We start from the raw sequence: 90,967 nt of genomic DNA, 5'->3' as shown, positions 1-90,967 counted from the left end.
GGCGCCCAAAGGTTCCCTCAACCTGGACGGCAATCAGGTGTTGAGTGTAAGTGCACAAGGGAGCTTGACTGCGAGACATACATGTCGAGCAGGGACGAAAGTCGGGACTAGTGATCCGGCACCCCCGAGTGGAAGGGGTGTCGCTCAACGGATAAAAGGTACCCCGGGGATAACAGGCTGATCTTCCCCAAGAGTCCATATCGACGGGATGGTTTGGCACCTCGATGTCGGCTCGTCGCATCCTGGGGCTGGAGCAGGTCCCAAGGGTTGGGCTGTTCGCCCATTAAAGCGGCACGCGAGCTGGGTTTAGAACGTCGTGAGACAGTTCGGTCTCTATCCGCCGCGCGCGTCAGAAACTTGAGGAAACCTGTCCCTAGTACGAGAGGACCGGGACGGACGAACCTCTGGTCTACCAGTTGTCCCACCAGGGGCACCGCTGGATAGCTACGTTCGGACAGGATAACCGCTGAAAGCATCTAAGCGGGAAACCTCTTCCAAGACCAGGTTTCTCACCCTTTTAGAGGGATAAGGCCCCCCGCAGACCACGGGATCGATAGACCAGACCTGCACACTTAGCAATAAGTTTAGGGAACTGGCACTAACCGGCCGAAAACTTACACACACCCAAAAAAACCAACGTGTGTAAACAAGAACATTGCACACCAACGTGCCTCGCAACCACAATCCACACCGAAGAATCACACAGACCACACCCCACCACCAAACAACCCACAGGGTTAACGCTGGTGGAGGCGTAAAATGAATAGAGTTACGGCGGCAACAGCGGCAGGGAAACGCCCGGTCCCATCCCGAACCCGGAAGCTAAGCCTGCCAGCGCCGATGATACTGCCCTGCACGGGCGGAAAAGTAGGACACCGCCGAACACAAATTAGGAATCACCCCCCACATTTATGTGGGGGGTGATTCTATTTGAGGAATTTCCATTTCTCGGCTCGGAAATGGCCCGCTGCCGGTGTCCGATTGCTTCGGCGCCGGTGTCTGGAGGGCGGGTTTCGCGAGCAAAGTTCGGCCAGTGACAGGTCGGGCCGTATTCTGACCTGAGATTTCGTAGGAAAGGTTCCAGTGGTCGACAACAGGCAGGGCGGCGATCGCCGCCCCTCGCGCAGAGACGACGGCGACGCACGACGCGGGCAGCGGCCGCAGCGTGACCGCGCGCAGGCCCCCAGGCGCCCCGGTTCAGATCGGAACGGCCGGCCGCCGCAGTCCCGTGATGGCGTGACGCCGTCCGATCGCCCGGCCGGCCCCCGGCTGCCCGACGATGTCGAAGCCAAGCAGCTCTCGCCCGAGGTCCGTCGTGAACTGACGACGCTCGACAAGGCGACCGCGGACTATGTGGCCAAGCACCTCGTCATGGCCGGCGACCTGCTGGAAGAAGATCCGGAAGCCGCCCTCGAGCACGCGCGTGCCGCGCGGAACCGGGCGTCGCGGATCGCGGCGATCCGGGAGGCCGTCGGCATCGCGGCATACCACTGTGGTGACTGGGCGCAGGCCCTTTCCGAGCTGCGTGCCGCCCGACGGATGGGCAGCAAGTCTCCGCTGCTGGCCCTCATCGCCGACTGTGAGCGAGGTGTCGGCCGTCCGGAGCGCGCCATCGAGTTGGGTCGCAGCCCCGAAGCCGAACAGCTCACCGGTGACGACGCCGACGAACTGAAGATCGTCCTGGCTGGTGCACGCTGCGATCTCGGCCAGCCGGCGCAGGCGCTGGCACTGCTGTCCAACCCGCCGCTGGATTCCACCCGGACGGGCCAGACGGCAGCTCGCCTGTTCTATGTATATGCCGAGACGCTGTTGGCTCTGGACCGCAAGGACGACGCACTCCAGTGGTTCCTGCATGCAGCAGCCGCGGACCTGGAAGGCGTCACGGACGCCGAGGACCGCGTCGCCGAATTGGGCTGACGTGACGACGCTGGCTCAGCTGCACGACTGCTTGCTCCTGGACCTCGACGGCACTGTCTTCCGTGGTCATGAGGCCACCGAAGGTGCGGTCGACGCCCTTGCCGCGGTCACGTCGCGCAAGCTTTATGTGACCAACAATGCGTCGCGAAGCCCGGCAGAGGTGGCGGACCACCTCGACGCGCTCGGCTTCTGCGCGCATGCCGACGACGTGGTGACCAGCGCCCAGAGTGCGGCGCACCTGCTCGCGCTACAGCTACCCGCGGGCGCCAAGGTTCTGGTCATCGGTACGGATGCGCTGGCCGCTGAGGTCGCCAATGCCGGCCTGCAGCCGGTACGGCAGTTCACCGACGGGCCGGTCGCGGTGGTCCAGGGGCATTCGCCCCAGACCGGGTGGGCCGACCTCGCCGAAGCGGCGCTGACCATCCGGGCCGGTGGCCTGTGGGTGGCGGCCAACAGCGACAAGACGCTGCCGTCGGAGCGGGGGCTGCTCCCGGGGAACGGCTCGATGGTCGCCGCACTGCAGACCGCCACCGAACAGGTGCCGCAGGTCGCCGGTAAGCCGCAGCCCACGTTGATGAACGACGCCCTGGCCCGCGGTCAGTATGGAACCCCGTTGGTCGTCGGCGACCGGCTCGACACCGATATCGCAGGGGCGAATGCCGCCGGACTGCCCAGCCTGATGGTGCTGACCGGGGTGAACACCGCCGCCGACATGGTGCACGCCGTCCCCGGCGAGCGTCCCGACTACCTGGCGCCCGACCTGCGCTCGCTGGCGGCGCCTGCGGATGCCTTGCGAGTCGGGCCGCACCCCGCGTGGCGGGTCGAGATGTCCGGCAACGAGGTCACCGTCCACGCCACCGGCGAACCCGTTGACGACGAACTGTCGGTGGTCCGCGCGACGGCCGGTGCCGTATGGTCCGGCGCCGTCTCGGGTCGGGTGCGCATCGCGGCCGGGGACGACACGGCACGCGCGGCATTGGATCGGTGGTCGCTGCTCGACGGCACCGATCCGCTAGCGTGAACATCGCTATGAGTACCGATCCTGACCAGATCCGCGAGGACATCGCGGTCCTGCTGTCCCATCTCCCGGATTTGTCCGGCGAGGGCGACGAGACACCGGACCTCGAGGCTGTCGCGGCGGGTTTGGACCACGCCCACAATCTGCTGGTCCGGGCCCTGGAATCGGTCGAGAAGGGGTGACGGGCACGTGACGCGACGCGCACGTGTTGATGCCGAACTCGTCCGGCGGGGGCTCGCCCGGTCTCGTCAACAAGCCGCCGAACTGATCGAGGCCGGCCGCGTGACCATCGACGGTATGCGGGCATCGAAAGCCTCGACGGCGGTGACTCCCGCGGCCAATCTCCTGGTCGCCGAATCCACCGAGCGCAGCTGGGTGTCCCGTGGCGCGCACAAGCTGATCGGGGCGCTCGACGCGTTCGGCGTCTCACCCGAGGGACGACGCTGCCTGGACGCCGGTGCGTCCACCGGCGGATTCACCGAGGTACTGCTGGACCGCGGAGCCCGCGAGATAGTCGCGGCCGACGTCGGCTACGGCCAGTTGGCCTGGTCGTTGCGCTCTGATGATCGCGTCATCGTCATGGAGCGGACGAACGTGCGGGAGCTGACGGCCGAGGCCATCGGTGGCCCGGTCGACCTGGTCGTGGCCGATCTGTCGTTCATCTCGTTGGCCACGGTCCTACCGGCACTGACCGCATGTGCGTCGGCCCTAGCCGATATCGTTCCCATGGTGAAGCCGCAGTTCGAGGTGGGCAAGGATCGAGTTGGAGCCGGTGGTGTGGTTTCCGACCCGGAATTGCGCGCCGATGCGGTGCTGACGGTCGCGCGGCGCGCCGCGGAACTCGGCTGGCATGCGGTCGACGTCACCGCCAGCCCACTGCCCGGCCCGTCGGGCAACGTCGAGTACTTCCTGCGGCTGCGGGCCACGACCGATCAACCGCTGCAGGGCGACGCGCTCGTCGCAGCCGTCGGCCGCGCGGTCGCCGAGGGGCCGCAGTGACGCGCGAACGCACCGTCCTGCTGGTGATCCACACCGGCCGCGACGAAGCCACCGAAACCGCAACCCGTGTCGAAAAAGTACTGGGCGACAACGGAATCGGTTTGCGCGTGCTCGCCGCCGAAGCCGTCGACCGGGGGGCTCTGCACCTGGCCCCGGACCACATGCGCGCGATGGGCGTCGACATCACGGTCGTCGATCCCGACAGCCATGCGGCCGAGGGCTGTGAACTGGTCCTGGTGCTCGGCGGTGACGGCACCTTCCTGCGGGCAGCCGAGCTGGCCCGCAATGCCGAGATCCCCGTGGTCGGGGTCAACCTCGGACACATCGGGTTCCTGGCGGAGGCCGAGGCCGAGGCCATCGACCATGTGCTCGAGCGCATCATCAACAAGGACTACCGGGTCGAAGAGCGGATGACGCTCGACATCGGGGTCCGCGTCGACGGTGAGATCGTGCAGCGCGGCTGGGCGCTCAACGAAGCCAGCCTGGAGAAGAGCAGCCGGTTCGGTGTGCTGAACGTGGTGCTCGAGGTCGACGGCCGTCCGGTCTCGGCGTTCGGCTGCGACGGCGTGCTGGTGTCGGCCCCCACTGGATCCACCGCCTATGCCTTCTCCGCGGGCGGCCCGATTCTGTGGCCCGACCTCGAAGCAATCCTGGTGGTACCCAACAACGCTCACGCCCTGTTCGCCCGTCCCATGGTGACCAGCCCCGACGCATCGATCGCGATCGAGGTCGAAGCGGGCAACAATGACGCCATGGTGTTCTGCGACGGCCGCCGCCAGATGGTGGTCCCGGCCGGTGGCCGGCTGGAGGTCACCCGCTGCGAAGTCTCGCTGAAATGGGTTCGACTCGACAGCGCCCCGTTCTCCGACCGTTTGGTGCGCAAATTCCGGTTGCCGGTGAAAGGGTGGCGCGGCCAGTAATGCTGACCGAGATTCGCATCGAGGCGCTCGGCGCCATCAGTGCGGCCACTGCCGAATTCGGCCGTGGTCTGACTGTGCTGACCGGCGAGACCGGTACCGGTAAGACCATGGTGGTCACCAGCCTGCACCTGTTGGGGGGCGCGCGCGCCGACCCCAGCCGGGTGCGTTCGGGTTCGGCCCGCGCTGTCGTCGAAGGCCGTTTCACCACAACCGAACTCGGCGACGGGGTGTCCGAGCGGGTCGATGAGATTCTCGAGGCCTCCGGCGCCGACCGCGATGACGACGGCAGCGTCATCGCCGCGCGTTCGGTGAGCAAGGACGGGCCGTCGCGCGCATACCTGGGTGGCCGGAGTGTGCCGGCGAAATCGCTGGCCACGTTCACCACGGAATTGCTTGCCTTGCACGGGCAGAATGATCAGCTGCGACTCATGCGTCCCGACGAGCAGCGCGGCGCGCTGGACCGCTACGTCGACGTGACCGGGCTGCTGGCCAAATACCGCAAGCTGCGGGACGAATGGCTCACTGCCCGACGAGATTTGATCGACCGCCGCAACCGGGCGCGGGATCTCGCCATGGAGGCGGACCGGCTGCAGTTCGGGCTGGGGGAGATCGACGCGGTGGCGCCGGAAGCCGGCGAGGACGACGCGTTGGTCGCCGACATCCGCCGGCTGTCCGAGCTGGATGCGCTGCGGGACGCCGCGCAGACGGCCCGCGCGGCGCTGTCCGGCGAACTCGGCGATGGCCCGTCGGACGACGCCACGTCGGCACTCGATGCCGCGGCGCAGGCCAAGTCGGTGTTGTCGGCGACGGACGACGCCGTGCTGCGTGCCCTCGGCGATCGCCTGGCCGAGGCGCTTGCGGTGATCGGTGACGTGTCCGGTGAACTCGGTGACTATCTTTCCGAATTGCCCAGCGACGCAAGCACTCTGGAATCCAAGCTGGCGCGCCAGGCTGAGCTGCGCAACCTCACCCGCAAGTACGCCGCGGACATCGACGGGGTACTGCAGTGGGCGGCCGACGCCCGGCAGCGGCTGTCGCAGCTCGACGTCTCGGAAGAAGCCCTGGCCGAACTGCAGAAACAGGTCGACGAACGGCACGACAAGGTGGTGCTGGCCGCCGCCGAGGTCACCAAGGCCCGCACCAAGGCGTCGAAGTCCCTGGCGAAGGCGGTGACCGCGGAGCTCGCCGGTCTGGCGATGGGCGGCGCCGGATTCAGCATCACGGTGTCACCGCTGGAGGCGCGCGCCGACGACAGCGCGCCGCTGACCTTGCCCGACGGCACCCTCGTGCATGCCGGGCACGACGGCGTCGACGCCGTCGAGTTCGGTTTCACGCCGCACAGCGGTTCGGACGTGCTGCCGCTGGCCAAGAGTGCGTCCGGTGGCGAGTTGTCGCGCGTGATGCTCGCCCTGGAAGTGGTGCTGTCGGCGTCCGCCGAAGGCACCACCATGGTGTTCGACGAGGTCGACGCCGGTGTCGGTGGCCGCGCCGCCGTGCAGATCGGCAAGCGCCTGGCCCGGCTGGCCCGTACCCACCAGGTCATCGTCGTGACGCACCTGCCGCAGGTCGCGGCCTACGGCGACGTGCACCTGGTGGTGGAGAGCGGCCCGAAGTCGAGCCGCGTGGTGCGCCTCGAGGACGAGGACCGGGTCGCTGAGTTGGCCCGCATGCTGGCCGGACTCGGCGACACCGACAGTGGTCGTGCGCATGCTCGCGAGCTGCTCGAGGCGGCGCAGCAGGAGCATGCGGCGCCTTAGGGGTTGGCGGGCGACAGCTCGGCCTGTCCCCATCTGAGTGGACTGACGTCTGTCAGCTCGATCACCTCATCCACGGTGAATTCCACCGAACATTGCGGGCCGTCGTCCCAGATGATCTCGGCGGTGCCGGTCAGCTGCAGCGTGGTCCCGGTCTGCCAGTCGGGGATCAGCAGTCCGGCGCGCGGGTTGGCGCTGATGTTGCCCAGCGTCATGAACATCGAATTGCCTCGGTAGTCCGGCCAGCGCAGCCGGTTCGGCGAAAGCACCTGCAGGAAGCCGGGATTGCCGCCGCGGTGCGACGCATCGGCGTTCCCGTCCGGATCGGCCGACCCGATGAAGAAGGTGTCGGTGCGGGCGACTACGCGCTGCAGACGCTCATCGAGGACGTCGGCGTGACGGACTTCCGGACGATGCGTCTCCTCGGCGACACCGTCGATGTACCTGCGCGAGATGTACTTCGGGCAGTTCGAGTACACCTGGTCGGGGTGGATACGGAGCCCGTCATCGGTCGGTTGGGCGACGCCGTTGACCCGCATGCGGCGCCGGGTCTGCGGTTCGATCGCGATCATGCCGACCTGCTGGCCCGGCCGGCGTACGACATCGTGCAGCGGATCGCCAGGCACGGGCAGGGCGTCGACCACGATGGTGTGGTCGTCGTCGGCGTGCACGAACCCGGCGGGGCCGGTGACCAAACTGGCCCAGACGCGGCCCGCGTCGTCTGTCGCGGCGAGGACCACCATGGGCTGCTCGGCCAGGAAGGCCGCCGCGGCGGCCGGAATCTCCGTACGGATCATCCGGCCGACGCGGACAGCGATCTCCGCCTGGCCCATGCGCCGCTGCACTTCCAGCTCACCGGCGTGGTAGGCAGTCATGGCGCGGCTCAGAAGAATCCGCAGGTGGGGGCGGCGCCGCTCGGTGCCGGAGCGGTCTCGGCGCCGCTCGGAGCGTAGATCTCCAGCCGGATGCCGTCGGGGTCGGTGAAGAAGATGCCGCCCGAGGCCGCGCCCTCGCCGTGTGCCACCACGCCGTCGTGGGCGAACGTCACGCCCAGCTCTTTGAGTGCGGCCTCCACCGTCTGAACCTGCTCGATGGTGTCGACCTGGAACGACAGGTGGTGCAGACCCGGGCTGCGGGTGGAGAACGCGCCGTCGCTCTGCTGCCACAACGTCAGCCGCAGGGTGCCCTCGGAACCCAGGAAGGCGAAGCGGTGGTCGCCCTCGTCGCTGATGCCGAGCTGTTCGAAACCCAAAGCACGCCGGTAGAAGTCGACGGATCGCGACAGGTCGGTGACGTTGAGCCCGACGTGGCCGGGGGCGAGCTTGGGGGTGATGGCGGTGGTCATCGGTTCCTCCGTTGTAACTGTTGATCTGACATTTGAAGGTTAGAATCGGAGGCGCAACGTGTCAACCACCAAAATGAAAATAGATGGTTAGTGGACTGTCGGGAGGCTGTCGATGCAGGAGAGGCGGTTAATCTCAGCTATGCGTGATCCGCGCCCGCACGTCGGCGAACCTCTCGCGCTGGATCTGCTGAACACCCGGTGGATGTCGGCGGAGGGGCCCCGGGATCTCCTGACCGACGTGGCGGGACTCCGATGTTGGTTGGTGGCCAACGGTCTCGACGATCGTTGTGAATCCGATGAGAAGACCCGCGCGGCCCTGCTGCGGGCGCGCGAAGCCATCCTGCAGGTGGTCACCGACGGCGCGGCCGACGAGTTGAACGCTGTCCTGGACCATGGCCGTATCCGGCGGTCCCTCGCGGAGTCCGGGCCGCACGACGATGTGGACGTGCCCCGATCCGAATGGCTGCCCGGTTGGCTCGCGGCCGACAACCTGCTGCAGCTGCTGGCGGAATCGGCCGGCCGGATCAAGCAGTGCGCGCACCCGCACTGCGTGCTGTGGTTCTACGACACGTCGAAGAACGGCGCCCGGCGCTGGCACTCGATGACCACGTGCGGCAACCGTGCCAAGGCCGCCCGGCACTATGCGGCGAAGCGAGATTGAGACCATTCGGCTGTTACGGATGTGACAAAAGAAAACTTCTGAGGCTGTTGTTACGGCGCGCCTCCACCTCTACTTGAGGGTTCATCGACAGAATCGACGCATGAAGATGGCAGCGCTGCTCACCCGAAATGCCGGACCGAAGCCGGGCGTGACTGGAACCGCCCGCGTTGACCGTGACATCGACCGACTGCTGCGACGCGTCGGCCCGGGGGACATCGTCGTTCTCGATGCACTCGACCTCGACCGCATCACCGCCGACGCGCTGGTGGAGGCCGAGGTCGCCGCCGTGGTGAACGCCTCGTCGTCGATCTCCGGCCGCTACCCGAACCTGGGGCCGGAAGTGCTTGTCGCCAACGGGGTTACGTTGATCGACGAGACCGGCCCAGAGGTCTTCAAGAAGGTCAAGGACGGCGCCAAGGTGCGGCTGCACAACGGCGGCATCTACAACGGCGATCGCCGTCTGGTCCTCGGCAACGAGCGCAACGACGAGCAGATCCACGAGATGATGCACGAGGCCAAGAGTGGCCTCGTGGCGCACCTGGAGGCGTTCGCCGGCAACACGATCGAGTTCATCCGCAGTGAGAGCCCGCTGCTGATCGACGGCATGGGCATCCCGGACATCGACGTCGACGTGAACCGCCGGCACGTCGTGGTGGTCACCGACGACCCGAGCGCCGAGGCTGACCTGAAGGCCATCAAGCCGTTCATCAAGGAGTACCAGCCGGTGCTCGTCGGTGTCGGCGCCGGCGCCGACACGCTGCGCAAGGCCGGCTACCGTCCCGCGCTGATCGTCGGCGATCCCGAGGAGATGAGCGCCGATGTGCTGCGGTCCGGTGCCCAGGTGGTGCTGCCGGCCGACGCCGACGGCCACGCGAAAGGTCTTGAGCGCATTCAGGATCTGGGCGTCGGTGCCATGACGTTCCCGGCCGCCGGCTCGGCCGCGGACCTGGCGCTGCTGCTCGTCGACCACCACGGCGCCGCGCTGATCGTCACCGCCGGCCACCGCGCCAACATCGAAGAGTTCTTCGACCGCACACGGCAGTCCAGCACCCCGTCGACGTTCCTGACCCGCCTGAAGGTGGGGGAGAAGCTGGTCGACGCGAAAGCCGTTGCGACGCTGTACCGCAGCCGCGTCTCCGGCGGCGCCATCGCACTGCTGGTCCTGGCGATGCTGGTCGCCGTCATCGTGGCGCTGTACGTCGCGCGCGCCGACGCCACCGTCCTGCACCTGGTGACCGACTACTGGAACCGCTTCCTGCTGTGGGCCCAGGGATTGGTGAGCTAGCCGGACGATGATCTCCCTACGCTCGCATGCGATCTCACTGGCCGCGGTGTTCCTGGCGCTGGCCATCGGGGTGATGCTCGGTTCCGGTCTGCTGTCCAACACGCTGCTGTCCGGACTGCGTGACGACAAACACGAGTTGCAGAACCAGATCAACGCCCTCACCGACGAGAAGAACGCACTGAACCAGAAGCTCAGTGCGGCAGGCGAGTTCGATGCCCAGATGTCGCCGCGCATGGTGCGTGACGCGCTGGCGGGGAAATCTGTCGTGGTGTTCCGCACCCCGGACGCCGCCACCGACGACGTCGACGCGGCCGCGAAACTGATTGCGGCCGCCGGGGGTTCGGTGACGGGAACCATCGCGCTGACGCAGCAGTTCGTGGACGCCAACGCCTCGGAGAAGCTGCTGTCGGTGGTGAACTCGCCGATCGTGCCGGCCGGACGTCAGCTGAGCACCCGGACCGTCGACCAGGGCTCGCAGGCCGGTGACCTGCTGGGCATCACGCTACTGCGCGACCGCAACCCGGCGGTCCTGCCCGTCGACGACATGCAGCGCGACACCGTGCTCGCGACGCTGCGCGACACCGGGTTCGTCACCTACGGCTCGCAGCGCATCGGGGTCGCGGACAGCGCACTGATCGTCACCGGCGGCGCCCTGGGCGATGACGCCGGCAATCGCGGGGCGACGGTGGCCCGCCTGGCCTCGGGCCTGGCGCCGCACGGTGCGGGCACGCTCGTGGCCGGCCGGGACGGCTGCGCGTCGGGCACCGCGGCCGTCGCCGTCGTGCGTTCGGATGCCGGTCTGTCCGGCGCGGTCGGCACCGTCGACGACGTCAACAGCCAGGCCGGCCGGATCACCACGGTCCTGTCGCTGCAGCAACTCATCGCCGGCGGCCATCCGGCGCAGCTCGGTATCGGTCGTGGCGCCAGCTCGGTGACGGTCCTGCAGTAATTCGCGCCGCAGTGCGCCGTGGTGACCGTCACCGGCGCGTCAGTCCCAGCTCGGGCCGGTCGGTGATAGGGTGAAATTCCGTGGGTCGGCAGGCCCCAGGTAGCTCAACCGCTACGTTGCCCCATCACCACGGAGGTCGTTCTTGGCATCGCTACGCAGGCACCCACAGGCCGCGACGAAGCACATTTTTGTCAGCGGCGGGGTCGCTTCCTCGCTCGGTAAGGGTCTGACCGCCAGCAGTCTTGGCCAATTGCTCACCGCGCGTGGTCTGCACGTGACGATGCAGAAGCTGGACCCGTACCTCAACGTCGACCCCGGCACCATGAACCCGTTCCAGCACGGCGAGGTGTTCGTCACCGAGGACGGCGCCGAGACCGACCTGGACATCGGCCACTACGAGCGCTTCCTGGACCGCAACCTGTCGCGGTCGGCGAACGTCACCACCGGCCAGGTGTACTCCGAGGTCATCGCCAAGGAGCGTCGCGGCGACTACCTCGGCGACACCGTCCAGGTGATCCCGCACATCACCGACGAGATCAAGAGCCGCATCCTCGAGATGGCGCTGCCCGATGCCCAGGGCAAGCGCCCCGACGTGGTGATCACCGAAATCGGCGGCACCGTAGGCGATATCGAGTCGCAGCCGTTCCTGGAGGCGGCCCGCCAGGTCCGCCACGACGTCGGCCGGGAGAACGTCTTCTTCCTGCACGTATCGCTGGTGCCGTACCTGGCCCCGTCGGGCGAGCTGAAGACCAAGCCCACCCAGCACTCGGTGGCCGCGCTGCGCAGCATCGGTATCACGCCGGACGCGCTGATCCTGCGCTGCGACCGCGATGTGCCGGAGCCGCTGAAGAACAAGATCGCGCTGATGTGCGACGTCGACATCGACGGCGTCATCTCGACGCCGGACGCCCCGTCGATCTACGACATCCCCAAGGTGCTGCACCGCGAGGAACTCGACGCCTACGTGGTGCGCCGGCTCAACCTGCCGTTCCGCGACGTGGACTGGTCGGAGTGGGACGACCTGCTGCGCCGCGTGCACGAGCCCAAGGAGACGGTGCGAATCGCCTTGGTGGGCAAGTACATCGACCTGTCCGACGCGTACCTGTCGGTGGCCGAGGCGCTGCGCGCCGGTGGGTTCGCCCACCACTCGAAGGTCGAGATCCGCTGGGTCGCCTCCGACGACTGCGAGACCGAGCAGGGTGCGGCCGCCGCACTCGGCGACGTGCACGGCGTGCTGATCCCGGGTGGCTTCGGCATCCGCGGCATCGAGGGCAAGCTCGGCGCCATCAGCTACGCCCGCCGCCAGCGGCTGCCGCTGCTGGGCCTGTGCCTCGGGTTGCAGTGCATCGTCATCGAGGCCGCGCGGTCCGTCGGCATCAGCGGCGCCAACTCGGCGGAGTTCGACGAGCACACGCCGGACCCGGTGATCGCCACCATGGCCGACCAGCTCGACGCGGTGGCCGGTGAGGCCGACCTCGGCGGCACCATGCGCCTCGGTGCGTATCCGGCCGTGCTGCAGGCGGATTCGATCGTGGCCAAGGCCTACGACGCGACCGAGGTCTCCGAACGCCACCGGCACCGCTACGAGGTGAACAACGCCTACCGCGACCGTATCTCCGAGAGCGGGCTGAAGTTCTCCGGCACGTCGCCGGACGGCCAGCTGGTCGAGTTCGTGGAGTACGACGCCGACCTGCACCCGTTCCTGGTCGGCACGCAGGCGCACCCGGAGCTCAAGAGCCGCCCGACGCGTCCGCACCCGCTGTTCGCGTCGTTCATCGGGGCGTCGCTGGACTACAAGGCCGCCGAACGCCTGCCGCTCGAGGAGATCGACTCCGAGGTGCACGGCGCCGGATCGCATGCGGAGGGTTCGGACGAGGATGCCGAGCAGCTGCAAGAATCCCGTGGCTGACCACGATTTCGCCACGCTTTCGAGCGAAACCGTCTATGTAGGAAAGATTTTCGCGTTGCGGGCCGACGAGGTCGCGATGCCCGGTGGTGGCTCGGCGCGCCGTGAGGTGGTCGAGCACTACGGGGCGGTCGCGGTGGTCGCGCTCGACGACGACGGGAACCTGGTACTGGTGTACCAATATCGGCATCCGATCGGGCGGCGGCTGTGGGAGCTGCCCGCCGGGCTGCTCGATATGGGTGACGAGCCGCCGCACGTCACCGCGGCGCGCGAACTCGAAGAGGAAACCGGCCTGGCTGCCGCACACTGGCAGCTGCTGCTCGACGTCGACTCGGCGCCCGGATTCAGCGACGAGAGCGTGCGAATCTACCTGGCCACCGGCCTGACCGAGATCGGCCGGCCGCACGCGCACGACGAAGAAGCGGACCTGGTGGTCAAGCGGGTGCCGCTGGCCGATGCCGTGCGGATGGTGTTCGACGGTGAGATCGTCAATGCCCTTGCGGTGGCCGGGATTCTGGCTGCCGCCCACCGGCCGGCCGAGCAGCGGCCGCTCGACGCGCCGTGGATCGACCGCCCGTCCGCACTGCGCACCCGGCGGGAACAGGACTGATGACGGCCGCGGCGTCAGCGGGGGTCCGGTCGCGACTGGAGCAGCAGGTCCAGGGCTACCTGAACCACCTCAGCATCGAGCGGGGCGTCGCGGCCAACACGCTGAGTTCCTATCGGCGTGACATCCGGCGGTACACCGCCCATCTGGCCGGCCGCGGCATCGATGACCTGCGCGCCGTCACCGAGACCGACGTCAGCGAGTTCCTCGTCGCGCTGCGTCAGGGCGATCCCGACAACGGCGTCGTCGCGTTGTCCTCGGTCTCGGCCGCGCGGGCCGTCATCGCGGTGCGTGGGCTGCACAAGTTCGCCGCCGCCGAAGGCCTCGCCGACGCCGACGTCGCCCGCGGTGTGAAGCCGCCGACACCGGGCCGACGGCTGCCCAAGAGCCTCAGCTACGACGACGTCATCGCGCTGCTGGACGGCGCGGGCGGCGACAGTGACGCCGACAATCCGCTGACGTTGCGCAACCGCGCGTTGCTGGAACTGCTGTATTCGACCGGGGCGCGCATCTCCGAGGCGGTCGGCCTCGACCGTGACGACGTCGACACCGAGTCCCGGTCGGTGATGCTGCGCGGCAAGGGCGGCAAGCAGCGGCTGGTGCCCATCGGCCGGCCCGCCGTCACGGCACTGGATGCCTACCTGGTGCGGGGCCGTCCCGACCTGGCGCGCCGCGGCAAGGGCACGCCCGCGATCTTCCTCAACGCGCGCGGCGGCCGGTTGTCGCGGCAGAGCGCGTGGCAGGTGCTGCAGGACTCCGCCGAACGGGCTGGCATCACCGCCGCGGTCTCGCCACACACGCTGCGCCACTCGTTCGCCACGCACCTGCTCGAAGGCGGCGCCGACGTGCGCGTCGTGCAGGAACTGCTCGGCCACGCGTCCGTCACCACCACGCAGATCTACACGCTGGTGACCGTCAGCGCGCTGCGCGAAGTGTGGGCGGGGGCGCACCCGCGCGCCAGGTGAGAACGACGATCGGCCGGGGCTAGCATCCGGTCATGGCGTTCTACGACATCATCGAGACGACCGGCAAGGTGATCGACGCCGTCGGTGTCGCCGTGATCGTCGGCGGTGCCGTGATCGCCCTGGCCGCCACGTTCGGTCGGATGCGTGGTTCAGAGGGCGGCGCCTACGACGCGTTCCGGCGCCAGCTCGGCCGCTCGATCCTGCTGGGACTCGAATTCCTCGTCGCGGCCGACATCATCCGCACCGTGGCCGTCACGCCAACCGCGCAGAGCGTCGCGGTGCTGGCCGGCATCGTCGCCATCCGGACCTTCCTGAGCTTCTCGCTGCAGGTCGAGATGACCGGCTCGTGGCCGTGGCAGCGCCCGGTCAAGGCGGCGGACGACGCTCAGCCCAGGTAGTCGGACTCGAGCACCAGGTCAGGCAGCGTTTTCTGGTATTCGACATGGGTGGGGTGTTCCTGCGTGTGCCACAGCTTGCCCTCCTGTTCCCGCATGTACGCGCGGTAGGCCGGAGCGCCGGGCACCTTCACGTTGTCCGCCACGACGACCGCGCCGCGGTGCAGCCAACCCCGCGCCAGGATCGACTCCAGGTCCTTGAGGTAGGCCGCCTTGTCGTGGTCGATGAACACGAAATCGAGGTTGCCCGGCCCGAATCCATGACCGGCCAGCGCGTCGAGCGTCGCGCCGCCATCGCCGATGGTGCCGACCACGCACGTGATCCGGTCCGCGACGCCGGCGTGGGCCCAGATGCGGCGGGCGATCTCCGCGTTGTCCGCAGACAGTTCGACGGTGAAGACGTGCGCGTCCGGCACGGTTCGGGCCATGAGCAGCGCGCTGTAGCCGCAGTAGGTGCCCAGCTCGAGAATGCGCGACGGGTTGGCCCGGATGAGCGCGGACTCGAGGAGTTGGCCTTTTTCGTCACCGACATTGACGAGCATCGACTGTTCGCGGGCGAACGTGTCGATGGTCGCGAGGACATGATCGACGTCGCCGCGGCGGGCGTTCGCTTCCACATAGGCGGCCGCGGCGGCCTCGCGGCCGTCGCCCCACTGTCCGGTCTGGACGAACTTTCGCATCCCCAGCGCCATCCGGACGAAGGACCACCGTCGCTTCCAGCTCATGGCAGTCACATTAGGACAGCGGGTCTGCCGTCGTCAGCGGCGTGGCACCGTTAAACTTGCCCGGATGTTCGCTATGGGAGTCACGCCGCTGATCGGCGACGCATGACCGATGTCCCAACAGGCGTGGGGGGCCTGAGCCCGGTGGAGCCGGTTTCGTTGCCGCTTGATGTCGATGCCTCGTCCGCGACCGCAGATCCGGAACCCGCGATCGGCCTGACCGGACGTCCCGCCCGACACATCCCCGAGCCCAAACCCAAGAGCGTGCACGGCCCGGCCAAGGTCATCGCGATGTGCAACCAGAAGGGCGGCGTCGGCAAGACCACGTCAACCATCAATCTGGGCGCCAGCCTGGCCGAATACGGCCGCCGCGTGCTGCTGGTCGACCTCGATCCGCAGGGCGCGCTGTCCGCCGGCCTCGGCGTCCCGCACTACGAGCTCGAGCACACCGTGCACAACCTGCTCGTCGAGCCGCGGGTGTCGATCGACGACGTGCTCATCAACACCCGGGTCAAGGGCCTGGACCTGGTGCCCAGCAACATCGACCTGTCCGCCGCCGAGATTCAGCTGGTCAACGAGGTCGGCCGCGAGCAGACGCTGTCCCGCGCGCTGTATCCCGTGCTGGACCGCTACGACTATGTGCTGATCGACTGCCAGCCGTCGCTCGGGCTGCTCACGGTGAACGGGCTGGCCTGCGCCGACGGCGTCATCATCCCGACCGAATGCGAGTTCTTCTCGTTGCGCGGTCTCGCGTTGCTGACCGACACCGTCGACAAGGTGCGCGACCGGCTGAACCCCAAACTCGACATCAGCGGGATCCTGATCACCCGGTACGACAACCGCACCGTCAACGCGCGCGAGGTCATGGCCCGGGTGGTCGAGCGCTTCGGCGATCTCGTGTTCGACACCGTCATCAGTCGCACCGTGCGCTTCCCGGAGACCAGCGTCGCCGGTGAACCGATCACCACCTGGGCCCCGAAATCCGGTGGCGCCCAGGCGTACCGGGCGTTGGCGTGCGAGGTCATCGACCGGTTCGGCGCGTGATTTCGGAGGTCGACGCTCCCGACAGTGCTGGGGGCGCGGCGCCGGAGGATCCGGCGACCGACCAGCCGGACGAGAAGAAAGCCGGCTTCCAGGTCCGGCTCAACAATTTCGAGGGCCCTTTCGACCTGCTGCTGCAGCTGATCTTCGCGCACCGACTCGACGTCACCGAAGTGGCGTTGCACCAGGTCACCGACGAGTTCATCGCGTACACCAAGGAGATCGGCAGCCAGCTCGAGCTGGATGAGACGACGGCGTTCCTGGTCGTCGCGGCGACTCTCCTGGATCTGAAGGCCGCCCGGCTGCTGCCCGCCGCCGAGGTCCACGACGAGGACGACCTGGCCCTGCTCGAAGTGCGCGACCTGCTGTTCGCGCGGCTGCTGCAATACCGGGCCTTCAAGCACGTCGCGTTGATGTTCGCCGAGCTCGAGGCCGCGGCGATGCGCAGCTACCCGCGGGCCGTCACGCTGGAGGACCGGTTCACCGAGCTGCTGCCTGAGGTGATGCTCGGCGTCGACGCCGACCGGTTCGCCCAGATCGCGGCGGCCGCGTTCACACCGCGTCCGGTGCCGTCGCTGCGCGTCGACCACCTGCACGTGCAGGCGGTGTCGGTGCCCGAGCAGGCCATGAAACTGATGGGGCTGCTGGAGAGTCGCGGCATCGGGGAGTGGGCGTCGTTCACCGACCTGGTCGCCGACTGTGACGGCGGCATGGAGATCGTCGGGCGGTTCCTGGCGCTATTAGAGCTCTACCGGGCCAAGGCGGTAAACTTCGAGCAGATTGAACCGCTTGGAGTGCTGCAAGTTTCGTGGACCGGGGAGCGGCCGACGAACGAGCATCTGGCAGCGGCGGTGGAAGAAGACCAATGACGGACAACGACGCGGTGATTGCCGCGGATAGCAGCGTGGGCGAGGGCGTCGAGCCTGACGCTGGTGTGACCGACGACGCCGCTGCCGCCGAGGGTGACGAACTCGACACCGAGATCAGCGATGACGAGCTCGGGTGCGCGCTGGAGGCCCTGCTACTGGTGGTCGACACCCCGGCGCCGGTCGACTCTCTGGCGACCGCTCTGGACGAAACCATCGAGCGTGTCGAGGACAAGCTGCGCCGGATGGCCGCCGAACTGGCCGAGCGCGGCAGCGGCATCGACCTGCGCGAGGCCGGTGGCGGCTGGCGGATGTACACCCGGGCCCGGTACGCGCCCTATGTCGAGCGGCTGATTCTCGACGGCGCCCGGTCCAAGCTGACCCGGGCGGCGCTGGAGACCCTTGCGGTCGTCGCCTACCGGCAGCCGGTGACCCGCGCCCGGGTCAGTGCGGTGCGTGGCGTCAACGTCGACGCCGTGATGCGGACCCTCGCCGCCCGCGGCCTCATCATCGAAGCCGGCACCGATGCCGACAGTGGTGCAACGACTTTCGCCACGACGGAATTGTTCCTGGAGCGGCTCGGGTTGACCTCGCTGAGCGAGCTGCCGGAACTCGCCCCGCTGTTGCCGGATGTCGACGTCATCGACGACATCACTGAAACGCTCTCTGAGGAGCCGCGTTTCGCCAAACTCGGCGGAACCCCTGCGCCGGCTGCAGAGCCGGCCAAATTCGACGTAGATCGGGACTGACATGACCAACGAAGAAGGCGTGCGACTGCAGAAGGTGTTGTCGCAGGCGGGAATTGCTTCTCGTCGCGTCGCCGAGCGGATGATCCTGGACGGGCGGGTGGAGGTCGACGGCCAGATCGTCACCGAACTCGGTACCCGGGTGCACCCCGATCGCCAGGTGGTCCGGGTGGACGGCACCCGGGTTCTCGTCGACGAGGATTTGGTGTACCTCGCGCTGAACAAGCCAAAAGGTATGCACTCCACCATGTCTGACGACCAGGGCCGGCCCTGTATCGGTGACCTGGTCGAGCACCGCGTGCGCGGCAACAAGAAGCTCTTCCATGTCGGCCGGCTCGATGCCGACACCGAAGGGCTGATCCTGCTGACCAACGACGGCGAGCTGGCCCACCGGTTGATGCACCCGCGGTACGAGGTGTCCAAGACGTACCTGGCCACCGTGCAGGGGACCGTGCCGCGTGGGCTGGGCAAGAAGGTGCGCGAGGGCGTGGAACTGGACGACGGCCCGGTCTACGTCGACGAGTTCGCGGTGGTCGACATGGTCGCCGGCAAGTCGTTGGTGAAGATCGTGCTGCACGAGGGCCGCAATCGCATCGTGCGCCGGCTGATGGCCGAGGTGGGTTTCCCGGTGAAGGAACTGGTGCGCACGCACATCGGCACGGTGGCGCTGGGGGACCAGCGCGTCAACAGCCTGCGGGCGCTCACGCGCAAGGAAGTCGGCGAGCTGTACCAGGCGGTGGGCCTGTGAACGCGCTCGTCATCGCCATCGACGGCCCGGCGGGCACCGGGAAGTCCTCGGTGTCAACGGGTTTGGCGCATGCACTCGGCGCCAACCACATCAACACCGGCGCGATGTACCGCATCGTGACGCTGGCGGTACTGCGCGCCGGCATCGACCCGGCCGACGCCGATGCCGTCGTCGCGGTGTGTGAGAAGACGGAGTTCTCCGTCAGCTTCGACCCGGACCACGACACCTCGTACCTGGCGGGCGAGGACGTTTCGGATGAGATCCGCGGCGAGGCGGTGACTCTCGCCGTATCGGCCGTGTCGGCGATCCCGGCCGTGCGGACCATCCTGGTGCAGCGGCAGCGGGAGTTGATCGCGGAAGCCGGTTCGGTCGTCGTCGAGGGCCGCGACATCGGCACCGTCGTCAAGCCGGACGCCGATCTCAAGATTTTCCTGACCGCCTCGGCCGAGGAGCGCGCCCGTCGGCGCAATGCGCAGAACGTCGCAAACGGTCTGGGCGACAACTACGAAGCGGTGCTGGCCGATGTCCAGCGCCGGGACCATCTGGACTCGACGCGCGCGGTCTCGCCGCTGCAGGCCGCCGATGATGCGATCGTCGTCGATTCCAGTGATATGACCCAGGCTGGTGTGGTGGCACATCTGCTGGATCTCGTGCAGCAGAAGGTAGGTGTGCGTCAATGAGTGACGACGATGGTGTGTGGTTCGACGAAGGTGACTGGGAGATCGGCTCGGAAGGATTCGAGGCCGAGGTCGACGAGTACGCCGGACCCCCGCCCGTGGTGGCCGTGGTCGGCCGCCCGAATGTCGGCAAATCGACTCTGGTGAACCGCATCCTGGGCCGTCGCGAAGCGGTGGTGCAGGACATCCCGGGCGTGACGCGCGACCGCGTGTCCTACGACGCGCAGTGGGTCGGGCGCCGGTTCGTGGTGCAGGACACCGGCGGCTGGGAACCCGACGCCAAGGGCCTGCAGATGCTGGTCGCCGAGCAGGCCACCGTGGCCATGCGCACCGCCGACGCGATCATTCTCGTGGTCGACGCGGTGGTCGGGGCGACCGCGGCCGACGAGGCCGCCGCCAAGCGCCTGCAGCGCTCCGGCAAGCCGGTCTTCTTGGCGGCCAACAAGGTTGACAACGAGAAGATCGAATCCGAGGCCGCGGCGCTGTGGTCGCTGGGGCTGGGACAGCCGCACTCGATCAGCGCGATGCACGGCCGCGGCGTGGCCGACCTGCTCGACAGCGTGCTCGAGGTGCTGCCCGAGGTCTCCGAGACGTCCGGCGGGACCGGCGGTCCGCGCCGTGTCGCGCTGGTCGGCAAGCCCAACGTCGGCAAGAGCTCGCTGCTGAACAAGCTGTCGGGCGACGAGCGGTCCGTCGTGCACGACGTCGCCGGCACCACGGTGGACCCCGTCGACTCGCTGATCGAATTGGACGGCAAGACTTGGCGTTTCGTCGACACCGCCGGTCTGCGCCGTAAGGTCGGCCAGGCCAGCGGGCACGAGTTCTACGCCTCGGTGCGCACGCACGGCGCGATCGATGCCGCCGAGGTCGCGATCATGCTGATCGACGCCTCTCAGCCGCTGACCGAACAGGATCTGCGGGTGCTGTCAATGGTCATCGAGGCCGGGCGTGCGCTCGTCATCGCGTTCAACAAGTGGGACCTGGTCGACGAAGACCGGCGATACCTGCTGGACAAGGAGATCGAGCGCGAGCTGGTGCAGGTGCAGTGGGCGCCGCGCGTGAACATCTCGGCGAAAACCGGTCGGGCCGTGCAGAAGTTGGTGCCGGCGCTGGAGACCTCGCTGGCGTCGTGGGACGCCCGTATCCCGACCGGACGGCTCAACACCTTCCTCAAGGAGATCGTGGCGGCCACGCCGCCGCCGGTGCGCGGTGGCAAGCAGCCACGCATCCTGTTCGCCACCCAGGCGGCATCGCGGCCGCCGACCTTCGTGCTGTTCACCACGGGCTTCCTGGAGGCCGGCTACCGCCGCTTCATCGAGCGCCGGCTGCGTGAAGAGTTCGGCTTCGAGGGCAGCCCGATCAAGATCAACGTGCGGGTGCGGGAGAAGCGCGGGGCCAAGCGCTAGTCGCCGACGCGCCGCCGGACCCGTTTAGGGTCCGGCGGGAGGTCTGAGGTAGGCTTTCCAACCGTTGCCGGTTCGTCCGGCAGCGCCGCGGGCTGTGGCGCAGCTTGGTAGCGCACTTGACTGGGGGTCAAGTGGTCGCAGGTTCAAATCCTGTCAGCCCGACAAAGTTTTTGCAGGTCAAAGGCCTCGCGGTGGCCTGGATGGCCCCGTCTTCCTGCCACTCCCACCCGAGGACACCTTGATGGCGATCGCCGATGTCTCTGCCTACGTACACCTCAGCCGTGAAGACGTCGAAGAGATCGGCTACGAACTCGACGTGATCCGCCGGGACGTCGAGGAGTCGCTCGGGGCGAAGGACTCGGCGTACATCCGGCGGGTGATCCATTTTCAGCGGGCGCTCGATGTCGCGGCGCGGCTGATGATCGCCGGGAGCCGGTCCAAGGTCGGCTGGGTCGCCGGCACGTGCGCGCTGGCGTATGCGAAGTCGGTCGAGAACATGGAGCTCGGCCACAACATCTCCCACGGCCAGTGGGATTGGATGAACGACCCGGAAATCCACTCCAATACCTGGGAGTGGGACATGGTCGGACATTCGGCGCAGTGGCGGTACTCGCACAACTATCGGCATCACGTCTACACCAACGTGCTCGGCATGGACGAGGACATCGGTTACCGCCTGCTACGGGTGACGACCGACCAGCCGTGGCGGTGGGCGCATTTGTTTGCCCCGCTCGGAAACCTGGTGCTGGCAGCGACGTTCGAATGGGGTATCGCCCTGCACGGCCTGCACTCGGAGCGGCTCCGGGGTGAGACGCCAGACGCTGTCGCGGTGGAGGAGCGGAAATTCCTCGCCAAGAGCGCGCGCCAGCTGGCCAAGGACTATGTGTTCTTCCCGGCGCTCAGCCTGCGCCGGTGGCGTCGCACGCTGGCGGCCAATGCCACCGCGAATGTGCTCCGGAACCTGTGGGTGTACGTGAACATCATTTGCGGGCACATCCCCGACGGGGCCGAGACGTTCGACCCGGCGGTGGTCAAGGACGAGACTCGCGGCGAATGGTATCTGCGACAGATTCTCGGGACGGCGAACTTCAACGCAGGCCCGCTGCTGGCGTTCTCGGGTGGGCACCTGTGCTACCAGATCGAGCATCACCTGTTCCCTGATCTGCCGAGCAGCCGGTTGCCTGAAGTGAGCGTCCGGGTCCGGGAACTGTGCGAGAAGTACGACCTGCCCTACAACACGGCATCGCTTCCGCGCCAGTACTTTCGGACGCAACGGATCATCCACGGGTTGGCGCTGCCCGACTGGCTGCTGCGCGTGGGACGGCGGCGGCGCGGCTAGGTTCTCGGGGTCTTCGGGGCGCTGCCGGGTTGGTGGTCCCGTGCGCAGCTTCAACGCCGGGTGCGGCGCACTCAATGCGTCTAGCCTGACGCCATGACCGTGAACTCGAAGGTTTCGCGCTCCTGGCTGCTCGTCAATCCGTCCCGAGAGCCTGATCTCGGGGAGCTGCTGTCGACCACGAAATCCGACGAGGTGATCCTCGATCTCGAGGACGCCGTCGCTCCCGACGAGAAGGAAGCGGCCCGGGAGCGAGTCATCGACTTCCTGAGCTCCGGGGCCCAGGCGTGGGTCCGGGTCAACGATGCGTCGAGTGATTTCTGGTCTGCCGACTGCCGCGCGCTGGCGGAGTGCCGCGGGCTGAAGGGCGTCGTGCTGGCCAAGACGGAGGGCGGAAATCACATGTGGGATACCGCGAACCGGCTCGGGGGCGAATCGCGGGTGATCGCGTTGATCGAAACGGCGCGCGGGCTGGCGCGCGTACACGACATCGCCGCGGCGCGCCCGTGCTTCCGCATCGCGTTCGGCGTCAATGACTACACGCTGGACATCGGCGTCGAGCAGGACCCGTTGGCTCTGGCCTACAGCCGTTCCCAGCTGGTCGTCGCGTCGCGGGCGGCGCACATCCCAGGTCCGATCGACGGGCCCACCCGCGACCCGGATCAGCTGGCCGAGGGCGTGGCGCTCACCCGGCAGATGGGTATGACGGGCAAGCTCGCGCTGCGTTCGTCTGACGCCGAGACCATCAACGCCGGACTGAGCCCCTCCGAATCGGACATCGGCTGGGCGCGCGAGTTCGTCGAGCAGTTCAACGCCCGCGGCGGAAAACCGAAGGACGGCAGCGACTTACCCCGATTGAACCGCGCGCGGATCATCCTCGAGAAGGCGCGCCAACTCCGGCTGATACCGAACTGAGGCGTCAGGTCAGCGGGACCCATCCCCGCGGGTCGACGTCCGTGGGTACAGCACGGACGTAGAAGCAGTTGCTGAATCCCATTGCACCTTCGCAGTGGTTGAAGATGCCGTTGCCGTCGGCTTGCCCGTCGCAGTAGCCACCCCAAGGGGTGTTGAAACACTGTCCTGGCGTGGCGTGGGCGACGCCGATGGGGCTGAGTGCGAGCGCGGCGGCAGCGATTGCGAGTGCGATTTTCATCAGCCCATCCCTCCTTCTGTCATGAGGTTTGATCTGTCGCGGGGCACTGGTGAATTTGCCTTCACCTGGCCCATATAGCTTCCGATGGTAGGCCGACTTCCGGAGTGCCGGCACCGTTATGTGTGCAGGCGAACAGCGGTCTGCGGGGGCCTCACGAGACGGATGTGACACGTGAGGTGTATGGGGATTTTGTGGGTGTGACAGTGCGCAATTGTCGGCGGCACCAACAGGTTTCGATGTGGCGGCGTCTGTGGCCTCATCCGGTGGAAGCTTGGGCCCCGCGGCCCGCCACGACCTACGCGGCACCCGCTCCGGCGGGGTCGCGTACGTTCTTAGCGAAGAAGAATCCGTCAGCATTCAACGAAAGCCAACATGTCCCAGGATCAGAACACCGACGTCCCGCCGAATCACCTCTCCATCGATCCGCGTAGCCCGTTCTTCAATGAAGAGGCGCTCCTGCGCGACGTGGGTATCCGCTTCAATGGCGTCGAGCGAACCAACGTCGTCGAATACAACGTGGCCGAGGGCTGGGTGCGTGTGGAGGTCCCCACCGCCAAGGACCGCCGCGGAAACCCGATGGTCGTCAAGCAGAGCGGCACGGTCGAACCGTATTTCCGCACAGCCAAGTAGCGGACGCCCCGTGGACACCACCGATGCCCCCACGATCACCGCAGCGGTGCCGGGGTCCTTCGAGTGGGAGGTGTTCCATGAGCGTCACCCAAAGCTGATTCGCCAGGTACTGGACACCACGCCCTACACGTCCGCCGAAGAGGCGATGCTGCAGCAGCTGCTCGTCGAGAGCACCACCGGCGTCCTCGAGCCGTTGCCCAAGCATGCTCATGACCGGGATGAGTGGCTCGCCTGGGGAGACGACGTCTACGGACGCCCCTGGGGCGAGGTGCCGTTCCTGTGGAGCGAGAGCTATTTCTACCGCCGGCTGCTCGACGCCGTCGGTTACTTCGGGGCCGGGGCCTGGCGCGGAGTCGACCCGTTCGCGCCGGTCAAGACCGCCGAGCTGACGGGGCCGGAGGTCGACGACGAGCTGCGTGCCTTCGCCGACCTGGCCGACGCGGCGGAGAACCAGCAGCGCGAGACTCTGCTGGTGGCCGCGCTGTGGGGTAATCGCGCCGACCTCAGCTTCCAACTCCAAAAGGGCGCCGGTGCCGCAGACGCGCGCTCGGAGGGCATCCTCGTCGACGACAGCCCCGTGCTGTGGTCTGCGCTCCGCGCGCAGGACAACCCGACCGTCTGCGTCGTCGCCGACAACGCAGGCCGCGAACTGCTGGCGGATCTCGTCCTGATCGACAGCCTGCTCTGTCAGCGCCTGGCTGCCGAGATCGTGCTGTACGTCAAGCCGTATCCCTACTACGTGTCGGACGCGACGACGGCCGATGTCCTGGCTGTCATCCGACGCTTGCGGGCCGACGCACATCCGCCGATCGGGAAGGCCGGCGACCGGCTGTGGAACGCTGTGCGCAGCGGCCGGCTCACGGTGCGCACCCACAAGTTCTTCTGTGCACCGCTGTCGTTCCACGACATGCCCCACGACCTCACCGCCGAATTCGCCGGCGCCACAATGACTGTGATGAAAGGCGACCTCAACTATCGGCGCCTCGTCGGCGACCGATACTGGCCCGCCACAACACCGTTCGACCAGACCGTCGACTACTTTCCGTCTCCGGTGACGGCACTGCGGACACTCAAATCGGAAGTTGTCGTCGGCCTGACATCCGAGCAACTTGCCGAACTCGATACCGCCGGACAGGGGTGGCGGACCAGCGGCGGGTACGGGGTGATCCAAGCCTGGGTGGAGTAGGGATTCAGACGACCACCGGACTGGGCTGCGGAACTGACACCGATCCGCTGATGAGTCGTTCCCGCATCCACCGCGTGCCGGCCTCGAGCTCGAACGGCGCGTAGTGCGGGTTCGGGTTACTGGCCAGGAACACCGCGCCGCTGATCATTGCCTTGATCACCGCGAACACTTCGTCGAAGGGCGCATGGAGCGTGAAGGCGATCTGCCCGGCGAGGGAGAACGGGTTGCTGATCCCGTCGTTCATCACCGCCTGGTAGACAGCGGCTTTGACCGCGCTCGCCTGGTCGTCACGGTTCTCGGCGAAGATGTCGCCTTCACGGTAGACATCCATCCAGTGGTCCGGCTTGGCGGGGAAGCCGGGCAAGCCGAATCGCTGGAGCGGGTCCAGGCCGTGCGTGCCGGTCACTGTCACCCCTGGTCTGGCCCACGGCGCGATCGAATCGGTCTGTCGGCACGGGTTGGCGTACGCCAGAACGCCTTTGAGGTCCGCGGTGCGCCACGCCAGCGGCTGACCGGGGCGCAGGTAACGGAAGTAGAAGTACGATCCCACGATCGCGCCCTGGGAGTAGACGCCGAGCGACCAGGGTGTGCCCTGCGGGAACGGCACGCCGTTGTCCATCTGGGTGGCGCCGAGCAGCCGGGCGAGCTCGTTGATACCGCTCTCGTTGTCGAATGGCAGCGCTCCGTTGTTGTAGCCGATGGGCTGGTGATGGCAAAGGCCCTCGGTCTCAAGGGTTGTCGCGGTGTCGGCCACCGGTCCTCTGAACATGTCCGACAGGTGACCTTCGACCGTGAACATGATCGGTCGCAGATTCCGTGGCGGCGGCACGTAGTGGGCCGCCTGCGCTGTCGTCTCGTCGAAGACGCCGGTCTGGGGTAACCCCAGGCGCCGTTGCATCTCGGTGACCGCGGCGACTGCGCCGTCACCATAAACCCGGTCCTTCGCCGGCGCGTACGCGCGGTACTGGCGCTGGAACCAGGCCTGCCAGTATTCGATTTCGGTGCCATGGGCCCCGGGCCCGTACGGTAGCGGCATCGGAGTGCTCCCTTCTTGTCACGTCGCGCCGGTCCCGTGTCGGCCCGAATTGGTCCGGAATCCTGCGTCGATGACGGATTCGACGCTAATGACGGCGGCGGGTACCTGTATCGAGTAGTCGACTACTCGAATATGCGAATTCACCTTTCACGAATCAGAATTCGCTACCGGGACGGCGGCGTTACCCGTCCCCAGGAAAGGCGTGAGAATGGTCATCATCAGCGCTCCGCCGACGGCAAGCGTGCCGGACAGCATCGTGAACGCGCCGTCGGGCACACTGTATTGCAGTGGTGACCCGGGCACTGTCAATCCGTATACGGCCATCGACAACATGGCTGCCGCGATCGGCAGGTACGGCGGGCGCATGACGCATAGCGCGCTCACACCGTCCCCGTGCTGCAACGTGTAATTCCGCTTGGCGCAATAGGTCGCGAGGATGATGGCACCGCAGGCGATCACCGAGAAGCCGTAGAGCACCCACCGGCCGGTGTTGTACGTAGGGCCTGAGTCGACGAACAATGCCAACAACGTCGTGTAGGCGACGAGTGCCTCGGCGGGGATTTGGGCGGCCAGCAACTGCGCAAATCCGGCAGCTGTGTCGATCAGCGGTGCCGGCGGGGCCATTTGGGCGACATCGGTTGGCCGACGCAACGTCGCTGTCGGCCCCATCGCCGGCATTTCCGGCTGCGAGTCCGACACTTCACCCGACGGTGCCGGTGACGGCGAAACCCCCTGTCCGGCGCCAATTGTCACGCTGTTCAGCGGCTGACCGACCGGTGCGAGGTCGCGCGCAACCGCGACCGACGCCATGGCAACCAGGCTCATGATGACCTCCTCCGTGATGGCGAGGACGACGGGGTCGCCGCGTCAGTCGCGGTCCAGTTGTCCTGCGCACCAACGATGTTGCGCCTCCGGCAATTTGGACGCCTGCGTAGCCGGCTACTCGATCATCGCCGGGTCACGACGTGATTCCGTGCCCTGCTGAACAGCGAATCGAGTAGTGGGCTACTGGTGCGGCTCGGCATATTTCGTCGTGACACTGGGTTCCCATCACTTCATCAAAGGAGGGACTGATGACCGTCACTCGAGGCGACGTGGAGTTCGCCAAACGCATATTCTTCGACCGGCTCGGCGACGACTACGTCTACGGCGGCACGTGGGACCCGAACGATCGCGGCGTGGGTTGTGACTGTTCGGGCCTGGTGACCGATGTGCTCTCGGCGGTGTTCAACGGAGACCAGATGGTCTGGGGCAGACAAGGTCTGTCCACCGAGTCGTATCGATACCTGCCGTACGGCGAGCAACACGTCGGACCATTCGATCTGATGCACGTCGCATCGTTGAGCGACGTGCCCGGCGACGCGCCGGTGGTGATCAACCTGCACCATGAAGGCGACGGCGGTCCCCACTCGCACATGAACTGTGTGGTCGACGGCGTCGCGATGGAATCGTCGGGCTCCTGGGGGTGCTGCACCACGCCCAAGGCGCTCCCTTCCGACAGCAACTACTGGAACGACCACTGGTACGTGGCCGGCCCGATCGTCGAGGACGGCACACCCCCGACTCAGGCTCACGTGGACAGTTTCTTTGCCGACGTGTCCGAATTCCAGGTGCCGGTCAGTGATTCCTATCCGTACAAGATTCTGTCCATCCGCGTATGCGACGGCACGCACCGGGATTCCAACTTCGCGCAGAACTATGCGTGGATGCGCAATGCGCTGGACACCGGCCGGCTGGATTGCGGCATCGTCTACACCTACGTGCGCCCGAACTGGCAGGAAAATGCCGACACGGTACGGCAGATGATCGATGCCAACGGGGGACTGCACCCCAGGGTCGTCCTGATGCTGGACGTCGAAAGCGGTGGGAACCCTGGCGGCGACGGATCCGGCTGGATCAACGCCCTGTACGACAACCTCGCGGAGTACGCCGGCAATCCGGCGCGCATCATCGGTTATGCCAACCAGGGCGACTTCAACACGATGTGGGTGTCGCGGCCCAAGGGATTACGGGTGATCGCTGCGTCATACGGCTCGAACCCCCTGCTGCCCGGCCAGATCGCCCATCAATACACGGACGGCGCATATGGCGCCAATCAGGGCTTGCCGATGGGCTGCAACCCGTTCGGCAACTGCGACATGAACGTCGCAGACGGCTTGTCGCCCAACGATTTTGCCGCTGCCTGTGGAATCGGAACCGCCGGTGCCGGGCCGGTAGCCGCCCGCGTGACGACAGGGGTGATCACGATGGCTCAGCCGCAGGACATCATGAACATGCTCAACGGCACCAATACCGACGGCTCACCGCTGATCGGCCCCGACGGCGCGGACTACCGGATGGTCGACCTGCTGGCCCCGGACACCGAGCCGCTCGACGAAAAGCAGAACACGACTCGCTCGGTCTTCGATCAAATTACGACATTGGCGAAAATCCTTACCAGGACCCACAACAACAAGACGCTATTCGACATGGTGTCCGATCTGCATGACAAGATGTAACGCCCGTATTTCGGGCCGGACGTTAGCTGCCGGCCCGAAAAGCGGACCGATATTTCACGGTCATTACGCCTTCAACAGCGAAAACCGGCCGGTAGAATTGTGCGCCGTGGCCCAAAACTGGCCGGTCGTGCACCGCGACAGTGAATTCTCGGTGATTCGCGGCGCATTGCTCGGGGAATCCGGCGATTGCGGCATCGTCCTGGTCGGTGATGCGGGCGTAGGCAAAACCACGCTCGCCCGGTTGGTCACCCAGTCACTGCCGGTGCGCGCCCACTGGGTTGCGGCGACAGAGTCGGCGCGGGGCATCCCGCTGGGAGTGTTCGCCCATCTGGTGCGCAGTGCCACGTCGCGTGATCCGGTGGCATTCCTGTCCGCGGCGCGCGAAACGATTCTGGCCGAAGGACATTCGGTCATCGGCGTGGACGACGCGCATCTGTTGGACCAGCTGTCGGCGACGCTGCTGCACCAGCTGGCGTTGGACGGGTCGGTGCGCATCGTGGCGACGGTCCGGGCGGGCGCTCCGGTCCCCGACGCGATCACGTCGTTGTGGAAGGACCGGTATCTGCAGCGGTTGCATCTGATGCCGTTCAGTCAGCAGCAGTGTGTCGGCCTCATCGAGGAGGCATTGGGCGGACAGGTGGAGGGTCTGTCTGCCGAGCTGATGTGGCAGGCCTCGGGCGGGAACGCGTTGTTCGTCCGCCACTTGGTGGAAGGCGCCATCGAGGCCGGGACTCTGCGGCAGGTTCGGGGGGTGTGGCAGCTGCGGGGCCGGGCTGCGGTCACCTCGGAGCTGGCGTCATTGCTGGACTCCAGGGTCGACCAGTTGCCTGACCAGGTGCTGCACGCGCTGCGGTTGCTCACCTTCTGCGAGCCCCTCGACCTGGACACTCTGACTGCCATCGTCGGTTCGGACGTGGTCGAAGAGGCGGAAAGCCGTGGTCTGGTGCGAGTCGGTGAGGAACCGGGTGGCATTGACGTGCGATTCACCCATCCGCTGTTCGGCGAGGTAATCCGCCGCCGGCTGGGGATGGCTGCCGCCCGCCGACTGCGCGGCGAGCTGGTTCGCGCGATGCGGGACCGGCCGCTGAACAGTTCGGCGCACCGGATTCGGCTCGCGGAACTGACGCTGGACAGCGACGAGGTGCCCGAACTGGATCTGCTCGTCACAGCGGCGAGAGAGGCCATCGCCCTCACGAACGTGACGTTGGGTGAGCGGCTGGCTCGCGCGGCCACCAACCGGGGCGGTGGCCTCGAGGCCGGCGAACTGCTGGCGCGTTCGCTGCTGTGGCAGGGCAAGGCGACCGAAGCCGAGGAGACGCTCAGCTCATTCGACCCCGAGCAGATGACCGAACTGGAGCTGCTGCGGTGGGGCTGGGCCCGCATCGCCAACCTGCACTGGGCGATGGGCGACGCCGAGGGGTCCGACGAAGTGCTCGCCCTGCTCCGCGAGCGCATCACGAGCCCCGAGTTGATACCGATCATCGACGGCACAGCGTCGGCAACGCTGGCTTTCGAGAACCGGCTGACGGAAGCCGTGGCGATGGCCGATCGGGTGCTCGCCGAGCCCATCGCGCATCCGGTCGCGTTGCAGTGGGCGGCATTCGGTGGGGCGCTCGCCCTGGCACTGATGGGCCGCAGCGAAGAAGTGGCGGTATTGGCGCGCCGGGGCCGCATGGCCAGCGCCAAGGCCGACGGGCTGCTCCGCTACCTCACCGCGTTCGGGGAGGTGCGCGCGTTGGTGCTCGCCGGAGAATTCGACGCGGCGAGCAGCCGATCCGCGGTCATGATGCAGATCACCTCGTCGGGCCAGTATCTGGCGTGGGGGATGGCCAATGTGCTGGTCGGCACCATCGGTCTGGCCCGCGGCGATTTCGTCGAGACGGTGTCACGGATGGAGCAGACGGTCGCGGCGCTGACGGCCGAGTCGGCGGCTTCGTGGAGCTTCCCGGCTCGGCTGTTGCTGGCGCAGTCCTACTGCGCGTTGGGTCGGGTGCAGCCTGGGGCCAAGATGGTCGCCGAGTTGAAAGTCCGCTCTGGCCGGCACGTCGCGGTGTTCGGTCCACAGCTCAGGATCGCGGAATCGTGGCTCGCGGCGGCAGAGGGAAACGTCAGCGCCGCAATAGAACTGGCTTTGGATGCCGCCCGGTTGGCTGACAGTTCCGGCCAGAGTGCAGTGGCCATGCTGGCGTTGCATGACGCAGTGCGATTCGGTGACCACAGCGCCGCGGGCCGGCTGATCGAAGTCGCCTCCGGAGTCGGCGGCCGCATGGCCGCTGTGATCGCGGCGCATGCCCGGGCGGTCAGTGATCGCGACGGGCCTGGATTATTCGCTGCCGCAGAGCAATTCGAGCAGCTGGGTGCGTTGTTGTCCGCTCTCGACGCCGCGGCGCAGGCATCGGCGACGTTCGCGGCGGCCGACGACCGGCGACGCAGCGCCGAGGCCGCCGCCGTCGCCAACCGGTTGGCCGCGCAGTGCGGGGGAGTACGCACTCCCGCACTGGAATTGGCGGCGCACCCCTTGCCCCTGACGGTGCGCGAACGTGAGATTGCGAACCTGGTTGCCGCCGGGCTGAGCAATCGCGAAATCGCCGACCGGCTGACCGTATCGGTGCGCACGGTCGAAGGTCACCTGTATCGGGCCTGCATAAAGCTCGACATCTCGGACCGCGAGGATCTCGCCAAGCTGATCCGGACCGGCGCGGCGGCTCACTGAATCTCGGGTGCGCCCCGGCTTCCCATACGCTGGCCGACGTGAACGAGAACGACACCGTGGACGACGACGGCGACCTCCAGATCAGTGGCCCGGTGCAACTCCGTCGCGAACGTTGCGCCACCACGACCGCCGACCAGCGCCTCCTGGACCGGCGCGGCCCCACCGACTGGGTGCACACCGACCCGTGGCGCGTGATGCGCATCCAAGGCGAGTTCGTCGACGGCTTCGATGCCCTCTCGGAGATGCCGAGGGCGGTCACGGTTTTCGGTTCCGCCCGAACGGTGCCGCATTCGCCGGAATACCGATTGGGTGAGGAGCTGGGCGCCGCGCTGGTGCACGCAGGCTATGCCGTGATCACCGGGGGCGGGCCGGGGGCGATGGAGGCGGTCAACCGTGGGGCCAGCGAGTCCGGCGGCTATTCGGTCGGTCTGGGCATCGAGCTGCCGTTCGAACAGCGGCTCAACCACTGGGTCGACCTGGGGATCAACTTCCGCTACTTCTTCGTCCGCAAGACCATGTTCGTCAAATATGCGCAGGCGTTCGTGTGCCTGCCCGGTGGCTTCGGCACCCTGGACGAGCTGTTCGAAGCCTTGACCTTGGTGCAGACCCGCAAGGTCACCGCGTTTCCGATCATCCTGTTGGGTGTCGACTACTGGTCGGGCCTCATCGACTGGATCCGCAACACCATGCTGGCGGAAGGAAAGATCTCCGAATCCGACCTCGACCTGATCCACTGCACCGACAGCGTCACCGAAGCAGTGGACATCATCGTCGCGTCAGCAGATTAGCGAGGTCGCCCTCAGTCGTGCTCCGCTTCGTAGCGCAGGAGGACCGTGCCGCAGGGAAAGGTGCGGTTCTCCAACAGTCGCAACGAGATCCATGCCGGCAGCGTCGGGAAGAACGGGGTGCCGCCGCCGACTGCGGTGGGCACGAGCACGATCCGGTACTCGTCCACCAATCCGGCCCGCACGACGGGCGCGGCGAGCGTCGCGCCGGCTATCTCCAGATTGCCGTCGGTCTCGGCTTTGAGCTTCGACACCACCGCGACGGGGTCGCCGCGTTCCAGACGGGAGTTCCAGTCGACCGAATCCAGCGTGCGCGAGAACACGACCTTCGGCATGTCCCGCCAGATGCGGGCGAAATCCACGATGAGCGGGGTGGCATCCGGTTCCTTGTCGGCGGTCGGCCAGTACGCGGCCATCAGCTCGTACAGCCGCCGGCCGTAGAACGACAGCGCCGTCTCGCGCTCGAAGTCGTTCCAGTACTGGTGCAGTTCCTCGCTCGGTTCGGACCAGTCGATGCTGCCCTGTGCGTCGGCGATGTATCCGTCCACCGACACGTTGAAGCCATAGATGAGTCTGCCCATGTAGATCAGACTGCACCCGACGGCGAAATTCATCGGCCAGGAGCGGGACGAGTCTCAGCCGAGAAGCTCCACCGACCTCTGGAGATCGGCCACCAGGTCGCGGTAGGCGGCGTCACGGTCGGGCGGTGGCAGGCGCAGGATCGACGAGGGATGCGCGGTGGCGATGGCCACGGTGTCGTGGTTCGGCACGGTGTCGGCCGGGAGCGACAGGGTCTCGCCGCGATGCTGGGTGAGCCGAAAGTCGTTGCCCAGGAGCGACTGTGCTGCCGTCGCGCCGAGCAGCACCACCACGTCGGGTTCGACGGTGCGCAGCTCGGCCAGCAGCCACGGTCGGCAGGCGACCACTTCGGTTCGGTTGGGCTTCTGGTGGATTCGGCGCTTGCCGCGATCGGTGGCCTTGAACTTGAAATGCTTGACCGCGTTGGTCACATACAGCCGGTCGCGATCGAGCGCGGCGTCGCCGAGTGCGCGGTCGAGAAGGCGGCCGGCCGGCCCGACGAACGGTTGACCGCGCCGGTCCTCCACGTCACCTGGTTGCTCGCCGACGAGCATGATCGCGGCCGCGTCGTCGCCGACGCCGAACACCGTCTGCTGCGCGTGCTGGTACAGCGCGCAGCCGTGGCACACGCCGGCCGCCGTGCGCAGCGCCGGGATGTTGAGCTCGCGGGGGAGATAGTCTGCCGCGCTGGTTTCGGCCATGCGGGTGTTTACCCCGCACGCCGCCGCGCCAATCGCGCCGCCCAGCCGACGCGGCGCCCGGCTACCGGAGGGACTCGGCGCGCTTCTTGACGCCGTCGGTCATGCCCCCGAAGCCCTTCTTCAGGGCGCGGCCCAGCAGGCCGGCGACGATGGGAGACACCGGGCCGAACAACTGGAAGTGCGAGTCGTAGCGGGTGCGGCCGTCGGGCAGCGGGGTCAGCCGGTGTGAGCGCTCGCTGCGCAGCAGTCCCAGCGGGGCGGGCTTCATGTTGTAGCTGAACTCGACGCCCGGGGTGAAGGTGTTGATGTATTCGCGCTGCTTCTTGGGCGGACCGATCAGCACCACCTTCATGTCGATCGGGCTGCCGGGTTCGAACGTCGACGAGCACTCGATGCAGAACGGATTCCACTCGCCGTAGCTGGCCCCGTCGGTGAGGACCTGCCAGACCACCTCGGCCGGTGCGTCGATCTCTACTGACCTGTCAATCGCGAAACTCACAGACACACCGTACGGGAGAGGGTGTACAGCTGCCGACAACTGTCCACTCAATAGGCGGGACGCAGCGCGGCGCGCTAGGCGGCGCGAGATCCTTCCTTCGAGGCTTCGACGCTGATGTTCTTGATCATGCCCGTGAAAATGATGCCGTGGAACGGCATCAGCGCGTACCAATACAGCCGTCCGGCAAGGCCTTTGGGAAAGAAGATGGCACGCTGGTGCAGCCGGGTGGTGCCATCGTCACGGGAGTGGAGTTCCCACTGCAGCCAGGCTCGGCCCGGCGTGCGCATCTCGGCGCGCAGCCGCAGCAGATGCGGCCGCTCGATGCGTTCGACGCGCCAGAAATCGAGAGCGTCGCCGGTGTAGAGAGTGTTCGGGTTGCGCCGGCCGCGGGCCAGGCCGACGCCGCCGGTCAGTACGTCGAGCCAACCGCGGACCGTCCAGGCGAGTGGAAACGAGTACCAACCGCGTTCGCCGCCGATGCCCTCCACGACGCGCCACACCTGGGCGACGGTGGCGTCGCAGTCGATGCTGCGGTCGTCGGTATAGATGGCGTCGCCGGTCCAGCTGGGATCCGACGGCAGGGGGTCGGCCGGGGCACCGGTCGGCGAGGCGTTGGCCCAGGTGGTTTCGACTTCGCCGTCCTCGATGCGGCGCAGCGCCAATCTAACGGCGTCGCGGTATCCGGTCGTGCCCCCGGGCGGCGGTGGAATCACCTCATCGATGTCGTGCTCGGTCACCACGGAGTCGGTGCTCAGGGACTCGATCAGAGCGCGGCCGATCCGCGGAGGCACCGGAGTCACCAGCCCGATCCACAATCCGGCGAGTTTCGGGGTGAGGACCGGCAGGACCACGATTCTGCGTCTCGCCAGCCCCGCGACTTCGGCGTAGATCTGCATCATCTCCCCGTAGCGCAGGACGTCGGGTCCACCGATGTCGTAGGTGCGTGAGCGCGGCACCTCGGCCGTGGCGGCGGCCAGCAGGTAGTAGAGGACATCGCGTATCGCGATGGGCTGGATGCGGTTGTTGACCCAGCGCGGCGTTGTCATCACGGGCAGCCGGTTGGTCAGGTGGCGGATCATCTCGAAGGAGGCCGAACCGGAACCGATGACCACGCCCGCCTGCAGCACGACCGTCGGGACACCGGAGTCGATCAGGATTTCCCCGACCTGGCTGCGTGACCGCAGGTGCGACGACAGCCGGTCGGATTCGGTGTGCAGGCCGCCCAGGTAGACGATGCGTTTGACGTGGGCGGTGCGCGCGGCAGCAGCGAGATTCTCTGCGCTGGTGCGTTCGGCCTCGGTGAACTCTCCCGGGTTACCCATCGAATGCACGAGGTAGTAGACGATGTCGATGTCGCGGCACGCGTCGCCGAGCGTGGCCGCATCGGTGAGGTCACCCTGCACCACCTCCACGTCGGCAGCCCAGGGCACGTCACTGATCTTGTCCGGGTTGCGCGCCAGCACGCGCACGCGGTGGCCGGCTTCGATGACACGCGGCACCAACCGACCGCCGATGTATCCGGTGGCCCCGGTAACCAGCACGCGCATTGAAGTCGCGGATTGCTTCACGTCTGTCACACACTCTCCTCGGTAACTGCTTCAGCTCAACTGCCTAGGACATTTCCCGAGAATGCCCTGTTTTACCCAGTGATTCGGAGGCCTGCCGCGCGCGGATGGTCGGCAATCGATGACAGATTTGTTTATCCCGAGCGCGGACGGGGCATTCGCTGCGGACATGCCGCATGTGCGGCGTCCGTCTTGGGAAGGTCAGACCACGTGACGATCGATTACGACAGCCCGCAGCAGCTGGCTCGTACGCCGCAGCAGGTCAATGAATTCATCTGCATCCGTTGCATTCACGTCCGTGAGCTCAGCGAGTTGACAGCTGACCCATCGCTTGGGCACGTCTGTCGCGAATGCGCGTGATCAAGGTCGGCCGACTCGGGCCACCCGCGCTAGCCTGGCGACCATGTCCAGCACGTTTTTCGACAACCCCGTCGTCCGCGCGCTCAACAAGGCGGCGGTCGGTCTGACCAGCGTGCCCGTCCTCGGCGACATCGTCGGCCGCAGCCTGGTCGAGATCCGCTACACGGGCCGCAAATCGGGCCGTAGCTTCCAGACCCCCGTCAACTACCGGCTGTCGGGCGACGACGTCGTCATCAGCGTGATGGCCCCGGACTCCAAGAGCTGGTGGCGCAACTTCCTCGGCGAGGGTGCCCCCATCACGCTGCTCAAATTTCGCGGCGCCGACCGTTCTGGGCATGCGATCTCGACGCGTGACGACAAAGGTCGGGTTACGGTGCGGGTCCAGCTCGACTGAGCCTCAATCTGCGGCGGAAGTGGCATGATCCGGTTGTCCACATCCGCAGGAGGCGAGAACGTGCCGCTGGCTCACCGTGAGGCCGAGGACCAGGTGTCCATTGCCTGACGAACTGAGGGCCATCGATCTCGCGGACGACCCGGGTGCCGCAGGTCTGGTGATCGGGGTCGGAGACCCGGCCGGTGATGACGCCGAGTTCTGGCTGCAGCAAGCGACTTTCACGCTGGTCGACCGCCCGTGTGCGGACCGCAGAACCGTGCAGGTGCCCGATGTGGACGCCGCACTGGAACAGATCGCCGAACGGGTCGCCACGTGGCCGCAGACCGCCGCGGTGTGCGACGACGTACTACGGACATTCGACCCCGCGGCGGCGACGTTCGCCGGGGTGATCACCGAATCACTGGCGTATTCGACGCTGCAGTCCGGCCAGGAGTTCGCGCGCTGGCTGGCCGAACGCGGACCGAAAACCGTTCCGCTACTCCCGGATCCGGTGGTGTCGCACCGGGACGGTGACACTCTGCACGTCGCGTTCAACCGCCCCCAGCGGCACAATGCGTTTTCCACCGACGCGCGGGCGGCACTGCTTGAGGCGCTGGAAGTCGCGCGCTTGGACCCCTCGGTGACGGGTCTGGTGCTCACCGGCAACGGTCCCTCCTTCTGCAGCGGCGGAGACCTCGCCGAATTCGGGACATTCGACGACCCAGCGTCGGCGCACCTGGCCCGCACGCGCTTCAGCCCGGCCCTGGTGCTCGACGAGATCACCGCGCGCTTGGGCCCGGCGTGCCGGGCCGTCGTGCACGGCCAGGTGCTGGGCAGCGGGCTGGAGATGGCCGCGTTCTGCGGGCGGGTGACCTGTCACCCCGACGCCACCCTCGGCCTGCCGGAGCTGGCGTTGGGTCTGATTCCCGGAGCCGGAGGGACGGTGAGCATCACGCGGCGGATCGGCCGCTGGCGCACAGCGTATTTGGTGCTGTCCCGGGCGACGATCGATGCGGTGACGGCGCAGGACTGGGGCTTGGTCGATGCGGTCAGCGCGTGAGTGACGAGGCGGCGCGGGACTGGTCGGCCAGTGGGCTGGCCGCGCTGACGGGTATGCCGGGCGGGCCACCGGACGTCAGTCGCGCGGCGGTGCTGGCTCGGGCGCGGACGGTCGCATCCGAGTTGTCCGGCAGACTTGGTATCGAGATCGATGCGGCGGAGCTTCTCGCGGGGCGGGCCGCGCTGGCGGGGCTGCACCGGCAGGGCCGGATCAGCGCCGGCGGCGCCACGCGGCTGATCGCGGGTCGCGACGGTTGGTTCGCCCTGACGCTGGCCCGGCCCGATGATGTCGCCGCGGTACCGGCGCTTCTCGAATCCGACGTGCCCGGCGATCACCCGTGGCCGGCCATCATCGAGTGGGCCGGTCGCCGCCGGGTCGCCGATGTCGCGGAGCGTGCGCGTCTGCTCGGTCTTCCTGTCGGCGTGCTGGGGGAGACGACCGCCGCCGCCCCGGTGGTCCGGCGACACGGCAACCGAAAGCCGTTCCGGGACTACGGCCGGCTGCTGGTGGTCGACCTGTCCTCGATGTGGGCCGGCCCGCTCTGTGGACAGCTGCTGTGTCGCGCCGGCGCGACAGTGATCAAGGTCGAGAGCCCGTCGCGGCCGGACGGCACCCGGCAGGGGGAACGACGATTCTTCGACTGGATGAACGCCGGAAAGCTCTGTTATGCCGTCGATTTCGGCCAGCCCGACGAGCTGCGGCAGTTGTTGTCCGTCGCCGACGTGGTGATCGAGTCGTCTCGTCCCGATGCGCTGACCCGCCGAGGCCTGGGCCCGGACGATGTTCCGGCGCGGGACGGCCGGGTGTGGCTGCGGATCACCGGTCACGGCACTGAGGGGGAGCAGGGTCACTGGGTCGGATTCGGCGATGATGCCGCGGTTTCCGGGGGCCTCGTCGGCTCCGACCCGGCGGGCAGCGGACCGGTGTTCTGCGGTGACGCGATCGCCGATCCACTGACGGGGATGCACGCCACACTGGCGGTGGCGGGGTCGCTGCGGCGCGGCGGTGGTGAAGTCGTCGAGATCGCCCTGGCAGCAGTGGCGGCGGAATACGCCGCGCTACCACTGACGAGCGGTGCGAGCGTAGGTCCGGTGGCCGAACCGGTGGCGCCCGCGCTGTCGTCGCGGGCCGGCGAGCTGGGCACCGACAACGCGCGGGTGCGGGGCATCGTGCAGGAAAGGGCTTGCCGGGCATGCTGATTCAACGAGCTACGCTGCTCGACGGTCGGACCGTCGATATTCGGCTGGGCCGGCGCATCGAGGCCATTGCCGACAACCTCGAGCCGATCACCGGGGAGGACGTTCTCGACGCGGCCGGTGGCACCGTCATCCCCGGACTACACGACCATCACGTCCACTTGCGTTCGGCGGCAGCGGCGTTGACGTCGGTGCGGGTCGGTCCGGGGGAGGTACGCAGCCGTGACGCGCTGCGTGCGGTCTTGGGGCAGGCCGCCGTCGGCGCGGACGGCTGGATTCGCGCCGTCGGCTATCACGAGGTTGTCGCGGGTCCGCTGGACCGCGCTGTGCTCGACGAGCTTTCACCGAACGTGCCTGTGCGTGTCCAGCACCGCAGCGGGGTGCTGTGGACCCTGAACTCCGCGGGTCTGACGGCTGTCGGCCTGCCCGACCACCCCGACGGCCGGCTGCGCAGCGCGGACCCGGGCTGGACGCATGCGTTGCAGCGCAGCGACGCCGGACTCGGCGAGATCAGCAGGCGCCTCTCGGCATTCGGTGTCACCGGTGTCACCGACGCGACCCCCGACCTCACCGCTGAGGATGTGATGGACTTCGCCGAGGCCCGCCGGCATGGCGAACTGCGCCAGCGCGTCGAAGTCCTGGCACCCGCCAAACGCATTCTGCACGACGACGATCTGGACCTCGAGGCGCTGGCCGGCTGGATCACGGCACGGCACCGTCAGGGCGGAATCGTTGCACTGCACTGTGTTACGGCCGCGCAGCTGGTCGTCGCGATTGCCGCGCTGCGGCAGGCGGGTTCCCGGGCGGGGGATCGCATCGAGCACGGCGCCGTCATTCCCGATGACTGCCTGGCCGACCTGCGTGGCCTCGGCGTGCTGGTGGTGACCCAGCCGAACTTCATCGCCGAGCGCGGCGCGCAGTACCTCACCGACGTACCCGCGGACGAGCATGGCCAGCTGTGGCGGGTGGCGTCGCTGTGTGGCGCGCGGATACCCGTCGCGCTGTCGACCGATATGCCGTTCGGGGACGCCGATCCCTGGGCGGCGATGCGCGCCGCGGTTCACCGCAGGACGCCGTCGGGCGCCGTGCTGGGGGCGGATGAAAGCATCGATGCCGCAACGGCATTGGGGATGTTCCTCGGCGCACCCGCGCAGCCGGACGTGCCTCGGGAGCTGACGGTGGGAATGCCGGCGGACATGTGCCTGCTGGCGGCGCCACCGCGAGACGTTCTGGCTGCGCTGGACGCCTCGCTGGTGGCTGCGACCGTGTACGACGGTGCGGTGGTGTATCAGGCGGGCTAGTGCGCCGGCTCGAGAACCTCGTCGTCGAGCACTCGGCTCAGCAGGTCCTGGCGGGCTTCGACGTACTGCGTCTTCAAGGTTTCGACCAGTTGCGCGACGGTCAGGCGTTCCTTGATGCTGCCCACGCCCTGACCGGCACCCCAGATGTCCTTCCACGCCTTGGCGTCGGTGTTCCCGCCCGAGCCGAAATTCATTGCCGAGGCGTCGGATTCGGGCAGGTTGTCCGGGTCGAGACCCTGGGCGACGATGCTGCCGCGCAGGTAGTTGCCGTGCACGCCGGTGAACAGGTTGCTGTAGACGATCTCGGATGCCGTGGAGTCGACGATCATCTGCTTGTACTCGGGCACCGCGTTGGCTTCGTCGGTGGAGAGGAATGCCGAACCGACATAGGCGAAGTCGGCGCCCGCGGCGAGTGCGGCCAGGATGGACCGGCCGTGGGCGATGGCGCCCGACAGCAGCAGTGGACCGTCGAACCACTCGCGGATCTCGCGGACCAGCGCGAACGGGGACTGGGTACCGGCGTGGCCACCGGCGCCGGCTGCGACGGCGATGATGCCGTCGGCACCCTTGTCGATGGCCTTGTGCGCAAACTCGTTGTTGATGATGTCGTGCAGGACGATGCCGCCGTAAGAGTGCACCGCATCGTTGATCTCGGGACGCGCCCCGAGCGAGGTGATCACGATCGGGACCTTGTGCTCGACGATGACGCTCATGTCGTGCTCGAGGCGGTCGTTGGAGCGATGCACGATCTGGTTGACGGCGAACGGCGCGACGATGGCGTCGGGATTCGCGAGGGCGTAGGCGGCGTTCGACTCCTGGATCTCATCCAGCCAATCGCCGAGCAGGCTGGACGGCCGGGCGTTGAGCGCGGGGAACGAGCCGATGACGCCGGCCTGGCACTCCGCCTTCACCAGGTCGGGCCCCGAGCACAGGAACAACGGTGACGCGACCACCGGCAGGGACAGGCGCTGTGCGAGGACGGGAGGCAGACCCATGGTGGTGATAGCCCTTCGAATCGGAGACCGGGTTTGGACGGGACTCTAGTGGCGCTGGAGTGGTTATGCAACTAGTGGCATAATCGGCGGCGGGTGGATGTTCTCGCGTTGCCCGCTGATTCGAACATGTTGGAAATCAGTCGTATCAGGGAAGCGCCGACCGCCGGTCCCGGCTTCCGGCGCGCTTTTATGCAACAGATTGGATAACCGTCGTGACAGGACTGCTGCCGCCGCGCTGCGCCGGCGGAAACCGCACGGGACTTACGATCACGCCATGTCGCTGCAATTCGCCATCCTGACCGCGCTCACGGAGCGGGCATCGACGGGTATCGAACTCACCCGCCGGTTTGATCGGGCATTCGGCTACTTCTGGCCGGCGACGCACCAGCAGATCTACCGGGAGCTCGACAAGCTCAAGACCTCCGGGCTGGCCGAGGCCTCGACGCCTGATCGCCCTGAGCGCGGTCAGCCCAAGCGCTTCAGCATCACGCCCGCGGGACGGGCGGCGCTGGGCGAATGGCTCTGTGGCATCGATGATCCCGCGCCGGAGCGGATGTCCATCGCCGTGCGGGTGCGTGCCGCCGCGGCGCTCGGCGAGACCGGGGCCGTGCGCGCCGTGATCGCGCACCACCTCGCCGCGCATGAAGCGATGTTGGCCAACTACCGCGAGATCGATGCCCGAGATTTCGCGGCCCCGGTCGCCGACGCCGACGTGTTGCGGCACCTGGTGTTGAAGGCGGGCCTGCGGACCGAGCAAGCCTGGGTCGACTGGTGTCGCGAGGCGCTGGACGTGCTGGACAGGCTCACGTCGTCCGGTGACGGCGCCTGAGGGTTACGGGACGTTGGTTCCGTCGTCCTACAGATACATGCCTTCCGGCGGCTCGGCGCGGTAGCGACCGGTGCCCAACTCGGCGAGCAGCGCCGCCGTGCTGATGGCTTCGCCGTTACCGGCGAGCAGAGCACGGCGGACGATCTCGCGGATGTCGCTGCCGCTGGTGTGCTCGGGCAGGGCCGCGGCCACCGCGGCCGTGTTGACGTCCGCCCCTCCGGGCAGGTCGCCGAGCAGCACCGACAGGATGCGGGCCGCACCGACGCGGTCGGGGTAACCGACCTCGACCACCGAGTCGAACCGGCCGGTGCGGATCGCCGCCTTGTCCAGAGTCGCGACGTCGTTGGTGGATGCCAGCGTCAGGATGCGGGCGTCGGGGGCAATATCCATCGCCTGCAGCAGCTCCGACAACCCGCCGCCGCCGACGGAACGATCCCGGCACCACAGGTCGACGTCTTCGAGCACCAGCAGCACCGGGCCGCCCAGACGCTGAGCCTCCTCGACGACGACCGTCAGCAGGTCCGCTCCGGCGCGGGCCTCGACATAGATCACGGTGAAATCGCCGACGACTTCACTGGCCGCGACAGCACTCACCGCCGACTTCCCGGTACCGGGCGGACCGCACAACAGCACGCCGCGGCGGGCTCCCAAGCCGTGGGCGTTGAGCAGGCCGTGGCGATCGCGAACCGCCGCGATGCCGAGGTCGACTTCGGTCCACACTGATTGGGGCACAATCACATTCGATCGGCTGACAGCCGGCGGCAACTCGATCACCGTGAGCTGCAGACCATGCGCGTTGGTGGCGCGCAGCGCGCGGCCCCGGTACGGGTTGAGCGCGTTGGCACGCTCTGCGAGCCTGTCGAGCAGCACGCGGGCCTCGGCCTGATGTGCGGGCATCACGTAGACGCTGACCTCGGCCGAGTGGTTGAACGACTCGCGGGTTTCGATCTTGATGACGCACCCGGCCTCGGGCAACAGGGACCCAGCGGGGAAGTGCACACGCAGGCTCAGCGGGTGGCGGTACTGCCGCTCGCCGATCTCGGTTTGCGTCCACATCGGGGGATGCGAGTACTCGCCGGGGCCGACCAGACACACCTGCTCGTGCTCAGTGATCCACTCACCGAGTGCCAACGCCGTGGTCAACCGGGCCACGGGATTCAGATCGCGGGTTTCATCGATCAGCTGACCGCAGTCGCTCACCCCGAGCGCACGGGCGGTGAACCGGTCGGCGGTCTCGGCCCTGTCGAGGTTGGAGACGCCGGCAAGCAACTCGCCGAGTGCATGCAGGGTCACACGCGCCATCGGGTGCACGTCGTTCAGCCACGCCGCGACATCGCTGATCGGCCGGCGACCCGTGCGGTCGTCGTCGGCGAATTCGGTTGCCAGTTGGGTTATTTCGTCGTTCGTCAGAGTCATGATTGGTGATGTGGGTCGGAAACAGGGCAGTCGGACAGAATGGCACGCTGCCGAGGCACCGTCAACGAGTTTTCGCCGCCGCTACGCGGTGGGCTTCTGCCACACGAGCAGATAACGCCAGAAGAGCAGGCGCCGCACGTAGGCACCCGGAAGGAGAATCGCGGCCTGCGCGGCGACTTCGCGCGTCGTCAGCGGTGGGTCGAGCACCACCGGCATCACGTCGTGGTCAGGCGTCTTCGCGAACCCGCTGCCGGTTCCCAGCAGTCGCTCGGCGCGAAACCGGACACCGAGCGCGCGATGGGCGAGCGCGGCGCCGAGCTCATACGGCCACTCACGCCGCAGGTCTGTCCGCGGCAGCGCGATGGCCGCGAGCACACCACCGGGCCGAAGCGCGTCGGCCAGCCGGGGCAGCACCGCATCGAGCCGCATGTGGTGCAGTGCGCTGATGGACACGATCGCGTCGTAGTCGGTTGCCGGCAGCGCGTCGGTCAGCACGTCGGCCTGAATGCAGTTCACATTCGTCGGGGCCCGGCGCTGCGCTTCGGCGATCATCACCGCCGAGCGATCGACCGCGTCGACGTGCGCACTGCGCTCGGCGAGCTGGACGGCGAATCCGCCGGCTCCGCAGCCGACGTCCAGGACTCGTTGGCACCGTGACGGCAGGAGCTGCAGCAGCCGGCGCTGGTAGTAGGCGTTGTGGTCCCAGTCGAGCTGGCTCCGGGCGTCGGCCACCGCCGGCGTCACGCGCGCGCGGTGACCCGAACCGGGATGGGGCCTTTCGCGACCGTTGTGTAGGGCGATTCGAGCGGGAAGTCGTCGTGGAGCGACTCGATGCGGTTGGACCGCACGATGGTGGCCAGCGCGAGCGTCGTCACCAACATCGCGAAGTGTTCACCGATGCAGGACCGCGGCCCCGCGGCGAACGGGATGAACTGCCAACGGTCGCGGGTCTTGGCGTTGTCGGGGCTGAACCGGTCGGGGTCGAACGCCAGCGGGTGATCCCACAACGTGGGGTCCCGGTGCACGGCACTGATGCCGATGGCCACGATGCTGCCGGCTTCGACGCGATGGCCGTCCACCACGATGTCCTGCATCGCCGTCCGGCCGACACCGGCCGCCGGCGGGCACAGCCGCAGCGACTCGTTGAGTACCTGGGCGGTGTAGGCGAGCCGGGGCACGTCGTCGGGGGTCAGCTCCCGATCGCCGATCGCGGCGACCTCGGCCGCGACCCGGTCCTGCATCGCGGGATTGCGCCCGAGCTGCCACAAGGCGTACGTCAGCGTCGTCGCGGTCGTGTCGTGGCCGGCCAGCATGAAGATGAGCAGGTCGTTGCAGATGTCGTCGTCGGAGAGCTTCTGGCCGGTATCGGGGTCCGAGGCCGCGAGCAGTGCCTTGACCAACGGTGCATCGCGGTCCGGGTTCGCGCGGCAGTCCTGCAGGACCGCCATGGTCATCTTGCGCATCCGGGCAACCGCGGCGCGAGCCCGACGCCGTCCCAGCGTCGGCAGCCACTGCGGCGCCTTGATCGGCCGCAGGGCGCGATCGGCCGTATAGCGCGAGGCCACGTGCATGTTCTCGGCGATGGTGTTGCTGTGCTCGTTGATGTCGAGACCGAGAATCGAGTAGCCGAGGGACCGCATGGCGAGCCGGCGGCATTCGGTGTCGAGGTCGACGTGATGCGCGTCGCGCCAGTGGTCGGCGATCGCCTGCGCGGCCTGGGACATGTGGCCGCCGAAGCGGTCGACGTGCTGCTTGGTGAAGACCGGCTGCAGGGCGCGCCGGCGCGGCGGCCAGGCCTTGTTGGGCAGGACGAAGAGATTGTCGCCGACCACGTTGCGCACTTCTTCGTGGATCGTGGAGCGTTCGGCGAGGTTGTCGGAGCGACCCAGCACGTCGCGGATGCCGGCCGGCGACGTGACGAGCACGATGGGCGGCGCGACGCGCTTGGGTACGACGGCGATGCGACTGACGGGCCCACCGGCCTCGCTCAGCCGGACCAGCCCGGTGTGCAATTGCCGGGTGGCGATCAACTGCCGTAACGGCAGCGGATTCTTCGGCGCGAGCGGCAGCGTGCCCACGTCGCGGGCGTCGATGGTTGCAGTCATGTCAATAAAGAATTATGCCGCGCCAGGGGCGCGCGGTCGAGTGATTCGACCGGCAGGTATCGCAGTCACGGGTATGAATCAGTCATGAGCAACCACGTGAACCTCACCCCGCAGGAAAACGAACTGATCGCCGAGAGCCATCCCGAGGCGTTGGCCCGGATGGATTCGAAAGCACTCAAGGAGCTGCAGCGCAGGCTGCGGCAGGCGCGTGAGAAGAACTTCAGTTTGTTGCGGCGTCAGGGTGCGGCGCGGGTGGAATCCGAGGGTGGCCGGGGCGCCGCGCAGCCCGCCAACGAAAAGCGGGGCGAGAAGGTCGACGTGTTCGACGAGGCGCTCACTCGGGTGAGCGAGCGCCTCGAAGCCGTCGGCGACAACGAGTAGTCACCCGGAACGCGCCCCGGCGCGAAGCCGTACCTCTGGGCCCTGGCCGGCGAGTGACTTTTGGCCATAGCCCCGGGCAGTCGACGCCCGTACCGTTGAAGGTGTCGGGAATTGCACCTTCGTCTGGAGCGGACATCATGACCGAATTATCTCCTCGCCCATACATTTTGGTCGGCATCGACGGATCAAGATCATCGCTGGAGGCGTTGCTGTGGGCCATCGGCGAGGCGCAACTGCGCAACCTGCCGCTGCGCCTGGTCCACGCCGTCGACTACGGCAATTTCGTGATGGGATTCAATCCGGGTGCTTCCGAGAGCTTCTTCAAGTACGTGGAGACGTCGGGACAGAACTTCCTGAACGAGGCCGCGGAGCGTGTTCAGGCACTCGCCCCCGAGGTGGAGGTGTCCGTCCACAACCTGGTCGGCCGCCCGGCGCAGCTGCTGGAGGAGCAGTCGAGGGATGCGTTCCTCACCGTTGTCGGATCGAGTGGGCTGCACGGGTTCACGGGTCTGCTCGCGGGGTCGGTGGCGGTGGCGCTGACCGCGCACGGCCACAGTCCCGTCGTTGTGGTCCGCGCGCCCGGCGCACACGCCGGAGGGCCCGTCGTGGTCGGTGTCAGCGGCGCGCCCGACAGCGAGGAAGCAATCGGCTGGGCCTTCCAGGAGGCGTCACTGCGCGGGGCGAAACTGCTCGCCGTTCTCGTATCGAGTTATGTCCCAGCCTATTTCGACTACATCGAACCGACATGGGAAGAGCTGCCGGGCCCGGCGCGGGAGGACCAGCAGGCGATGTTGCTGGCTGAACGGCTGGCGGGGTGGCAGGAGAAGTTCCCGGAGGTCGCGGTCCGCCGCGTGGTCGCCGCCGGCCATCCGGGGCACGTGCTGCTGGGCTATGCGCAGCGCGCGCAGCTGATCGTCACCGGGACCCGCGGCCATGGAAACGTGGCCGGGTGGTTCCTCGGGTCGACGAGCCACCGGCTGGTGCAGCATGCCGAGTGCCCGGTGCTGGTCGCCCGGCCGCAGGCCCGGTAGTCAGATCGTTGCTGAGGTGCAGGGGGCCGTTCGCGGCCGCCTGCACCTCAGGTATTTCAGACCCGTGCGACGAGCACAGAGGGGTTGTCGGAGTTCGCGTCGGCGTGTGAGCCAATAATTTTGACGAGCTTGGCCGCTTCGCGGGCACCGACAACGACGAGGCTGATCGGTTCGGACGTCGTCTGCAGGAACCGTGCGAAACTCGTCGTGATGGGTACCGCCGTGATGTACACGTCGGGGTAGAGGTCTAGCCACACCGCACAACGGCGCAGCAGCTCCTGGCGGCCACTCATCCCGGTCTCCGGCGGACACACGCCGACCGCCACAACGGGCCGTCCACGCAGTTGCGCTTCGGCGACCGCCGCGGCGAACACATCGTGGTTCTCTTCCCAGTCATTGACCTCGACGACGATCGACCCTGCCGGCGAGCGCCGGTGCGGTGCGTAACTGCGGACCACTGCGGCCGGACACGCCGCGCCCTCGGCCACGCCCGCCGCGGTCGATCCCAGCAGCGCTTTTGCGAAACGGCCTATCCCGACGGAGCCCACACACACCATGGCGGCTCGGCGGGATTCTTCGATCAATACCGCCGTCGGGTCTCCGACTACGACGGCGGTCTCGATCTTGACGTGCGCGGCGGTGTCGTCGATGGCTGCGTGAGCCGCCCGCAGAGAGGTCCTGGCGTATTCGATGACCATTCGATCCGAGCGCTGCGGGCCTTGCACGCAACTCACCAGCCGCAGCGGGACATCTCGGGCGATGGCTTCAGCGACGGCCCAGTGAGCGGCGTAGACGGCAGCTGTCGACCCGTCGATGCCGACCACGACGGAATCGCCAGCGTGCATTTCGATCATGTTGTCTCCCGGTGGTTTTCGCGTGTTACGCAGTGGTTGCCCTGGCGTGCGGCACGGCAGATGTGTCATCGAATCCTCGCCCGGGTACGTAGCCGGAGGCGAGGGCATAAAGGCCTTTGGGACGGCGCATGAGTCACCACAGGTCAAGGGTCCCGAGCGGTGGCGAGTGATCACTCAACGAGTGACTTTCGGCCATAGCAGCGGAGGAGCCGTGCTCGTACCGTCGTGGGCATCGGACAGTCAGAGGCATCGGAGGATATTGTGACCGAATTACCGCCCCGCCCTTATATTTTGGTCGGCATCGACGGGTCGAGCTCATCGCTGATGGCCCTGACTTGGGCCGTCAACGAAGCACAGTTGCGCAACCTTCCGCTCCGGTTGGTGCACGCCGTCGACTTCGAGAGTTTTGCGCTGGGGTTCAACCCGGGTGCCTCCGAGAGCTTCTTCACGTACCTGGAGACCACGGGCCAGCGTTTCCTTGACGAGGCCCTCGATCGTGTCCAGACGCTGGACCCTGATCTGGAGGTGACGTTGACCAGAAAGGCGGGCCGCCCAGCTCGAGTGTTGATCGAGCTGTCGAAGGGCGCATTCCTCACCGTCGTCGGTTCAAGCGGACTGAACGCATTCACCGGCCTGCTGGCCGGCTCGGTGGCAGTGGCGCTGACCGCACACGGACACAGCCCGGTCGTCGTCGTCCGCGCACCGGGGGTGCCGGTGACAGGCCCAGTTGTGGTCGGGATCAGTGGGGCCCCGGACAGTGAGGATGCGATTGGCTGGGCCTTCGAGGAAGCCGCCATGCGCGGGACCGGACTGACCGCTGTCCTGGTTTGGGGCTACTTGCCGGCGCATTTCTACGATGTCCAAGGTCCCTGGAATGACCTGACCGGCCCGGCGCGTGAGGAGCAGCAGGAGATGCTGGCCGAGCGATTGGCCGGGTGGCAGGAGAAATTCCCGGATGTCGCGGTGCGCCGCGTCGCGGCAATCGGCAACCCCGGGCACGTCCTGCTGAGCCATGCCCAGCGCGCTCAGCTCGTCGTCACCGGAAGCCATGGTCGCGGCGACGCCACCGGGCTGCTGCTCGGTTCCACCTGCCACAAACTGATTCACCAGGCGAATTGCCCAGTCCTCGTCGCTCGGCCGCATGCTCGCGAGTCGACCCGATGACGAGCGCAACTCGCGAGGTGCGTGAGCCCTTGACGGCGGCGCGGCTGCGATCGGTGGACGCGTACTGGCGGGCTGCCAACTATCTCACTGCCGGCCAGATCTACCTGATGGACAATCCGCTACTGCGAACGCCTTTGGAGCATCAACACATCAAGCCCCGCCCGTTGGGGCACTGGGGCACCTCGCCGGGGCTGAACTTCACCTACGCGCACCTGAATCGCGCCATCATCGATCATGATCTCGACGCGATGTATGTCATCGGTCCCGGTCATGGCGGGCCGGCGCTGTTCGCGAACGCCTGGCTCGAGGGCAGCTACAGCCGAACACGTCCCGACATAACCCGTGATGAACGCGGCATGGCGACACTGTTCCGCGAATTCTCCTTCCCGGGTGGCGTGCCCAGCCATGTCGCACCGGAAGTTCCGGGCTCCATCCACGAGGGCGGCGAGCTCGGTTATTCCCTGGCGCACGCCTACGGTGCAGCTCTCGACAACCCGAACCTGTTGGTGGCGTGTGTGATCGGTGACGGCGAAGCCGAGACCGGTCCGCTGGCCGCCAGCTGGCATTCGAACAAGTTCATCAACCCCGTCACTGATGGTGCGGTACTGCCCATCCTGCACCTCAATGGGTACAAGATCGCCAATCCGACGGTCCTGGCGCGGATCACCGACACCGAACTCGATTGTCTACTAAGGGGATACGGGCACCATCCGATCTACGTCAGCGGCGACGACCCGCAACAGATGCATCAGGAGATGGCGGCGGCGATGGATCGCGTCGTGGCGATGATCAACGAAATCCAGACCGCCGCGCGTGCCGCGACATCCCCAGCGGCGCGCCCACAGTGGCCCATGATCGTGTTGCGGACGCCCAAAGGCTGGACCGGACCGCGGTGGGTCGACGGTGTGCCTGTTGAGGGTACGTGGCGTTCGCATCAGGTGCCCATAGCCGATGTCCGGTCTGATCCGGAACATCGCCGGCAGTTCGTCGATTGGCTGGATTCGTACCGCCCCGGCGAGCTGTTCGATGAAATGGGTTGCCCCACAGCGCTGGTGACTGACAATGTGCCGTCAACCGATTATCAGATGGGATTGAACCCGAACGCCAACGGTGGCCTGCTGCTGACACCTTTGCATTTGCCTGCTGCCCAGGAATTCGCGGTGTCAACCGTCAGGCCGGGGGACACCACCGCAGAGCCGACCAGGGTGCTCGGGCAATATCTGCGCGAAGTAATGGTGCGTAACGCCTGCTACCGCAACTTCAGACTGTTCGGGCCCGACGAGACGGCGTCGAATCGGCTCGGTGCCGTGTATGACGTCAGCGACAAGCAGTGGAACGCAGCAGTTCTGCCGAGCGACGAGCACCTGGCCCGCGACGGGCGTGTGCTCGAAGTCTTGTCGGAACACATGTGCCAGGGCTGGCTGGAAGGTTATCTGCTGACCGGGCGGCATGGCCTGCTCAACAGCTACGAGGCCTTTGCTCATGTCGTGGACTCGATGGTGAACCAACATGCCAAGTGGCTCAAGGTGAGTCGCGAACTACCGTGGCGCGCACCGATCGCATCCCTGAACTACCTGATCACGTCCCACGTGTGGCGCCAGGACCACAACGGCTTCTCGCACCAGGATCCGGGTTTCATCGATCATGTTGCCAACAAGCGCGCCGATATCGCCCGCATTTACTTGCCGCCGGACGCAAACACGCTGCTGTCGGTAGCGGCGCACTGCCTCGCCAGCCGGAGCTACATCAACGTGATCGTCGCCGGTAAGAACGACGCCCCGGTGTGGCTCACCGCGGAGCAAGCTGCGGTGCACTGCGCACGCGGCGCGGACATCTTCGAGTGGGCCAGCACCGACAGGGGTTCAGAACCTGATGTGGTGCTGGGCGGCGCCGGCGACGTGCCCACCATTGAGGTGCTGGCTGCCGCATCGATACTGCGAGAGCGCCTGCCGGAGATAAAGATCCGCGTCGTCAACGTCGTCGACCTGTTCCGGCTGCAATCCGACTCCCAACATCCACACGGCATGACCGATGCGGAGTACGACACGTTGTTCACCACCGACCGACCCGTGATCTTCGCCTACCACGGCTACCCGTCGTTGATCCACCTGTTGACCTACCGCCGACGCAATCACCGGAATATGCATGTGCGGGGGTATCTGGAAGAGGGTTCGACGACAACGCCTTTCGACATGCTGGTGCTGAACAAGATGGACCGCTTCCAGCTGGTGATCGACGCCATCGATCTGACGCCCGGACTCGACGGTCCCGCGGTACACGCACTGCGCGCAGACATGGTTGCGGCTCATGATCGCCACCGTGAATGGATCCGGACGCGCGGTGAGGATCTGCCCGAGGTCACGGAGTGGCGTTGGGAGTCGGCAACTGATTGACGGCGTCGGCGATAACTGTCCTCGTCATGCGACGACTGTGCGCTCAGGGGGCTTCGGCGACTAAGGTCTAGGGTCCTCAGATTGACGGCCACTGGTGATCCACGCCGTGGTGTCCTCGACCTGCCCCGCGGGGAACTTCCGGATCTCCGCAGTGATGAAGTGTGACACCAGGTGCTGTGCAACGCCCGCTATCGGCGAATCAGTGACGATGGCAATCTTTTTCACGTGTTGGTGATGGTCATGGACGAATCGCAGGTGCGTCACCATCGCCCCGAAACTGTCCCATCCCGGAAAATGTGGAGCGTCGATGATGAGGCCGGCAAGGTCGCCGCCCTGCTCGATCTTCGGGTCGACAGTTTGGTTGAGGGCGGCAAAATCGCCGGTACTCAACGGGGATTCCGGGTGAATGGTGAGAATCGAGTTGTCCGAGTCCCATTGTTGATCGATCACGGTTCACTCCTGTGCTATCAGTCTGAGCGCAAAGTTGTTGTGCAGCAGCGGGTAATTGCCGGTTCTAGCCGCTGAGCAGCATCAGGTTGCCCAGCCGGCGAGTGTGCGTCGCAGCTGACGCGACGGAGATCAGGTGAGCGAGCCCGTTCTCGATGCCGCGGGCGAGATCTTCCGTGTCGAGCTCGGCGTCGTAGTCGCCGATGACGCCGAATGTCAGGCGATCTGCGTAGCTCATGATGGCGATGCCCGTGCGCATGCCCATCGCAATCGGCGGTACCGGCACGAGCGCGGCGATCTGACGACCCATCAAGCGCATGCGCCGGCTCGGGCCCGGGACATTCGTCGTCACGGCAACGACGCCATGTTGCGGAAGCCGGCCCAGCAGGCGCACGGCCGACGCCATGATCGGAAATGGAATCAGGTTGGCTGCGGAAACCACCAGAGAGCCGGCCTGGCGCTGCCCACTGCCTTTCGCCGTTGTCAGCCTCTTGTGGACCAGCCGAAGCTGTTCGAGCGGATCCGGCCGATCGACGGGGAGGTCAGGCAGCAATATGGAAACCCGGTTGTCGGGCACGTGGAGCAGTTCGGCCGGCCGGACGGAAACCGGCACCACGGTACGGATCGGCCCGGCCGAAGGCTGCATGTCGTGCCGCAGCATCGCAGACCGGAAACCGTCGGTGATGGCGGCCAGAGCCACATCGTTGACCGTGACGCCGAACCGTTTCGCGACCATCTGGACATCCTGCATCGAGACGTCGACAGCACTGAATCGACGCATGTCGCTGAGCTGACCGTTGAGCGGTTGGGTCGATGTGGTGAGCACGCCGGCCACGAGTTGAGCGGCCCCGAAGGCCATCCGTACTCCACTGCGCGCCGTCGACCGCACCATCCGCCACGCATCGGTGCCGAGCGCGATCGGATTGAAGGGGCGTGAGGGATGCCGGTCCGATACCGAAGGGAGGCTGAGGATTTCATCGTGGTCGGCCCACTGGTTGTCGCAGATGCCCGCGAGCATCGCTGTCGCCGCGACACCGTCGGCGATGCAGTGGTGCAGCTTCACCACGATCGCCCAGCGACCATCGGCCAGGCCGTCCAGCATCCAGGCTTCCCACAACGGACGGGACCTGTCGAGACGGCGCTCCATCAAATCGGCGACCGCGCGATGGAGCGCGGTGTCATCACCGGGCGCTGTCACGGTGAGTCGGCGGACGTGGTGGGTGATGTCGAAACTGGGCGCCGGTACCCATTCTGGAGCGCTGAGATCGAGCGGATAGGAGTGCAACACCTGTCGGCAGCGGGGGAGCGTGGCCGACCGCTCGTCGAGCACAGTCATGAGTTCGGCGAAGTCCGGCGCCGGGCCTTCCATGAGGGCGACCACTGCGACAGCAAGATTGGCGTGGCTGTCGGAATCCTCCGCCTGCAGGAAACCGGCATCGAGAGCGGTGAGCTGATTGTCGTTCATCGGTTTCCTTTACGGGCCGGCCCGCGGGCGGTGCGGTATTCGCGAATGATGTTGCGCCTATCGGCGGTTCGTCAGCAGGGCTGATGGACCGCGGTCGTAGGGACCTTCGGCACCTGTGGCCTTCCGGCTATATGCCAGAGGACTTTTGACCCGTGTGGCCCTCAGCCGAGTGGCGCACCATGTGGACATGCGGTTGTCAGAAGGTCTCGACGGTGAACACCAGGGACAGCTTCGCGGTATGACCGGCGTGGCACTGATTGCGGCGCCAATATTCATCGGTTGGATGTTCGGCGATCTCTCGTCGGTCCGCCTGGGACTGCCGGATGACGCAGTGGCACCGGCGAAAGTTGCTACGGCACAACAGCAGGCGCCGCCCGCATCGCAACAACTGCACACGTGGCTTGCACGACTCGAATCGCCGCTGGACGCGTTGCTGATCCAGCGGGACAACATGACCAGGGCGGCGGCCAGCGCCGACATCGCGGGAATCCACCGAGCCTGCGAGGCCGGCCAGGCGGCCGTGCCGCCGCTACAGATATTGTTGCCGAGCCCGGATGCGACCCTGACCACTGCCCTGCGGCAGACTCTCGATGATTTCGGCTCCGGGTTCAGTGAGTGCCTGGCCGGAATTCGGCATCAGGACGTCGCCGACATCGAGATGGCCTCGGTCTATCTGTACCGCGCGAACAACGATCTCCGAACGCTGATGGCCGTGATCGCGCGTGAGCTCGATGACGCCGACTCCGGGACCCAGGACGTCGTGCCGATCTGACGCCGAGCGTCGAGCCGAATGCCGTTGGAGCGCCTCAAGACTCGGAGGTCGCGGTGACGGACGGTGCCGGTCGACGATCCGGTGACCACCCGACCGCGGTCAGATACAGTCCGGCCAGTCCGGTGACGATCACCCCGGCCTGCCACCACGGTGCGCCGGCCAGCACGTCCTGTCCCGTGGTGAGGTACGCCCCGGGGAACGTCATCAACGCGACACCCTTGAGCACCGTCAACCAGCCCAGCACCGACACGGTGGCGGCGGCAGCTCCGCGCCAGTACGGGTGCAGTGTGACGACAACCAGTCCCATCGGTAGGACGAATGCGCCTGTGACCCAGGGCCATACGGAGTCGTCTCCGAACGTGTGCAGCAGTGTCTTGACGTAATCGGCCCGGGTGACCAGTGAAGCGGCCGCGACGACGAGGTAGGGCCCGAGCACCCGGGCGAACATCCGGGTGCGGTGCGCGATCATCGATCCGTCTCTTCGGCGTCAGTGGGCTGTGAGCCCAATACCGGGTTGTCGTCGTGCAGAAGGGAAACGACGTCCGTCAGCGCGCGGCGCGGGGTCGCGGGCAGGGGGTCGGCGTTGAGGGGTGCCCAGCCGACCCGGATGAGCATCTGCGGGAACAGCTCGTCACCGAAAACGTCCGACCGGACGATCGCTCGGCACGCGGGATTTTCCAATGCCTCCGTGACGGGGCATGTGGACAGTCCCTGTGCGGTGGCAGTGAGCAGAACCGCGCTCGTCGCTTCGCCGGCCCGCAGTCGATCGATCGGAGCATCGGTCGAGGTGCCGAGTGCCAATAGCGAACCGTTGTCATCACTGGCCGTCGTACCGGCGGCCTGCCCGAGCACGGGACCGGCGAAGATGCGACTCGGGAGAGCTGCACCATGGTCGGGCGTGGGTGTACTTCGAGCGGGCACTCCGGCCACGGAGGCATAGCGCCCGCTCCAGACCGTCAGTTCGGTGAGATAGTCCAGATCATGCACATGCTGCAAAACAGCCTGCCGCAGTGCACTTGTGAGGACGTCGTTGAGCTTCACCCGGCGTAGCCCGATGCCCAGACGGGCGGCGCGGGCGGTCATCAGAGCGATGTCTCCGAGCGGGACGGGCCAGCCGCTGTAGTAGCGCCGGTCGGTTCTGCGCCGCGGAATCGCTGCGGCGAGCGCGATGTCGGGCTGCTCCGGGGTGGCGGGGGTCAACTCGATCGCGGCGAGGTGATCAGGTTCGGCGGGATTGGGGAATCTGCGCACGGTCGGCTGCCAGCCCAGCGCGTGGAAGGCCACGGTCGCGTGGTGCAGGGCCGCACCGCAACTGATCAACAGGTCGCGGCCGTCGGGGTCGGTGTGAATCAGGTGCAATGACGATTCGGCGTACAAATGCACACTGTTCGAGCCGATCCGCCACCGCCACGGTTGCGTGTTGTGGACCGAGGGGGCACGCGTTGCCAGCGCCATGGCTGCGCAAATCGTCTGGTGGTCGGGGAACGTCTCGGACATCTGATTCACCTCGCAAGACCTGTCGTCGAGATCGACGCGGAGCGATTCAGGTCGCGCCCACTGCTCGTTTCTCATACGACGATCCTGCAGGCGCTCGGGCACCAGCGACAGAGCACTACGTCACTTGCTGAGAGGTCTTTGCCCGATGGCGACGTGCCGGCCGAAGCCGGGGCTCCGTCGTTGGCGGCCAATGCCATTGGTCGCTCACTCCAGGTTGCCCGTCAGGGCAGGGGTGCCCACCACCGCAGTACGGTGCCGGCGTCGACGCCGGGTTCGACGGTCATGTCGCCGCCGGTGTCCTGCGCCCGCCTGCGAAGGTTCGCGAGGCCGCTTTCGGTGATTCCGGCGGGCAGTCCCTGACCGTTGTCGGCGACTTCGATACGTAGGTCGTTGTCGACATTGACGGTGACGCTGACAGCGCTGGCCTTACCGTGACGGACGGCGTTGCTCACCGCCTCGCGGACGACGGCCTCGGCGTGATCGGCCAGGTCAGGCTCGATGACCGAGAGCGGTCCGTCGTAGCGCACCGTGGTGTGCAGCTCGTGGCTGGAGAAGGAGGCGACTGCGGCATCGAGGCGTTGACGTAACCGGGTGGTGGAAGCGGTGCTGCCGTGCAGATCGAAGATCGCCGTACGGATTTCGGTGATCACTTCCTGGAGGTCGTCGACACAGTCGGTGATGCGCCGCTGCACGTCGCTGGATTTTGCGCGCGGGATGGCGCCCTGGAGCGTCAGACCGACCGCGAACAGTCGCTGGATGACGTGATCGTGCAAGTCGCGGGCAATGCGGTCGCGATCCGCCAGCACGTCCAACTCACGCTTCTGACGCTGGCTGGCCGCAAGTTGCCAGGCGAGCGCGGCCTGATCGGCGAACGCGGCCATCGTGTCCAGCTGATCCGGAGTGAAATCCGGTCGGCCCCTACGCCGCAGCACGATCAGCACCCCGATGACGCTGTCGGTGGTGCGCAGGGGCAGCACCAGTGCCGAAGCCATGTCAACCGCTATCGCTTGCGGCAACTCCGCTGCCCGGCAGAACAAGGGCGTCCGAGCGTGAAAGGACCGGCCGATGGGGCCGTCGGCCGCCGGCGCCTCCAGCGATGATGCGCGGACGTCGCCGACGACGTCGATGACCTGGAGTTCGGTGATCTCGCTGCTCGGAGCATCGTCGTCCTCGGGAACCGCAATCAGCGTCGCGTCCGCGTCCGTCAGGGAGCGCGCTTCCTCCGCGATCTGGCGGAACACCTCCGCGGGCTCCGTGCCGGACAGCAGGGCGGTACCGATGTCGCGGGTGGCCTCGATCCAGGCCTGGCGTTGCTGTGACTGGCGGTAGAGCCGGGCGTTGTCGATGGCGATGCCGGCCGCCGCGGCCAGGGCTTGGGCGAGCACTTCGTCGTCTTCGCTGAAGGGCTGCCCAGATGCCTTCTCGGTCAGATACAGGTTTCCGAACACTTCATCGCGGATGCGCACCGGTACCCCGAGGAACGTGCGCATGGGCGGGTGGTTATCGGGAAACCCGACCGAGGCCGGGTGCGTTCGAATGTCCTCCAGCCGAATGGGTTTCGGCTCGTCGATCAGTACGCCGAGCACGCCGCGCCCTTGGGGAAGCGGGCCGATCTTGCAACGGGTCTCCTCATCGATGCCCTCGTAGACGAATTCGACGAGCTCGTGGTCGGTGCCCCGTACCCCGAGTGCGCCGTACCGGGCGTCGATCAGCTCGATCGCGGTGTGCACGATGGTGCGCAGTGTCTCGTCCAGTTCGAGACCGGACGTGACCGTGAGCATCGCCTCGACCAGACCGTCGAGCCGGTCCCGGCCCTCGATGATCTGCTCGACGCGGTCCTGGACTTCACTGAGCAGTTCACGCAGCCGGAGTCCCGATAGCGGCGCTCGCAGCGGATGCTCAGCGCTGCTGTCGTGGCGTGTCACACCGGTGATTCTGCCATCGCGGCAGTCGCGCGCCAGGAATTTGACGCCGCGGGCATATCAGTCGTCGGAGCGCCGCGGCCGGTCCAGCTTCGACACGAACACCGCGGCCTGGGTGCGTCGCTCCATGCCGAGTTTGGCCAGTAGCCGCGACACGTAGTTCTTGACGGTCTTCTCCGCCAGGAACATTCGGGCGGCAATCTGCTTGTTGGTCAAGCCCTCACCGAGCAGATCCAGCAGCACCCGTTCCTGATCGGTGAGGCCCGAAAGTGGGTCGGACCGCTCGGCGGCGTTGCGCAGCTTCGCCATCAAGGCCGCGGCGGCGCGATTGTCCAGCAGGGACCGTCCGGCACCGACAGCCTTGATCGCCTCGGCCAGTTCCATGCCTTTGATGTCCTTGATGACATATCCGCTCGCGCCGGCCAGGACCGCGTCGAGCATGGCCTCGTCGGAGGTGAACGACGTCAGCATCAGACACCGCAGGTCGGGCAGGCGCGACAGCAGATCGCGGCACAGCTCGATGCCGTTGCCGTCCGGCAGACGCACATCGAGGACGGCGACATCGGGTCTGAGCGCAGGAATCTGGGCCATGGCGTGCGCCACGGTTCCAGCCTCGCCGATGACTTCCAGATCCGGGTCCGCACTCAGCAGGTCGATGAGTCCGCGGCGCACGACTTCATGGTCATCGACGAGAAATACTGTGACCATTCGCGTGCCCTTCTGCACGCCGGCGGCGCGCTGATAAACGTTGACGTCTTGCTCATGACGATAGGCCAGGCCTCGGCTACAGGCGCTGATTACGTTGGCAAATCAGTGCCGTGCAGTTCACCTGGGGCGAGGCTGAGCGCGCCGTCCCCACGATCTCACCCATCCCGGGTCTCCGGTGCCTGCCGATCACCAGCAATTGGATCGAATCGGCATGGCGATCAAGGTAATTCATCGTGGAACCACGGATTGCGACGGGGTTGAACTCGATGTCCGGGTTGGCGAGGCGATACCGGGAGAGACGTTTGTCCAGCCGCGCAGACACGCCATCATCCTGCACTTTGTCCCGTCCGTCCGCAGGCGAGGTCGGCCGCGTTGCGAGCACCGTCAGGGGCACTCCGCGTAGCCGGGCTTCGCTGATTCCGGCCTCGAGAACGACGGCGCTGTCCGGACTTTCATCGACTTCGACCACGACGTGCCTGGGCTGCATCACCCCGTGGTGATTGCCGCTGCGGACGATTGCCACCGGACACGGCGCGGAAGTCGCCAATGTGGCCGCGGTCGAACCGAGTCGGTGCCCCGTGGCATGCGCGATGCCGAGCGAGCCCAGACACAGCAGGTCGGCAGATCGGCTGGCGTCCAGCAGGACCCGGGAGGGATGCCCCTGCAGTACTTCCCATTCCACTTTGACCGGCTGCTCTGTGGACTCGACCGCGACCAGCGCGCGCCGCACGGAGACGTCGGCGCACGCCAGATCTTGAGGTTCCTGCTGGGGATCGACGGCACCATGGCCGCGTGGCTCGACGACGTAGAGCAGGCGCAGGGGTACGTCGCGACTGACGGCTTCATCGACCGCCCACAAGGCAGCGTCAACCGACCACCGCGAGCCGTCGATGCCGACCACGACGGCCGATGACGGTGAAGCTGACTTGTACATCTTCGCACTCTCCTGACTTCACCCAGCTGACTATTCGTCGACGGTAGGTGCGATGACCGTGTCCGCGGCAGGGGCATTGGTCCCTAGTTGCCTGACCGTGGGCCCATGTGCCCTAGTGAGCGGGCTGGTGACTTGCCATCGTCGACGATATGAAGAAGCAACTGGCAACGGGTGTAGCGCTTGCGGCTGCACTGTGCGTAGCGGGCCGGCGGTATCGCAAGTGGGCGGCCGCCAGGCGCACATCCAGCGCTCCGCCATCAATTCCGGTCATCAGAGCCATGTGGCCGGAAGCGGAAAACGTCCGCCAGCTGGCGTCGCGGTGTCGGTGGCGGGACGTCCTCCAGGGCTGGGGCGGTGCCGATGCGGACCAACACCTGGGGCAGGGGATGGCCGGTGAGCGCGCTGATGATGTCGCAGGTGGCCGGGTGCTCCGTCAGGTGGGTGAGCGTGCAACTGGCTAGGCCCGCGACGGTGGCTTCCAGCAGCACTACCGACAACGTCTCGCCGCACGCCAAGATGTCCTCGCGCGTATCGCCGAGTGCGGAGATGACCACCACGGTGGCCTGGTCATCGCCGGCATGTTGGCGACGCTCGCGGACATGGGAAACCGGGAACGAGCGTCCGATGTCAACCCAAAAACCTTCTGCAGCCGACAACAACGCACTGTGTGGAATACCGGTTGTACTCTCAAAAGACGAAGTCCACCAGTCCAATTCGGCGTGATACGCGGCGTCGTACATCCGTAGCGCATCGGTTAGATGTGAGGCCTGGGCTACTTCGGTGCGTTGTCGGGCGGTCAGGACGTCAACCTGGGCCGGGTGATTCACCGTTGCCAGCCGCAGCATTTCGACCAACGCGGGCCGGTCTGTCACTGCGCCGAACGGAAGTCGATCGGATCGCCGGCACAATATCGCGTCTGCTGCCCGCCGCTGTGCCGGTGTGACGCCGGCGGCCGACTGGAAGCGGATGTCGGCGAGGTGCCGGTGGTTCTCGGGGTCGGGAAAGCGCTCTACCTTTGTGGTCCAGCCAGTTGCGGCCATCGCCACGCGGAGATGGTCCAAGGCCGCGCCGCAGCTCAACAGTGCCTGGCGGCCTGAACCGTCGGTGGTGACCAGCCAGCCGGCGTCGAGATACAGCTTCAGCGTGGCGGATTCGAGCACCCAATACCACGGCTGGCTGTTGTGGATCGACGGCGCTCTGCAGGCCAGAAGTACCGCATCTTCGATTTCCGCGAGGGAAATAGTGGCTTTCGTCATGCGGCGTCCTTCTCGACAACAGCGAGGTGCACCTAGAAGCCTGCGACGGTTCGGACGCTTCGCACAGGGTCGGAAGTCATCATTACCTCGGCCGTTGGCGGTCAAGCACGTCATCGGGTGTCGACAGAGCACTTTTCGGATCTCGCGAGGACCTTCGACACTATGCCGTGTTCGAGCAGTGCGGTCAGATGGCATCGGAGAGCTGCATGACCACTACGGCACAAGGACTTTTGATGAACATCCAAGCCCCGGTCAATCCGGTCGTCGTCGGCATCGACGGTTCCAAACATGCGGTGCGCGCTGCGCGCTGGGCCGCACTCGAGGCGGCGAGCCGGGACACCACGTTGCGGCTGGTCTACGTCATCGACTCGGATCATGCCGACCACCAGGAGAGCATCGACCGCGCTCAGCACGCGTTGCACAAGGCGTGGAAAGCCGTGACCGCTACACGCGTCGACGTGAAGCTCGAATCAGAGATTCTCTCGGGCACCCCGGCTGAATGCCTTGCCGATGAGTCCCGCCAGGCGGCTGTGGTGTGCGTCGGCGACCGCGGAACACATGACACGCCTGATGCTCCGCGCGGATCGACGGCTGTTGAGGTGGCCCGGAGCGCGCCAGGCTCAGTCGCGATCATCCGGCGGAAACATCGCGAGTTCGACCATCGCAAGTGGATCGTGGCTGTCCTGGACGAATCAGCCTCTGCTGCAGCAGTATTGAAGGCTGCTGAGTCTGATTCGGCATGGCGTGATGCGCCGATTCTGATGCTGGAGCCCTGGTCGCATTCGGGTGAGCCGGTCGATGTCAGCAATCCGGTGCACGCCGCTCTGGAGCGGTATTTGAGAGCCGCGGACAACAGTTACCTCGAGTCGGTCACCCTGGCGATGCCGGGGCATCTGAGCAACTTGCTTCGGCAGAGTGCATGCATCGACCAGCTTGTCATCGTGCGGGGAGACGACCGGGACTTGGTTGCGGAACTGACCGGCGACGAAATGCGCGAGACCTTGAAAGGTTCGGACTGCACACTGTTGTTCGTCCGGCCGGCCTACCGCCCATCACGTGGCAATGGAACAGCTTGCCACCAGAGTTCGACCGAGCTGCTGACGGTAGGGCAGTCATGACCCAGGTGCTGCATCAGCCGATCCGGTGCACCCAATCGGCAACCAGACAAGGGTCGGTGGCGACCGAATTCAGGACGCGGCAGTCCCGTGACACCGCCCGTACGGACTGGATTGCCCACGTTGCGGCGAAACTCGCTCTTCGCGAGGGGCGCCACGATACCGCGCGGGATGCGGAGATCGCGGGCTGGTGCCGGGAGACTGCGATGCAGTTCGCGGATGCCCGAATTCAAGCGTTCGTCCCACTGTTGGTCGAGCGGATCGTCGCCGACCGCATTCGGCGTGGCAGTGATTTGGGCTGCTAGTCGGCATCCCGGACGGTCAGCAGCACCTTTCCGACGGTCTTGTCGGAGTCGAGCAGCCGGTGCGCCTCAGGGGCGTCGGTGATCGGCACCTCCGCCGCGACGACAGGCACCACCGCTCCGGCGTCGATCAGTGGCCACAGATGCTGCCGCAGGGCGCTGATGATCTCGGCTTTGGAGCCGGGGCCTTCCTCCGGCCGGCGCCGCAGGTTCGTCACATGTACCGATCCTCGTTTGAACAGGAGCGTGCCGAGATTCAGTTCGGCGACGGCGCCACCCTGTAAGCCGATGATGGTCAGGTGGCCGTTCTCGGCGAGGGCGTCGACGTTCTTGCCGAGGTAACTGCCGCCCATGATGTCGAGAATGACGTCGGCGCCAGAGTATTCGGCGTTGACCACCGCCGGGAAGTCCTGGTCGCGATAGTTGATCAACGTCTGCGCGCCGAGTTCGCGGCAGGCGTCCAGCTTGAATTGTGTGCCGGCCGTCACCGCCACGTTGGCCCCGAGTGCGCGCCCCACTTGTATTGCGTGCGTGCCGATTCCGCTGCCGCCGCCGTGAATCAGCAGCGTCTGCCCGCTCTGCAGGCCACCGGTCATGACGACGTTCGACCACACGGTGGCCGCCGTTTCCGGCAGCGCCGCGGCGGCGATGACGCTCACGCCCTGCGGCACGGGCAGCACATGACTGGCGGCGACGTTGACGCGTTCGGCGTACCCGCCGGCGGCCAGCAGGGCACACACCGCATCACCGGGTGCCCAATCCTGCACTCCGGCACCGACTTCGGCGATGTAGCCGGAAACCTCGAGGCCCGGGATGTCGCTGGCGCCCGGTGGTGGCGGGTAGAAGCCCATGCGCTGCATGACGTCGGCGCGGTTGACGCCCGCCGCCACCACATCGATGGCGACCTGGCCGGGCCCGGGCGCGGGAAGGTCGTCGACCTTGGCCCACTCCATCACCTCGGGCTCACCGTGGCCGTTGAGAGTTGTCGCGTACATGTTATTTGCCTCCGGGGATGGGGAATTGGGTTGGTTGTGATTGACGGACTGTGGTCGGGGTCATCGCCCGCTACTTCTCGTGGGTCTGTTCGGGTAGGTCTTCCGGCGTGCCAGGTAAGCCCGTGGGCTGGAGCCGTTCCAGCGGTGGAAGGCGTGGGAGAAGTTGCTGACATCGGTGTAGCCCAGCCGGTTGGACACCTGCTCGACCGTCATGCCGCTCTGCAACAGCTCCGTCCCGAGGTGGTGGCGCACTTCGTCGAGCAGTTTCCGGAACGACGTGCCCTCGGCCTCCAATTGGCGGCGCAGCGTTCGGGTACTGCACGAGAGTCGGTCCGCCACCTGGGGCAGGCTCGGCGGGTTGGCGGGGTCGGCCAGCAGCAGGTCACGGACCAGGCCGGCCCGGCCGGTACGGGCTTCCCGCTGTTCGAGCAGCATCCGGCACTGCTGCTCGGTGAGCTTGGAGGTGTGGCTACTGGCTTGCGGCAGAGGAATATTCAGCAGGCCGGACTCGATGGTGACCGATGTTTCGGTGTCATCGAATTCCGGCGTGGAGCCGAACATGTCTTCATAGAACGTCACGGCCGGCCCCGGATCGGGGAGGGCGAAGCTGATGCGGCTCGGCGGCGGGGTGGCGCCCAGAATTTCCCGGTACAGGTTGGGGATGGCCGCTGCGTCGCGCTCCAGGACGAACCTGCGGATCGGTGCCGGCACGGCGCGGGCGTCGATGACGATCGTCAGATCGTCACCGTGTCGGCGGGTCTCGAAAGTGCAGAAGGCGTAACTTAATTGGACGAATCGCACAGCGACATCGATCGCCTCGCCCAAGGTCGGGCTGGTCAGGATGGCGAATCCCCACAGCCCGAACGCCGTGACCGGGTACCGGGCCGCCGCCTGCAGGCCGAGGCCGGGCTGATCACCCAACGCGGCAACGATATTGGTGATGGCCCTGAGCTCCTGCTGCGCGGTGACCTCGGCATCGGGAACGCGAATCGCCGCGGCCGGGATCCTGGTGCCGGCGAGGCATTGCTGCGCGGTCAAGCCGAAGTCGGCGGCCCAGTCGAGCATCACCGTCAAGCTCGCGGCAGACCGCTTGGAGTGCAGGTCAAGCGTCGTCATCGGTCGCGCAATCGCTCGCGGTACTCGCGGGGCCCGACGCCCTTCCACCGGCGGAACGCCTGCGTGAAGCTGGAGGTCTGCGAATAACCGAGGCGGTCGGCTATTTCGGCAACCGGCATCCCGCTCGCGACCAGTTCCTCGGCGAGTGCCTCACGGGTTTCCTCCTGCAGATCGCGCAGCGACACCCCCTCCTGAGCGAGGTGCCGGCGTAGCGTGCGCGCGCTGACAGTCAGCTGCCGCGCGGCCTCGTCGAGTGTCAGCACGGGCGCCGGACTCGACAGCATCATGTCGCGCAGGAGGCCCGCGACACCGGCACGTGCAGACCGCTGTCGCAGCAGTTCGACGGCTTGCTTCTCGGCCATCGAGCGCGCGTACTGGTTCGCCTGGGGCAGTGGTTTGTTCAACGCGTCGAGGCTCACGATGAGGCAGTTCTGCGGTGCGCCGAAGTCGGGCTCGACGCCGAAGATGTCGACGTACTTCCGCACGATGTCATCCGCGGGCCGCTCGGTGGTGTACGCGACCTGCAGCTGGGCGTCCGATGACATGAGCAGGTCACGCTGCAGCGTCTGGATACCGGTGCTGTCGCGCTCGACGGCGAACTGACGCAGGTCGGACGGCAGGTGGGACGGGTCGAGGATCAGCCGGCCGTAGCCGTCCGTCATGTCGGGCGACACCGTGAGCCGGCACAGACAGAAACTGAGCGCAGCCAGCGATACGCCCACCTGCATCGCCTCGCCCAACGTGCGCGAGCTCATCAACGCCAGGCCCCAGATTCCGGGCGAGGCCGCATGGCAGCGCAGCCCGGCTTCGATGCCGAGGCCGGGGACATCAAGGGCAGCAAGCATATTGGTGATGATCTGGATCTCGTCGCGCAGATGCACTTCGGCGTCCAGGTCATCGAGGGCGGAGCGGGTCAGCGACGTGCCATGCAGTGACGCGGTGGCGGGCATTCCGTGTTCGGTCGCGAGATCGACGAGCAGAGCCACCCCCGCCGGTGAGCGGAGAACATCGTGCGTACTCACATGCTCCTCATTCGGCCGAATCCGGTTTCTGTCACCCTGCGGTACCGAGCCTAGGGGCCGAGCCGTCTCACGCAATAGGTGATGAATGGCCAACAAGTTGTGAGAAGTGGCCAACTCGTAGCGCCGCATTCCCGCCTGCGGAATTCTTGCCCTATGACCAAGCGCATCCTGAACGTCGTCACCAACGTCTCGCACTACGAGGACCCGTCCGAGCCGACCGGCCTGTGGTTGTCGGAGCTGACGCATGCCTACCACGTCTTCGCCGAGGCCGGCTACGAGCAGACCATCGTCAGCCCCCAGGGTGGGCTCTCGCCGCTGGAGCCGCGGTCGCTGAAGTTCCCCAACTTCGACAAGAGCGCCAAAGCCTGGAAAGCCGAGGCCGCCAAGATGGCGCTGCTGGCCGACACCGCCGCGCCGGCGGACATCGACTCGGCGGATTTCGACGCCATCTACTTCACCGGCGGCCACGCGGTGATGTTCGACTTCCCGGACAGTGAAGGACTGCAACGTATCTCGCGGGAAATCTTCGAACGCGGGGGAGTCGTGTCCTCTGTCTGCCACGGCTACGCCGGGCTGCTGAACACCACGCTTTCGGACGGCTCGCTGCTCGTGGCGGGCCGCAAACTCACCGGCTTCTCCTGGACCGAGGAAGTCGTGGCCCGCGTCGACAAGCTGGTGCCCTACAACGTCGAAGAAGAAATGAAGAAGCGCGGCGCACTCTACGAAAAGGGGCTCATTCCCTTTGCTTCGTACGTCGTTGCCGACGGTCGCCTCGTCACCGGGCAGAACCCCGGCTCCGCGAAAGCCACGGCCAAGAAGGTCGTCGAAGTCCTCGGGCGCGGCTAGTTTCCCTCCGAGCCGGGCAGATTCGGGTCGAGGGTGCGCACAGATCGTCAGATCCATGGTTGAGAGGCGCTGATCGCACAGTCGCGGCCAGATACCCGGTCGCGCCGAAAACGATGATCTGGTTGGTCATCTCGGCTCGCAGATCACGACCGGTATGTCCCGGCTGGTCCGTCGTTGGTAGTCGGCGTAGCCCCGGTAGGCGGATACGATCTTCGGCCACAGCTCGGCCTTTTCTGCGGCTGTTGCGGTGCGCGCAGACATCTGCCGGCGCTGTCCGTCCATCACGATCTCGCACTCGGGGTTGGCCTGGAGGTTGCGGTACCAGTCCGGGTTGCGGTCGTCGCCGCCCTTGGAGGCGACGAGCACGACCTGACGCGAATTGTGCACGGGCGACGTCAGATAGCAGGACCGCGGCAGCCCGGATTTGCGACCTGTCGTATGCAGCTCCACCAGCGCCATGCCGAAGGGCTTGGCCAACAGCCTGTTTCCGCTGAGGGTCAGGATCAGCCGGTGTGCGCGGTTCATGAGCTTGGCACCGGCGTCACTCAACGTGTTGCTGTTCATTTGACGCCCGGGAGCCGGCGCAGCAGGCGGATGCCTTGTGTCATGACACGGGCGTAGGTACCCGCGCCGAGCCAGGCCGGTGCACCGACGGGCAACAGCCGCTCGACGGCGATCGTCTGGGACTCGGTGTATTTGAGGATGCCGTGCTCGCCGTGGCGGCGGCCCATGCCGGAGGCCTTCATGCCGCCCATCGGTGCGTCGACCGATGCCCACGCGGCGGCGTAGGCGTCGTTGACATTGACGGTGCCCGCCTGCAGTTTGGCGGCCACGGCCCGCCCGCGTTTCGGATTCGACGTCCACACACTGAAGTTCAGGCCGTACGGGCTGTCGTTGGCCTTGTCGATGGCCTCGGCCTCGCTCTCTACCCGGTAGAGAGACACCAGCGGTCCGAAGGTCTCGTCGGCGTACACCATCATGCCGTCATGTACGCCGGTCAGGATGGTCGGTTCGTAGAAGTACGGCCCGAGGTCGGGACGGGCGCGGCCGCCGGCGAGGACGACCGCGCCGTTGTCCACCGCGTCAGCGACGTGACGGGTCACCGTCGTCAGCTGCTTCTCGGAGATCAGCGAGCCCATGTCGGCTGAATAGTCCAGGGCGCCGGAAAGTTTCATCTTCTTGGTGGCGGCGGCAAACCGGGTGGTGAAGCTGTCCCACAACGCCGCCGGCACATAGATGCGTTCGATCGAGATGCACAACTGACCGGTGTTCGAGAAGCAGGCCCGGATCGCGCCGTCGACGGCCTTGTCCACGTCGGCGTCGTCGAGGATCAGCAGCGCGTTCTTGCCACCCAGTTCCATCGAACAGTCGATCAGCCGCTCGCCTGCCTGCGCGGCGACCGTGCGGCCGACCGCGGTCGAGCCGGTGAACATCAGAAAGTCGGACTGTTCGATGATCGACGTGCCCAACTCGGCACCCGAGCCCGTCACCACCTGCACCAAACCCTGTGGCATACCGGCCTCTTCGAGCAGCCGCACCGCCCAGAGCGTGGCGAACGGCGTCTGCTGGTCCGGTTTGGTGAGCACCGCGTTCCCCGCGACGATCGCGGGCAGGGCGTCGCTGATGCCCAGCGTCAGCGGATAGTTCCACGGCGAGATGACGCCGACCAGGCCTTTCGGATGGTGCAGTTCCCACACCTGGGTGAGGGCCAACTGCGCGCCCTGCCGCCGCTTCGGTTTGAGGTAGTCGGCAGCGGTGTTGGCGTAATAACGCGACACCATGGCGACGTCGATGATCTCTTCGAAGGCGTGGCGCCGTGCCTTGCCGTTCTCGAGCTGAATGAGGTCGAGCACTTCGTCCTGACGGTCCAGCACCAGATCGTGGAAGCGCAGCAGCATGGCCGCGCGGTCCTCGACGGGCGTTGCGGCCCATGCGGGCTGGACCGCGCGGGCCCGTTCGGCAGCCGCCGCGACGTCGGCAGGCGTGCACCGCGGGACATCCGCGAGTATCTGACCGGTCATCGAGTTGAGGACTTCGAGACGGGAGCCGGGGTCGATTGCCTGTACCCGGCCGGCCAGGTTCCGCAGCAGCGCGGCGCGGGGGCCGGCCACGGGCGGAGACGCGAATGTCGTCATGGTGTCTTCTCCTGCAGTGCGGTGCGCAGCGTGTCCTGCGCGAGTTTGATTGCGGCAGTGGCCGCGTGGGTTGAACGGAGCGCGTTGAGCATCATGAAGTCGTGGATGATGCCGCCGAACCGCACCTGCACGACAGGCACACCGGCCTCGCGCAGTTTCGCGGCGTAGGCCTCGCCGCCGTCGCGCAGGACGTCGGCCTCGGCGGTGATCACCAGAGCCGGTGGTAGGCCTTCGAGCTGCTCGACGGTGGCACGCAACGGTGACGCGTAGATCTCATCGCGTTGCGCGTCGTTCTCGGTGTACTGATCCCAGAACCACTTCATGCCCTCGCGGCTCAGGAAGTAGTGTTCGGCGAACTGGTGATACGACGGCGTGTCGAAGTCCGCCGCGGTGACGGGGTAGAGCAGCACCTGGTGGCAGATCGTCACGTCGCCCCGGTCCTTGGCCATGAGCGTGAGCACGGCGGCCATGTCGCCACCCACCGAATCGCCGGACACCGCGAATCGCGAAGAATCCAAACCTTTTTCGGCGCCGTGGGCGAAGACCCATTGTGCGGCGGCGTAGTTCTGCTCGATGGCGGTCGGATACTTGGCCTCGGGGGACAGGTCGTACTCGGGGAACACCACGGCGGCGTCGGCGCCGACGGCCAGTTCCCGGACCAGGCGGTCGTGCGTGTGGGCGTTGCCGAATACCCAGCCCGCGCCATGGATGTAGAAGATCACCGGCAGGGGGCCGGTGGTCCCGGCGGGCTTGACGATGCGGACCTGCACCGAGCCCGTGGGTCCACCCTCGACGGTGATCCACTCGTCGTCGACGTCGGGCATCTGGACTGCGCCGGACTGCACCTCGTCGACCGTCTTGCGGCCTTCGGCCGGCGGCAGCTGGTAGAGGAATGGCGGTGTGTCGGTGGCCTGGCAGAAGGCGAGCGCCTCGGGCTCGAGCACCGGCTTGATGTCGGTCATGGTTGTCTCCTCATGCTCACGGGGTGGAACTGCTCAACGAGGTGGGACCTGTTCGATAGTTGTCCACTTGCCGGCCCGTGACACCTGTTTGGCCACTTATCACAAGTTATTGGCCATCCGACACCTGTGGACCGTGGCCGACTGCTGTCAGCCTTGAGCTGTCAATCCCTACGAAGGACGAGGTCCATCACCATGGCTACGCAACTCACCGAGGTCGAATTCGCCGGCCAGACCGTCGAGGTGCCGAAGGGCGGTTACTACGACCGCTACCGCTCGAACCCGAATCTGGACGAGGTGGCACAAGACCCCGCGGTAGGCAACATCGACTGGTTCCGGCGCATCCCGAAGGTTCAGGTCGACTCACGGGTGGGGCCGTTGTGGGCGCCGAACTTCTACTACCGCGCCAGCATCGTTCAGGCGAATCTGCTTGCGCCGCTGGACCGTTTGGCCGCGATGCTCCCCGCCCCGCTGGAGCCATTGCGCGCCGTGCCCGGTTACGGCATCGCCGCGCTGACGTTCTTCTCGTACGCGGTGTGCGACAACGATCCCTACGATGAGGTGTCCGTTGCCGCCGTCATTCGCAAGCCCGGAGACCACGGCGTGGTGTCGGGCCTGCTGCCCGAACTCGAACTGCTGAATGCCCTGCGGCGCAGGAACTTCTACGCGCACGTGCTGGCGCTACCGGTCACCACCGAGATCGCCCGGGTTCGCGGAGTCAACGGTTACCAGCTGCCGAAGTGGCGCACCGACATCAGCGTCGACATCAGTGACGCCGTGCACGCCGAGATCGACGGGCCCACAGGGAAACCCGATGTGACGCTGCACGCGCCGCTGCCCGAGTTCACCGACGTGCCGTCGCAGTCCCGCATGGGTACCAACACCATGATCCATCTGGTCGACGGCCAGTGGCGCCAGACGTCGGTGCAGTCCAACACGCTGTCGTACGCGCAGCGCAGCTTCCCTCGCGACGTGACCATCGCCCGTAACGGCGGCCCGCTCAGCGACCTGCTCGACGGGCTCGGCGCGTCCCGGGTCCTGAGCCTGGACATCGCCAAGGATGCGCAGTTGGTCCTGAACTTGCCGCGGCCGCTGAACGCCTTCGGCTGAGCGGGTACCTGGACGCGTTATCAGAGGTGATGTCGCAGAAGGGATTTCCGGCATCATCCAGAACTCCGTCGACATCGGCCGGCACGCGGTCGAGAAGCTGAGGGCGGCCGTCGCCGGCGATGGTGCCGATAGTGACGCCGAAGCGTGATCCGGATTTCCAGCGAATGGCCGCGGGTCGGGGATAGGGTGCGGGCGGCGACGCGGCCCAGCGGCCTGTGCGGGGTCGGCGCCATACCGACAATGGCCGGCGAGCCCCGGGAAGGACGGACGATGAAGGTTCTGGTGACCGGGGGGACGGGCTTTGTCGGAGCGCATATCGTTGCCGTGCTGATCCGTGACGGACACGATGTGCGGATGCTGGTTCGGCGGGCGGAGCAGGTGCCGATATCACTTGAACCGCTGGGTGTTTCGGTCGACGACATCGTCGTCGGTGATGTGCTGGACCGCGAGGTGGTGGCTGCCGGACTCGACGGTGTCGACGCCGTCGTCCACGCGGCCGCCGTGTTCAGTCTCGACGCGCGCCGAGCCGCCGAGATCACCCGGACCAACCTGCGCGCAACGGAATTGGTCGTGGGCGGTGCGGTGGAACGCGGCCTGGATCCCATCGTGCACATTTCGTCGACAGTGGCCCTCACGTGTCGCGACGGCGGCGGACCCGACCTGCCGCTGGGCGACGTCGGCCTGCCGTACGCCAAGTCGAAACGTGATTCAGAGGTACAGATTCGAGCATTCCAGTCGGGCGGGGCTCCCGTGGTGTCGGTGTACCCCGGTGGCGTGTTGGGACCGCACGATCCGTATCTGGGGACTCAGGTCGAGCTGTTCACCTGGATCGTGAAGGGCTGGCTTCCCGTGTGGCCGAGGGGCGGTGCCCACTACGTCGACGTCCGCGATGTCGCCGATGTCGTTGCCGCATGCATGGTGCGGGGCAACGGACCGCGTCGCTATGTGGTGCCCGGCCATCACCTGACCGGGGACCTGATGCACGGCACGCTGCACAAGATCACCGGACGCTGGCTGCCATTCGTGACGACGCCGTCCATCGTGGCCAAGCCCTTCAGCCGTTTCGTGGAACTGCTCAACAAGGTGCTGCCGGACGACATTCACCTCCCCGCGGACGTCGAGACCGTCGAGCTCGCCGAGCGGGACACCCGCTTCGACACGTCGCCCACCACGGAGGACCTCGGCGTCGTCGCGCGGCCGTTCGAGGAAACCGCCCGCGACACCCTGCTGTGGCTCATCGAAATCGGTGCGCTGCCAAGCAGATACGCCGGCAATCTGCGCTGAGCTACGTTTTCGCGGCTGTGGCGGCAGCGGCTGCCCGGTCGGTGAGCAGGTCGTAGATCGGTCGCGAGCCGAGTGCGATGGCGACCAATAGCGCCGTCGCACAGGCACCGAGCATCGGGGGCAGCTGGTTCGCGCTGCCCGTGAGTTCGGTGGCGAGGATGAGGCCCGTCACCGGCGCCTGGACGGTGGCGGTGAAGAACGCTGCCATGCCGATGAGGGCAAGGGCCGCCGGAGCAGGCGCCGATTGTGGCGCGACATGGGTCGCGATCAGGCCGACGATCAGTCCGACATCGGCGCCGAGGACGAGCATCGGTGCGAACAGGCCGCCCGGTGTACCCGCGGCATACGAGACCACGCCCAGGACGAAACGCAGCACCAGCACCGCCGTGACGGCACCGATGGCGCCGTGGCCCAGCAGCGCTTCCTGGGTGAGGTGGTCGCCGCCACCTGCGAGGTTGGGGGAGTACCAGACCAGCACACCGACGCCGGCGCCGATGAGTGCGGCACGGACCTCGACCGGCCAGCGGCTGGTATCGGCGGTGCGCAGGCCGAACATGATGGCTTTGTTGTAGAGCACCCCCAGGACTCCGGTGAGCACGCCGACGGCCAGTATCCACCCGGAGTCGGCCAGCGCCGGATCGGCCAGGGCCGGCACCTCGAATTCACTGCCCGAGCGGACGAATGGGTAGGCCGCCATGAACCCGGACGCCGAGGCGACCAGCGTGGCGACGGTGGTGCGCGGGTCGAAGCGCTTGACGAGCTCCTCCAGGACGAACACCCCGCCGGCGATCGGCGCGTTGAACGCGGTCGCCAGGCCGGCGGCCGCACCGGCGGCGGCGAGGATGCGCAGATCCGCTTGGGGACGGCGGGTCGCCGAGGCGACGATGACGGCGATGGAACCGCCCATCTGCACCGACGGCCCTTCGCGGCCGAGGGCGAGGCCCGAGCCGAGGGCCAGCAGTCCACCGACGTACTTGACCGGCAGGATTCGGAACCGGCCCGGTTCGGCGCGGCCGGCGACCACTGCCTCGACGCGCGGAATACCGCTGCCCTCGGCGAACGGTTCGACGCGGCGGACCAGCGACGCGGCCAGCGCGGTGCAGGCGGCACAGATGGCGACGACGACGATGGGGCCCCACCAACTTTCGTGAGACCACTGCGACAACGAGGCGCGCCACTGTGTCGCGTAATCGAGCAGCACGCGGAAGCTGCCCGCCGCCAGACCGGTCAACGCACCGACGACGGCTGCCGCGAGGACGAACCCGATGACGTTGCCGGCGCGTCCCTTATCCATCAGAGCCCACCGCGGGCGACCAACTGCGCGGCGATGACGTTGCGCTGGATTTCGTTGGTGCCTTCGCCGACGATCATCAGCGGGGCGTCGCGGAAGTAGCGTTCGACGTCGTATTCGGTGGAATAGCCGTAGCCACCGTGGATCCGGACGGCATTGAGCGCGATCTCCATGGCGATCTCGGATGCGAACAGCTTGGCCATGCCGGCTTCCATGTCGCAGCGTTCGCCGCTGTCGTAGCGCTCGGCGGCATACCGCGTCAGCTGGCGCGCCGCGGTGAGTTTGGTGGCCATGTCCGCCAGGTAGTTGCCGACGGACTGGTGCTTCCAGATCGGCTGCCCGAAGCTCTCGCGTTCCTGCGCGTAGTCGAGTGCGTCCTCCAACGCCGCGGTCGCGACGCCGAGCGCACGCGAGGCCACCTGAATCCGGCCTGTCTCAAGGCCTTTCATCATCTGGCCGAAGCCCTTGCCGGGCTCGCCCCCGAGGATCGACGACGCGGGCGTGCGGTAGCCGTCGAACGTCAGCTCGCAGGATTCGACACCCTTGTAGCCCAGCTTGGGCAGATCGCGTGACACCGTCAGCCCGGGACCGTGTTCGACGAGCACCACCGAAATGCCTTTGTGCCGTGGCTCGGCGGACGGGTCGGTCTTGCACAGCAGTGCGATCAGCCCCGAGCGGCGCGCGTTGCTGATCCATGTCTTGGATCCGTTGATCACCAGGTCGGTGCCGTCCCGGCGGGCAGTGGTCGACATGTTCTGCAGATCCGAGCCGCCGCCCGGTTCGGTCAGCGCCATGGTCGCGCGCAGTTCACCGGTGGCCATGCGCGGCAGGTACGTCTGCTTCTGTTCGTCGGTGCCGAACAGGCCGATCAGCTTGGCCACCACGGTGTGACCGCCCATGGCGCCGGCCAGGCTCATCCATCCGCGTGAGAGTTCCTGCGTCACTTCGACATAACACGGCATCGACACCGGGGAACCGCCATACTCGTCGGGGATCGCGAGCCCGTAGATGCCGATCTGCTTCATCTGTTCGATCCACGCCTCGGGGTAGGTGTTGGCGTGTTCGACATCGCGCACCGTGGGCTTGACGTCGCGGTCGATGAACGCGCGCACGGTCGCGACGAGCAGGGCCTCTTCGTCGGTCAGGTGAGTGGACACGGGCACTACCTTGCCAGGGCGGTGCCGCTCTCGAAGCAGGTCGGTCTAGGCGAGTTTCCGGTGCGCAGCCTGCTCCACGAAGAGTGGGATGAAGTCCCGCACCGCGTGATCGTGGAAATCGGCGTGTATCCGGCGGACAACGGCCCGCACCGTCCGGGGGTCGATGTTCGGGTAGGTGATGGTCAGTTGCGCCACCAGCGCGTCGATGGCGGCGTATTCGGTGGCCCGCGCGGTGGTGGGATCGACCTCGGCCTCGACGTCGTTCTCGGTTCCGCCGGTGCCCTGATGTTCGATCGCGAACGCGTCGTACGCCGCGATGACGCGCTCGGGCGTGGCGTCCGGGTGCTCGCGGGCCAGCGCGTCGAGCGCAATCCAGCAGGTCGGGCCCAGAATCGTGGTGGGTGGCGGCCGGTCTCCCCGCGTGATGGCCGCGGTGAGCAGATCCCGGAAGGTCTGCTCGGCGAGGCTCGTGGGTTCTTCGGACATGCCAGCGACTGTACGGATCGTTGGTTACCGCCAGGCGACGCGCACGTGAGATCGACTTTTCGCCCCACGGGGTGGGACACGTGCCGCCAGCGGCCGGTGGTCCCGCACACAATCGGCGGCGCCCGTCAACGAAGGAGCGCGAATGTACCTGCACATCGACCCCACCGGAATCCCACCAGTCGTCGAGGTGCGTGAACCGGACGACTTCACGGCCTTCAAGGTGGTCATCGAGGTACCCGAGCACGCCTGGATCGCGCCGGACGTGCTGACCGACCTGGCCGGCCGGGGCGATGACGACCAATGGCGGCAGAACCTGGCCGGCATGCTGGCATACGCCGCGAGCAAGGGCTGGTGCGACGACGCCGGACGGGTCCGGGCCCACGTCGAGGTGACTAGCGCAGCACCGCACCGGGGTTGAGAATGCCCTGCGGATCCAGCGCGTCTTTGATGCGCCGCGTCAGGGCAATGGCGTCGTCGCCCAGCTGAGCGGGTAGCCAGTCCCGCTTCAGCCGTCCGACGCCATGTTCGCCGGTGATGGTGCCGCCGAGCCCGATGGCCAGCTCCATGATGCGGGCGAACGCGCGCTGGGCGCGGTCGGTGGCGTCGGGGTCGGTGGGGTCGTACACGATGATCGGATGGGTGTTGCCGTCGCCGGCGTGCGCCACCATGTAGATCTGCACGTCGCAGGTATCGGCGATGTCCTCGACCCCCGTGACCAACGCGGGAAGTTGCGGTATCGGGACGCCCACGTCCTCGAGCAATAAGCTGCCGAGCTTCTCGACCGCGCCGAACATGCCGCGGCGGGCGGCGGTGAACGCGGCGCCCTCGGCCGGATCATCGGTGGCGAAAACCTCGGTGGCGCCGCACTTCTCGCAGTTGCGCACGATCGTCGCCACTTCTTCCGCCGCGGCCCCCGGCGCGTCGGACTGCATCAACAACATCGCCCGGGCAGACCGGTCCAGGCCCATCCGCATGTGGTCCTCGGCGGCGTTGATGCTCGCGTGATCCATGAATTCCAGCATGGCCGGCCGGATTTCACCGGTGATGGCGACCACGGCGTTGGCGGCATCCTCGACGGAGTCGAACAAAGCCACCACGGTCGACGCGGGCGGTTGAGCCGGGATCAACCGCAGCGTCAGCTCGGTGATAACCCCCAGAATCCCCTCGGACCCGATGAACAGTTTCGTCAACGACAGTCCCGCAACGTCTTTCAGTAACGGACCACCCAGCCGCAATGCCGTGCCGTCGGCCAGCACGACCTCCATGCCGAGCACGTAATCACCGGTGACGCCGTACTTCACGCAGCACAGGCCGCCCGCGTTGGTCGCGGCATTGCCGCCGATCGACGAGATGTCGATGGACGACGGGTCCGGCGGATACCACAGACCGTGTTCGGCAGCCGCGCGCTTGACCTCGGTGTTGGTCAGGCCCGGCTGCACCACGGCTGTCCGGGTGGCCGGATCGATCCGGATGTCCCGCATCCGTTCGGTGCTGAGCACCACGGATCCGTCGACGGCGTCGGCCCCGCCGGACAGGCCCGATCCGGCGCCGCGCGGTACCACGGCGACGCGGTGTTCGGCGGCCCACCGCAGCACCTGCTGCACGTCAGCGGTACCGGCGGGGCGCACCACGGCGATGGGGGTGCCGGCGTTCGGGTCGGCTGCCGAATCTCGGCGGTAGCGCTCGATGATGTCGGGATCGGTGATCAGCGCGCCGTCGGGCAGGGCATCGGCCAGACGGTTCAGTGCGGCGGCGTGCATCGTCGGACTGTATCGAGACCGCGGTCGTCATGGACCGGACTGGTCCGCTGGGCGGATTTGTCGACGTTGCCTGCGCCCGCACCCCCGCGGGCCTACGATTTGCCCGTGTTGCTCACCGAGGGTCAGGTTTTCGCCGGTTACACCATCCGGCGGAAACTGGGCGCGGGCGGGATGGGCAGCGTGTACCTCGCTTCGCATCCGCGGCTGCCGCGACTGGACGCCGTGAAGGTGCTGTCGGCCGATCTGACGTCGGATCCCGACTACGGACCGCGATTCCTGCGCGAGGCGGACCTGGTGTCCACGCTGTCGCACCCCAACATCCTCGGCGTCCACGACCGGGGCGAGTGCGACGGCCAGCTCTGGATTTCGATGGATTATGTGGCCGGGACCGATGCCGCGCAGCTGTTGCGTGAGCACTATCCCACCGGCATGCCGCCCGAGGTGGCGCTGCCGATCATCCAGGCCGTGGCGTCGGCGCTCGATCACGCGCACCGGCGGGGCCTGCTGCACCGGGATGTGAAGCCGGCCAACATCTTGCTGGACGCCGAGACATCTCGCATCTACCTCGCCGACTTCGGGATCGCCCGGCCGATGAACGACTCGGCGGGGCTCACCGCGACCAACATGGCGGTGGGGACGGTCGCATACGCGGCGCCGGAGCAGCTCCGGGGCGAGGGGATGGACGGCCGGACCGATCAATATGCGTTGGCCTGCACGGCATTCCAGCTTCTGACCGGGAATCCGCCGTACGCCGACAGCAATCCGGCGGTGGTCATCACCAAACACGTCACCGCGCCGGCGCCGTCCCTGGGGGAGCATCGGCCCGAACTCCGCGGCCTGGATCCGGTACTGGCCCGGGCCATGTCGAAGACACCCGCAGCGCGCTTCGCCAGCTGCGGTGAGTTCGCGCACGCCCTCGAACAGCAGTCGCGCCAACCGATGACGATGGTGCCCAACGATTTTCGCAACCAGCCCACCATGGCCGCGCCGGTGCCGCCGCCCACCCGACACGCACCGCCGTACCAGAACCCGTCCACCCAGTTTGCCCCGCCGCCGACGCGGTCGTCACGATCCGGCGCGCTCATCGCGGTCCTGGCGGTGGTCGCCCTACTGGTCGTCGCCGGTGTGGTGTTCGCCGGAGTGCAGCTGCTGGGACGAGACGATCGTCCCAGCGCGCAACCGGCGGCCCCGAGCCCGGCGGCCACCGCGGCAGGCACCGGTTTCAGCGGCAGGTACCGCGCCGAATACGGTCCGGCGACCGATCTGCAGGGCACGGCGATCCCGGGCGGGCCGGCGATCACTGGTCAGTGGGACGTGCGGTCATCGTGCGGTGCCAACGGGTGCATAGCCAATGCGTCGTACACCGGCAAGAGCGCCGTGCCCGTGGTGTCGAACATGACGTTCGACCAGATATCCGGTGAGTGGGTCGCCGTCGGGACCGGGGCCGTGAAATGTACCGACGCGCCCGACGAGGCGCCGACAGAGGTGTGGGTGGTCTTCACCTTGACGCCCAGGCCCGACGGCACCTTGGCAGGTGAGACCACGCGAAACGCCGTCAACGGGTGCAGCAGCGTCAAACGGACCGTCACGTTCACCCGCACCGGTGACGGCGAGTTGGGCAGCGTCGCCGACCCCGCCGGCCTACCGCCACGCACCACCTCGCCGGCCTCGACATTGCACGGCCGCTACCACGAGAACATCGTGTACGCGGTCGGCGGTTTCGCCCCCGGTGCGCCGGATCTGCAGGTGCGTACGCAGTGCCTGCGCACGGGGGACCGCTGTATCAGTGCGTTCCACGCGATGGACGGTGTGGTCACGTTGATCTTCGCCGGCGGCAAGTGGACGCGTACCGAGGAGGGCACCGTCCCGTGCGCGCTCGGTGGGACCACGCACGTCAAGATCACCGCGGAATATCCGCTGCCGACCGATCTTCAGGATCCGATCCCGGCGCTCGAGGGTCGAGGCATCAACACGTCGACCGGCGGCGAATGCAAGGGTGGCGATTTCACCGACAAGTTCATGCGCACCGGAGACTGACAGCGCCGGCCCGAAAGCGCGGATCGGACAGCGGACCGAGGCCGACCGATTTAAGCTGACCACCAGCGATTTCGCCCAGATCATCCGGGCGCTGCGTGGTGACGAGTTCTCGGGGAGCTGACCATGGCTGAGCCGCCGGTGATCGAGATCCGCGAATGGGGCCGGCCGGCCCGCCGTATGACGCTCAGCAGGCCGGTGCAGTTCGGCCGCGAGTGTGATGGCATCAACCTCGCCGACAGTGAGGTGTCCCGCCGGCATCTGCGCCTGGTTCCCACCCCGACCGCCCTGTCGGTCGTCGACCTCGGCAGCAGTAACGGCAGCACCGTCAACGGGGTGCTGCTGACCGGACGGGGCACGCTGTCGACCGGCGACGTGATCCGCTTGGGCCGCACCGAGATACTCGTCATCCACGCCCCGAAGCTGTCGAGTGGGGAGCCGGCGCCGGTCGCCGCGGCCGCCCACGACCCCACGCGGACCATGCAGGTGATCAAGCTCGTCGACGTCCCGGTCCCGGCGGCCGCGGCGGTGGCGGTCCGGCCGGCGGGGCTGCGGCTCGCTGAGCGCGCCCTGGGCATCGATCCGACCGGGACTCGGGACCTGTTCCCGTCGTATACCGAACTGCCGCACAAGATTTCGCGCCGGACATGGCTCGGGATCCGGGTCGTCAGCGTACTGGCGTATCTCGCGGTGGTGGTGACACTGTTCGTCCGGCCGGCCGCGGGACTGTTCGTCTTCTTCCGCGTCATCGTGCCGCTGTGGCCGGCGTTGTTCTTCATCGCGCCAGGTGTGTGGCGCAACATCTGCCCACTGTCGGCGTCGAATCAACTGCCCCGGGTGGCCGGATTCAGCCGGGCCGCCACCGCGCCCGGCTGGTGGACGCGCAACAGCTTCCTGATCGCCGCCGGCCTGTTCTTCGGTATCGCGGGAGCGCGGCTGGCCGGCCTGGACCGCAGCGGACCGGCGATGGGCGTGGTGCTGGCCGTCATCATCGCGTCGGCGTTCGCCGGTGGGTTTCTGCTCAAAGGCAAGAGCGGCTGGTGTTCCAGCATCTGCCCGCTGCTGCCGCTGCAGCGCACGTACGGGCAGACGCCGTACGTCACCTCGCCGAACAGTCACTGTGAGTCCTGTCTGGGCTGCGCGAAGAACTGTTACGACTTCAAGCCCCGGGCCGCCTGGCAGGCCGACATGGCCGACCCCGAACCACGCTGGAGTGCGCCGCGCGTCCTGTTCGCGGCCGCGTTACCGGGATTCATCACCGGGTTCTTCACCGTGCATGCCCAGCAGGGCGGCACGACGACCGAAAAGTACGGTGTGCTGGCGCTTTTCGTGTTGGTGAGCGTGGGGCTTTGCTATGTGCTGCAGGCCGTCACGCCGCTGAGCCAAGCCATGGTGACCGCGATCTTCGCCGCGGTGGCGATCAACGCCTACTACTGGTTCTCCGGTCCCATCATCGCCGACTCGGTACGACAGATCACCGGTCTCGACGCCCCCTGGTTGCGATGGCTGATCACCTCGGCGATCGCTCTGCTGACGCTGTGGTGGCTGGCCCGAACCCGGGTCAGCGAATTGCAGTTCGCCTATGTCACCGGAGCGCGGGCCGAACCGGTGCTGCTGAACCAGCCGAAGGTGCCGGCGCGCGTGGACGGCGCCGGCGGCGAAACCGCCGCGGTGCGAGTGCGTTTCGAATCAGATGCCGAGCCCGTCGGGGCCGACATCGGCATGAGTCTGCTCGACGTCGCGGAAAGCAGTGGACAGCCGATCGAGGCGGGCTGCCGCATGGGGGTGTGCGGCGCCGATCCCGTGTCGATCGTCGCCGGCATGAGCTGTCTGTCACCGGCAGAGGCCGACGAGCTCAAGACGCTGAACCGGTTGGGTCTGGGCAAGTCCAGCCGGATGGCGTGCTGCGCCCGGATTCAAGGCGGTGACGTCACGGTGTCGCTGACACCCGAACGTGCCGACACCACCGCGAGTAGGCCCGTCAGCTACGACCGGTCGATCGTCAGCATCGTGGTGATCGGCAACGGCATCGCCGGAGTGACGGCCGCGGACTTCCTGCGCCGCGGCCACCCCGACTGCGAAATCCATCTGGTCGGAGCCGAACCGCACGGTCTGTACAACCGCATGGGCATCTCGCGCCTGGTGTACGGCCGGTCGGCGATGCAGGGGCTGTACCTGCTGCCCGAACAGTGGTACGACGACCACGGTGTCACCGCCTGGTTGAACACGTGGGCGTCCGGTATCCATCTGCGTTCGCGGGTGGTGCGGTTGGGCACCGGCGAGACGCTGCCCTATGACCGGCTGATCCTGGCGATGGGGTCCAGCGCCGCAGTCCCTGACATTCCCGGACTGAACCGTCCGGGAAGCGTCGTGCTGCGCTCGGCTGCCGACGCGACGCGGATCCGCGCGTACGTGCAGGAACGGCGGGCCCGGCACGCAGTGGTGGCCGGCGGTGGGCTGCTGGGGCTCGAGGCGGCGTACTGCCTGCATCAGCTCGGGCTGCACGTGACCGTGCTCGAACGCGGCACCCGGCTGTTGAGCAAGCAGATCGACGCGCGCTGCTCGCAGCTGGTGGCCGAGCATTTCGCCCGCGCCGGAATCACCATCGCGCACAAGGCGGAAACCGCGGAGGTGCGCGGCGACCCGGCCGTCACGGGCGCGCGGTTCAAGGACGGCCGAATCCTGTCGTGCGAGCTGTTCCTGACCGCCACCGGTATCCGGCCAAACATCGAATTGGCCAGGGACGCAGGACTTCCCGTCAACAAAGGCGTACTGGTCGACGACCGCATGCAGACCCGAGTGCCCGGCGTTTACGCCGCGGGCGACGTGGCCGAGCACGGCGGCCGGGTGCTCGGCCTGTGGCCGGTGGCCACCGAACAGGCCGAGGCGGCGGCGGTCAACGCACTCGGCGGCGACCGGACCGTGCCGGTCGAGACCCCGCCGACCATCCTCAAAGGCGTTGAACTGGAGCTGTTTTCGATCGGTCCGGTGGACCCTGGCCCGGGTGACGAGGTGGTGGTCATCGACCGGCCGGCGGTGCCGTCCTATCGCCGGCTGGTGGTGTCGAAGGGCCGCGCGGTCGGGGCGACGGTGCTGGGGCACCATCCGGCCGACCTCGCGGCCGCCCAGAAAGCGGTCCGCGAGCAGCGACGTGTCGGTCCGGTGGCACTGGGGACGCTGCGGACGGGGAACTGGGACATCCTGTCCGACGCCGACAAACTCGCCTACTGACTCTGGGCCGGCACCTGGTAGGTGAAGATCTTCTGACCGATCCGCAGGTAGCAGCCGGGTAGCAACTCGACGGGCTGGTCGCCGATCTGCGTCCAGGTCTGGTCTCCCGGCGACGCGATGTGGGTACCGCCGACGGTCTGCGCGTCGCGGACCAGGACCAGGCCGCCGGTGACGGTGACATACGCGTGGACGCGCGACACCTGCGGGTCGTCGGGCAAGCTGATCGGCGACGCCGCCCCGCTGACCACCGCGGGGTCGATCATCGGGTTGCGACCGATGATGTACGCACGGTCCAACGGGTACACCGCCCCGTCGTCGGCAGTGAGGACGCCGGTGACGGGACGCGCGCGCGTGGTCGCGGGCGCCGGCTGTGGTGCTTGCTGGGCGGCGGACCGCGCCGTGCTCGACTGCAGTACGAAGCCGCCGCCGGGCACCACGCCGGCGATCAGATCGGTGTCCGCGCAGGGCATGAATGTCGTTGTGGTGCCACAGATCGTGATGCGGTCGAACCAGGGTGCGACCGGCTCGTCGACAAGTGGCCGGCCGCCGCTGCCGAGGCGCCGCTGCCCGCCGCCCGCCTCGACGTCGGCGATCACCTCGCCGCGCACGATGAGATGCAGGCAGTCGGTGGTCGGTATCAGCGCACCGAAGTGCGGCACCGTGTCGGATTCCGGACCGTACGCGAGCGCGGCGAGCGCCTGCGGCAACGCCGGCGGGACGGTGGTGCTGAGCACTCGCAGTAGTGGGCGGGCTCTGGCGCCGTCGGCGATATATGCCAGTACGTCACCGAATCGGGCGACCAGACCTTCTCCGCGGCCGATGGCCACGTAGTGCCGCTTCTGTTCCACCTTGTCGCCGCCTCGGTAGTGTGCCGCAGATGCTGATGATAAGTCAGCGTCCGACCCCGTGCCATGTGGCGAGTGCCCGTCGGCGGCAGGTGCTCGGCCGCTGGTACTGACCGTTGAAGAGGCACGACGTCCCTGACGTCGATCACGGTGACAATCTGCCGTCGGTTACTGAACTCAGGGACTTCAGACGGCCTCAGCGCGTACCTGGCTTCAACCGCGATGGGCGCGCGGCCCTCGTGGGCGACGTCAGGGATCGTCTTCGTGTACCCGCTAGCTGCAAGGGCACAACGGGTGCCTGCGGGAGCGACAAACGTGCAGGTCAGAACCGACGATGGAAGCACGCCGGAATACCGGCCACCGACCTGAAAGGACGTGCCGACCATGAAGATCGCCGTCAAGCACTTCGCCCCGTGGCTGGCCGCTGTCGCCGCCATCGGAGCGTTAACGCTGGCACCTGTCGCCGGCGCAGACCGCGACGAGGCCGACCAGTCTGCCGGCGCGCTGGATCAGCCTCTCTGATCGCGCGTTCGGCCACCGGCCCGGCTCCACCAGACCAGTGTTTCTGCCTTCCAAGGGTTTTCGATGAGAAGGCGGTATCGAGGGGTGACATTGGTGGGGAGCCGGGCCGTTTCGGCTGTGTGGCGCGGCCCGGTGCGGCTCGGGCCGTCAGGCGATGAGGGCGCGGATCGCGTCGCCCGACAGATCGAGTTTCGGCAGAAACCTCGGGGGCGAGTCCGTCAGCTCGGCGACGGGCAGTTCGGTGAAGGTGGAAGTCAGGATGGCCATGACGGTGGCGGTGTCCGCATGGGAATTCAGTTGGGCGACAAGGTCGAATCCGCTCTCCTCGCCCAGGTTCACGTCCACCAGCGCGATGTCCGGCCGCAGCCGTTCGACGGTGTGCATTCCGTCCGAGAGTGACCGCGCCGTACCGACCACGTCGATGCCGCCCTGCTGCAGCAGTGCTGTCGCCGCGGCCAGGTAGTCGGCGTTGTCATCGACGATGACGCATCGCAGAGATCGTCCGTTCGTCATGTACTTCATTGTCGCGCGGGTGATGCAGTCGGGGCATTCCTGCTAGCTGCCATCTGTGCCGACGGCGGTGGCCTCTTTCAGCGGCATCTCCGCCACCAGGGTGGTGCCGGCGCCCACGGTGCTGGACAGGTGGAGCTTGCCGCCGAGTGCGGCCACCCGGTCCTCGAGGCCGACCAGACCGCTGCCGGCGTCGAGGTTCGCACCACCGACCCCGTCATCGGCGACCGAGATGCGCAGCGATGTCGCGTCGGTGTGGACGTTCACGGTGACCACGGATGCCTGCGCGTGCTTTGCGGCGTTGGTGAGGGCTTCGGCGACGGTGTAGTACGCGGCGATCTCGACGGCCTGGGGCAGCCGCGCCGGGACATCGACGTTGACCTCCACGGGCAGCGGTGCGCGCCGGCCAAGATCGCGCAGTGCCGGACGCAGCCCGCCGCGCGACAGGATCGCGGGATGGACCCCGTGCGCGAGCTCGCGCAGCTCGTCGCTCGCGGTACGCAGGCCGTCGCCGATGCCGGCGAGGCGGGACCGCAGTTCGGCGGGATCCGGCGGGATGGCCATCTCGAGGGTGCGCACCTGCAGGGCCAGCGTGACCAGGCGCTGCTGGGCGCCGTCGTGCAGGTCGCGTTCGATGCCGCGCCGGGCGTTGTCGGCAGCGGTGACGATGCGGGCGCGGGACGCGACGAGTTCGGCACGCGCATGCGCGTTCGCGATGGCCGTGCCGATGAGTTCGGCGAAGTCCTTCAGACAGTCCTCGGTGTCGGCGGGCAGTGCATCCGCACCGGATGTGCCGACAACCATTGCGCCCCAGAGCTGTCCGTCGACGGTGACGGGTACGCCGACGCACGCGCGCAGGCCAAGGTCGCGAAGCGTCGAACCGCCGGCGTCGTTGTGGGTGTACATGCGCGCCGGGCGACCGGTCGAGCGGACCTCGGCGATGACGCCGTCGCCGTCGAGGTGCAACGTGGTACCGACGGAGACGGCCGTGAGTCCGGGCTCATCGTGTGCCGCAACAAGAGTCGCGGTGCCGCCCGGCTCGAATCGGACAAGCCCGGCGTTGCGGACGTGCAGTACCGCGGCGACTTCGTCGGCAACGCCCGATAGGACGTCGGACGGTGATCTGCCTTCGGCGATCTGCGTCGCGACCCGCCGCAGCGCCCCCTGCTGGTCGGCGAGTTCGCGCACGCGCTCGGTGGCCTCGGTGGCGACCTGCCAGCTCTGGTAGGCGTCGCGGGCGCGGTTACGCAGTTGCCAGCCAAGAACATTCGCGATCCCGGCGATGGGCAGGAACACCGACACGGTGAGAACGTCGATGGGCTTGAGGGGCAAGAGCGGGCCGCCGTCCAGATGCACCCACAGATAGGCGAACGTGCTGGCGACGGTGGTGAGCAGTGACAGGCCCAGGCCCCAGCCCGCGCTCATGACCAGCACGCCGAACATGAAGACGATGGCGTACGTGCTGTGCGGCGGCGGATCGCGCAACAGCTGCACCACCCCTACCTCGGCAGCGATCAGCCCCGCGGCGACCAGCAGGCCGATGTACCACGGCGGGGTGGAGACAGCCGGATTCCATCGTGCCGGATTCATCCGCCGCCTCCCGTCTGGTCGCCTGATCTCGTCACGACCCTAACCGCGGTCAGGACGGCGCAGACGGCGAGTTGGCGGAAGCGTCAGAACGACTGATCGACGTGGCCTGCCGGCGCGTTCGTGTTGTGTTCGCCGTTCACGTACTGGCTGTAGGTGTCGGTGCCGGAGGGGACGGTCGGGTCGGTGTCCGCGGCAGCGACGGGTGCCACCACGAGGGCCCCGCCGACCGCGGCGATGGCCAACCACACGGTGGCGCGCTTCAGAGAGTTCTTCATGATCGGGCTCGCTTTCGGTCGGACGGTAGGGGTCGGGATCGGGTCAGTGGTTGTGGAACAGCAGGAAGCCGTAGTCGCCACCGAACGGCTCTTGCAGCTGGCCGGCTTCCTGGGCCGCGGGGCCCGGAGTCGCCACGATCTGGGCGTTGCCGCTGCTCTGGGTGACGGTGGATCCGGTGGGCAGCGTCGCGGCCGCCGCGGTCGGTGCGGCGACGATGGCCAGGGCCGCTGCGGCGGTCGCGGCCAGCGGGATGATCCGGGTGCGGGTGATATGCATTGTCCTCTACCAGCTTTCGGTGTTCTGAATTCTTCGGTTGGCCGTGTCCGGCTGGTATCCAGATTGCTCCGCGGCGTCGCCGGTGTCGTCGATGCCAGCGCCCAAATAGGGGGTAGGGCTAGCTGCAATGCCTGCCCCCGGTCAGCGGGTCCGGGGCCGATTCACCGGACCGCGAGCGACTCGGGACCGGGGCCAGGCAAGATGAACGCAATGAGCGGCACGTCCGGCGTCTGACGGCACGGCGGCCAGGATCGAGACGAACAGGACATACGTGGACGCAGTGGGCGCACGGGAGGGGACACGCGTCGTCGTCGCCGACGACGACGTGCTGCTTCGCGAAGGGGTGGCGAGCCTGCTCAGCGGCGCGGGTTTCACCGTCGTCGGGCAGGCCGGTGACAGCGACGAGCTGCTCGCCTTGGTCCGGGACACCGTCCCCGACCTGGTGGTGACCGATATCCGCATGCCGCCGACGCACACGACCGAGGGCTTGGACGCGGCCAAGGTGATCCGCGGCGAGTTACCGAATGTCGCGATCCTCGTGTTGTCGGCACACGTCGACGTCGAGCATGCGATGGAACTGCTCAGCGGCGGCCAGCGTATCGGCTACCTGCTCAAGAGCCGCGTCATCGATGTGACCGACTTCCTCGAGACGCTGCACCGCATCACGGGCGGCGCATCGGTGGTCGACCCCGCCCTCGTGCAGGAACTGTTCGCGGCGCAGCGCCGGGAAGACCCGCTGGCGGTGTTGACCGAACGCGAACACGAGGTGCTGGCCCTGATGGCGGAGGGCCGGTCGAACGCCGGCATCGCGCATCAGCTCTGGGTGACCGAAGGCACCGTCGAGAAGCACGTGCGGAGCATTCTCAGCAAGCTGAACCTGCCCGACACCGGTGAAGATCACCGCCGGGTGCTGGCGGTCATCACCTTCCTGGACTCGCGCTGACCCGCGGGCGGGACACGCCGCCCAGTGCCCAGATGGTCACGTAGGCCAACCCGAAGAACGCGGCGACCGCCAGCCCGACCCCGGTGGACTGCACGTACGACAGCGGCGAGCGCACCCACTCGAACGTGGCCGCCACGACCGCGTGGGGCCGGGTGACCAGGTCCCAGGAGTTCCAGCGCTGGAACCGGCCGATCACGACGCCGATCGCACAGAGACCCACGGACGTCACCACGGTCAGCCAGCCCCAGACAGGTCCGAACTCGCGATCGATCCGCTTGTGCACCAGTAACAGGGACACGGTGCCCAGCAGGATGCCGGTCCACGCCGCGAACCCGTACTGCAGGACGTGGCGCCACAGCTCGTCCCGTTCACCCAGGTGGACCAGGTCGGTGACCAGGTACGGCGCGTTCGGCAGGAACGCGAGCCAGCCCAGCCCCAGCGGAAGCAGCCAGCGGCGCCGCGTCACCGCGGCAAACGCGGCCGCGAACAGTACCGGGATCCAGGCCAGGAACATGTTCCACACCAGGAACCGGGTCGGGTAGGACAGCGGCGCCTCGGGATCGGTGATCCCGAGGACCAGTGTCAGGGCGGTCGTGGCGAGCAGGGCGGCGACCAGCAGGTACCCGCGGAAATCGATCACCTGACCAGTGTGCCTGCGATTTTCCCCAATTTGCGGCTCGGAGGTTTCGGCCGGCCCGTGCCCGGGTATGTGAAGCCGAGGGCAGCGCCTGCCCTGAGCTGATCGAGCGGAGCCATGGAGGGGAGCAGTCCTTGACGGACGCGAGCGACAACTCAATACGGTCGATTCGACGCGTGGCGGCGATCGGTACAGAGGCGCCGACGGCAGCGGACGCAATTGCGTGGTCCGCGCGCGTATCCCGCTGTCCAACGGGGTAGTGGCACAGACATTTTGACGAGGTTAGTCGGCTACCGCGCAAGGCGGTAGCCGGCTAACCGGACCCTGCATCACGAAATCGATTGGAAATCAACAGGAAACGCCAGATGACGCTGCGGGAGCGCGGTCAGCGGCACGGGCACTTTCGTGGCCGTAAATCGGATCGCTGAGAGCTCCGCGAGCAAACATATTGCAACAGAACAAATTTGAATCATCCGCACGTCGACGGTGCACATCGGGTACGGTGGAGCCGGAGACGTCCACCAAGGGAGCTGACTTCCACCATGTGCGGCATTGCCGGCGAAATCGCCTGGGGCCGTGGTGCTGATCTGGCGGCGGTTGCTGCCATGACCGACCGCATGGCACCGCGGGGCCCGGACAGTAGCGGACTATGGGTGCGGGACGGGGTGGCGTTGGGTCACCGGCGTCTGGCCATCATCGATCTGTCCAGTCACGGACACCAGCCCATGCACGATCCGGAGCTCGGCCTCACCGTCGTCTTCAATGGGTGCATCTACAACTATCCCCAACTACGCCAGGAACTTTCGAGCAAGGGATACCGCTTCTTCTCGCACAGCGACACCGAGGTGGTGCTGAAGGGGTACCAGGAGTGGGGTGAACGCGTCGTCGAGCACCTGTACGGGATGTTCGCCTTCGCGGTCGCGGAGATCGAGTCGGGCCGGGTGCTGTTGGCGCGTGACCGCCTCGGCGTCAAGCCCTTGTACTGGTGTGAAGCCGACGGGGGAGCGCTGCGTTTCGCGTCGTCACTGCCGGCGCTGGTGGCTGCCGGCGGTGTCGATACCGAACTCGATCCTGTTGCGCTGCAACACTATCTGAGCTTTCACTCGGTCGTGCCCGCCCCGCGCACCATCCTGCGTGGTGTGCAGAAGCTGCCGCCGGGCACCGTCATGCGCATCGAACGGGACGGCAAGCGCACGGAAACGACGTACTGGGAACCGGTTTTCGAGCGGTCGCTCGAACGGGCCGACTGGACCGAGAACGACTGGCGGGACGCGGTGCTGGCGGCACTGCGCACCGCGGTCGAGCGCCGCCTGGTCGCGGATGTGCCGGTGGGCTGCCTGCTGTCCGGTGGCCTGGACTCCAGCTTGATCGTCGGTCTGCTCGCCGAAGCCGGCCAGCACGGCCTGGCCACCTTCTCCATCGGATTCGAATCCGCCGGTGGCGAGGAGGGCGACGAGTTCAAGTACTCCGACATCATCGCCCGCCAGTTCGACACCGACCACCACCAGATCCGTATCGACTCCGCGCGCATGCTGCCTGCGCTCTCCGGTGCCATCGAAGCCATGAGCGAGCCCATGATGAGCCACGACTGCGTGGCGTTCTACCTGCTGTCGCAGGAGGTCAGCCAGCATGTGAAGGTCGTGCAGTCCGGACAGGGCGCCGACGAGATCTTCGCCGGCTATCACTGGTACCCGCCGATGGCGCGGGCCGTCGACAACGATCCGGCCGACGCGCTGCGGCACTACCGCGCGGCGTTCTTCGACCGCAGTCACGACGCGGTCAACCGCCTGCTGCAACCGCAATGGCGGCTCGAGCACGATTCCGCGGGCGCTTTCGCGCTGCAGAACTTCAGTCATCCCGGCGCGGCCACCGCGACCGATCGGGCATTGCGCCTCGATACCACCGTCATGCTCGTCGACGACCCGGTCAAACGCGTCGACAACATGACCATGGCGTGGGGGCTGGAGGGCCGCGTGCCCTTCCTCGACCACGAGCTGGTCGAGCTCGCGGCGACGTGCCCGCCGGAACTCAAGACCGCCCAGGACGGTAAAGGCGTCCTGAAAGACGCTGCGCGCAAGGTCATCCCGGCCGACGTCATCGACCGGCCCAAGGGCTATTTCCCCGTGCCCGCGCTCAAGCATCTCGCAGGCCCCTACCTCGACCTGGTCCGCGACGCGCTGCACAGTCAGGCCGCGCGTGACCGTGGTCTGTTCGCTCCCGACGCGGTCGCCGGGATGCTCGACGATCCCAACGGCAATCTCACCCCGTTGCGGGGGAACCCGTTGTGGCAGATCGGATTGCTGGAACTCTGGCTAGCCACCCACGTCGACGGAGCGGGCAGATGACGACAACGGAAACCACCGACAGGGCCGAGGGCGTCATACAGGACATGGGTTGGGGGCGGCTGGTTTTCGGTCAGACGTTCCACGACCCCGACGCGTTCGGCACCGCGCTGCGGGAAGAGGGCAGCGGGCGCCGTGACATCGGGATGTACCTCGACGCGCCGCATGTCTTCGTGGCACTGCACTCCCACGAATTCTTCATCGACCCCAGTTTCACCTACCGCCTCGACCTGACGAAGCCCATGCAGTACCGGCCGCCCGACGTGCCGGGACTGACCGTGCGCCAGGTGAATTCGCTCGAGGACTGCGTGGCGATCAACCACATCTACGTGCGGTGCCACATGGTGCCGGCCGACAGTGACCTCATGTGGACCAACAGCCAGACCGCACCGCAGGTGGTGTACCTGGTCGCCGTCGACGACGCGACCGGACAAGTCGTCGGCACGGTCACCGGCATCGACCACCGCCAGCTGTTCGGAGATCCGGAGAACGGCTCCAGCCTGTGGTGCCTCGCGGTGGATCCGGCCGTGACCCGGCCCGGCACCGGCGGCCTGCTGGTGCGCTCGTTGATCGAGGAGTTCGTCCGGCGGGGACGGGCACAGATGGATCTCTCGGTGCTGCACGACAACGACGGTGCCATCGCGCTGTATGAGCGCATCGGCTTCGCCCGTGTCCCCGCTGTGCTCGGGATCAAACGCAAGAACGCCATCAACGAAGCGCTGTTCGCCCCGGTGAAGCCGGAAGAGGAACTGGCCCAGCTGAATCCGTATGCGCGCATCATCGCCGACGAGGCGATCCTGCGGGGCATCGCGGTGGACGTGCTCGACGCGCAGGCAGGTTACCTCCGGCTGACCCATGGCGGGACCAGCATCGTCACCCGCGAATCGCTGTCCGAGCTGACCAGCGCAGTGGCGATGAGCCGGTGTGACGACAAACGCATCGCCCGATCCGTCGTCGCCGAGGCCGGCATCCGCATACCGGAAGGCTGCACTGCGACATTCACCGACGAGGACTGCCGCTTCCTGGAGAAGGTGGGCAGCGCTGTCGTCAAGCCCGCCCGCGGAGAACAGGGCGCGGGCATCACCGTCGGGGTCACCACACCCGACGAACTCAACCGGGCCATCGGGCTCGCCGTGCAGCACTGCCCCGATGTTCTCATCGAAGAGCGTTGTGAGGGTGAGGATTTGCGCATCATCGTCATCGACGGCAAGGTGATCGCCGCCGCCCTCCGCCGGCCACCCGAGGTGATCGGCACCGGCACCCACACCATCCGCCAGCTGATCGAAGCGCAGAGCCGGCGCCGGTCGGTGGCCACGCACGGGGAGTCGGTGATCCCGCTGGACAGCGTCACCGATGACACCGTGCACAAGGCGGGCTGGCAGCTGGACGATGTGCTGCCCGCCAACGAACGCCTCATCGTGCGGCACACCGCGAACCTGCACACCGGTGGGACCATTCACGACGTCACCGACGAACTCAACCCCATGCTGGCGAAAGTGGCGGTCGACGCGGCCGCTGCGATCGAGATTCCGGTGACCGGGATCGATCTGATCGTGCCGTCGGTGAGCGGCGAGGAGTACGTCTTCATCGAAGCCAACGAGCGGCCCGGCCTCGCCAATCACGAGCCGCGGCCGACCGCACAGGCGTTCATCGATCTGCTGTTCCCGCGAACCGCAGCGACGCCGTGGGCCTGGCATCCCGACCCGATCGAGCAACACTGACATTTGGAGAGATGATGGCTGAGCCCGACGATGCCGAGAACGTACGGATGTCGCCGGACGACCGGGGCTGGATGGTCGACACCCTGCTGGCGCTGCTGCAGACGCCGAGCCCCTCGGGTCGCACCGATGCCGTGATGCAACTGATCGGCCAGACCCTGACGAAACTCGGCGTGCCATTCACGCTGACCCGGCGCGGTGCACTCATCGCCGAACTGCCGGGGCGGTCGCAGACCACCGACCGCGCCATCGTGGTGCACGCCGACACCATCGGCTGCATGGTCCGCGAACTCAAGGACAACGGCCGGCTGGCGCTCGTGCCCGTCGGCACCTTCTCGGCGCGGTTCGCGACCGGCGCCCGGGTCCGCATCCTGCCCGACGACAACGACCAGTTCTTC

Annotated in this window: 88 protein-coding genes, 1 tRNA gene and 2 rRNA genes (1 of these 91 cut by a window edge); 52 read left to right on the top strand and 39 right to left on the bottom strand. The window is 67.1% G+C overall.

What is annotated here, in order from left to right:
* From ACJH6J_RS01565 to recN, 8 genes are all read left to right on the top strand, one after another.
* Window positions 1–622 (top strand): 23S ribosomal RNA (locus ACJH6J_RS01565); the annotation flags it as partial.
* A gap of 148 nt (window positions 623–770) precedes the next feature.
* Window positions 771–884 (top strand): 5S ribosomal RNA (gene rrf, locus ACJH6J_RS01560).
* Between the two features lie 199 nt (window positions 885–1,083).
* Window positions 1,084–1,917, top strand: coding sequence for a tetratricopeptide repeat protein (locus ACJH6J_RS01555; protein ID WP_212814166.1), 834 nt, complete (start codon window positions 1,084–1,086; stop codon window positions 1,915–1,917).
* 1 nt (window position 1,918) lies between these two features.
* On the top strand, window positions 1,919–2,938 hold the full coding sequence (locus ACJH6J_RS01550) for an HAD-IIA family hydrolase (protein ID WP_212814168.1): 1,020 nt from the start codon (window positions 1,919–1,921) through the stop codon (window positions 2,936–2,938).
* A gap of 8 nt (window positions 2,939–2,946) precedes the next feature.
* Window positions 2,947–3,117 carry a hypothetical protein gene (locus ACJH6J_RS01545; RefSeq protein WP_090562517.1) on the top strand — a complete coding sequence of 57 codons (171 nt, stop codon included), beginning with the start codon at window positions 2,947–2,949 and terminating at the stop codon, window positions 3,115–3,117.
* A 7-nt stretch (window positions 3,118–3,124) separates the two neighbouring features.
* Window positions 3,125–3,934 (top strand): TlyA family RNA methyltransferase, encoded by an 810-nt coding sequence (locus ACJH6J_RS01540; protein ID WP_212814170.1) that lies wholly within the window; start codon window positions 3,125–3,127, stop codon window positions 3,932–3,934.
* Complete coding sequence (locus tag ACJH6J_RS01535) at window positions 3,931–4,854, top strand: NAD kinase (RefSeq protein ID WP_020100018.1); 924 nt, start codon at window positions 3,931–3,933, stop codon at window positions 4,852–4,854. Before ACJH6J_RS01540 ends, ACJH6J_RS01535 begins: the two co-directional genes overlap by 4 nt.
* Entirely contained in the window at window positions 4,854–6,611 is a 1,758-nt protein-coding gene (recN, locus tag ACJH6J_RS01530; RefSeq protein ID WP_212814770.1) for a DNA repair protein RecN, read from the top strand. The genes ACJH6J_RS01535 and recN overlap by 1 nt, the downstream gene beginning before the upstream one ends.
* On the opposite strand, the gene ACJH6J_RS01525 is transcribed toward recN, so the two are convergent.
* Together ACJH6J_RS01525 and ACJH6J_RS01520 are read right to left on the bottom strand one after the other, a co-directional pair.
* A complete protein-coding gene (locus tag ACJH6J_RS01525) occupies window positions 6,608–7,483 on the bottom strand; it encodes a pyridoxamine 5'-phosphate oxidase family protein (protein ID WP_406776119.1) in 876 nt (291 codons plus the stop codon). The two genes, recN and ACJH6J_RS01525, sit on opposite strands and share 4 nt — an antisense overlap.
* Before the next feature lie 8 nt (window positions 7,484–7,491).
* Window positions 7,492–7,953 (bottom strand): VOC family protein, encoded by a 462-nt coding sequence (locus ACJH6J_RS01520; protein WP_212814172.1) that lies wholly within the window; start codon window positions 7,951–7,953, stop codon window positions 7,492–7,494.
* Between the two features lie 139 nt (window positions 7,954–8,092).
* On the opposite strand from ACJH6J_RS01520, the gene ACJH6J_RS01515 reads away from it, so the two are divergent.
* From ACJH6J_RS01515 to ACJH6J_RS01485, 7 genes are all read left to right on the top strand, one after another.
* Window positions 8,093–8,614, top strand: a complete 522-nt coding sequence (locus tag ACJH6J_RS01515; RefSeq protein WP_212814174.1) for a CGNR zinc finger domain-containing protein — start codon at window positions 8,093–8,095, stop codon at window positions 8,612–8,614.
* A gap of 100 nt (window positions 8,615–8,714) precedes the next feature.
* Entirely contained in the window at window positions 8,715–9,899 is a 1,185-nt protein-coding gene (gene steA / locus ACJH6J_RS01510; RefSeq protein WP_212814175.1) for a putative cytokinetic ring protein SteA, read from the top strand.
* 7 nt (window positions 9,900–9,906) lie between these two features.
* Window positions 9,907–10,848, top strand: coding sequence for a copper transporter (locus tag ACJH6J_RS01505; RefSeq protein ID WP_212814178.1), 942 nt, complete (start codon window positions 9,907–9,909; stop codon window positions 10,846–10,848).
* Window positions 10,849–10,990: 142 nt separating this feature from the next.
* On the top strand, window positions 10,991–12,757 hold the full coding sequence (locus ACJH6J_RS01500; RefSeq protein WP_212814180.1) for a CTP synthase: 1,767 nt from the start codon (window positions 10,991–10,993) through the stop codon (window positions 12,755–12,757).
* On the top strand, window positions 12,750–13,364 hold the full coding sequence (locus ACJH6J_RS01495) for an NUDIX domain-containing protein (RefSeq protein ID WP_406803406.1): 615 nt from the start codon (window positions 12,750–12,752) through the stop codon (window positions 13,362–13,364). Before ACJH6J_RS01500 ends, ACJH6J_RS01495 begins: the two co-directional genes overlap by 8 nt.
* Window positions 13,364–14,326: a site-specific tyrosine recombinase XerD gene (xerD, locus tag ACJH6J_RS01490; RefSeq protein WP_212814184.1), complete on the top strand. Its 963-nt coding sequence runs from the start codon at window positions 13,364–13,366 to the stop codon at window positions 14,324–14,326. The genes ACJH6J_RS01495 and xerD overlap by 1 nt, the downstream gene beginning before the upstream one ends.
* A gap of 32 nt (window positions 14,327–14,358) precedes the next feature.
* Window positions 14,359–14,724 carry a DUF1622 domain-containing protein gene (locus tag ACJH6J_RS01485; protein ID WP_064986775.1) on the top strand — a complete coding sequence of 122 codons (366 nt, stop codon included), beginning with the start codon at window positions 14,359–14,361 and terminating at the stop codon, window positions 14,722–14,724.
* On the opposite strand, the gene ACJH6J_RS01480 is transcribed toward ACJH6J_RS01485, so the two are convergent.
* On the bottom strand, window positions 14,712–15,446 hold the full coding sequence (locus ACJH6J_RS01480) for an O-methyltransferase (protein ID WP_064986776.1): 735 nt from the start codon (window positions 15,444–15,446) through the stop codon (window positions 14,712–14,714). The genes ACJH6J_RS01485 and ACJH6J_RS01480 overlap by 13 nt on opposite strands.
* A gap of 102 nt (window positions 15,447–15,548) precedes the next feature.
* Between ACJH6J_RS01480 and ACJH6J_RS01475 the strand changes: the two genes are divergently transcribed.
* The 9 genes from ACJH6J_RS01475 (at window position 15,549) to ACJH6J_RS01435 (ending at window position 23,178) form a co-directional block, all read left to right on the top strand.
* Entirely contained in the window at window positions 15,549–16,487 is a 939-nt protein-coding gene (locus ACJH6J_RS01475; protein WP_064986777.1) for a ParA family protein, read from the top strand.
* Window positions 16,487–17,353 carry a segregation/condensation protein A gene (locus ACJH6J_RS01470; protein ID WP_406776139.1) on the top strand — a complete coding sequence of 289 codons (867 nt, stop codon included), beginning with the start codon at window positions 16,487–16,489 and terminating at the stop codon, window positions 17,351–17,353. The genes ACJH6J_RS01475 and ACJH6J_RS01470 overlap by 1 nt, the downstream gene beginning before the upstream one ends.
* Window positions 17,350–18,099 carry an SMC-Scp complex subunit ScpB gene (scpB, locus tag ACJH6J_RS01465; RefSeq protein WP_406802701.1) on the top strand — a complete coding sequence of 250 codons (750 nt, stop codon included), beginning with the start codon at window positions 17,350–17,352 and terminating at the stop codon, window positions 18,097–18,099. Before ACJH6J_RS01470 ends, scpB begins: the two co-directional genes overlap by 4 nt.
* Before the next feature lies 1 nt (window position 18,100).
* Window positions 18,101–18,844 carry a pseudouridine synthase gene (locus tag ACJH6J_RS01460; RefSeq protein ID WP_212814190.1) on the top strand — a complete coding sequence of 248 codons (744 nt, stop codon included), beginning with the start codon at window positions 18,101–18,103 and terminating at the stop codon, window positions 18,842–18,844.
* On the top strand, window positions 18,841–19,524 hold the full coding sequence (gene cmk, locus ACJH6J_RS01455) for a (d)CMP kinase (protein WP_064986779.1): 684 nt from the start codon (window positions 18,841–18,843) through the stop codon (window positions 19,522–19,524). The genes ACJH6J_RS01460 and cmk overlap by 4 nt, the downstream gene beginning before the upstream one ends.
* Entirely contained in the window at window positions 19,521–20,927 is a 1,407-nt protein-coding gene (der, locus tag ACJH6J_RS01450; RefSeq protein WP_212814193.1) for a ribosome biogenesis GTPase Der, read from the top strand. Before cmk ends, der begins: the two co-directional genes overlap by 4 nt.
* A gap of 88 nt (window positions 20,928–21,015) precedes the next feature.
* A tRNA-Pro gene (locus ACJH6J_RS01445) sits at window positions 21,016–21,089 on the top strand.
* Between the two features lie 79 nt (window positions 21,090–21,168).
* A complete protein-coding gene (locus ACJH6J_RS01440; RefSeq protein WP_212814196.1) occupies window positions 21,169–22,266 on the top strand; it encodes an acyl-CoA desaturase in 1,098 nt (365 codons plus the stop codon).
* A gap of 93 nt (window positions 22,267–22,359) precedes the next feature.
* On the top strand, window positions 22,360–23,178 hold the full coding sequence (locus ACJH6J_RS01435) for a CoA ester lyase (protein WP_212814198.1): 819 nt from the start codon (window positions 22,360–22,362) through the stop codon (window positions 23,176–23,178).
* Window positions 23,179–23,182: 4 nt separating this feature from the next.
* Here ACJH6J_RS01435 and ACJH6J_RS01430 read toward each other — a convergent pair whose 3' ends face one another.
* Window positions 23,183–23,416: a hypothetical protein gene (locus tag ACJH6J_RS01430; protein WP_073696419.1), complete on the bottom strand. Its 234-nt coding sequence runs from the start codon at window positions 23,414–23,416 to the stop codon at window positions 23,183–23,185.
* 372 nt (window positions 23,417–23,788) lie between these two features.
* On the opposite strand from ACJH6J_RS01430, the gene ACJH6J_RS01425 reads away from it, so the two are divergent.
* Both ACJH6J_RS01425 and ACJH6J_RS01420 read left to right on the top strand, forming a co-directional pair.
* Window positions 23,789–24,046, top strand: coding sequence for a DUF3297 family protein (locus tag ACJH6J_RS01425; protein WP_212814200.1), 258 nt, complete (start codon window positions 23,789–23,791; stop codon window positions 24,044–24,046).
* A gap of 10 nt (window positions 24,047–24,056) precedes the next feature.
* On the top strand, window positions 24,057–25,232 hold the full coding sequence (locus ACJH6J_RS01420) for a damage-control phosphatase ARMT1 family protein (protein WP_212814202.1): 1,176 nt from the start codon (window positions 24,057–24,059) through the stop codon (window positions 25,230–25,232).
* A gap of 4 nt (window positions 25,233–25,236) precedes the next feature.
* Here the strand turns inward: ACJH6J_RS01420 and ACJH6J_RS01415 are convergent, their stop codons facing one another.
* Both ACJH6J_RS01415 and ACJH6J_RS01410 read right to left on the bottom strand, forming a co-directional pair.
* The gene (locus ACJH6J_RS01415) at window positions 25,237–26,268 is read right to left on the bottom strand and encodes a peptidoglycan-binding domain-containing protein (RefSeq protein ID WP_244872876.1); all 1,032 of its coding nucleotides are present in this window, start codon (window positions 26,266–26,268) and stop codon (window positions 25,237–25,239) included.
* Between the two features lie 147 nt (window positions 26,269–26,415).
* On the bottom strand, window positions 26,416–27,093 hold the full coding sequence (locus ACJH6J_RS01410) for a hypothetical protein (protein ID WP_212814204.1): 678 nt from the start codon (window positions 27,091–27,093) through the stop codon (window positions 26,416–26,418).
* A gap of 386 nt (window positions 27,094–27,479) precedes the next feature.
* On the opposite strand from ACJH6J_RS01410, the gene ACJH6J_RS01405 reads away from it, so the two are divergent.
* From ACJH6J_RS01405 to ACJH6J_RS01395, 3 genes are all read left to right on the top strand, one after another.
* Entirely contained in the window at window positions 27,480–28,766 is a 1,287-nt protein-coding gene (locus ACJH6J_RS01405) for a hypothetical protein (RefSeq protein ID WP_406803405.1), read from the top strand.
* A 106-nt stretch (window positions 28,767–28,872) separates the two neighbouring features.
* Window positions 28,873–31,479 (top strand): LuxR C-terminal-related transcriptional regulator, encoded by a 2,607-nt coding sequence (locus ACJH6J_RS01400; protein ID WP_406803404.1) that lies wholly within the window; start codon window positions 28,873–28,875, stop codon window positions 31,477–31,479.
* Window positions 31,480–31,517: 38 nt separating this feature from the next.
* On the top strand, window positions 31,518–32,267 hold the full coding sequence (locus ACJH6J_RS01395) for a TIGR00730 family Rossman fold protein (protein WP_244872878.1): 750 nt from the start codon (window positions 31,518–31,520) through the stop codon (window positions 32,265–32,267).
* A gap of 11 nt (window positions 32,268–32,278) precedes the next feature.
* Here the strand turns inward: ACJH6J_RS01395 and ACJH6J_RS01390 are convergent, their stop codons facing one another.
* From ACJH6J_RS01390 to ACJH6J_RS01375, 4 genes are all read right to left on the bottom strand, one after another.
* Complete coding sequence (locus ACJH6J_RS01390; protein WP_212814210.1) at window positions 32,279–32,845, bottom strand: dihydrofolate reductase family protein; 567 nt, start codon at window positions 32,843–32,845, stop codon at window positions 32,279–32,281.
* 54 nt (window positions 32,846–32,899) lie between these two features.
* A complete protein-coding gene (locus tag ACJH6J_RS01385) occupies window positions 32,900–33,544 on the bottom strand; it encodes a UdgX family uracil-DNA binding protein (RefSeq protein ID WP_212814212.1) in 645 nt (214 codons plus the stop codon).
* 61 nt (window positions 33,545–33,605) lie between these two features.
* The gene (locus ACJH6J_RS01380; RefSeq protein WP_029118694.1) at window positions 33,606–34,043 is read right to left on the bottom strand and encodes an SRPBCC domain-containing protein; all 438 of its coding nucleotides are present in this window, start codon (window positions 34,041–34,043) and stop codon (window positions 33,606–33,608) included.
* Between the two features lie 74 nt (window positions 34,044–34,117).
* Window positions 34,118–35,590 (bottom strand): SDR family oxidoreductase, encoded by a 1,473-nt coding sequence (locus ACJH6J_RS01375; RefSeq protein ID WP_406803411.1) that lies wholly within the window; start codon window positions 35,588–35,590, stop codon window positions 34,118–34,120.
* A gap of 421 nt (window positions 35,591–36,011) precedes the next feature.
* Here ACJH6J_RS01375 and ACJH6J_RS01370 point away from each other — a divergent pair, with 421 nt between their 5' ends.
* From ACJH6J_RS01370 to ACJH6J_RS01355, 4 genes are all read left to right on the top strand, one after another.
* Window positions 36,012–36,362, top strand: coding sequence for a hypothetical protein (locus ACJH6J_RS01370; protein ID WP_406774874.1), 351 nt, complete (start codon window positions 36,012–36,014; stop codon window positions 36,360–36,362).
* A gap of 100 nt (window positions 36,363–36,462) precedes the next feature.
* Window positions 36,463–37,401 carry an enoyl-CoA hydratase/isomerase family protein gene (locus ACJH6J_RS01365; protein WP_406803403.1) on the top strand — a complete coding sequence of 313 codons (939 nt, stop codon included), beginning with the start codon at window positions 36,463–36,465 and terminating at the stop codon, window positions 37,399–37,401.
* A 53-nt stretch (window positions 37,402–37,454) separates the two neighbouring features.
* Window positions 37,455–38,600 (top strand): CoA transferase, encoded by a 1,146-nt coding sequence (locus ACJH6J_RS01360; RefSeq protein WP_212814776.1) that lies wholly within the window; start codon window positions 37,455–37,457, stop codon window positions 38,598–38,600.
* Window positions 38,594–39,898: an amidohydrolase family protein gene (locus ACJH6J_RS01355; protein ID WP_212814218.1), complete on the top strand. Its 1,305-nt coding sequence runs from the start codon at window positions 38,594–38,596 to the stop codon at window positions 39,896–39,898. The genes ACJH6J_RS01360 and ACJH6J_RS01355 overlap by 7 nt, the downstream gene beginning before the upstream one ends.
* Here the strand turns inward: ACJH6J_RS01355 and ACJH6J_RS01350 are convergent.
* Entirely contained in the window at window positions 39,895–40,893 is a 999-nt protein-coding gene (locus ACJH6J_RS01350; RefSeq protein ID WP_212814221.1) for a nitronate monooxygenase family protein, read from the bottom strand. The two genes, ACJH6J_RS01355 and ACJH6J_RS01350, sit on opposite strands and share 4 nt — an antisense overlap.
* Window positions 40,894–41,167: 274 nt before the next feature.
* On the opposite strand from ACJH6J_RS01350, the gene ACJH6J_RS01345 reads away from it, so the two are divergent.
* Window positions 41,168–41,722: a PadR family transcriptional regulator gene (locus ACJH6J_RS01345; protein ID WP_212814223.1), complete on the top strand. Its 555-nt coding sequence runs from the start codon at window positions 41,168–41,170 to the stop codon at window positions 41,720–41,722.
* A 27-nt stretch (window positions 41,723–41,749) separates the two neighbouring features.
* Here ACJH6J_RS01345 and ACJH6J_RS01340 read toward each other — a convergent pair whose 3' ends face one another.
* From ACJH6J_RS01340 to ACJH6J_RS01330, 3 genes are all read right to left on the bottom strand, one after another.
* A complete protein-coding gene (locus ACJH6J_RS01340; protein ID WP_212814226.1) occupies window positions 41,750–43,138 on the bottom strand; it encodes an AAA family ATPase in 1,389 nt (462 codons plus the stop codon).
* 81 nt (window positions 43,139–43,219) lie between these two features.
* Complete coding sequence (locus tag ACJH6J_RS01335) at window positions 43,220–43,882, bottom strand: bifunctional 2-polyprenyl-6-hydroxyphenol methylase/3-demethylubiquinol 3-O-methyltransferase UbiG (RefSeq protein ID WP_212814228.1); 663 nt, start codon at window positions 43,880–43,882, stop codon at window positions 43,220–43,222.
* Complete coding sequence (locus tag ACJH6J_RS01330) at window positions 43,879–45,243, bottom strand: cytochrome P450 (protein ID WP_212814230.1); 1,365 nt, start codon at window positions 45,241–45,243, stop codon at window positions 43,879–43,881. Before ACJH6J_RS01330 ends, ACJH6J_RS01335 begins: the two co-directional genes overlap by 4 nt.
* Window positions 45,244–45,327: 84 nt before the next feature.
* Here ACJH6J_RS01330 and ACJH6J_RS01325 point away from each other — a divergent pair, with 84 nt between their 5' ends.
* The gene (locus tag ACJH6J_RS01325) at window positions 45,328–45,624 is read left to right on the top strand and encodes a hypothetical protein (protein ID WP_212814232.1); all 297 of its coding nucleotides are present in this window, start codon (window positions 45,328–45,330) and stop codon (window positions 45,622–45,624) included.
* 137 nt (window positions 45,625–45,761) lie between these two features.
* Window positions 45,762–46,655: a universal stress protein gene (locus tag ACJH6J_RS01320; protein ID WP_212814234.1), complete on the top strand. Its 894-nt coding sequence runs from the start codon at window positions 45,762–45,764 to the stop codon at window positions 46,653–46,655.
* Window positions 46,656–46,711: 56 nt separating this feature from the next.
* Here the strand turns inward: ACJH6J_RS01320 and ACJH6J_RS01315 are convergent, their stop codons facing one another.
* Entirely contained in the window at window positions 46,712–47,500 is a 789-nt protein-coding gene (locus ACJH6J_RS01315; protein ID WP_244872880.1) for a universal stress protein, read from the bottom strand.
* Between the two features lie 270 nt (window positions 47,501–47,770).
* Between ACJH6J_RS01315 and ACJH6J_RS01310 the strand changes: the two genes are divergently transcribed.
* Window positions 47,771–48,673, top strand: coding sequence for a universal stress protein (locus tag ACJH6J_RS01310; RefSeq protein WP_212814777.1), 903 nt, complete (start codon window positions 47,771–47,773; stop codon window positions 48,671–48,673).
* Window positions 48,670–51,066: a phosphoketolase gene (locus ACJH6J_RS01305; protein ID WP_212814238.1), complete on the top strand. Its 2,397-nt coding sequence runs from the start codon at window positions 48,670–48,672 to the stop codon at window positions 51,064–51,066. Before ACJH6J_RS01310 ends, ACJH6J_RS01305 begins: the two co-directional genes overlap by 4 nt.
* Window positions 51,067–51,126: 60 nt before the next feature.
* On the opposite strand, the gene ACJH6J_RS01300 is transcribed toward ACJH6J_RS01305, so the two are convergent.
* A complete protein-coding gene (locus tag ACJH6J_RS01300; protein WP_406803402.1) occupies window positions 51,127–51,516 on the bottom strand; it encodes an STAS/SEC14 domain-containing protein in 390 nt (129 codons plus the stop codon).
* Window positions 51,517–51,580: 64 nt separating this feature from the next.
* Window positions 51,581–52,978 carry a wax ester/triacylglycerol synthase family O-acyltransferase gene (locus ACJH6J_RS01295; RefSeq protein ID WP_406802696.1) on the bottom strand — a complete coding sequence of 466 codons (1,398 nt, stop codon included), beginning with the start codon at window positions 52,976–52,978 and terminating at the stop codon, window positions 51,581–51,583.
* A gap of 187 nt (window positions 52,979–53,165) precedes the next feature.
* On the opposite strand from ACJH6J_RS01295, the gene ACJH6J_RS01290 reads away from it, so the two are divergent.
* Window positions 53,166–53,750: a hypothetical protein gene (locus tag ACJH6J_RS01290; protein ID WP_406802695.1), complete on the top strand. Its 585-nt coding sequence runs from the start codon at window positions 53,166–53,168 to the stop codon at window positions 53,748–53,750.
* Window positions 53,751–53,784: 34 nt separating this feature from the next.
* On the opposite strand, the gene ACJH6J_RS01285 is transcribed toward ACJH6J_RS01290, so the two are convergent.
* From ACJH6J_RS01285 to ACJH6J_RS01260, 6 genes are all read right to left on the bottom strand, one after another.
* Complete coding sequence (locus ACJH6J_RS01285; RefSeq protein WP_406802703.1) at window positions 53,785–54,198, bottom strand: hypothetical protein; 414 nt, start codon at window positions 54,196–54,198, stop codon at window positions 53,785–53,787.
* 17 nt (window positions 54,199–54,215) lie between these two features.
* Complete coding sequence (locus ACJH6J_RS01280) at window positions 54,216–55,247, bottom strand: Acg family FMN-binding oxidoreductase (RefSeq protein WP_406802694.1); 1,032 nt, start codon at window positions 55,245–55,247, stop codon at window positions 54,216–54,218.
* A 221-nt stretch (window positions 55,248–55,468) separates the two neighbouring features.
* Window positions 55,469–57,181 carry a GAF domain-containing sensor histidine kinase gene (locus tag ACJH6J_RS01275; RefSeq protein ID WP_406802702.1) on the bottom strand — a complete coding sequence of 571 codons (1,713 nt, stop codon included), beginning with the start codon at window positions 57,179–57,181 and terminating at the stop codon, window positions 55,469–55,471.
* Between the two features lie 48 nt (window positions 57,182–57,229).
* Window positions 57,230–57,877 (bottom strand): hypoxia response regulator transcription factor DosR/DevR, encoded by a 648-nt coding sequence (gene dosR / locus ACJH6J_RS01270; protein WP_406802693.1) that lies wholly within the window; start codon window positions 57,875–57,877, stop codon window positions 57,230–57,232.
* Between the two features lie 76 nt (window positions 57,878–57,953).
* Window positions 57,954–58,778 (bottom strand): universal stress protein, encoded by an 825-nt coding sequence (locus ACJH6J_RS01265; protein WP_212814253.1) that lies wholly within the window; start codon window positions 58,776–58,778, stop codon window positions 57,954–57,956.
* A 290-nt stretch (window positions 58,779–59,068) separates the two neighbouring features.
* Window positions 59,069–60,067 carry an Acg family FMN-binding oxidoreductase gene (locus tag ACJH6J_RS01260; RefSeq protein WP_212814779.1) on the bottom strand — a complete coding sequence of 333 codons (999 nt, stop codon included), beginning with the start codon at window positions 60,065–60,067 and terminating at the stop codon, window positions 59,069–59,071.
* Between the two features lie 206 nt (window positions 60,068–60,273).
* On the opposite strand from ACJH6J_RS01260, the gene ACJH6J_RS01255 reads away from it, so the two are divergent.
* The gene (locus tag ACJH6J_RS01255; RefSeq protein WP_244872882.1) at window positions 60,274–61,185 is read left to right on the top strand and encodes a universal stress protein; all 912 of its coding nucleotides are present in this window, start codon (window positions 60,274–60,276) and stop codon (window positions 61,183–61,185) included.
* Window positions 61,182–61,487, top strand: a complete 306-nt coding sequence (locus ACJH6J_RS01250) for a three-helix bundle dimerization domain-containing protein (protein ID WP_212814255.1) — start codon at window positions 61,182–61,184, stop codon at window positions 61,485–61,487. Before ACJH6J_RS01255 ends, ACJH6J_RS01250 begins: the two co-directional genes overlap by 4 nt.
* On the opposite strand, the gene ACJH6J_RS01245 is transcribed toward ACJH6J_RS01250, so the two are convergent.
* Genes ACJH6J_RS01245 through ACJH6J_RS01235 form a run of 3 tightly spaced genes read right to left on the bottom strand, consistent with a single transcriptional unit; the run spans window position 61,484 to window position 64,617 of the window.
* Complete coding sequence (locus ACJH6J_RS01245) at window positions 61,484–62,479, bottom strand: NAD(P)H-quinone oxidoreductase (protein WP_212814257.1); 996 nt, start codon at window positions 62,477–62,479, stop codon at window positions 61,484–61,486. The genes ACJH6J_RS01250 and ACJH6J_RS01245 overlap by 4 nt on opposite strands.
* Window positions 62,480–62,539: 60 nt before the next feature.
* On the bottom strand, window positions 62,540–63,595 hold the full coding sequence (locus ACJH6J_RS01240) for an AraC family transcriptional regulator (RefSeq protein WP_212814259.1): 1,056 nt from the start codon (window positions 63,593–63,595) through the stop codon (window positions 62,540–62,542).
* Window positions 63,592–64,617: an AraC family transcriptional regulator gene (locus tag ACJH6J_RS01235; RefSeq protein ID WP_244872883.1), complete on the bottom strand. Its 1,026-nt coding sequence runs from the start codon at window positions 64,615–64,617 to the stop codon at window positions 63,592–63,594. The genes ACJH6J_RS01240 and ACJH6J_RS01235 overlap by 4 nt, the downstream gene beginning before the upstream one ends.
* A 153-nt stretch (window positions 64,618–64,770) precedes the next feature.
* Here ACJH6J_RS01235 and ACJH6J_RS01230 point away from each other — a divergent pair, with 153 nt between their 5' ends.
* Window positions 64,771–65,463: a type 1 glutamine amidotransferase domain-containing protein gene (locus ACJH6J_RS01230; protein ID WP_212814261.1), complete on the top strand. Its 693-nt coding sequence runs from the start codon at window positions 64,771–64,773 to the stop codon at window positions 65,461–65,463.
* A 126-nt stretch (window positions 65,464–65,589) separates the two neighbouring features.
* On the opposite strand, the gene ACJH6J_RS01225 is transcribed toward ACJH6J_RS01230, so the two are convergent.
* From ACJH6J_RS01225 to ACJH6J_RS01215, 3 genes are read right to left on the bottom strand one after another with little or no spacing between them, the layout of a single operon-like run.
* Window positions 65,590–66,027 (bottom strand): nitroreductase family deazaflavin-dependent oxidoreductase, encoded by a 438-nt coding sequence (locus tag ACJH6J_RS01225; RefSeq protein ID WP_212814263.1) that lies wholly within the window; start codon window positions 66,025–66,027, stop codon window positions 65,590–65,592.
* A complete protein-coding gene (locus ACJH6J_RS01220; RefSeq protein ID WP_212814265.1) occupies window positions 66,024–67,598 on the bottom strand; it encodes a succinic semialdehyde dehydrogenase in 1,575 nt (524 codons plus the stop codon). Before ACJH6J_RS01220 ends, ACJH6J_RS01225 begins: the two co-directional genes overlap by 4 nt.
* Window positions 67,595–68,560 carry an alpha/beta hydrolase gene (locus ACJH6J_RS01215; RefSeq protein WP_212814267.1) on the bottom strand — a complete coding sequence of 322 codons (966 nt, stop codon included), beginning with the start codon at window positions 68,558–68,560 and terminating at the stop codon, window positions 67,595–67,597. The genes ACJH6J_RS01220 and ACJH6J_RS01215 overlap by 4 nt, the downstream gene beginning before the upstream one ends.
* Before the next feature lie 192 nt (window positions 68,561–68,752).
* Here ACJH6J_RS01215 and ACJH6J_RS01210 point away from each other — a divergent pair, with 192 nt between their 5' ends.
* Together ACJH6J_RS01210 and ACJH6J_RS01205 are read left to right on the top strand one after the other, a co-directional pair.
* Entirely contained in the window at window positions 68,753–69,667 is a 915-nt protein-coding gene (locus ACJH6J_RS01210) for an acetoacetate decarboxylase (RefSeq protein WP_212814269.1), read from the top strand.
* Between the two features lie 270 nt (window positions 69,668–69,937).
* The gene (locus tag ACJH6J_RS01205; RefSeq protein WP_212814271.1) at window positions 69,938–70,951 is read left to right on the top strand and encodes an NAD-dependent epimerase/dehydratase family protein; all 1,014 of its coding nucleotides are present in this window, start codon (window positions 69,938–69,940) and stop codon (window positions 70,949–70,951) included.
* Window position 70,952: 1 nt separating this feature from the next.
* Here ACJH6J_RS01205 and ACJH6J_RS01200 read toward each other — a convergent pair whose 3' ends face one another.
* From ACJH6J_RS01200 to ACJH6J_RS01190, 3 genes are read right to left on the bottom strand one after another with little or no spacing between them, the layout of a single operon-like run.
* Window positions 70,953–72,245, bottom strand: a complete 1,293-nt coding sequence (locus ACJH6J_RS01200) for a ClC family H(+)/Cl(-) exchange transporter (RefSeq protein WP_212814273.1) — start codon at window positions 72,243–72,245, stop codon at window positions 70,953–70,955.
* Complete coding sequence (locus ACJH6J_RS01195; protein WP_212814275.1) at window positions 72,245–73,399, bottom strand: acyl-CoA dehydrogenase family protein; 1,155 nt, start codon at window positions 73,397–73,399, stop codon at window positions 72,245–72,247. The genes ACJH6J_RS01200 and ACJH6J_RS01195 overlap by 1 nt, the downstream gene beginning before the upstream one ends.
* Window positions 73,400–73,444: 45 nt before the next feature.
* Window positions 73,445–73,885: a three-helix bundle dimerization domain-containing protein gene (locus ACJH6J_RS01190; protein WP_212814277.1), complete on the bottom strand. Its 441-nt coding sequence runs from the start codon at window positions 73,883–73,885 to the stop codon at window positions 73,445–73,447.
* A gap of 142 nt (window positions 73,886–74,027) precedes the next feature.
* On the opposite strand from ACJH6J_RS01190, the gene ACJH6J_RS01185 reads away from it, so the two are divergent.
* The gene (locus ACJH6J_RS01185; protein ID WP_212814279.1) at window positions 74,028–74,303 is read left to right on the top strand and encodes a hypothetical protein; all 276 of its coding nucleotides are present in this window, start codon (window positions 74,028–74,030) and stop codon (window positions 74,301–74,303) included.
* Here the strand turns inward: ACJH6J_RS01185 and ACJH6J_RS01180 are convergent.
* The gene (locus tag ACJH6J_RS01180) at window positions 74,278–75,645 is read right to left on the bottom strand and encodes an FAD-binding oxidoreductase (protein WP_212814281.1); all 1,368 of its coding nucleotides are present in this window, start codon (window positions 75,643–75,645) and stop codon (window positions 74,278–74,280) included. The two genes, ACJH6J_RS01185 and ACJH6J_RS01180, sit on opposite strands and share 26 nt — an antisense overlap.
* Window positions 75,646–75,750: 105 nt before the next feature.
* Between ACJH6J_RS01180 and ACJH6J_RS01175 the strand changes: the two genes are divergently transcribed.
* Entirely contained in the window at window positions 75,751–77,682 is a 1,932-nt protein-coding gene (locus ACJH6J_RS01175; protein ID WP_212814283.1) for a serine/threonine-protein kinase, read from the top strand.
* Between the two features lie 123 nt (window positions 77,683–77,805).
* Window positions 77,806–80,910, top strand: coding sequence for an FAD-dependent oxidoreductase (locus ACJH6J_RS01170; RefSeq protein WP_212814285.1), 3,105 nt, complete (start codon window positions 77,806–77,808; stop codon window positions 80,908–80,910).
* On the opposite strand, the gene ACJH6J_RS01165 is transcribed toward ACJH6J_RS01170, so the two are convergent.
* Window positions 80,904–81,758, bottom strand: a complete 855-nt coding sequence (locus ACJH6J_RS01165) for an FHA domain-containing protein (RefSeq protein ID WP_212814287.1) — start codon at window positions 81,756–81,758, stop codon at window positions 80,904–80,906. The genes ACJH6J_RS01170 and ACJH6J_RS01165 overlap by 7 nt on opposite strands.
* Before the next feature lie 381 nt (window positions 81,759–82,139).
* Between ACJH6J_RS01165 and ACJH6J_RS01160 the strand changes: the two genes are divergently transcribed.
* Window positions 82,140–82,277, top strand: a complete 138-nt coding sequence (locus ACJH6J_RS01160) for a hypothetical protein (RefSeq protein ID WP_212814289.1) — start codon at window positions 82,140–82,142, stop codon at window positions 82,275–82,277.
* A 147-nt stretch (window positions 82,278–82,424) separates the two neighbouring features.
* On the opposite strand, the gene ACJH6J_RS01155 is transcribed toward ACJH6J_RS01160, so the two are convergent.
* From ACJH6J_RS01155 to ACJH6J_RS01140, 4 genes are all read right to left on the bottom strand, one after another.
* A complete protein-coding gene (locus ACJH6J_RS01155; protein ID WP_212814291.1) occupies window positions 82,425–82,790 on the bottom strand; it encodes a response regulator in 366 nt (121 codons plus the stop codon).
* A 42-nt stretch (window positions 82,791–82,832) separates the two neighbouring features.
* The gene (locus ACJH6J_RS01150) at window positions 82,833–84,377 is read right to left on the bottom strand and encodes a histidine kinase (protein ID WP_406803401.1); all 1,545 of its coding nucleotides are present in this window, start codon (window positions 84,375–84,377) and stop codon (window positions 82,833–82,835) included.
* Between the two features lie 83 nt (window positions 84,378–84,460).
* A complete protein-coding gene (locus ACJH6J_RS01145; RefSeq protein ID WP_212814295.1) occupies window positions 84,461–84,652 on the bottom strand; it encodes a hypothetical protein in 192 nt (63 codons plus the stop codon).
* A gap of 43 nt (window positions 84,653–84,695) precedes the next feature.
* Window positions 84,696–84,929, bottom strand: coding sequence for a hypothetical protein (locus tag ACJH6J_RS01140; protein WP_212814297.1), 234 nt, complete (start codon window positions 84,927–84,929; stop codon window positions 84,696–84,698).
* A 271-nt stretch (window positions 84,930–85,200) separates the two neighbouring features.
* On the opposite strand from ACJH6J_RS01140, the gene ACJH6J_RS01135 reads away from it, so the two are divergent.
* Entirely contained in the window at window positions 85,201–85,872 is a 672-nt protein-coding gene (locus tag ACJH6J_RS01135; protein ID WP_406803400.1) for a response regulator, read from the top strand.
* Here the strand turns inward: ACJH6J_RS01135 and ACJH6J_RS01130 are convergent.
* Complete coding sequence (locus ACJH6J_RS01130) at window positions 85,850–86,512, bottom strand: DUF1361 domain-containing protein (protein WP_212814301.1); 663 nt, start codon at window positions 86,510–86,512, stop codon at window positions 85,850–85,852. The two genes, ACJH6J_RS01135 and ACJH6J_RS01130, sit on opposite strands and share 23 nt — an antisense overlap.
* 539 nt (window positions 86,513–87,051) lie before the next feature.
* Here ACJH6J_RS01130 and ACJH6J_RS01125 point away from each other — a divergent pair.
* The 3 genes in view from ACJH6J_RS01125 to ACJH6J_RS01115 are tightly spaced (at most 11 nt apart) and all read left to right on the top strand, a layout consistent with a single transcriptional unit that may run on beyond the window.
* Entirely contained in the window at window positions 87,052–88,854 is a 1,803-nt protein-coding gene (locus tag ACJH6J_RS01125; RefSeq protein WP_212814303.1) for an N-acetylglutaminylglutamine amidotransferase, read from the top strand.
* Window positions 88,851–90,572 (top strand): N-acetylglutaminylglutamine synthetase, encoded by a 1,722-nt coding sequence (gene ngg / locus ACJH6J_RS01120; protein ID WP_212814305.1) that lies wholly within the window; start codon window positions 88,851–88,853, stop codon window positions 90,570–90,572. Before ACJH6J_RS01125 ends, ngg begins: the two co-directional genes overlap by 4 nt.
* 11 nt (window positions 90,573–90,583) lie before the next feature.
* A protein-coding gene (locus ACJH6J_RS01115; RefSeq protein WP_212814308.1) for an osmoprotectant NAGGN system M42 family peptidase crosses the window boundary here: on the top strand, window positions 90,584–90,967 show its beginning. The gene runs 879 nt beyond the window's last position; 384 of the gene's 1,263 nt are visible here — the first part of the coding sequence; it begins with the start codon at window positions 90,584–90,586; the stop codon falls past the right edge of the window.

It is taken from the genome of Mycobacterium sp. SMC-18 (genome assembly GCF_045310895.1).
Taxonomy (GTDB): Bacteria; Actinomycetota; Actinomycetes; order Mycobacteriales; family Mycobacteriaceae; genus Mycobacterium.
The sequence above is the reverse complement of the archived record's forward strand: the minus strand, read 5'-3'. Positions and strand labels throughout refer to the sequence as shown.

What these genes read in the sequence shown, in the direction of transcription:
- ACJH6J_RS01205 (WP_212814271.1), top strand. Translation starts at nt 69,938, where the DNA reads ATGAAGGTTCTGGTGACCGGGGGGACGGGCTTTGTCGGAGCGCATATC.
- ACJH6J_RS01460 (WP_212814190.1), top strand. Translation starts at nt 18,101, where the DNA reads ATGACCAACGAAGAAGGCGTGCGACTGCAGAAGGTGTTGTCGCAGGCG.
- ACJH6J_RS01215 (WP_212814267.1), bottom strand. Translation starts at nt 68,560, where the DNA reads ATGACCGACATCAAGCCGGTGCTCGAGCCCGAGGCGCTCGCCTTCTGC.
- ACJH6J_RS01390 (WP_212814210.1), bottom strand. Translation starts at nt 32,845, where the DNA reads ATGGGCAGACTCATCTATGGCTTCAACGTGTCGGTGGACGGATACATC.
- ACJH6J_RS01260 (WP_212814779.1), bottom strand. Translation starts at nt 60,067, where the DNA reads ATGACGAAAGCCACTATTTCCCTCGCGGAAATCGAAGATGCGGTACTT.
- ACJH6J_RS01225 (WP_212814263.1), bottom strand. Translation starts at nt 66,027, where the DNA reads ATGAACAGCAACACGTTGAGTGACGCCGGTGCCAAGCTCATGAACCGC.
- recN (WP_212814770.1), top strand. Translation starts at nt 4,854, where the DNA reads ATGCTGACCGAGATTCGCATCGAGGCGCTCGGCGCCATCAGTGCGGCC.
- ACJH6J_RS01340 (WP_212814226.1), bottom strand. Translation starts at nt 43,138, where the DNA reads ATGACTCTGACGAACGACGAAATAACCCAACTGGCAACCGAATTCGCC.
- ACJH6J_RS01475 (WP_064986777.1), top strand. Translation starts at nt 15,549, where the DNA reads ATGACCGATGTCCCAACAGGCGTGGGGGGCCTGAGCCCGGTGGAGCCG.
- der (WP_212814193.1), top strand. Translation starts at nt 19,521, where the DNA reads ATGAGTGACGACGATGGTGTGTGGTTCGACGAAGGTGACTGGGAGATC.
- xerD (WP_212814184.1), top strand. Translation starts at nt 13,364, where the DNA reads ATGACGGCCGCGGCGTCAGCGGGGGTCCGGTCGCGACTGGAGCAGCAG.
- ACJH6J_RS01375 (WP_406803411.1), bottom strand. Translation starts at nt 35,590, where the DNA reads ATGCGCGTGCTGGTTACCGGGGCCACCGGATACATCGGCGGTCGGTTG.
- ACJH6J_RS01440 (WP_212814196.1), top strand. Translation starts at nt 21,169, where the DNA reads ATGGCGATCGCCGATGTCTCTGCCTACGTACACCTCAGCCGTGAAGAC.
- ACJH6J_RS01350 (WP_212814221.1), bottom strand. Translation starts at nt 40,893, where the DNA reads ATGGGTCTGCCTCCCGTCCTCGCACAGCGCCTGTCCCTGCCGGTGGTC.
- ACJH6J_RS01125 (WP_212814303.1), top strand. Translation starts at nt 87,052, where the DNA reads ATGTGCGGCATTGCCGGCGAAATCGCCTGGGGCCGTGGTGCTGATCTG.
- ACJH6J_RS01230 (WP_212814261.1), top strand. Translation starts at nt 64,771, where the DNA reads ATGACCAAGCGCATCCTGAACGTCGTCACCAACGTCTCGCACTACGAG.
- ACJH6J_RS01345 (WP_212814223.1), top strand. Translation starts at nt 41,168, where the DNA reads ATGTCGCTGCAATTCGCCATCCTGACCGCGCTCACGGAGCGGGCATCG.
- ACJH6J_RS01245 (WP_212814257.1), bottom strand. Translation starts at nt 62,479, where the DNA reads ATGTACGCGACAACTCTCAACGGCCACGGTGAGCCCGAGGTGATGGAG.
- ACJH6J_RS01505 (WP_212814178.1), top strand. Translation starts at nt 9,907, where the DNA reads ATGATCTCCCTACGCTCGCATGCGATCTCACTGGCCGCGGTGTTCCTG.
- ACJH6J_RS01430 (WP_073696419.1), bottom strand. Translation starts at nt 23,416, where the DNA reads ATGAAAATCGCACTCGCAATCGCTGCCGCCGCGCTCGCACTCAGCCCC.
- ACJH6J_RS01280 (WP_406802694.1), bottom strand. Translation starts at nt 55,247, where the DNA reads ATGTCCGAGACGTTCCCCGACCACCAGACGATTTGCGCAGCCATGGCG.
- ACJH6J_RS01180 (WP_212814281.1), bottom strand. Translation starts at nt 75,645, where the DNA reads ATGCACGCCGCCGCACTGAACCGTCTGGCCGATGCCCTGCCCGACGGC.
- ACJH6J_RS01290 (WP_406802695.1), top strand. Translation starts at nt 53,166, where the DNA reads ATGCGGTTGTCAGAAGGTCTCGACGGTGAACACCAGGGACAGCTTCGC.
- ACJH6J_RS01360 (WP_212814776.1), top strand. Translation starts at nt 37,455, where the DNA reads ATGCCGGGCGGGCCACCGGACGTCAGTCGCGCGGCGGTGCTGGCTCGG.
- ACJH6J_RS01525 (WP_406776119.1), bottom strand. Translation starts at nt 7,483, where the DNA reads ATGACTGCCTACCACGCCGGTGAGCTGGAAGTGCAGCGGCGCATGGGC.
- steA (WP_212814175.1), top strand. Translation starts at nt 8,715, where the DNA reads ATGAAGATGGCAGCGCTGCTCACCCGAAATGCCGGACCGAAGCCGGGC.
- ACJH6J_RS01145 (WP_212814295.1), bottom strand. Translation starts at nt 84,652, where the DNA reads ATGAAGAACTCTCTGAAGCGCGCCACCGTGTGGTTGGCCATCGCCGCG.
- ACJH6J_RS01160 (WP_212814289.1), top strand. Translation starts at nt 82,140, where the DNA reads ATGAAGATCGCCGTCAAGCACTTCGCCCCGTGGCTGGCCGCTGTCGCC.
- ACJH6J_RS01250 (WP_212814255.1), top strand. Translation starts at nt 61,182, where the DNA reads ATGACCCAGGTGCTGCATCAGCCGATCCGGTGCACCCAATCGGCAACC.
- ACJH6J_RS01480 (WP_064986776.1), bottom strand. Translation starts at nt 15,446, where the DNA reads ATGAGCTGGAAGCGACGGTGGTCCTTCGTCCGGATGGCGCTGGGGATG.
- ACJH6J_RS01485 (WP_064986775.1), top strand. Translation starts at nt 14,359, where the DNA reads ATGGCGTTCTACGACATCATCGAGACGACCGGCAAGGTGATCGACGCC.
- ACJH6J_RS01385 (WP_212814212.1), bottom strand. Translation starts at nt 33,544, where the DNA reads ATGGCCGAAACCAGCGCGGCAGACTATCTCCCCCGCGAGCTCAACATC.
- ACJH6J_RS01545 (WP_090562517.1), top strand. Translation starts at nt 2,947, where the DNA reads ATGAGTACCGATCCTGACCAGATCCGCGAGGACATCGCGGTCCTGCTG.
- ACJH6J_RS01170 (WP_212814285.1), top strand. Translation starts at nt 77,806, where the DNA reads ATGGCTGAGCCGCCGGTGATCGAGATCCGCGAATGGGGCCGGCCGGCC.
- ACJH6J_RS01155 (WP_212814291.1), bottom strand. Translation starts at nt 82,790, where the DNA reads ATGACGAACGGACGATCTCTGCGATGCGTCATCGTCGATGACAACGCC.
- ACJH6J_RS01355 (WP_212814218.1), top strand. Translation starts at nt 38,594, where the DNA reads ATGCTGATTCAACGAGCTACGCTGCTCGACGGTCGGACCGTCGATATT.
- ACJH6J_RS01330 (WP_212814230.1), bottom strand. Translation starts at nt 45,243, where the DNA reads ATGACTGCAACCATCGACGCCCGCGACGTGGGCACGCTGCCGCTCGCG.
- ACJH6J_RS01315 (WP_244872880.1), bottom strand. Translation starts at nt 47,500, where the DNA reads ATGCACGCTGGCGATTCCGTCGTGGTCGGCATCGACGGGTCGACAGCT.
- ACJH6J_RS01415 (WP_244872876.1), bottom strand. Translation starts at nt 26,268, where the DNA reads ATGCCGCTACCGTACGGGCCCGGGGCCCATGGCACCGAAATCGAATAC.
- ACJH6J_RS01150 (WP_406803401.1), bottom strand. Translation starts at nt 84,377, where the DNA reads ATGAATCCGGCACGATGGAATCCGGCTGTCTCCACCCCGCCGTGGTAC.
- ngg (WP_212814305.1), top strand. Translation starts at nt 88,851, where the DNA reads ATGACGACAACGGAAACCACCGACAGGGCCGAGGGCGTCATACAGGAC.
- ACJH6J_RS01255 (WP_244872882.1), top strand. Translation starts at nt 60,274, where the DNA reads ATGACCACTACGGCACAAGGACTTTTGATGAACATCCAAGCCCCGGTC.
- ACJH6J_RS01185 (WP_212814279.1), top strand. Translation starts at nt 74,028, where the DNA reads ATGTACCTGCACATCGACCCCACCGGAATCCCACCAGTCGTCGAGGTG.
- ACJH6J_RS01305 (WP_212814238.1), top strand. Translation starts at nt 48,670, where the DNA reads ATGACGAGCGCAACTCGCGAGGTGCGTGAGCCCTTGACGGCGGCGCGG.
- ACJH6J_RS01190 (WP_212814277.1), bottom strand. Translation starts at nt 73,885, where the DNA reads ATGTCCGAAGAACCCACGAGCCTCGCCGAGCAGACCTTCCGGGATCTG.
- ACJH6J_RS01295 (WP_406802696.1), bottom strand. Translation starts at nt 52,978, where the DNA reads ATGAACGACAATCAGCTCACCGCTCTCGATGCCGGTTTCCTGCAGGCG.
- ACJH6J_RS01410 (WP_212814204.1), bottom strand. Translation starts at nt 27,093, where the DNA reads ATGAGCCTGGTTGCCATGGCGTCGGTCGCGGTTGCGCGCGACCTCGCA.
- ACJH6J_RS01200 (WP_212814273.1), bottom strand. Translation starts at nt 72,245, where the DNA reads ATGGATAAGGGACGCGCCGGCAACGTCATCGGGTTCGTCCTCGCGGCA.
- scpB (WP_406802701.1), top strand. Translation starts at nt 17,350, where the DNA reads ATGACGGACAACGACGCGGTGATTGCCGCGGATAGCAGCGTGGGCGAG.
- ACJH6J_RS01140 (WP_212814297.1), bottom strand. Translation starts at nt 84,929, where the DNA reads ATGCATATCACCCGCACCCGGATCATCCCGCTGGCCGCGACCGCCGCA.
- ACJH6J_RS01370 (WP_406774874.1), top strand. Translation starts at nt 36,012, where the DNA reads ATGTCCAGCACGTTTTTCGACAACCCCGTCGTCCGCGCGCTCAACAAG.
- ACJH6J_RS01220 (WP_212814265.1), bottom strand. Translation starts at nt 67,598, where the DNA reads ATGACGACATTCGCGTCTCCGCCCGTGGCCGGCCCCCGCGCCGCGCTG.
- ACJH6J_RS01325 (WP_212814232.1), top strand. Translation starts at nt 45,328, where the DNA reads ATGAGCAACCACGTGAACCTCACCCCGCAGGAAAACGAACTGATCGCC.
- ACJH6J_RS01515 (WP_212814174.1), top strand. Translation starts at nt 8,093, where the DNA reads ATGCGTGATCCGCGCCCGCACGTCGGCGAACCTCTCGCGCTGGATCTG.
- dosR (WP_406802693.1), bottom strand. Translation starts at nt 57,877, where the DNA reads ATGGTCACAGTATTTCTCGTCGATGACCATGAAGTCGTGCGCCGCGGA.
- ACJH6J_RS01425 (WP_212814200.1), top strand. Translation starts at nt 23,789, where the DNA reads ATGTCCCAGGATCAGAACACCGACGTCCCGCCGAATCACCTCTCCATC.
- ACJH6J_RS01240 (WP_212814259.1), bottom strand. Translation starts at nt 63,595, where the DNA reads ATGACGACGCTTGACCTGCACTCCAAGCGGTCTGCCGCGAGCTTGACG.
- ACJH6J_RS01320 (WP_212814234.1), top strand. Translation starts at nt 45,762, where the DNA reads ATGACCGAATTATCTCCTCGCCCATACATTTTGGTCGGCATCGACGGA.
- ACJH6J_RS01435 (WP_212814198.1), top strand. Translation starts at nt 22,360, where the DNA reads ATGACCGTGAACTCGAAGGTTTCGCGCTCCTGGCTGCTCGTCAATCCG.
- ACJH6J_RS01210 (WP_212814269.1), top strand. Translation starts at nt 68,753, where the DNA reads ATGGCTACGCAACTCACCGAGGTCGAATTCGCCGGCCAGACCGTCGAG.
- ACJH6J_RS01520 (WP_212814172.1), bottom strand. Translation starts at nt 7,953, where the DNA reads ATGACCACCGCCATCACCCCCAAGCTCGCCCCCGGCCACGTCGGGCTC.
- ACJH6J_RS01285 (WP_406802703.1), bottom strand. Translation starts at nt 54,198, where the DNA reads ATGTTCGCCCGGGTGCTCGGGCCCTACCTCGTCGTCGCGGCCGCTTCA.